The 115,343-nt window shown below is 37.3% G+C and carries 119 protein-coding genes, 1 other RNA gene and 1 pseudogene (2 of these 121 only partly in view); 40 read left to right on the top strand and 81 right to left on the bottom strand.

What is annotated here, in order from left to right:
- The 6 genes and pseudogenes from JOC34_RS03965 to JOC34_RS03940 all read left to right on the top strand — a co-directional run.
- Positions 1-733, top strand: the 3' portion of a protein-coding gene (locus JOC34_RS03965) for an N-acetylmuramoyl-L-alanine amidase (protein ID WP_205135405.1). 248 nt of this gene lie to the left of the window's left edge; the window shows 733 of its 981 coding nt (coding positions 249-981); the start codon falls outside the window, past its left edge; its stop codon occupies positions 731-733.
- Between the two features lie 217 nt (positions 734-950).
- Complete coding sequence (locus tag JOC34_RS03960; RefSeq protein WP_205135404.1) at positions 951-1,436, top strand: hypothetical protein; 486 nt, start codon at positions 951-953, stop codon at positions 1,434-1,436.
- A gap of 117 nt (positions 1,437-1,553) precedes the next feature.
- Positions 1,554-1,871, top strand: a complete 318-nt coding sequence (locus JOC34_RS03955; protein ID WP_205135403.1) for a YolD-like family protein — start codon at positions 1,554-1,556, stop codon at positions 1,869-1,871.
- Between the two features lie 398 nt (positions 1,872-2,269).
- Positions 2,270-2,359 (top strand): annotated as a pseudogene (locus JOC34_RS03950) (YneF family protein); the annotation flags it as partial.
- Positions 2,360-2,654: 295 nt separating this feature from the next.
- Positions 2,655-3,359, top strand: coding sequence for a cytochrome c biogenesis CcdA family protein (locus JOC34_RS03945; protein ID WP_205135402.1), 705 nt, complete (start codon positions 2,655-2,657; stop codon positions 3,357-3,359).
- A gap of 117 nt (positions 3,360-3,476) precedes the next feature.
- Complete coding sequence (locus JOC34_RS03940; protein WP_205135919.1) at positions 3,477-3,953, top strand: CcdC family protein; 477 nt, start codon at positions 3,477-3,479, stop codon at positions 3,951-3,953.
- 71 nt (positions 3,954-4,024) lie between these two features.
- On the opposite strand, the gene JOC34_RS03935 is transcribed toward JOC34_RS03940, so the two are convergent.
- Positions 4,025-4,480, bottom strand: coding sequence for a DUF2621 family protein (locus JOC34_RS03935; protein ID WP_205135401.1), 456 nt, complete (start codon positions 4,478-4,480; stop codon positions 4,025-4,027).
- 345 nt (positions 4,481-4,825) lie between these two features.
- Between JOC34_RS03935 and JOC34_RS03930 the strand changes: the two genes are divergently transcribed.
- From JOC34_RS03930 to JOC34_RS03905, 6 genes are all read left to right on the top strand, one after another.
- Positions 4,826-5,824, top strand: coding sequence for an ATP-binding protein (locus JOC34_RS03930; RefSeq protein ID WP_205135400.1), 999 nt, complete (start codon positions 4,826-4,828; stop codon positions 5,822-5,824).
- A gap of 246 nt (positions 5,825-6,070) precedes the next feature.
- Positions 6,071-8,782, top strand: a complete 2,712-nt coding sequence (gene acnA / locus JOC34_RS03925) for an aconitate hydratase AcnA (protein ID WP_205135399.1) — start codon at positions 6,071-6,073, stop codon at positions 8,780-8,782.
- Between the two features lie 182 nt (positions 8,783-8,964).
- Complete coding sequence (locus JOC34_RS03920; protein WP_205135398.1) at positions 8,965-9,567, top strand: TlpA family protein disulfide reductase; 603 nt, start codon at positions 8,965-8,967, stop codon at positions 9,565-9,567.
- Positions 9,568-9,652: 85 nt separating this feature from the next.
- Positions 9,653-9,805, top strand: coding sequence for an FbpB family small basic protein (locus JOC34_RS03915; protein ID WP_338062642.1), 153 nt, complete (start codon positions 9,653-9,655; stop codon positions 9,803-9,805).
- A gap of 214 nt (positions 9,806-10,019) precedes the next feature.
- Entirely contained in the window at positions 10,020-10,442 is a 423-nt protein-coding gene (locus tag JOC34_RS03910) for an acyl-CoA thioesterase (RefSeq protein WP_205135397.1), read from the top strand.
- Between the two features lie 3 nt (positions 10,443-10,445).
- Positions 10,446-10,745, top strand: coding sequence for a hypothetical protein (locus tag JOC34_RS03905; protein ID WP_205135396.1), 300 nt, complete (start codon positions 10,446-10,448; stop codon positions 10,743-10,745).
- A 35-nt stretch (positions 10,746-10,780) separates the two neighbouring features.
- Here the strand turns inward: JOC34_RS03905 and JOC34_RS03900 are convergent, their stop codons facing one another.
- The 4 genes from JOC34_RS03900 to plsY all read right to left on the bottom strand — a co-directional run bounded on the left by JOC34_RS03900 (position 10,781) and on the right by plsY (position 12,941).
- Complete coding sequence (locus tag JOC34_RS03900) at positions 10,781-11,068, bottom strand: HesB/YadR/YfhF family protein (RefSeq protein WP_205135395.1); 288 nt, start codon at positions 11,066-11,068, stop codon at positions 10,781-10,783.
- Positions 11,069-11,093: 25 nt separating this feature from the next.
- Positions 11,094-11,324, bottom strand: coding sequence for a membrane protein insertion efficiency factor YidD (gene yidD / locus JOC34_RS03895; protein ID WP_205135394.1), 231 nt, complete (start codon positions 11,322-11,324; stop codon positions 11,094-11,096).
- An 11-nt stretch (positions 11,325-11,335) separates the two neighbouring features.
- On the bottom strand, positions 11,336-12,271 hold the full coding sequence (gene folE2, locus JOC34_RS03890; RefSeq protein WP_205135393.1) for a GTP cyclohydrolase FolE2: 936 nt from the start codon (positions 12,269-12,271) through the stop codon (positions 11,336-11,338).
- Positions 12,272-12,359: 88 nt separating this feature from the next.
- Complete coding sequence (plsY, locus tag JOC34_RS03885) at positions 12,360-12,941, bottom strand: glycerol-3-phosphate 1-O-acyltransferase PlsY (protein ID WP_205135392.1); 582 nt, start codon at positions 12,939-12,941, stop codon at positions 12,360-12,362.
- A gap of 219 nt (positions 12,942-13,160) precedes the next feature.
- On the opposite strand from plsY, the gene JOC34_RS03880 reads away from it, so the two are divergent.
- The 19 genes from JOC34_RS03880 to JOC34_RS03790 all read left to right on the top strand — a co-directional run bounded on the left by JOC34_RS03880 (position 13,161) and on the right by JOC34_RS03790 (position 37,142).
- Positions 13,161-14,228 (top strand): ABC transporter ATP-binding protein, encoded by a 1,068-nt coding sequence (locus JOC34_RS03880; RefSeq protein WP_205135391.1) that lies wholly within the window; start codon positions 13,161-13,163, stop codon positions 14,226-14,228.
- Positions 14,225-15,748: an ABC transporter permease/substrate-binding protein gene (locus JOC34_RS03875; RefSeq protein ID WP_205135390.1), complete on the top strand. Its 1,524-nt coding sequence runs from the start codon at positions 14,225-14,227 to the stop codon at positions 15,746-15,748. The genes JOC34_RS03880 and JOC34_RS03875 overlap by 4 nt, the downstream gene beginning before the upstream one ends.
- Before the next feature lie 15 nt (positions 15,749-15,763).
- Entirely contained in the window at positions 15,764-16,183 is a 420-nt protein-coding gene (locus JOC34_RS03870; RefSeq protein WP_205135389.1) for a CoA-binding protein, read from the top strand.
- 382 nt (positions 16,184-16,565) lie between these two features.
- Complete coding sequence (parE, locus tag JOC34_RS03865) at positions 16,566-18,518, top strand: DNA topoisomerase IV subunit B (RefSeq protein ID WP_205135388.1); 1,953 nt, start codon at positions 16,566-16,568, stop codon at positions 18,516-18,518.
- Between the two features lie 591 nt (positions 18,519-19,109).
- Positions 19,110-21,563 carry a DNA topoisomerase IV subunit A gene (gene parC / locus JOC34_RS03860; RefSeq protein WP_205135387.1) on the top strand — a complete coding sequence of 818 codons (2,454 nt, stop codon included), beginning with the start codon at positions 19,110-19,112 and terminating at the stop codon, positions 21,561-21,563.
- 96 nt (positions 21,564-21,659) lie between these two features.
- Positions 21,660-22,319: a TetR-type transcription factor C-terminal domain-containing protein gene (locus JOC34_RS03855; RefSeq protein ID WP_205135917.1), complete on the top strand. Its 660-nt coding sequence runs from the start codon at positions 21,660-21,662 to the stop codon at positions 22,317-22,319.
- A gap of 74 nt (positions 22,320-22,393) precedes the next feature.
- The gene (locus JOC34_RS03850) at positions 22,394-23,536 is read left to right on the top strand and encodes an acyl-CoA dehydrogenase family protein (protein WP_205135386.1); all 1,143 of its coding nucleotides are present in this window, start codon (positions 22,394-22,396) and stop codon (positions 23,534-23,536) included.
- Positions 23,537-23,647: 111 nt separating this feature from the next.
- Entirely contained in the window at positions 23,648-24,994 is a 1,347-nt protein-coding gene (locus JOC34_RS03845) for an acetyl-CoA carboxylase biotin carboxylase subunit (protein ID WP_205135385.1), read from the top strand.
- Between the two features lie 21 nt (positions 24,995-25,015).
- The gene (locus JOC34_RS03840) at positions 25,016-25,228 is read left to right on the top strand and encodes an acetyl-CoA carboxylase biotin carboxyl carrier protein subunit (protein WP_205135384.1); all 213 of its coding nucleotides are present in this window, start codon (positions 25,016-25,018) and stop codon (positions 25,226-25,228) included.
- Between the two features lie 102 nt (positions 25,229-25,330).
- Positions 25,331-26,113, top strand: a complete 783-nt coding sequence (locus JOC34_RS03835; protein WP_205135383.1) for an enoyl-CoA hydratase — start codon at positions 25,331-25,333, stop codon at positions 26,111-26,113.
- A 17-nt stretch (positions 26,114-26,130) separates the two neighbouring features.
- On the top strand, positions 26,131-27,660 hold the full coding sequence (locus tag JOC34_RS03830; RefSeq protein ID WP_205135382.1) for an acyl-CoA carboxylase subunit beta: 1,530 nt from the start codon (positions 26,131-26,133) through the stop codon (positions 27,658-27,660).
- A gap of 292 nt (positions 27,661-27,952) precedes the next feature.
- A complete protein-coding gene (locus JOC34_RS03825) occupies positions 27,953-28,435 on the top strand; it encodes a CBS domain-containing protein (protein ID WP_205135381.1) in 483 nt (160 codons plus the stop codon).
- A 91-nt stretch (positions 28,436-28,526) separates the two neighbouring features.
- On the top strand, positions 28,527-32,180 hold the full coding sequence (locus tag JOC34_RS03820; RefSeq protein WP_205135380.1) for a dynamin family protein: 3,654 nt from the start codon (positions 28,527-28,529) through the stop codon (positions 32,178-32,180).
- A gap of 3 nt (positions 32,181-32,183) precedes the next feature.
- A complete protein-coding gene (locus tag JOC34_RS03815) occupies positions 32,184-33,047 on the top strand; it encodes a 5'-3' exonuclease (protein ID WP_205135379.1) in 864 nt (287 codons plus the stop codon).
- 343 nt (positions 33,048-33,390) lie between these two features.
- Positions 33,391-34,242, top strand: coding sequence for a gamma-glutamylcyclotransferase family protein (locus tag JOC34_RS03810; RefSeq protein ID WP_205135378.1), 852 nt, complete (start codon positions 33,391-33,393; stop codon positions 34,240-34,242).
- Positions 34,243-34,248: 6 nt separating this feature from the next.
- Positions 34,249-35,577 carry a D-serine ammonia-lyase gene (locus JOC34_RS03805; protein WP_205135377.1) on the top strand — a complete coding sequence of 443 codons (1,329 nt, stop codon included), beginning with the start codon at positions 34,249-34,251 and terminating at the stop codon, positions 35,575-35,577.
- Positions 35,578-35,673: 96 nt separating this feature from the next.
- Positions 35,674-35,877: a DUF1657 domain-containing protein gene (locus JOC34_RS03800; protein ID WP_205135376.1), complete on the top strand. Its 204-nt coding sequence runs from the start codon at positions 35,674-35,676 to the stop codon at positions 35,875-35,877.
- 125 nt (positions 35,878-36,002) lie between these two features.
- On the top strand, positions 36,003-36,419 hold the full coding sequence (locus JOC34_RS03795; RefSeq protein ID WP_205135375.1) for a PH domain-containing protein: 417 nt from the start codon (positions 36,003-36,005) through the stop codon (positions 36,417-36,419).
- 57 nt (positions 36,420-36,476) lie between these two features.
- Positions 36,477-37,142 (top strand): DNA alkylation repair protein, encoded by a 666-nt coding sequence (locus JOC34_RS03790; RefSeq protein ID WP_205135374.1) that lies wholly within the window; start codon positions 36,477-36,479, stop codon positions 37,140-37,142.
- Between the two features lie 687 nt (positions 37,143-37,829).
- Here JOC34_RS03790 and JOC34_RS03785 read toward each other — a convergent pair.
- Positions 37,830-37,970, bottom strand: coding sequence for a YpzI family protein (locus tag JOC34_RS03785; RefSeq protein ID WP_205135373.1), 141 nt, complete (start codon positions 37,968-37,970; stop codon positions 37,830-37,832).
- 286 nt (positions 37,971-38,256) lie between these two features.
- On the opposite strand from JOC34_RS03785, the gene JOC34_RS03780 reads away from it, so the two are divergent.
- Positions 38,257-39,183 (top strand): WD40/YVTN/BNR-like repeat-containing protein, encoded by a 927-nt coding sequence (locus tag JOC34_RS03780; protein WP_205135372.1) that lies wholly within the window; start codon positions 38,257-38,259, stop codon positions 39,181-39,183.
- Positions 39,167-40,033 carry a hypothetical protein gene (locus JOC34_RS03775; RefSeq protein WP_205135371.1) on the top strand — a complete coding sequence of 289 codons (867 nt, stop codon included), beginning with the start codon at positions 39,167-39,169 and terminating at the stop codon, positions 40,031-40,033. Before JOC34_RS03780 ends, JOC34_RS03775 begins: the two co-directional genes overlap by 17 nt.
- 186 nt (positions 40,034-40,219) lie before the next feature.
- Here the strand turns inward: JOC34_RS03775 and JOC34_RS03770 are convergent, their stop codons facing one another.
- From JOC34_RS03770 to JOC34_RS03760, 3 genes are all read right to left on the bottom strand, one after another.
- Entirely contained in the window at positions 40,220-41,092 is an 873-nt protein-coding gene (locus JOC34_RS03770; protein ID WP_205135370.1) for a DUF3307 domain-containing protein, read from the bottom strand.
- Positions 41,092-41,865, bottom strand: a complete 774-nt coding sequence (locus JOC34_RS03765; protein WP_205135369.1) for a hypothetical protein — start codon at positions 41,863-41,865, stop codon at positions 41,092-41,094. The genes JOC34_RS03770 and JOC34_RS03765 overlap by 1 nt, the downstream gene beginning before the upstream one ends.
- Before the next feature lie 1,081 nt (positions 41,866-42,946).
- Positions 42,947-44,401, bottom strand: a complete 1,455-nt coding sequence (locus tag JOC34_RS03760; RefSeq protein WP_205135368.1) for a polysaccharide deacetylase family protein — start codon at positions 44,399-44,401, stop codon at positions 42,947-42,949.
- Between the two features lie 175 nt (positions 44,402-44,576).
- Between JOC34_RS03760 and JOC34_RS03755 the strand changes: the two genes are divergently transcribed.
- Complete coding sequence (locus JOC34_RS03755; RefSeq protein ID WP_205135367.1) at positions 44,577-44,846, top strand: acylphosphatase; 270 nt, start codon at positions 44,577-44,579, stop codon at positions 44,844-44,846.
- An 81-nt stretch (positions 44,847-44,927) separates the two neighbouring features.
- On the opposite strand, the gene JOC34_RS03750 is transcribed toward JOC34_RS03755, so the two are convergent.
- The 14 genes from JOC34_RS03750 to JOC34_RS03685 all read right to left on the bottom strand — a co-directional run bounded on the left by JOC34_RS03750 (position 44,928) and on the right by JOC34_RS03685 (position 54,617).
- Complete coding sequence (locus tag JOC34_RS03750; RefSeq protein ID WP_205135366.1) at positions 44,928-45,167, bottom strand: indolepyruvate ferredoxin oxidoreductase subunit alpha; 240 nt, start codon at positions 45,165-45,167, stop codon at positions 44,928-44,930.
- A gap of 218 nt (positions 45,168-45,385) precedes the next feature.
- Complete coding sequence (locus JOC34_RS03745) at positions 45,386-45,940, bottom strand: histidine phosphatase family protein (protein WP_205135365.1); 555 nt, start codon at positions 45,938-45,940, stop codon at positions 45,386-45,388.
- A 144-nt stretch (positions 45,941-46,084) separates the two neighbouring features.
- On the bottom strand, positions 46,085-46,291 hold the full coding sequence (locus JOC34_RS03740) for a DUF6501 family protein (protein WP_205135364.1): 207 nt from the start codon (positions 46,289-46,291) through the stop codon (positions 46,085-46,087).
- 60 nt (positions 46,292-46,351) lie between these two features.
- A complete protein-coding gene (gene msrA / locus JOC34_RS03735; protein ID WP_205135363.1) occupies positions 46,352-47,311 on the bottom strand; it encodes a peptide-methionine (S)-S-oxide reductase MsrA in 960 nt (319 codons plus the stop codon).
- 81 nt (positions 47,312-47,392) lie between these two features.
- Complete coding sequence (vrrA, locus tag JOC34_RS03730) at positions 47,393-47,863, bottom strand: VrrA/YqfQ family protein (protein WP_205135362.1); 471 nt, start codon at positions 47,861-47,863, stop codon at positions 47,393-47,395.
- 533 nt (positions 47,864-48,396) lie between these two features.
- A complete protein-coding gene (locus JOC34_RS03725; protein WP_205135361.1) occupies positions 48,397-48,612 on the bottom strand; it encodes a YozE family protein in 216 nt (71 codons plus the stop codon).
- 13 nt (positions 48,613-48,625) lie between these two features.
- A complete protein-coding gene (gene tatC / locus JOC34_RS03720; RefSeq protein ID WP_205135360.1) occupies positions 48,626-49,390 on the bottom strand; it encodes a twin-arginine translocase subunit TatC in 765 nt (254 codons plus the stop codon).
- An 81-nt stretch (positions 49,391-49,471) separates the two neighbouring features.
- The gene (locus JOC34_RS03715; protein ID WP_205135359.1) at positions 49,472-49,654 is read right to left on the bottom strand and encodes a twin-arginine translocase TatA/TatE family subunit; all 183 of its coding nucleotides are present in this window, start codon (positions 49,652-49,654) and stop codon (positions 49,472-49,474) included.
- An 18-nt stretch (positions 49,655-49,672) separates the two neighbouring features.
- Complete coding sequence (gene tatA / locus JOC34_RS03710; protein ID WP_205135358.1) at positions 49,673-49,879, bottom strand: twin-arginine translocase TatA/TatE family subunit; 207 nt, start codon at positions 49,877-49,879, stop codon at positions 49,673-49,675.
- A 138-nt stretch (positions 49,880-50,017) separates the two neighbouring features.
- A complete protein-coding gene (mobA, locus tag JOC34_RS03705) occupies positions 50,018-50,596 on the bottom strand; it encodes a molybdenum cofactor guanylyltransferase (protein ID WP_205135357.1) in 579 nt (192 codons plus the stop codon).
- An 18-nt stretch (positions 50,597-50,614) separates the two neighbouring features.
- Positions 50,615-51,106, bottom strand: a complete 492-nt coding sequence (locus JOC34_RS03700) for a dihydrofolate reductase (RefSeq protein WP_205135356.1) — start codon at positions 51,104-51,106, stop codon at positions 50,615-50,617.
- Between the two features lie 32 nt (positions 51,107-51,138).
- Positions 51,139-52,092: a thymidylate synthase gene (locus tag JOC34_RS03695; protein WP_205135355.1), complete on the bottom strand. Its 954-nt coding sequence runs from the start codon at positions 52,090-52,092 to the stop codon at positions 51,139-51,141.
- 264 nt (positions 52,093-52,356) lie between these two features.
- Positions 52,357-52,947 carry an HD domain-containing protein gene (locus JOC34_RS03690; RefSeq protein WP_205135354.1) on the bottom strand — a complete coding sequence of 197 codons (591 nt, stop codon included), beginning with the start codon at positions 52,945-52,947 and terminating at the stop codon, positions 52,357-52,359.
- Positions 52,947-54,617 (bottom strand): formate--tetrahydrofolate ligase, encoded by a 1,671-nt coding sequence (locus tag JOC34_RS03685; protein WP_205135353.1) that lies wholly within the window; start codon positions 54,615-54,617, stop codon positions 52,947-52,949. The genes JOC34_RS03690 and JOC34_RS03685 overlap by 1 nt, the downstream gene beginning before the upstream one ends.
- Positions 54,618-54,952: 335 nt before the next feature.
- On the opposite strand from JOC34_RS03685, the gene JOC34_RS03680 reads away from it, so the two are divergent.
- Complete coding sequence (locus JOC34_RS03680) at positions 54,953-55,153, top strand: cold-shock protein (RefSeq protein ID WP_205135352.1); 201 nt, start codon at positions 54,953-54,955, stop codon at positions 55,151-55,153.
- A 116-nt stretch (positions 55,154-55,269) separates the two neighbouring features.
- On the opposite strand, the gene JOC34_RS03675 is transcribed toward JOC34_RS03680, so the two are convergent.
- The 6 genes from JOC34_RS03675 to JOC34_RS03650 all read right to left on the bottom strand — a co-directional run bounded on the left by JOC34_RS03675 (position 55,270) and on the right by JOC34_RS03650 (position 58,579).
- On the bottom strand, positions 55,270-56,406 hold the full coding sequence (locus JOC34_RS03675) for a THUMP domain-containing class I SAM-dependent RNA methyltransferase (RefSeq protein WP_205135351.1): 1,137 nt from the start codon (positions 56,404-56,406) through the stop codon (positions 55,270-55,272).
- A 121-nt stretch (positions 56,407-56,527) separates the two neighbouring features.
- Positions 56,528-56,901: RNase P RNA component class B (gene rnpB, locus JOC34_RS03670), an RNA gene on the bottom strand.
- 79 nt (positions 56,902-56,980) lie between these two features.
- Positions 56,981-57,310, bottom strand: coding sequence for a cell division regulator GpsB (gene gpsB / locus JOC34_RS03665; RefSeq protein ID WP_205135350.1), 330 nt, complete (start codon positions 57,308-57,310; stop codon positions 56,981-56,983).
- Between the two features lie 165 nt (positions 57,311-57,475).
- Positions 57,476-57,877, bottom strand: coding sequence for a cytidine deaminase (locus tag JOC34_RS03660; RefSeq protein ID WP_205135916.1), 402 nt, complete (start codon positions 57,875-57,877; stop codon positions 57,476-57,478).
- A gap of 75 nt (positions 57,878-57,952) precedes the next feature.
- Positions 57,953-58,303 carry a DUF1798 family protein gene (locus JOC34_RS03655; RefSeq protein WP_205135349.1) on the bottom strand — a complete coding sequence of 117 codons (351 nt, stop codon included), beginning with the start codon at positions 58,301-58,303 and terminating at the stop codon, positions 57,953-57,955.
- A 66-nt stretch (positions 58,304-58,369) separates the two neighbouring features.
- Complete coding sequence (locus JOC34_RS03650) at positions 58,370-58,579, bottom strand: hypothetical protein (protein WP_205135348.1); 210 nt, start codon at positions 58,577-58,579, stop codon at positions 58,370-58,372.
- Between the two features lie 575 nt (positions 58,580-59,154).
- Between JOC34_RS03650 and recU the strand changes: the two genes are divergently transcribed.
- Positions 59,155-59,748, top strand: a complete 594-nt coding sequence (gene recU, locus JOC34_RS03645) for a Holliday junction resolvase RecU (RefSeq protein ID WP_205135347.1) — start codon at positions 59,155-59,157, stop codon at positions 59,746-59,748.
- 18 nt (positions 59,749-59,766) lie between these two features.
- On the top strand, positions 59,767-62,604 hold the full coding sequence (locus tag JOC34_RS03640) for a PBP1A family penicillin-binding protein (RefSeq protein WP_205135346.1): 2,838 nt from the start codon (positions 59,767-59,769) through the stop codon (positions 62,602-62,604).
- Positions 62,605-62,650: 46 nt separating this feature from the next.
- Here JOC34_RS03640 and nth read toward each other — a convergent pair whose 3' ends face one another.
- The 15 genes from nth to JOC34_RS03565 form a co-directional block, all read right to left on the bottom strand.
- Positions 62,651-63,304 carry an endonuclease III gene (nth, locus tag JOC34_RS03635; protein WP_205135345.1) on the bottom strand — a complete coding sequence of 218 codons (654 nt, stop codon included), beginning with the start codon at positions 63,302-63,304 and terminating at the stop codon, positions 62,651-62,653.
- Positions 63,305-63,309: 5 nt separating this feature from the next.
- A complete protein-coding gene (locus JOC34_RS03630) occupies positions 63,310-63,987 on the bottom strand; it encodes a DnaD domain-containing protein (protein WP_205135344.1) in 678 nt (225 codons plus the stop codon).
- 106 nt (positions 63,988-64,093) lie between these two features.
- Entirely contained in the window at positions 64,094-65,386 is a 1,293-nt protein-coding gene (gene asnS, locus JOC34_RS03625; RefSeq protein ID WP_205135343.1) for an asparagine--tRNA ligase, read from the bottom strand.
- Positions 65,387-65,405: 19 nt separating this feature from the next.
- Complete coding sequence (locus tag JOC34_RS03620; RefSeq protein ID WP_205135342.1) at positions 65,406-66,590, bottom strand: pyridoxal phosphate-dependent aminotransferase; 1,185 nt, start codon at positions 66,588-66,590, stop codon at positions 65,406-65,408.
- 16 nt (positions 66,591-66,606) lie between these two features.
- Positions 66,607-67,140 (bottom strand): cell wall elongation regulator TseB-like domain-containing protein, encoded by a 534-nt coding sequence (locus JOC34_RS03615; protein WP_205135341.1) that lies wholly within the window; start codon positions 67,138-67,140, stop codon positions 66,607-66,609.
- A 254-nt stretch (positions 67,141-67,394) separates the two neighbouring features.
- Positions 67,395-70,205: an ATP-dependent DNA helicase DinG gene (gene dinG, locus JOC34_RS03610; RefSeq protein ID WP_338062630.1), complete on the bottom strand. Its 2,811-nt coding sequence runs from the start codon at positions 70,203-70,205 to the stop codon at positions 67,395-67,397.
- 248 nt (positions 70,206-70,453) lie between these two features.
- Complete coding sequence (panD, locus tag JOC34_RS03605; protein ID WP_205135339.1) at positions 70,454-70,849, bottom strand: aspartate 1-decarboxylase; 396 nt, start codon at positions 70,847-70,849, stop codon at positions 70,454-70,456.
- 11 nt (positions 70,850-70,860) lie between these two features.
- Entirely contained in the window at positions 70,861-71,733 is an 873-nt protein-coding gene (panC, locus tag JOC34_RS03600; RefSeq protein ID WP_205135338.1) for a pantoate--beta-alanine ligase, read from the bottom strand.
- A gap of 14 nt (positions 71,734-71,747) precedes the next feature.
- On the bottom strand, positions 71,748-72,575 hold the full coding sequence (gene panB, locus JOC34_RS03595) for a 3-methyl-2-oxobutanoate hydroxymethyltransferase (protein WP_205135337.1): 828 nt from the start codon (positions 72,573-72,575) through the stop codon (positions 71,748-71,750).
- A gap of 2 nt (positions 72,576-72,577) precedes the next feature.
- The gene (locus JOC34_RS03590) at positions 72,578-73,570 is read right to left on the bottom strand and encodes a biotin--[acetyl-CoA-carboxylase] ligase (RefSeq protein WP_205135336.1); all 993 of its coding nucleotides are present in this window, start codon (positions 73,568-73,570) and stop codon (positions 72,578-72,580) included.
- Entirely contained in the window at positions 73,546-74,745 is a 1,200-nt protein-coding gene (locus JOC34_RS03585; RefSeq protein ID WP_239544044.1) for a CCA tRNA nucleotidyltransferase, read from the bottom strand. The genes JOC34_RS03590 and JOC34_RS03585 overlap by 25 nt, the downstream gene beginning before the upstream one ends.
- Before the next feature lie 18 nt (positions 74,746-74,763).
- Positions 74,764-75,903, bottom strand: coding sequence for an N-acetyl-alpha-D-glucosaminyl L-malate synthase BshA (bshA, locus tag JOC34_RS03580; protein WP_205135334.1), 1,140 nt, complete (start codon positions 75,901-75,903; stop codon positions 74,764-74,766).
- Positions 75,900-76,322, bottom strand: coding sequence for a methylglyoxal synthase (gene mgsA, locus JOC34_RS03575; protein WP_205135333.1), 423 nt, complete (start codon positions 76,320-76,322; stop codon positions 75,900-75,902). Before mgsA ends, bshA begins: the two co-directional genes overlap by 4 nt.
- Before the next feature lie 11 nt (positions 76,323-76,333).
- Positions 76,334-77,128, bottom strand: a complete 795-nt coding sequence (gene dapB, locus JOC34_RS03570) for a 4-hydroxy-tetrahydrodipicolinate reductase (protein ID WP_205135332.1) — start codon at positions 77,126-77,128, stop codon at positions 76,334-76,336.
- Positions 77,129-77,155: 27 nt separating this feature from the next.
- Positions 77,156-77,485, bottom strand: a complete 330-nt coding sequence (locus JOC34_RS03565; RefSeq protein WP_420856108.1) for a nucleotide pyrophosphohydrolase — start codon at positions 77,483-77,485, stop codon at positions 77,156-77,158.
- A 233-nt stretch (positions 77,486-77,718) separates the two neighbouring features.
- Here JOC34_RS03565 and JOC34_RS03560 point away from each other — a divergent pair, with 233 nt between their 5' ends.
- Positions 77,719-78,591 (top strand): YitT family protein, encoded by an 873-nt coding sequence (locus tag JOC34_RS03560; RefSeq protein WP_205135331.1) that lies wholly within the window; start codon positions 77,719-77,721, stop codon positions 78,589-78,591.
- A gap of 47 nt (positions 78,592-78,638) precedes the next feature.
- On the opposite strand, the gene JOC34_RS03555 is transcribed toward JOC34_RS03560, so the two are convergent.
- The 33 genes from JOC34_RS03555 to sleB form a co-directional block, all read right to left on the bottom strand.
- Positions 78,639-79,322 (bottom strand): zinc metallopeptidase, encoded by a 684-nt coding sequence (locus JOC34_RS03555; protein ID WP_205135330.1) that lies wholly within the window; start codon positions 79,320-79,322, stop codon positions 78,639-78,641.
- A 61-nt stretch (positions 79,323-79,383) separates the two neighbouring features.
- Entirely contained in the window at positions 79,384-79,650 is a 267-nt protein-coding gene (locus JOC34_RS22170) for a sporulation protein YpjB (RefSeq protein ID WP_205135329.1), read from the bottom strand.
- Positions 79,651-79,717: 67 nt separating this feature from the next.
- A complete protein-coding gene (lhaT, locus tag JOC34_RS03545; protein ID WP_205135914.1) occupies positions 79,718-80,293 on the bottom strand; it encodes a lipoprotein heptaprenylglyceryl N-acetyltransferase LhaT in 576 nt (191 codons plus the stop codon).
- Positions 80,294-80,389: 96 nt separating this feature from the next.
- Entirely contained in the window at positions 80,390-81,166 is a 777-nt protein-coding gene (locus tag JOC34_RS03540) for a c-type cytochrome (RefSeq protein WP_205135328.1), read from the bottom strand.
- Positions 81,167-81,182: 16 nt separating this feature from the next.
- Positions 81,183-81,857 (bottom strand): menaquinol-cytochrome c reductase cytochrome b subunit, encoded by a 675-nt coding sequence (gene qcrB / locus JOC34_RS03535; RefSeq protein WP_205135327.1) that lies wholly within the window; start codon positions 81,855-81,857, stop codon positions 81,183-81,185.
- A gap of 6 nt (positions 81,858-81,863) precedes the next feature.
- Positions 81,864-82,376 (bottom strand): QcrA and Rieske domain-containing protein, encoded by a 513-nt coding sequence (locus JOC34_RS03530; protein WP_205135326.1) that lies wholly within the window; start codon positions 82,374-82,376, stop codon positions 81,864-81,866.
- A 179-nt stretch (positions 82,377-82,555) separates the two neighbouring features.
- Entirely contained in the window at positions 82,556-83,014 is a 459-nt protein-coding gene (locus tag JOC34_RS03525) for a YpiF family protein (protein WP_205135325.1), read from the bottom strand.
- 95 nt (positions 83,015-83,109) lie between these two features.
- Entirely contained in the window at positions 83,110-83,676 is a 567-nt protein-coding gene (locus JOC34_RS03520) for a ReoY family proteolytic degradation factor (RefSeq protein WP_205135324.1), read from the bottom strand.
- A 43-nt stretch (positions 83,677-83,719) separates the two neighbouring features.
- Positions 83,720-84,982 (bottom strand): tetratricopeptide repeat protein, encoded by a 1,263-nt coding sequence (locus JOC34_RS03515; protein ID WP_205135323.1) that lies wholly within the window; start codon positions 84,980-84,982, stop codon positions 83,720-83,722.
- Positions 84,983-85,074: 92 nt separating this feature from the next.
- Positions 85,075-86,379 (bottom strand): 3-phosphoshikimate 1-carboxyvinyltransferase, encoded by a 1,305-nt coding sequence (aroA, locus tag JOC34_RS03510; protein WP_205135322.1) that lies wholly within the window; start codon positions 86,377-86,379, stop codon positions 85,075-85,077.
- A 23-nt stretch (positions 86,380-86,402) separates the two neighbouring features.
- On the bottom strand, positions 86,403-87,503 hold the full coding sequence (locus JOC34_RS03505; protein WP_205135321.1) for a prephenate dehydrogenase: 1,101 nt from the start codon (positions 87,501-87,503) through the stop codon (positions 86,403-86,405).
- Positions 87,503-88,606 (bottom strand): histidinol-phosphate transaminase, encoded by a 1,104-nt coding sequence (gene hisC / locus JOC34_RS03500; protein ID WP_205135320.1) that lies wholly within the window; start codon positions 88,604-88,606, stop codon positions 87,503-87,505. Before hisC ends, JOC34_RS03505 begins: the two co-directional genes overlap by 1 nt.
- Positions 88,599-88,982 carry a chorismate mutase gene (aroH, locus tag JOC34_RS03495; protein WP_205135319.1) on the bottom strand — a complete coding sequence of 128 codons (384 nt, stop codon included), beginning with the start codon at positions 88,980-88,982 and terminating at the stop codon, positions 88,599-88,601. The genes hisC and aroH overlap by 8 nt, the downstream gene beginning before the upstream one ends.
- A complete protein-coding gene (aroB, locus tag JOC34_RS03490; RefSeq protein WP_205135318.1) occupies positions 88,979-90,052 on the bottom strand; it encodes a 3-dehydroquinate synthase in 1,074 nt (357 codons plus the stop codon). The genes aroH and aroB overlap by 4 nt, the downstream gene beginning before the upstream one ends.
- A complete protein-coding gene (gene aroC, locus JOC34_RS03485) occupies positions 90,052-91,221 on the bottom strand; it encodes a chorismate synthase (RefSeq protein ID WP_205135317.1) in 1,170 nt (389 codons plus the stop codon). Before aroC ends, aroB begins: the two co-directional genes overlap by 1 nt.
- Positions 91,222-91,359: 138 nt before the next feature.
- A complete protein-coding gene (locus JOC34_RS03480; protein ID WP_205135316.1) occupies positions 91,360-92,130 on the bottom strand; it encodes a CheR family methyltransferase in 771 nt (256 codons plus the stop codon).
- A gap of 74 nt (positions 92,131-92,204) precedes the next feature.
- Positions 92,205-92,651: a nucleoside-diphosphate kinase gene (gene ndk, locus JOC34_RS03475; protein WP_205135315.1), complete on the bottom strand. Its 447-nt coding sequence runs from the start codon at positions 92,649-92,651 to the stop codon at positions 92,205-92,207.
- Positions 92,652-92,730: 79 nt separating this feature from the next.
- On the bottom strand, positions 92,731-93,702 hold the full coding sequence (hepT, locus tag JOC34_RS03470; protein WP_205135314.1) for a heptaprenyl diphosphate synthase component II: 972 nt from the start codon (positions 93,700-93,702) through the stop codon (positions 92,731-92,733).
- Positions 93,703-93,738: 36 nt separating this feature from the next.
- Complete coding sequence (gene menG, locus JOC34_RS03465; RefSeq protein ID WP_205135313.1) at positions 93,739-94,449, bottom strand: demethylmenaquinone methyltransferase; 711 nt, start codon at positions 94,447-94,449, stop codon at positions 93,739-93,741.
- Between the two features lie 3 nt (positions 94,450-94,452).
- Complete coding sequence (locus tag JOC34_RS03460; protein WP_205135312.1) at positions 94,453-95,244, bottom strand: heptaprenyl diphosphate synthase component 1; 792 nt, start codon at positions 95,242-95,244, stop codon at positions 94,453-94,455.
- 116 nt (positions 95,245-95,360) lie between these two features.
- Positions 95,361-95,585, bottom strand: coding sequence for a trp RNA-binding attenuation protein MtrB (gene mtrB, locus JOC34_RS03455; RefSeq protein ID WP_205135311.1), 225 nt, complete (start codon positions 95,583-95,585; stop codon positions 95,361-95,363).
- Positions 95,586-95,694: 109 nt separating this feature from the next.
- The gene (locus tag JOC34_RS03450; RefSeq protein WP_205135310.1) at positions 95,695-95,967 is read right to left on the bottom strand and encodes an HU family DNA-binding protein; all 273 of its coding nucleotides are present in this window, start codon (positions 95,965-95,967) and stop codon (positions 95,695-95,697) included.
- A 433-nt stretch (positions 95,968-96,400) separates the two neighbouring features.
- The gene (gene spoIVA / locus JOC34_RS03445) at positions 96,401-97,879 is read right to left on the bottom strand and encodes a stage IV sporulation protein A (protein ID WP_205135309.1); all 1,479 of its coding nucleotides are present in this window, start codon (positions 97,877-97,879) and stop codon (positions 96,401-96,403) included.
- Positions 97,880-98,077: 198 nt separating this feature from the next.
- Positions 98,078-98,803 (bottom strand): hypothetical protein, encoded by a 726-nt coding sequence (locus tag JOC34_RS03440; RefSeq protein WP_205135308.1) that lies wholly within the window; start codon positions 98,801-98,803, stop codon positions 98,078-98,080.
- A 21-nt stretch (positions 98,804-98,824) separates the two neighbouring features.
- Positions 98,825-99,022 carry a DUF2768 domain-containing protein gene (locus JOC34_RS03435; protein ID WP_205135307.1) on the bottom strand — a complete coding sequence of 66 codons (198 nt, stop codon included), beginning with the start codon at positions 99,020-99,022 and terminating at the stop codon, positions 98,825-98,827.
- Between the two features lie 231 nt (positions 99,023-99,253).
- On the bottom strand, positions 99,254-99,514 hold the full coding sequence (locus JOC34_RS03430; protein WP_205135306.1) for a stage VI sporulation protein F: 261 nt from the start codon (positions 99,512-99,514) through the stop codon (positions 99,254-99,256).
- A gap of 59 nt (positions 99,515-99,573) precedes the next feature.
- The gene (locus JOC34_RS03425) at positions 99,574-100,611 is read right to left on the bottom strand and encodes an NAD(P)H-dependent glycerol-3-phosphate dehydrogenase (RefSeq protein WP_205135305.1); all 1,038 of its coding nucleotides are present in this window, start codon (positions 100,609-100,611) and stop codon (positions 99,574-99,576) included.
- Between the two features lie 12 nt (positions 100,612-100,623).
- Complete coding sequence (gene der / locus JOC34_RS03420; RefSeq protein ID WP_205135304.1) at positions 100,624-101,934, bottom strand: ribosome biogenesis GTPase Der; 1,311 nt, start codon at positions 101,932-101,934, stop codon at positions 100,624-100,626.
- Between the two features lie 163 nt (positions 101,935-102,097).
- Complete coding sequence (locus JOC34_RS03415; RefSeq protein WP_205135303.1) at positions 102,098-102,715, bottom strand: YphA family membrane protein; 618 nt, start codon at positions 102,713-102,715, stop codon at positions 102,098-102,100.
- A gap of 82 nt (positions 102,716-102,797) precedes the next feature.
- Complete coding sequence (gene rpsA, locus JOC34_RS03410; protein ID WP_205135302.1) at positions 102,798-103,928, bottom strand: 30S ribosomal protein S1; 1,131 nt, start codon at positions 103,926-103,928, stop codon at positions 102,798-102,800.
- 127 nt (positions 103,929-104,055) lie between these two features.
- The gene (gene cmk, locus JOC34_RS03405) at positions 104,056-104,742 is read right to left on the bottom strand and encodes a (d)CMP kinase (protein ID WP_205135301.1); all 687 of its coding nucleotides are present in this window, start codon (positions 104,740-104,742) and stop codon (positions 104,056-104,058) included.
- Positions 104,743-105,040: 298 nt separating this feature from the next.
- Complete coding sequence (gene ypeB / locus JOC34_RS03400) at positions 105,041-106,384, bottom strand: germination protein YpeB (protein ID WP_205135300.1); 1,344 nt, start codon at positions 106,382-106,384, stop codon at positions 105,041-105,043.
- Positions 106,385-106,400: 16 nt separating this feature from the next.
- Positions 106,401-107,195 (bottom strand): spore cortex-lytic enzyme, encoded by a 795-nt coding sequence (sleB, locus tag JOC34_RS03395; protein ID WP_239544113.1) that lies wholly within the window; start codon positions 107,193-107,195, stop codon positions 106,401-106,403.
- A 327-nt stretch (positions 107,196-107,522) separates the two neighbouring features.
- On the opposite strand from sleB, the gene JOC34_RS03390 reads away from it, so the two are divergent.
- Positions 107,523-108,488, top strand: a complete 966-nt coding sequence (locus tag JOC34_RS03390) for an asparaginase (protein WP_205135298.1) — start codon at positions 107,523-107,525, stop codon at positions 108,486-108,488.
- Positions 108,489-108,530: 42 nt separating this feature from the next.
- Here the strand turns inward: JOC34_RS03390 and JOC34_RS03385 are convergent, their stop codons facing one another.
- The 3 genes from JOC34_RS03385 to JOC34_RS03375 all read right to left on the bottom strand — a co-directional run bounded on the left by JOC34_RS03385 (position 108,531) and on the right by JOC34_RS03375 (position 111,671).
- Positions 108,531-109,505: a YpdA family putative bacillithiol disulfide reductase gene (locus tag JOC34_RS03385; protein ID WP_205135297.1), complete on the bottom strand. Its 975-nt coding sequence runs from the start codon at positions 109,503-109,505 to the stop codon at positions 108,531-108,533.
- Between the two features lie 120 nt (positions 109,506-109,625).
- Positions 109,626-110,858: a Glu/Leu/Phe/Val family dehydrogenase gene (locus JOC34_RS03380; RefSeq protein WP_420856107.1), complete on the bottom strand. Its 1,233-nt coding sequence runs from the start codon at positions 110,856-110,858 to the stop codon at positions 109,626-109,628.
- Between the two features lie 225 nt (positions 110,859-111,083).
- A complete protein-coding gene (locus tag JOC34_RS03375) occupies positions 111,084-111,671 on the bottom strand; it encodes a genetic competence negative regulator (protein ID WP_205135295.1) in 588 nt (195 codons plus the stop codon).
- A 607-nt stretch (positions 111,672-112,278) separates the two neighbouring features.
- Here JOC34_RS03375 and JOC34_RS03370 point away from each other — a divergent pair.
- A complete protein-coding gene (locus JOC34_RS03370; RefSeq protein ID WP_205135294.1) occupies positions 112,279-114,354 on the top strand; it encodes a catalase in 2,076 nt (691 codons plus the stop codon).
- A gap of 102 nt (positions 114,355-114,456) precedes the next feature.
- On the opposite strand, the gene JOC34_RS03365 is transcribed toward JOC34_RS03370, so the two are convergent.
- On the bottom strand, positions 114,457-115,343 hold the 3' end of the coding sequence (locus JOC34_RS03365; protein WP_205135293.1) for a carbamoyl phosphate synthase large subunit. It continues 2,236 nt past the right edge of the window; 887 of the gene's 3,123 nt are visible here — the last part of the coding sequence; the start codon falls outside the window, past its right edge; its stop codon occupies positions 114,457-114,459.

The raw sequence follows: 115,343 nt of genomic DNA, 5'->3' as shown, positions 1-115,343 counted from the left end.
TCATACGATAGGTGTAGGTTATCAAGGTGACTTTACTAAGCAACAGATGACTGCAGCACAATTTAACTCAGGTGTAGCCTTGAATAAATGGCTTATGACTCAGCTGCCTAATGTTAATTCTACATCTCAGATTATTGGTCACAATGAGTTAGCATCTACAGCGTGTCCTGGTAAAAACTTCAGAATGGCTGACTTAAAGAAAGCAGTTGGCGGTAAAAGTACTACTACATCTAAACCTTCACAAAACACCTCAAAGAAATCCACTAAGCCTACAAGCAACCTTGGATTAGTCGATTATATGAACAGTAAGAAGATGGATTCAAGTATGACCAATAGGAAGAAGTTAGCTAAGCAATACGGTATCAAGAATTATACTGGTACAGCTAGTCAGAATACAACTTTGCTATCTAAGATTAAAGGTGGTAAACCATCTGGATCTACTACAAGTAAAGCTAAAGCTAATCTTAAAGTTGATGGATATTTAGGTGTACAGACGATTAAAGCCATGCAGCGATACTTTGGCACAACTGTAGACGGTGTTCTTAGTAAGCCTAGCTCATTGGTTATCAAGAAGCTACAGAAGTTATTAGGTGTCATTCAGGACGGAATCATGGGGAAAAATACAATATCAGCCATGCAAAAGCGATTTGGTACAGTTGTAGACGGTAAGTTAAGTAAGCCAAGTTTGGTTATAAAAGAGTTACAAAGACGATTGAATAAAGGTAAACTATAACATTATAAAGTATGACACTAGGGTGTATATCATTAATTTGGTATACACCCTTTTTTGCGTTATTTATTTTGCATTTTCTTTCTATAAACAATTTTTAGACAACTGTCCATTATGCTGGCTTTTGTTCAAATTATATTCTTAAAAATTTTCTAAAAACCCTCCTTTCTTCCTAATCATGTGGTAAAATATACCTATTATTGCGAAGGGGGATTGCATAGTGAAAAAAGTTTTAATAGTTATGGCATTATTGCTTGTTATTGTATTAGCGGGTTGCGGAGGTAAAAGAGATATATCTAGTCCTGAAACTGCTATAATAGGACATTGGATTAATGAACACGATAACGCTGAGGATGAAGATACGCATTTTTATATAACTAAAGAAAAGTTTATCATGGTTGATCAAGGAACCAAAAGTGTATCTGATTATGAGGTTTCTGCATCAAATGATGAAGAAAAGTGGATAGAAATAAAAACTGAAGGAAGAAATGATGTAGGTTCTTTGGTTAGAAGATTAGAATTTACAAATGACGAAATGACTGAAATAAATAATCCTTTAACACTTGATGATGTCTTATTTTCATCTGAGAGAGCAGATAGTAAAGAAACACAAGATTTATTAGATGCAGCCAAAGAAATCATGGGTGACACTGAAATTGAATCTACTTGGAGCTATGTAGATGATCTAACAGAACCAGAAAAATAAACAATCCAATCACTTCCTAATATTGGGAGGTGATTTTTTAATGTTCACATTTACTTCATTTTAAACTCATGTTATCATAAGAACAATTGTTCTTATTAACCGTGGAGGGATGATAGTATGGATGTGAATGATAGAGGTACTAAGAAGTGGACTTCACTAATGATGCCTGAGCATATTCAGATGTTAGATGAATTGTGGAAGGAAGATGACAAGAAGACGAAGCCGATTATAGATGAACAGCAAAGGGAAGAGTTTGATATTAAGTTACAGATTGCCTTGAAAGATCATCTTACTGTAGAGGTTGTATACTTTGTCGATTATGACTTTCACACTGTTAAGGGTAAATTGGATAAGATCGATGTATTAAATGGTCGCTTGCATATAGACAATATGAGAATTGATATTAATGATGTTATTGAGGTAACGATCACATAATGTTCTTTTTAAAGTACACATGTATTCTTTATTGTGTACAAAAATCGTAAGGCTCAGCGGACAGCTACCAGAAATCATTTATAGGTATGCAGGAGGGTTATAGTTCATTCTGAATGATACAGGTATAGTTTTGTGTGAAACGTCGTTCTATGCGCCTCTGTGTGAGCCAGTTTCGTTCTTAATAATGTTTAACTGCGTTCGTTATTTTGTACACTCATCCGTCAAATTGGACGGGGAGGTTTATCTTTCGTATATATAGAGCTAATGACCATAATATTTTCGATAAACTATAAATACTTAACCAAATTCCTTATAAAAATTGACAATAGTATTGCACTATGATAAAATTTTCTCACTAGATTAAGTGACGGAGATAACGGCTGAACACTTGATGTGCCAGTCTTTTGATGCAGATGGGTCAAAAACCATCGCAAAAGAAAATCAACCAAATGATGCGTTCAATGAATAATCAAAATGAGAAAAAATAGCAATCATCTTACTATAACTATTGCTAGTTAAGCTTTCATTACGCATCAAAATTGGAATGGTAGAACATTCTTAAAAACCACTTTTACTGTGAAAGATAAGCAGAAAAGTGGTTTTTTTGGCAGATAGGAGAATAAAATTTTCCTACTACATATGTGCGATTAAGATTTCGCCATGAAGCCTTGCCGAATGCTAACTTTCTAAAGAATAGTCGACTAATTGTCAAACTCATTTGCTGTTGCATGATTGAATTTCTGTTAAACTGAGCGTAGCACTTTGTTTGGAAGGGGGATAATGATGTCTGAAATCAATATTTTTATTGCTTTTGGAGCAGGTTTTTTATCTTTTATATCGCCATGTGTATTACCTCTGTTCCCGGCTTTTTTATCGTATATTACCGGAATGAGTGTGAGTGAAGTACAAGATGATAATAAAAGACTAAGTAGAAAGAGTCTATTACATACGATTTTCTTTCTTGTTGGGTTTTCCAGTATTTTTATAATGCTTGGTTTTTCCGCATCGTTTGTATCTGGATTTTTGCAGGCAAATCAGGAGATCATCAGGCAAATAGGTGCCATTCTAATTATATTCTTTGGACTCGTTATTGTCGGGATATTAAATTTCCAATTTTTAATGAAAGACAAAAAGGTTCGATTCAAAAATCGCCCTGCAGGATTTGTAGGCTCTTTTTTGATCGGGATGGCCTTTTCTTTAGGGTGGACACCATGCACAGGACCCATTCTTGCGATCGTACTTTCTTTATCCGCAACGAATCCGGAAATGGCGATGGTGATGATGGTTAGCTATATCTTAGGATTTTCCATTCCATTTCTATTGCTATCCTTTTTCATTGGAAAAATCAAATGGATTAAAAAGTATAGCGGAAAAATAGTGAAGATCGGCGGATATATTATGATCTTCTTTGGTGTTGCATTATTCTTTGACTGGATGACAAAACTTACTTCCTTCTTGGCTGGTTTGATTGGTTTTCAAGGGTTTTAATGGATTTTTAAATTGAATTGTACTACGATAATAAGTGGTTTAATGATTGCTTGTATAGAAATCGCAATATTTCATTCTCCGTGCTAGGAGACTTTGTTGACGAAAAGAGTGATGAATATGTTTTGGTTAGTTGCGAGTACAGTAGTTGCTGCTTTTATGACTGTTACTATGATCTTTGTTCGGTTAAGGGTCGCAAAAAAGCCAGCATCTGTTAAAAAAATAATTTTACCACCCCTATTTATGAGTACAGGTGCATTGATGTTTATTTTTCCGGAGTTTCAAATTCAATGGTTTCAAGTACTTGAAGCCGTATGTGTAGGTATAATATGTTCGATATTTTTAATTAAAACATCTAAATTTGAAATTCGTGATGAAGATATTTATTTAATACCATCGAAATCGTTTGTATTTATCCTCTTTGGCCTGTTGATATTTAGAATTTGTATGAAGTTACTGATTGGCAGCACTATATCTGTAGGTGAAACAAGTGGCATGTTCTTTTTACTGGCATTTGGCATGATTGTCACATGGCGATTATCGATGCTGTATAAGTATTTACAATTGGAAAAGACATTAAAGGTTGCCAATTCATAGTATGAAATTCCTTATTTTAAAAAATGCGCCCGCTTAAAAAATGCGCCCGCTTAAAAAAAGCAGGCGCATTTTTATTTGGTATATTTTTGTCTCCAAGAATAGTCTGTTGGAGACAGTTCAAAATATTGTTCGTATGGGGTGACATCGATATTTTTTTGTTGCAACTTTTTACGTAGAAATTTATGATCCCGTTTTGGTGTTGCGATAATATAGCCCTCAATTAAAATTTCTTGGGTGATTGTTGTATACTTTTTATTTAATGCTACTTCACCAATTTTACTGGCAATTTTGTGTCTGGCAACATCTCTGAACAGTTCAGGGACAGGTGATACTAATTCTTCCAACAAATCTTTCTCTTCCTGTTCCCACATATGTTTCGTTTTTTCCATATAATGTTCTTCCCAGTCCATTAAAGATTTCCCGTCTTCTTTAGGTAATTTTTTAAGAAACTTCCGAAACATAAAAAAACCACCGATTGCCATTAGACCTATTAATAAGAACCCCCAGAGTATGATTAAGATTGACATATTTTCACCTAATTCTTTATATATTTACTATTTCATTTATTTTTCATCCTGTTTATAGTACTATTACTAATAATTGGATACATGAAATATAAATTACTCATTATTAGTATTATAGTCTGATTTAATCTGACGAACAAGTGTCATATTATCATTCATTTTATCATATAGTAGATTTATAGGTACAAATGTTGCTTAATTATGAATCATAAAGGAAATATCTATGTTAAAGTGTATTGGAAAATAATGTCAAGAATGGGGAGATATAATGGATACTGAAAATACGAATATAAAAAAAGCCAACAAGGCAAAACTGAATTTTCCAGTTTATCAAGTTTACCCCCTAATATGTTAGCGTGGGTTGATCAATATAATAATGGTATTATTATTTTATTAAACGACGAAGAGGAATTACTATTTGTTTCGAAATCTGTTGAACGTATATTAGCCTACAATGTAGCGGATTTGATCGGAATGCATTGGAATGATATTATTTCACCGGAAGATGTAAAGCGTTATATTGTGAGGGATTCAGAGATGAATCAAATATTTAATGTGAATGTGCTTCATAAGAACGGGAAATACATTTGGACAGAGTGCACGGTTGAAAAAATGGAAGATCAAACAACTAGTAAAAATTATTATATGCTATCGCTTGTCGATATTACAGATAGAAAAGATGCGGAAGAATTGATGATTCGCTCTGAAAAAATGTCTGTGGCCGGCCAACTTGCGGCAGGCATTGCTCATGAGATCCGTAATCCATTAACTTCATTAAAAGGTTTCTTACAATTGTTGCAAGCTGGCGTACCTCGTAAAGAGACATATTACGATATTATGATAGATGAAATTGATAAGATGGAAACAATAACATCTGAACTACTGTTTATATCCAAGCCCCTCACAGATCAGAGAAAACAGGAATCCGTAAGTGAAATGATTGAAGACGTTGTCATATTACTAGAACCCCAAGCAAATTTGAATAATATTGTGATCCTATTTAATCCGGTAAATGATGTAAACATTTATTGTGATCGCTCACAAATAAAGCAAGTGCTGATTAATTTATTGAAAAATGCCATTGAAGCGATGGATGAAGCAGGGATGATAAAAATAGAAATACATCCTAGCGATGAATCTATTAACATCAAGGTAATTGATGAAGGTCCGGGTGTGCCAGAAGATTTAATTCATAAATTAGGGGAACCTTTTTTCACTACAAAAAAGACGGGAACTGGTTTAGGTATCATGATAACCAGACAAATTCTCGAACAACATCATGCGAAATTGGAAATAGCCAATAACGAACTAAAAGGTAGTACGTTTCAAATCAATTTCCCTATCTAATTATTAAAAACCCCTTCTTATAACTAATTAAATATTCACTGGAGTTTTGGTATAAGTTTTTATTATCAGGTTGAATAACAAATTCGTATACGGTGAAGCCTATGAATCATTTGTCTTATCCTATCATTTCATATAAGATATATTATAGAGTTGTTTTATACGCTCGATTAACTATGCAATGATTTAATGAAGGGTTATCTATGTCCTGTTATTAGGATAAGAGTATGATGAAAGGGGTTTAACAAGATGGGGAAAACAAATGCATATAATGCAAAAAAACAGTTTGAACTAAACGGAAAAACGTATAACTATTATCAATTAAAGGCTTTAGAAGAAGCCGGCCTAGGGAAAGTATCACGTTTGCCATTTTCCATTCGTGTACTTTTAGAATCAGTTTTAAGACAGCATGACGGTCATCAAATTAAAGATAGCCATGTCGAAGAATTAGCAAAATGGGGAACCAAAGCTAGTGGGGGAGGAGACGTTCCATTTAAACCTTCTCGTGTTATTTTACAGGACTTTACTGGAGTACCTGCAGTCGTTGACCTGGCCTCTTTACGTAAAGCCATGGTTGACGTTGGTGGTGAACCTAATAAAATCAATCCGGAAGTTCCAGTAGATTTGGTTATTGACCACTCTGTACAGGTTGACCAATACGGAACGGCGAATGCGCTGAAAGCAAATATGGATCTTGAATTTGAACGTAATGGTGAACGCTATGAATTTCTAAACTGGGCACAGAAAGCTTTTGATAACTATCGTGCAGTTCCACCAGCAACAGGTATTGTACATCAGGTAAACCTGGAATATATCGCAAATGTTGTTCATGGGAAAGAGAATGCAAACGGAGAATATGATGCATTCCCGGATACGTTAGTAGGAACAGACTCACATACAACAATGATTAATGGACTAGGTGTACTCGGTTGGGGTGTTGGTGGTATTGAGGCAGAAGCTGGAATGCTTGGTCAACCATCTTATTTCCCTGCACCAGATGTCATTGGTGTTAAATTTACTGGAAGCTTTCCAAACGGAACAACAGCAACAGACTTGGCTTTAAAAGTTACACAGGTTTTACGTGAAAAGCAGGTTGTTGGTAAATTTGTGGAGTATTTCGGTCCAGGACTAAAAGATATGCCACTTGCAGATCGTGCTACGATTTCAAATATGGCACCGGAATATGGTGCAACTTGTGGTTTCTTCCCTGTGGATAAAGAATCACTGAGTTATCTACGTCTAACTGGTCGTAATGAAGACCAAATTGATTTAGTAGAAAAATACTGTAAGGAAAATGATTTATGGTATTCTCCTGATCAAGAAGACCCTGAATATACCCAGGTTGTCGAAATTAATCTTTCCGACCTAGAGCCAAACTTATCTGGTCCTAAACGTCCACAGGATTTAATTTCACTTTCAAACATGAAAAAAGAATTCAATAAAGCTATTACAGCTCCTGAAGGTAACCAAGGATTCGGATTGAAAAAATCTGAATTTGATAAAGAAGTTACCATTGAACATCCAAATGGTAACTCGTCTGTGATGAACACAGGTTCATTAGCGATTGCTGCGATTACGTCATGCACCAATACATCTAATCCGTACGTCATGCTTGGTGCAGGTCTGGTTGCGAAGAAAGCAGTGGAAAAAGGATTAGACGTTCCTGATTATGTAAAAACATCACTAGCACCAGGTTCTAAGGTTGTTACACGTTACCTGGAAGATTCCGGATTAAACACTTACCTGGATAAATTAGGATTTAATCTTGTTGGATATGGTTGTACAACATGTATTGGTAACTCTGGTCCTTTACTACCGGAAATTGAAGAAGCCATAGTTAAAAATGATTTAACTGTTTCTTCTGTTCTATCCGGAAACCGTAACTTTGAAGGACGTATCCATCCATTAGTTAAAGCGAATTATTTGGCATCTCCACCATTGGTTGTTGCTTACGCATTAGCTGGAACAGTAGATATTGACCTGACAAAAGATGCACTCGGTAAGGATAAAGATGGAAATGATGTGTATATGAAAGACATTTGGCCATCACTTCAAGAAATTAAAGAACAAGTAGAAACCGTTGTAACACCTGAAATATTCCGTAAAGAGTATGAAAATGTATTTAATTCAAACGAAAGATGGAATGAAATTGATACAACAGATGAACCTTTATTTGAATGGGATACTGAATCAACCTATATTCAAAATCCACCATTCTTTGAAGGGTTGTCAAAAGAAGCAGGAACGGTTAACCCGTTAAACAATTTACGGGCAATTGGACTGTTCGGTGATTCGGTTACAACCGACCACATTTCACCTGCTGGAGCCATTGCTAAGGATATGCCTGCTGGTCTACATTTACAGGAAAAAGGTGTTTCACCGAGAAACTTTAACTCGTATGGTTCACGTCGTGGTAACCACGAAATTATGATGCGTGGTACATTTGCAAACATCCGTATCCGTAACCTACTGGCTCCTGGGACTGAAGGTGGATATACAACTTACTGGCCGACAGGAGAAGTTATGGCTATTTATGATGCTGCCATGAAATATCAGGAAGACGATACTGGTTTAATCGTAATGGGTGGAAAAGATTACGGTATGGGATCTTCGCGTGACTGGGCAGCAAAAGGAACAAACCTATTAGGAATTAAAACAGTTATTGCTGAAAGCTTCGAGCGTATCCACCGTTCAAACCTGGTAATGATGGGTGTACTGCCATTACAGTTTGAAAAAGGGGAAAGTGCTGACAAGCTAGGATTAACTGGTAAAGAAACATTTAACATTGAAATCGATGAAAACGTTCGTCCACATGATCTCGTTAATGTTACTGCAGTGGATGAGGATGGGAAAACGACTGCATTTAAAGTAGTTGCGCGCTTTGATAGTGATGTCGAAATTGATTATTATCGTCACGGTGGCATCCTGCAAATGGTGTTACGTGAAAAATTAGAAGCATAATAGTTGTTAGTATTAGAGTAATAGACTCTTCCATGATTGATGATGGAAGGGTCTATTGTTTTGTCTGTAAATGAATTCTTTACGAACAATGATGTAATTATCTTTACAAATGAAGTAAATACACATACCATTTATGATGAAACATAAAAAATGACTTTAGTATATCTTAAGGAGAATATTTCATGTCTAAACGAATAATTGGGATTGTTGTATTGGTCGTGTTAGTTGGAATCGTAACCTTTAATATCGTACAGAAAAACGAGGATAAACAAACAGATCGTGGCCCCGATGAATATGATGTTAGTGGAGATCCGGATGTGGAAGGTGCTATGATCACCTCTCCAGGGGCTGATGATGGTATCGAGCTAGGAAATATGGCGCCTGACTTTGAACTGGAAACTCTTTCCGGAGAAACGCTTAAACTATCTGACTTACAAGGTAAAAAGGTTATCTTAAATTTCTGGGCGACGTGGTGTCCTCCTTGCAAGGTTGAAATGCCTGAGATGCAGGAGTTTTATGATGAACATGGTGATGATGTCGAGATCGTCGCCGTAAATTTAACTTCCTCAGAAACCAATGAAAAGAAAGTACACGATTATATTGATGAACATAAATATACTTATCCGGTACCATTAGATAAAGATTCAGAGGTTGGCGATACGTATATGGCAATAACGGTACCAACCACTTATTTTATTGGCACAGATGGAAAGGTCCAGCAACCAAAGAAAGTTGGACCGATGACCTATGAATTTATGGAAGAAATGTTGGATGAATTGGAATGAGTAATTGGGTAACTGTTTTAGATCATTCCTATCGATCTGTGTAAAAAATAACAGAATTGGCAATACTTCTTAATAAAAGGAGTGAATAGCCATTTCTTTAAAAAAGAGACTCACATTCGATGAACTTGTCAGTGAAAATCGTCAGCAAATTTTAAAAGACCAGCTGCTTCTAGAGAAAATAGAACAAAGTTTAGAAATGAGAATGCATCAATCGGTTAAAAGCGTCAATAAAGCTTGAATGCAGCTTAGTCTTAGCCTTAAATCGCATCTGTGATTTAAGGCTTTTTTCGTAAATGAAATCGTATAATTATTTTTTGCTACATAAGTGCAACTAAGGTATTCACCTTAAGGCTTGCCGAATGCCAAGTTTTCTTAAAGCATCAATCATTAATTTTTCCTTTATTTGTGATACCATTATAAAGGTAAACAAAATGGACGAGGGGGAAAACGATTTGGAAAAAGTACGTACACCAATCGAAGTAAGATATCAGGAAACAGATCAGATGGGCGTTGTTTACCATGCAAATTATCTAATATGGTTTGAAATTGGCCGAACCAAGTTAATCGAACATTTAGGGTTTAAATATGCCGATATGGAAAGTGACAATGTTGTTGCACCCGTAATTGATGCAACCATGTCATTTAAAAAACCCATAAGATATGGTGAACCAGCTTACGTGGAAACATGGATAGAACAATATAATGGTATTCGTACCGTATACGCATATGATGTTTTGAATGAAGCTGGTGATGTTGCGGTTAGCGGAACAACTGAGCATGTGATCGTTAACAAAGATACGTTTCGTCCGTTATCATTAAGAAAAGCATACCCTGACTGGCATGAAGCATACGCCAGACAAGTTAAAGGGGAATAAGGTATGGCCTTCGGAATCAAAAGAGATGAATTACAGACATGGAAGAAAGGTGTTGAGAACGGTGAAATTTCCTTCTTAACACATTACTGGCTTGACGATCGTTTTCCGGGTTGTAATACCGTTACAAAGGTTGGTTGCAATAATTTAGATAGGCTAATTGCCTGGGGCAAGACCTATGGACTGGAAGAAAATTGGATTCATTATGATAAAAAATATCCGCATTTTGATTTGTTCGGCGATCGACAAAAGAAAATTTTAATGCACGAAAACCAATGGGAACAAATCAATCATTTCAAACTATAAAAGGCGCTGAAATCAGCGCCTTTTATAGTTTCACTTTATATATAATTAAATTCTGGTTCATCTAATTGTTTGTTGAGTTTGATTTCTAAATCACTATCCTCAAAATACCATGCATCAGATTCCTCGATGTAAAAGGTTATGCCTGCTGATTTTGCTGAAGCATGTATAGCTTCTGGTTGCTCAGACGTAATCCCTAATGAAAACCCGGGAATTTTGCCACCAACACCACCATAACGAACAAAAAAACGTAACGTCTTCGATTCGTCAATATCCAGTTCCGTTCTATACCAATCCACAGCTTCCTGACTTATATCTAGCTTCATCCAAAATCCCCCTCTGAAAATGAATTTACAGTTCTTTATCCTTTTTCTCCGGTACTAAATCAATTCCACCTTTATGAAGTGGGTGACACTTGCTTATTCTTTTTATTGCTAAGTAGCCACCTTTGATTGCGCCGAAACGTCTTACAGCCTCTAATCCATATTCTGAACAAGTTGGATAAAATCGGCAGGTAGGCGGTTTAAAAGGACTAATTGCTTTACGATAAAATTTAATAAGTCCGATAAATAAATACTTCATAGCGAACCCTATTACTCTTTTTCCGGTTGCTGTTTATCATAGCTAACTTCTGCAACCGCGTCATGCATATGGATGGACTCTTCATTACGACACATGACCTTGAATTTCGATACAAAAGGCATTTCATAAAGGTCTGCTGCGACAAGCCGAACCATATCCTCTACGAAGCGCGGATTCTCATAAGCTTGTTCAGTAACTGCCTTCTCGTCAGGTCGTTTTAGAACCGGATGCAAACGGGCACTTGCATTACTTTCGGCAGCTTCCAGCAGTTCTGCTTTCCAATCTGTTTCCGCTTCGTTAAGATCAGGTGGTAAAGACACATCTATCGTTACGACCCCACGCTGATTATGTGCGCTATATTCGCTTATTTCTTTAGAACAAGGACACAAAGTAGTGATGGAGGCCGATAGTGACGTATCGATTGTATGTCCCAGTTCTTGGTCATACGTAACACGAATCGTAACGTCTGCATGGTTCATACCTGACATACCAGTTTCCGGACCTTTTCTTTCAAAGAACCAAGGAAATGCTACTTCGATCATCGCGTCATTTTGTTCCAATCTTTCCGCTAGTTCCTTTGTAAATAACTTTAACGTCATGAAGTCGGCAATAAAGCCTTGTTCATGATATTTATTTAATTGCTCCGTAAACCGGCTCATGTTTGTTCCTTTATTTGTATGTTTTAAACTGGACGTGAATGCGAAAGTTCCAATACTTGTCTGTGTTGAAGGCTGCATATGACTATATATGGTAACCGGATGCTTGACGTTAGACACCCCAACGGCATCAAGATTAAATAAAAAATCTTTCTTTACATTTTGTAAATCAGCCATCTTTTCTTTTTCGATAGGCTTTATTTTTTTAATTGGTTTTACAGAACCAAATAGTTGATGACGCTGCGCTTTAGTTGGTAATTTTTTTATTGGGAATGTATTGGTTTTATCCATAACAATATCCCCTTTCTACATGCGTATATAGTTAAAGTATACTGAATTCCATGGTATTATTCAATGTATTGGTTTTTAGGGAAGGAGCTTACATCCAGGTTATTTTTGGTTCTGTCTTGTTTTTAATCCGTTTAATGTTTTCCCGGTGTCTATAAAAAACAAACAAAGTTAATATGGAAGTTAAAATAATCAAAGGCACATCGCTAAAAATAATGGAAACCATTACAGTTACAATCCCCGTAATCATCGATGATAGCGAAACATATTTAGATAAGTATAATGTCACAATAAAAGTTAGTATGGCAATAAGAAATAATAATGGATTTAATCCAAGAATAATCCCACCGGACGTCGCAACTGCTTTGCCGCCTCTAAATCCGGCGAATAACGGATAAGTATGACCAATAACGGCGAATAAGCCGATGACTAATTGCAGCAAATCAACACCAAAAAGCAAAGGTAAAATGGTCGCAACCGTCCCTTTTAATATATCTGTCAAGGTAACAATAATACCCGCTTTCATACCTAATACCCTAAATGTATTCGTTGCACCAAGGTTCCCACTTCCATACTGACGTATATCTTTCTTATAACCCACTTTCCCTACAATGAGTGCTGAAGGTATAGATCCTAAAAGATAAGCGCTAATAGCAAAAATTACATATTCCATAATTGTTCCTACTTTCTACGTTATGATAAAATAAATATATTGTATCTATATATTTTAGCACGAACTATAGATGGAAAGAACCTTTAATATTGTGAATAGGACTTTTTTATGAATGAAAGCGTGCAAAAGGTTTTGATATGGAAAGAAAAGGGTAATGAATCATTGTTTGTATTAAAATAAACTAACCTCATCCATATGGGGTTGAAAAGGAAGAAACATATGATCGAGTTTGATAAAATTAATAAGATTTATCCGGATGGAACAAAAGCGATTAAAGACTTCACTTTAAAAGTAAATGAAGGGGAAATTGTTACATTAATTGGTCCGAGTGGCTGTGGAAAAACAACAACAATGAAAATGATCAACCGTTTGATTGAACCAACTTCTGGAAATATATACATAGATAATAAGGATATTAGAGCGTACAACATGCACGAGTTAAGATGGAATATTGGCTATGTATTGCAAGAAATAGCGTTATTTCCACACTTAACCATCGAAGAGAATATCGCGATCGTCCCCGAATTAAAAAAATGGAAACGAAGGAAAATATGGGACCGTAGTAAAGAGTTATTGGAGATGGTTGGTCTTGATGCAAATAAATATCGAAAAAAAATGCCGCGGGAATTATCTGGGGGAGAACAACAGCGAATAGGCGTTATTCGGGCATTGGCTGCTGATCCGGATATTATTCTGATGGACGAGCCCTTTAGTGCACTGGACCCAATTAGCAGGGAGCAGCTACAGACGGATATTAGTAAAATACAAAAGGAAATCAAGAAAACAATCGTATTTGTTACACACGATATGGATGAAGCAATGGCATTAGGTGACAGGGTTTGTTTGATGAAAGCTGGGGAAGTGATTCAGGTTGATACGCCACAGGAATTGATATTGAATCCCAAAACACAATTCGTAAAGGATTTTATTGGAGAAAGAAAATCTCCATGGCAAACAGCTGTCGATGTCATTGCGGATCAATCCGAAAAGTTTGTCATATCCAAATCAGACTATGAGAAAGACACATACCCACGAGAAGGGATGTTTATTATTAAAGATGAATCTAACCAGTATGTGGGCGCGGTAGTGGACACGAAATCAATTGAAATCACACCGCTCCAAAACGATATGCCGTTATATAAGGCTACAGAAGCTATTCAAACTAGTAAGCACCCCTTATTTCCGGTTGTGAAAAATAATCGTTTGGTTGGTGTATTAAGCTATCAGGTCATTGTTGATTACTTGAAGAGTAAGACGAAACTGGAAAACGGGGTGATTCAATCATGAGCGATTTTATTTCCGTTTTTCAAAACAGACAGGATATGTTACTGGAAACGATTTGGGAGCATTTGCAAATATCCCTTATTTCATTAATTATCGCCATCCTGATTGCAGTCCCTTTAGGTTTAGTGTTAACGAGATATCCCCGGGTAGCGGAGCCGATTATTGGCATATCTGCTGTCATGCAAACAATCCCAAGTTTAGCTGTGCTTGCATTTTTAATTCCGATATTTGGCATTGGTACAACCCCTGCCATTATTGCACTTACTGCTTATGGTCTATTACCAATACTCAGAAATGCTTATACTGGTATTAAAGAAGTAAACCCAGCATTAAAAGAAGCTGCAGTTGGTATGGGGATGAATTCGATGAAGCGTTTAACAAAAGTGGAATTACCAATTGCCATGCCTGTTATTATGGCCGGTATTCGGACTTCCATGGTTCTGATTGTAGGGACGACAACCATTGCAGCTTTAATTGGTGCAGGTGGTTTAGGAAAGCTTATCCTGTTAGGACTGGATCGGGGCGCCGATGTAAATCTTATCCTGCTCGGTGCTATACCGGCAGCGTTATTAGCGATTTTACTAGACTTTATTCTGCGGGGATTCGAACGTGTTTCTAAAAAAGCAGGTTTTAAGTCATTTATTGCTATGATTGTAATTGCTATACTCGTTGTTACCACACCATTACTCATAAATACTTCCCAAAAAGCAGATATTATTATCGGGGGTAAGCTTGGCGCAGAGCCAGCAATTATTATTAACATGTATGAGCAATTGATCGAGGATCAAACTGATTTAAACGTGGAATTAGAGGAGGGACTTGGTAAAACTTCCTTTTTATTTAACGCACTGGAGCAGGATAGTATTGACATGTTTTTAGAATTTACTGGAACAGCACTCGTCACCTATCTAGATGAGGATGCTAAGAGTAACCAAGCAAACGAAGTATATGAGCAAGCAAGAGATGGTATGATGGAAGAATATGATATGACATTCTTAGAACCAATGGAATTCAACAACACCTACACCGTTTCCACTACAAAAAAACTGGCAGAGCAATATGATTTAAAGGAAATCGGTGATTTAAAAGAAATAGAGGATGATATAACAGCAGGGTTCACCCTAGAATTCAATGACAGATATGATGGCTATGTAGGCATGCAGGACGTGTATAATCTTGATCTAGATGTAAAAACAATGGAGCCTGGTATTCGGGAGAAAGCTTTAACAAAAGGTGAGGTAGATATCATTGATGCCTACGCAACTGATAGTTATATGGTAGAATTAGACTTAGTAACCTTGGATGATCCAGAGAATTTATTTCCGCCTTACCAGGGAGCACCATTATTAAAAGCGGAAACATTGGAAAAGTATCCGGAGATAGAAGACGTATTAAATCAACTAGGTGGTCAAATAACGGATGAAGAAATGCGGCAGATGAATTATAAAGTAGATTATGAAGACAAATCGCCACACGATGTTGCAAAATCATTTCTAATTGAAAAAGGATTATTGGAAAGATAAAGGAGTGTGTAATATATGACTTGGGAAAACCCAACAAATGAAACGATGAAAGAAATCTTGGAAACAGCACAAACCATTGCTGTTGTTGGATTATCAGCAAACCCGGAGAGAACATCACATCAAATCGCAAAGATTATGCAAGAGAACGGTTACCGGATCATACCAGTTAACCCGACATTGGATGAAGTTTTAGGGGAAAAGGCATACCCGTCTTTGGCAGCTATTCCAGATCAAGTAGACATTATCAATGTGTTTAGAAGGCCGGAACACTTGCCTCAGATTGCGAAGGGAGCAGCTTTGACGGATTGTAAGGTCTTTTGGGCACAGCAAGGTGTCGTGAATGAAGAGGCATATCATTACTTGAAAGAGCAGGGCTTCAAGGTAATTATGGATAGATGTATTAAGGTAGTACATTCGGTTTTAGTAAAAAAATAAAACCAAAAGGATGACAGCAAGAGGTCATCCTTTTTTGCTGCCTGACAGAATGATGAACAGTTGCTTTCCTTGGCTCAAGTGCAGGCATTTAACAATTATAGTATACTTATCATCAAGTTTGGGGTTAAAATGGTGTCTGCATGGAATTTTTCCCTAATAATCAAAGATGTAATTTACAATATCAAACAATTGTTCTATTATGATAAAGAAGACTTGGTTCAAATGAGGTTTAAACCGTAGTTGCACATACGACGCACAGGACGTCGTGTATCATCCGCGTTCGAAGCTTGATGGGCACTTATCCCGTCTGTAGAGAGACGGGTGAATTAGCCACGCGGAGATGAATATGCTAGGTGATTTTTTTGGAAGGAGACGATGATCATTGGTTAAATTAACGACACAATATACGGATGATTCCATCCAGGTTTTAGAAGGCCTAGAGGCTGTTAGAAAAAGACCAGCCATGTACATAGGCAGTACGGATTTACGTGGTCTTCACCATTTAGTGTTTGAAATTGTTGATAATGCTGTTGATGAAGCTTTAGCAGGTTATGGAAACGTGATTAAAGTGACCATATATAAAGACAATAGCATTGCTGTTGAGGATTCTGGAAGGGGTATCCCGACAGGAATGCATAGTACTGGGAAAACGACTGCAGAGGTTATTTTCACTGTTTTACATGCCGGAGGAAAGTTTGGTCAAGGTGGATACAAAACGAGTGGAGGACTGCACGGAGTCGGATCCTCTGTTGTAAATGCACTGTCTGAGTGGTTGGATGTGACTATTTATCGTGATGGTCATACGTATTATCAACGATTTGAAAACGGTGGTAAACCAGTAGGGTCTTTGGAGAAAAAGGGAAAAACAAACAAAAAGGGAACGGTGATTCATTTTAAACCGGATCCTGCAATATTTCCATCCGTCATTTATAATTACGAAACATTATCTGAGCGATTACGGGAATCCGCGTTTTTATTAAAGGGTTTAAAGATTCAAATCAATGACCAACGTACAGATGAAAAAGAAGATTTTCAATTTCCGGATGGACTGAAGTCTTTTGTAGATTATTTGAATGAGGAAAAGGATACCTTACACCAGGTTATCTCATTTGAAGGTGAACAGCAGGGGATTGAAGTAGATTTTGCCTTTCAATTTAACGATGGTTTTGCAGAAAGTATGTTATCTTTTGTAAACCACGTGCGAACTGGGGATGGCGGCACACATGAGTCTGGTGCAAGGACAGCAATTACGAGAACATTTAATGAGTATGCAAGAAAGAATGCATTATTAAAAGAAAAAGATAAAAATTTGGAAGGTACGGATGTACGCGAGGGGCTTACTGCGATTGTTTCGATTCGTGTACCTGAGGAAAAGTTACAATTTGAAGGTCAGACAAAGGGCAAGCTTGGGACAGCAGAAGCCCGTTCTGTTGTAGATGCAGTCGTTTCTGAGAAATTGACTTATTTCCTAGAGGAAAATCCCGATAAAGCAGGATTATTAGTTAGAAAGTCGATCAAAGCGAAAGAAGCGCGTGAAGCTGCACGTAAGGCAAGAGAAGATGCACGTACAGGAAAGAAAAAACGAAGAAAAGATACGTTATTAAGTGGAAAGCTCACACCAGCACAATCTAAAAACGCGAAAAGGAATGAGCTCTATCTTGTGGAGGGGGACTCTGCAGGAGGATCGGCCAAGCAAGGTAGAGATCGAAAATTCCAAGCAATTTTACCACTTCGAGGAAAAGTAATTAATACGGAAAAAGCAAAACTGGAAGACGTTTTCAAAAACGAAGAGATTGCTACGATAATCAACACGATTGGCGCAGGTGTAGGTGGGGACTTTGATTTAGAAGATGTTCAATATGATAAAGTCATTATTATGACAGATGCGGATACAGACGGCGCCCATATTCAGGTATTGTTACTGACATTTTTCTATCGGTATATGAGATCGCTCGTCGAAACTGGGAAGATTTATATCGCGCTCCCGCCTCTATTCAAGGTTTCCAAAGGGAAAGGGAAAAAGGAAGAAATCGTCTATGCTTGGGATGAAGCGGAAATGAAAAAGGCTGTAACGAAGTTTAAAACCGGTTATAATATTCAGCGTTATAAAGGGCTTGGTGAAATGAATGCAGATCAGTTATGGGAAACAACAATGAATCCTGAATCACGCACATTGATCCGTGTGACCATTGAGGATCTTGCCAGAGCTGAGCGTAGGGTGACGACATTAATGGGCGACAAAGTAGAACCAAGAAGGAAATGGATAGAAAAAAATGTGGCGTTTGGACTCGAAGAAGATGCCAATATATTAGAAAACGACAAACTTCATACGTAAAGTGAAAAGCGGAAGTAGCGGTTTGTGTATGTTTCAAAAATCTTTTCCAAAACCTTGAAATGAAAAATTGTATATTTGAAAAGGTGTGAAGAAAAAATATTCTCTTTGATTGCCGCAACTGGAATACACTCGCTTTCCGCGGGCGGCTGATGAGCCTCCTCAAGCTAACGCTTTGCGGGGTCTCATCAAGGCCTTTTTCCCGCAGGAGTCTCGCGTTTTCCAGTTGCTAGGATGGATTTTCATTTTCGCCACTTTGCATTACTGTTTTGATTCATAGGAGCCTATTTCATAAGCGCTTCAACTTATCCATAGTCCTAAATAAAAGATACACCATCATTTAATTATTCATTAAATCGGAGTACTACCTCGCTGATTGGAACGAGGAGGCTCAAGCCATGCCTGCGGAAAGCGTCCTCCTGCAGTGGAAATCAACGTTTTTTTAACACATATCGAATCGTTCGGTTTTATACAGACTGTAAATGAGGAAGAACTTCTGGGATGTTCCACTAGCTTGGCTGGTCATGGTTATTAGATAGTTTCATGAACAACAAAAATAAATCATTATTTTATATATAATAAGGGGGGGTTGGTTTGTCACAACCTGAGAAATATTTAGACCTTCCATTAGAGGAAGTTATCGGTGACAGATTTGGAAGGTATAGTAAATACATTATTCAAGAAAGAGCATTACCGGACGCGAGAGACGGACTAAAGCCTGTGCAACGGAGAATTTTATTTGCGATGCACGAAGAAAAAAATACCCATGATAAAATGTTCCGTAAATCTGCGAAGACAGTTGGTACAGTTATCGGTAATTATCATCCACATGGGGATTCATCAGTGTATGAGGCAATGGTTCGCTTAAGTCAGGATTGGAAATTAAGAAATACATTAGTAGAAATGCATGGTAACAATGGTAGTGTTGATGGTGATTCCCCGGCAGCGATGCGGTATACAGAAGCACGTCTTTCTAGTATATCTGCGGAGCTACTTCGGGATATAGATAAAGAAACGGTAGATCACATCCCTAACTTTGACGAAACGGCATTGGAACCAGTCGTATTACCGGCTAAATTTCCGAACTTACTTGTCAATGGTTCAACGGGGATTTCATCGGGATACGCAACAGATATCCCCCCGCATAACCTGGCTGAAGTTATTGATGCAGTCATTAAAAGAATTGATAAGCCTGAGGTAACCGTTGAAGAATTAATGACGATTATAAAGGGGCCAGATTTTCCAACTGGCGGGATTATTCAGGGGATTGATGGTATTAAAAAGGCTTACGAAACTGGACGAGGAAAAATAATCATCCGGGGAAAAGCGAAGGTAGAAGATGTTCGCGGAAATCGTCAGCAAATCGTAATCGACGAAATTCCATATGAAGTAAACAAGGCAAATATGGTTAGAAAAATGGATGAGCTGCGAATTGACCGTAAAGTAGAAGGCATTGCAGAAATTCGTGATGAAACCGATCGAACTGGACTTCGTGTTGTTATTGAGCTGAAGAAAGATGCTGATAGTGATGGGATCCTTCACTATTTTTATAAAAACACGGATTTACAAGTTACTTATAATTTTAATATGGTGGCCATTCAGGATAAGACACCTAAATTGCTGTCATTACCAGGCATGCTGGATGCGTATATTGCTCATCAAAAAGAAGTTATCACAAGACAAACAACCTATGATTTGAAAAAGGCAAAAGATCGAGCGCATATTGTTGAAGGATTAATCAAGGCAATTTCAATCTTAGATAAATTAATTGCAACCATACGGGCCTCAAAAGACAAACGGGATGCAAAAGAGCAAATTATTGCGAAGTACGATTTTTCAGATGCACAGGCAGAAGCTATCGTGATGCTACAGCTATATCGATTAACAAACACGGATATTACATCGCTAGAAAAAGAGGCTGCGGAATTACGAGAAACAATTGAAAAACTTGAAGCGATCTTAGCCAGTGAAAATAAGCTTCTCCAAACAATAAAAAAAGGTTTAAGAGAAATTAAAAGGACGTTCGTAGATCAGCGACGTACAGTCATTGAAGATAAAATAGAGGAATTAAAAATTAATATTGAAGTGACAGTTGCCAGTGAAGATGTACTGGTATCGGCAACGAGGGACGGCTATCTCAAAAGAACCAGTTTGCGCTCTTATAGTGCATCGAATGGTGAAGGATTTGCCATGAAGGATGACGATCATTTACTTGATTTAATCGAATTGAATACGACAGATAAGCTGCTTTTGTTTACGAACAAAGGAAAGTTTGTTTTGTTGCCTGTCCATGAACTGCCGGAAATTCGTTGGCGGGATATTGGTCAGCATGTATCGAATGTCGTACCATTGGATAAGGAAGAACGCATCATTCAAACAATTCCAATTCGTTCGTTTACAGCCGATCAATATCTGATCTTTTTCACGAAAAAAGGCATGATTAAACGAAGTGAATTAATAATCTATGATGCACAGCGGCATTCAAAAGCATTGATCGCTCTCAATCTGAAAGATGACGATGAACTTATCAGTGTGTATCAAACTGATGGCAATGCTGATGTATTTCTTGCTTCCAATAAAGGCAATGGATTATGGTATCATGAGTCTGAGGTAACAATAGTTGGTCAACGAGCAAGGGGAGTCAAAGCGATTCAGTTAAAAGAGGGAGAATATGTTGCGAATGGACAAGTATTTAACGACTTATCCGAACCTTCGCTTGTGGTAGTCACCCAGCGAGGTGCGTGTAAACGGATGAATTTAAAGGAATTTGAAAAGACGACCCGTGCAAAACGTGGATTAACGATGCTTAGAGAACTTAAAAATAAACCACACCAAATTAGAGGCTTTTTTGCTGTTAATGAGCAGGATACGATATGTTTTGAAACAACAAAGGGAGAAACGCAAAGTATTTTTCCACTGGAACTATCAGCAAGTGACCGTTACAGTAATGGGTCATTTGTGATTGATGCAGATCATGATGGTGAAGTGAACGAGGTATGGAAAGAAGCAAAATATCAAAAACCGTTTGATGACACAAATGAAATCTAAGAGGTATTCAGGTGGACGTAGATAAATCGTCCACCTGAATTTATAATATATCGTAAAATGAAAACGCTTTATATTAATAAGGAAATGTGATAAAGTATTGGTAAATGGTTTGAAGGAGGGGTTGTAACGGATTTACGTCAAGAAATAATCGAGTCTTCCTTGCCCTTGTTTGAAACATATGGATTTCATGGGGTTACAGTGAATGAAATCGTTGAAAAAAGTGGTACCTCAAAGGGTGGATTTTACCATCACTTTACATCAAAAGATGAATTATTATTTGTCATTCACGATACGTTTATTTCATATGTATTAGAAAAAGCAACCATTGCGAATGAAACGTATCAATCGCCGACAAAAAAATTACAGGCGATAATTAAGGACTTTGTGAAGGTATTTGATTTATACAAACCACATATCGCTGTTTTTTATCAAGAGAGTATTTATTTGAAGCCGGAATATGAAACATTGATAAAGGAAAAACGTGATCAATTTAAACAAATGATCGTTCGAGCGATTGATGAAGGCAAACAAAATCAGGAATTTCGCAAAGAACTTCCAGTAGAAATTACAGCAATGGCAATACTAGGAATGATTAATTGGACTTATAAATGGTACCGGCAATCTGGTATGAAATCAATTGACGAGATTGGTGATATATATGTCAACTTAATTTTGCATGCGGTTTTAAAAGTGGAAACGATTACTGATGGCGGATATGAAGAAGTTTTAATTGAAAAACCATTCTTTTCTACTTAAAAGTACATACTATTTTTATTTACACACACAGACCAACCAGTCGGTCTTCAAGATCATATCGTAGGAGGTATACCATGAACTTTGAACTAACAAAAGAACAGACAATGATTAAAAAAATGGTCAGAGATTTTGCTCAAGAAGTGATCCAACCTAGAGCGATTGAAATTGACAAAGAAGCAAAATTTCCGGTGGACATCTTTGAACAAATGGGTGAGCTGGGATTATTAGGAATTCCGTTTTCGGAAAAATACGGCGGTTCTGGCGGAGATACCATCTCTTATGCTTTAGCTGTAGAAGAAATTGGTCGGGTATGTGGGAGCACCGGATTAAGCTATGCAGCCGCGGTTTCACTTGGAGCTAGCCCGATTTATTATTTTGGAACTGAGGCACAAAAAGAAGAATTTCTAATGCCTTTAGCTGAGGGGAAAGCATTAGGTTCCTTTGGTTTAACAGAACCCAATGCAGGTTCAGATGCTAGTGGTACGAAAACAACAGCCGTTGAAGATGGCGATGACTATATCATCAATGGCGAAAAATGTTTTATTACAAATGCCAGTTTTGCTAAAACAATTATTGCAACAGCTGTAACTGGAAAAAATGACAAAGGAAAAAACATTATTTCTGCAATCATTGTTCCAACAGATACAAAAGGGGTCAAGATTACGAGTAATTATGACAAAATGGGCGTCCGCGGATCAGACACTGCAGAAATTGTATTAGATCATGTACGTGTACCAAAGAAAAACTTACTTGGCGATCCACAAAAAGGGTTCAATCAATTTTTATATACATTGGATGGTGGAAGAATTTCCATTGGTGCATTGGGCTTAGGAATTGCACAAGCTTCACTTGATAAAGCTTTAGCTTATGCCAAAGAACGTACTCAATTTGGCAAACCGATTTCTAGCTTCCAAGCGATTCAATTTAAATTGGCTGATATGTCTATGGAAGTAGAGCTTGCTAGAAACATGGTTCATAAAGCGGCCTGGTTAAAAGATAATAATAAGCCTTTTAGTAAAGAAGCAGCCTACGGCAAGTTATATGCTACTGAAACAGCCTTTCGTTCAGCAAATCAGGCAATCCAAATCCATGGTGGTTATGGTTATATGCGCGAATACGAGGTAGAAAGATATTTACGGGATGCTAAGTTATTAGAAATTGGAGAGGGTACTTCCGAAATACAACGCATGGTTATTGCCAGACAACTAGGTTGCTAGATAATGCTGAAGAGAAGCCAATTCATATCCCAATCAGGCAGCGATTATCTATCCAGAACGCCTTACAGAAAACGAGAAAGTAATAACAAAAGCGACAGGGGGTTATCGTTTATGATTAAAAAAATACTCATTGCAAATCGTGGGGAGATTGCCGCGAGAATTATCCGTGCCTGTAAAAAGCAAGGTATTCAAACTGTAGCGGTTTATTCTGAAGCAGATCAAAAGGCACCATATGTTTTCATGGCGGATGAAAGCTTTTTACTTGGTCCTCCACGTGTAGTTGAAAGCTACTTAAACATGGAGAAGATCTTGAGAATCGCAAAAGAAACAAACGCAGATGCAATTCATCCAGGGTATGGTTTTTTAAGTGAGAATGATCAATTTGAGAAGAAATGTACAGCAGCAGGCATTATATTTATTGGTCCAACAGGAGATGTCATGAACAAAATGGGCAGTAAGATTGCCGCACGAGCAGCAATGCAGGAGGCGGGAGTACCCATCGTGCCAGGAACTGATGGTGTTATTGATACTGCTGAAGATGCGGTGAAAGTAGCAAATGAAATTGGTTATCCAATCATGTTGAAAGCATCAGCTGGTGGTGGCGGTATTGGGATGCAGGTTGTCCATACAGATGATGAATTAATCAAAGCATTTGCCGGGAATTCCAAACGGGCCCAAACATTTTTTGGTGATGGTGCCATGTTTATGGAGAAAAAGCTGGATCATGCACGCCATATTGAAATACAAATTTTAGCTGACCAGCATGGCAATGTCGTTCATTTATTTGAGCGGGAATGCTCGATTCAACGGCGAAATCAAAAAGTAGTTGAAGAAGCACCATCAACCTTTATTTCTGATCAAACGCGGCAGAAAATGGGAGAAGCTGCTATCAATGCTGTAAAAACACTCGGGTATACCAATGCAGGAACAATTGAATTCTTAGTTGATGAACAGGAACAGTTTTACTTTCTGGAAATGAATACAAGAATCCAGGTGGAACACCCAGTAACAGAAGAAATAACCGGAATGGATATTGTAGAAGAACAGATTCATATTGCTAACGGGAAAGCACTAACCATTGAGCAAGGTGATCTTAAGATAGATGGCCATGCCATTGAAGTACGTATTTATGCGGAGGATCCAGTAACCTTTTTCCCATCCCCTGGGCACATTACAACATTTACGAAGCCCATTGGTGAACGGATCCGTAATGAGGTGGCAGTGACAGAAAATTATGATGTAACACCATTTTATGATCCAATGATTGGGAAACTGATTGTTAAAGGATCTACAAGAGATGAAGCAATCAAGCAATTAATAGAAGCACTTCAACAATATAAAATTGAAGGAATTAAAACAAATATACCTATGTTGTTAAAAGTTATTGACAGTGACCGGTTTAAGGCGGGAGACACAACAACAGCATTTGTCGAAGAACATTATTTACCAACAGTTTAAAACAAATTAGGAGGCGTTATCATGGAGGAAATAAAGGCAAGTATGGCAGGAAGTGTTTGGAAAATCACAGTCAGTCAAGGAGAAAGCGTTGAAGAAGATCAGGATATTGTTATCTTGGAATCAATGAAAATGGAAATACCAATTGGGGCAGAAGAAGCTGGAACAGTAAAAGAAATAAAAGTAGCTGAAGGTGATTTTGTCAATGAGGGTGATGTGATTGCAATTATTGAGTAATACACCTTTAATGAATACGAACTGACAAAACGATAGCTTTCGTCATAATTTTATGACGTAAAGCTTTGTTTTGCTAGACACTATCAGGTAAAGGAGATACATATGGTGAATACTGTTGATTTAAAGATTGTTGAGGAGCATATTGCAGTTGTTACTCTCCAACGTTCAGAAGCAGCAAATGCATTGTCAAAAGCATTATTACAGGAATTAGATGATGTCATTCAGAAGATCAATCATGATCCGAAGATTTATTGTACGATTATTACAGGTGCTGGAGATAAGGTGTTTTGTGCCGGTGCAGATTTAAAAGAACGAAAAGGTATGTCAGAAGAACAAGTGATTAACGCAGTACAATTCATCGGGGAAACAATTACTGCAATTGCTCAGATGCCGATGCCAGTCATTGCTGCATTGAATGGGTCTGCCTATGGTGGAGGATTAGAATTGGCGTTGGCCTGTGATCTAAGAATTGCTGCTGAACATATCAAAGTTGGTCTAACAGAAACATCTCTGGCAATTATTCCAGGGGCTGGGGGTACGCAGCGCTTAACGAGATTAATTGGAATTGGTCAGGCGAAACGATTAATTTTTACGGGCAAGCCTATTATAGCAGAGGAAGCATCGACACTTGGTTTGGTTGAACAGGTGGTAGAGAAGGACCACTTATTAGACGAGGCATTAAAACTTGCAAAAGTAATTGCAGGAAATGGACCGATAGCAATTCGTCAAGCCAAAGTGGCCGTTGATAAAGGAATCCAAACAGATATTGCTACCGGGTTAGCGATTGAACATTTATGTTATAAGGAAACCATTCCAACAACAGATCGGATCGAAGGTTTAACAGCATTTAAGGAAAAAAGAAAACCCGAATATCAGGGAAAGTAATCGTAGGAGGCTATCTCATGTCATATGTTGAAACACTACAAGAAAGAATAGAAGGAATAGAAAAAGGCGGGCAAGAAAAATACCATCGAAAGAACGAAGAAAAAGGGAAGTTGTTTGTTAGAAAACGATTAGAATTATTATTTGATGATGGCATGAATATAGAGGATGCATTTTTTGCCAATTGCTTGGATGATGCGTTACCTTCGGATGGTGTGGTGACCGGAATTGGAAAGATCAACGGGCAATCTGTTTGCGTGATGGCCAATGACTCGACTGTTAAGGCTGGATCATGGGGAAAACGAACGGTGGAAAAAATTATCCGTATTCAGGAAACCGCAGAAAAGTTAGAAATACCAATGCTATATTTGGTAGATTCTGCTGGCGCAAGGATTACCGATCAAATTGAAATGTTTCCAGGCCGTCGTGGTGCGGGAAGGATTTTCCATAACCAAATCAAGTTATCTGGTAGAGTGCCGCAAGTCTGCTTATTATTTGGTCCATCAGCAGCTGGTGGTGCTTATATCCCGGCATTTTGCGACATTGTCATTATGGTAGACGGGAACGCCTCGATGTACTTAGGTTCACCCAGAATGGCAGAAAAAGTAATTGGTGAAAAAGTGAGTCTCGAGGAAATGGGTGGGGCCAATATGCATTGTTCTGTCTCTGGCTGTGGAGATGTATTGGTCAAGACGGAAGAAGCGGCAATAACCTATATACAAAAGTATTTGAGCTACTTCCCGGCCAACTTTCGGGAAAAGCCACAAACAGTTGATCCAAAGGAAATCAAATCTATAGAGAAAACCATTACGGAATTAATCCCGGAGAACCAAAATGCTGCATTTAATATGCATGATCTCATTAAAAAGCTAATTGATGAGGATAGTTTTTGTGAGGTAAAGAAGAAATTCGCACCTGAATTAATTACTGGATTAGCTAGGTTGAACGGTAAATCAGTCGGTATTATCGCGAATCAACCAAGAATGAAGGGTGGCGTTCTCTTTCCAGATTCAGCGGATAAAGCAGCCAAATTCATTCAGCTGTGTGACGCATTTAATATCCCATTGCTATTCTTAGTTGATGTTCCAGGCTTTATGATTGGTACAAAGGTAGAAAGAGCCGGAATTATTCGCCATGGTGCAAAAATGCTTGCGGCAATGAGTGAAGCGACAGTTCCTAAGATTTCAGTAATTGTCAGAAAGGCATATGGCGCTGGTTTATACGCAATGGCAGGTCCTGCATTTGAACCAGACTGCTGTCTAGCCTTGCCAATGGCACAAATTGCTGTAATGGGACCTGAAGCAGCAGTGAATGCTGTGTATGCGAACAAAATAGCCGAATTACCTGAAGAAGAACGGCCCGCATTCATTAAAAAAATGCAGGATGAATATAAGGACGATATCGATATCTATCGATTGGCATCTGAAATGGTCATCGATGCTGTGGTTGAACCAGAAAAACTAAGAAATGAGTTAGTACGCCGTTTTTCTATCTACGAAGCGAAAAATATAACGTTCACGGAAAGAAAACATGGTGTATATCCTGTATAAAGAATCGAGAAGCTTTGGTCTAATCGCCAAAGCTTTTTCTAATCTTTCATCCAAGGGTTCAATAATATTATTATGTAAACTAAGAAGGGATTAATTCATTTTTTTCCTGATTAGTGTTATCGTATAAGTAGATCAAATCATATAAATATAAGTAAAAGTATAGGGTTACAAATTGATGGTGATGATTGTAAATGAATGAATATCTCCCATCATTCCATTCGCTTTAAGAGCGCTAGTTACAAAGTTAATATCCGTATCCATGATTTTTCCTAAAAAATGGAGGTAGTATACAATGAAAATTAAAGACTTTATGATTGAAGATGTTATTAGTGTGAAGAAAGATACAACGGTAAAAGATTTATTAAAAACATTGGTTGATCATAAAATTGGTGGTGTACCGGTAGTTGATTCTGATAATAAATTACAAGGTATGATCAGTGATGGTGACGTTATTCGTTTCTTGCAGCCTAGTGCTCGAACGGTATATGATATGTTTTCACTTATCTTGGTGAATGAAAGAGAGAATCTGCAACAAAAGCTTGGTTATTCCATCAGCCACCCGGTAAAAGAAATCATGCGGAAGAAAAATATCCAGGCCGTTCATCCGGACGATAATATTGAAGCTGCACTAACAATCTTATCGCAGTATCATTTTAAAAAGATCCCCGTCATAACAAATGAGGATAAAGTGGTCGGTGTCATCAGCCGTGGTGATTTATTAGACTTTATAACAACAAGGTTAATTGTGGAATTAGAAGAAGAAAACGATAAATAATCGATGAAAGTATGCCTTCTCATATATTAGCTAGAAATACTGTGTGAAATTACGTATAATAGAAACTAATTATTGGCATATGAGAAAGGACATGAACACCTTGATGGTAAAAGAAAGAACACATTTACAAACGGATCTTGAGCACATTGTAGCTCTCTATGAAGTCATCCAAAATAATCATGATGAAATTAATGCAGCGAAAATGGAAGAATTATATGAAAAACTGAAAAGAAAAGAATTAATGATCAGTTTTGCTGGTCATTTTTCTGCTGGAAAATCTTCAATGATTAACGCGATTCTAGGTGAAGAAATCTTACCAAAAAGCCCAATCCCGACGAGCGCTAACGTTGTGAAAATCACAACAGGTGAAGGGCTGGCTCGTGTTTACTTTCATCATGGGCATCCGATAGAATATAAAGAACCATATGATATGGAAATGATAAAATCGTACTCTAAAGATAAAGATTCGATAAAAAAGCTGGAAATCAGTACAGCAAAGAAGATTCTTCCTGATGGTGTGGCTATCATGGATACACCAGGTATTGATGCCGCAGATGATGCGGATCGTTTAATGACTGAAGCATCATTGCATCTTGTAGACGTGTTGTTTTATGTAATGGATTATAATCATGTTCAATCAGAGGTTAATTTACGATTTCTTCAAATGCTACAGGAGAAAAAGATTCCATTCTATGTCATTATCAACCAGGTTGATAAACATGATGAAACAGAAATTGCCTTTGAAGCGTTTGACAGGAGCGTTAAACAAACCTTTGAGCAATGGAAAATAACCCCTAAGTATATCTATTATGCTTCCCTACTTGATAATGACGCCAAGCATAGTCAGTTTAGTGAGATAAAAGATAAATTGTTTTCTATCATGCGTAGCGACAAGGAAGCGTATCTTAATATTGATCATGCCGTAAAACAAGTAGTTGATGTTCACAAATACTTTTTAAAAACAAAATACGAAGATAAAATGGCAGGTTATACGGAAAATGAGCAGGAAACGGAAAAACAGGTATCAAGTGTAAGTGAGCTTGAACAAAAATTAATAGATATAGAAAATGAGAGACTATCTTTAAAGGAGGATTTTCAGAGAGATTTAAATCATACACTCAAAAATGCTTATTTGATGCCCTCGGATTTACGAGACAAGGCAGAAGCATTTCTTGCCTCACAGCAAAGTGATTTCAAGGTAGGCTTATTTGCATCAAAGAAAAAAACATTACAGGAACAGGATGCCAGATTATCTGCTTTTTTAACACCGCTACGGAAAAATATAGAAGCAGCTGTACAGTGGAAGTTACACGACAAGTTTAATCAGCTATTAAAGCAATATGACTTATTGGATCCAACATTGCGGGAGCGAATAAGACAGGAAATAACCATTTCTTATACAAAAGATGATCTCTTTAAAGTGCTCAAACCAGGCGCCAAAATCAATGGGGACTACTTATTAAATTATACAAATGAATTGGCTGCAGACATTAAAAGCAAGTTTAGAAAAAAGGCACGCTCTTTTTGGGGAGTAGTGGAACAGGCAATTCAGACCAAGAACAGAGACAAAATAAAATCATACGAAACAGAATTGGAAGAACTAAAAAAGGCGCAGGCGAACGTCAATGAACGCAATACACTTCAAGCACAATTAGATGAGAAAATAAAACTGCTTACCAATCAAATGACTGCGCCAGTGCCAGATCAAGTGGTTTGGCAAACGCTCAAAGATAGAATAGCAGATAAGGAACAACTGATTGTACAAGCAGATGAACAAAAAACGCTTAACGATCTAGATATTCAATTGACTGATCACGAAACTAAAACAACTGAAAAAGCGCCGGTGAAGCAGACACAGTCAGCGGAAGATGTATTGAAAAGTGTTTCGCAAACAATGGATGCCATACATGATTTACCAGGATTCCAGGCAATTATAAATGATTTAAAGGAAAAACAGTTCAGTTTGGAAAATCGTGCTTATACGATCGCTTTATTTGGTGCTTTCAGTGCGGGAAAGTCATCGTTTGCAAATGCATTACTTGGGGAGCGCGTATTACCTGTTTCTCCTAACCCAACTACTGCTACTGTTAATCGAATCCGACCAGTTACAGAATCCTACAAACATGGTACCGTCGTAGTGAACTTGAAAGATCATAATACGTTAAAAAATGATTTACTGTTAATTACAAAAAAGTTCTCGCCAAAGGAAAGTAGTTTGTCTGAGCTATTGCAATGGATACAAGCTAATAATCTACAACACGATCCGCGATTAAATAATATGTATCAAGCCTATTTACAGGCAATGATTACAGGCTTTCCCGGAAACGAGCATTATATTGGAAAGACCGTAAATCTCTCGCTGGAAGATTTTGCTGCCTATGTTTCCGATGAGACGAAGGCGAGTTTCGTTGAATCGATTGATTTATACTATGATTGTCCGATTACCAAGCATGGGATTACATTAGTGGACACACCAGGAGCAGATTCTGTAAATGCCAGGCATACAAATGTGGCTTTTGACTATATAAAACATGCGGATGCGATCCTTTATGTTACTTACTATAACCATGCGCTGTCACGTGCCGATAAAGACTTTTTGATGCAGCTAGGGCGCGTAAAAGAATCATTCGAATTAGATAAAATGTTTTTCATGATTAATGCGGCAGATTTAGCGACAGACGATGAAGAACTCCTACTGGTGACCAATTATGTGCAGGAGCAATTGATTCAACTAGGTATTCGTTTTCCACGGCTTTACCCGGTATCCAGTAAACAATCTTTACAAAATAAACTAGCGCAGCATAACCTAAATGAGCAAATGCAGCATTTTGAGACAGACTTTTATCAATTTATTTATAATGACTTATCTGCACTTACCATTCAATCCACATTGTGGGATATCAATCGGGGATACGATACAATGAAACATTACACGGAATCATTGCATTTGGATGAACAAGAAAAAGCCGCCCAGCAGAACGATTTATTAAATAAAAAAGCACAGCTAATACAGGAAATTTCTGACGTGCAAATAGGGGTCTATGCTGATCAAATTCAACAAAAAGTGGCAAAACAACTGTTCTATGTACTGGAAAGGTTGTCCATTCGTTTTCATGATATGTTCAAGGAGTACTTTAACCCAACAACCATTACAGAATCCGGTCGGAAAGCCCATGAACAATTAAGAAACAGTGCACAGGATCTGATTGATTATGCTGGATTTGAATTACATCAAGAGATACAAGCTGTTTCCCTACGAGTTGAATCATATATTCAATCACAGGCAGCTGAATTTTATAAAGTTTTAGCGGAAATGAGTACACAGATCGATAATACCTTGGCATTACCAAACTTTGAAGCTATGCCTATCGAAACGCCAGAATATGATAAGGCTTTTCAACAGGTGGATCTAACGGAATTTGATAAGGCTATTTCACTATTTAAAGGAACAAAGGCTTTCTTTGAGAAAAACGAAAAGGAACGAATGAAAGAAGCTATTTATGATCGCTTACAACCATTCGCCAAACAATATGTAGAAAATAATTCTAAAATAATGAATGAGTCATATCGCATCCAATGGGATGAGATTGCTAACATCGTTAAGTCGAATATAACGCAATATGTGGAGAAGCATATGGATGATTATTTAGAAATGCTATCCTCACCTGTAGATATGACAACATTAGTTAACAAGCAAGGTAAATTAGAGGCGATTTTAAATCAGTATGCCAAGGAGGATATGTAAGGGATGGAGAAACAACGTGTATTATTAGTAGATGGAATGGCTTTGCTGTTCCGAGGATTCTTTGCTACCTCATTCCGGGGTAATTATATGAAAACAACGAAAGGTATGCCAACGAATGGTGTTTATCAATTTATGCGTTACTTTTTGGATGCCGTAGATACATTTAACCCAACACATGTTATTTGCTGCTGGGATATGGGAAGTAAAACATTCCGAACCGATTTATATGATGGGTATAAAGCGAACCGTCCTGCACCACCTGAAGAACTTGTTCCCCAATTTGAACTAATTAAAGAGGTAGTAGCGTCCTTTAATATGCCAAATATCGGATTAGAAAACTTTGAGGCAGATGATTGTATTGGAACCTTAGCAAAATTGTATGGTGTGGATGATGATGTAATTATTTTGACAGGTGATCAGGATATACTACAACTTGTCGATGATGGTATACAGGTCGCTATTATGCGCAAAGGGCAGGGTAATTATGAAGTTTTCAATCAGGAGAACTTTTATGATAAAAAAGGTATATACCCAAATCAAATAGTAGATTTAAAAGGATTAATGGGAGATTCGGCAGATAATTATCCTGGTGTTAAAGGAATCGGGGAAAAGACGGCTACGAAACTTTTGCAGGAACATGAAACGATAGATAAACTGTTAGAAAATATGGATCAATTACCGAAGGGCGTTCAAACAAAAATAAAAAATAATATGGACATGCTGCACTTATCACGGGAACTTGCTGAGATAAAGTGTGATGTACCTATTAGTTGTCATTTAGACAGTGCCATATGGGCGTTTGATAAAACACGTGTCGAGGAAAAGTTTACGGAACTGGAATTTAAAAATCTAGCTAAATTATTGTAAGTTCTTTTGCTGTTACACTAAAAAGTGTGACAGCTTTTTTGATTGTTGAATGCCTCTGAAGCGAGGGGAGGATAAATACTATAATTACATCAAAATAATACCTCCCAGGGGGTAATTTTCACAAGGTGCAAACTCATTCTTTATAACGAACGTCTTTAATATACCCCCTACCTCGGGTGTATATTAAACAATATATTTAAGCGGTGATGTATTTTGTTTTTTATACAACGTGGGGGTATCTTGATGTTAGGAGGGGGTATATTGAATCGTCGGGGATAAACAGTTTATTTGATTGTATTTTTAACGTAAACTGTATAAACAAGTTTTCAAAGGGGGAATTTAGATGCCAAAAATCTTTGTATACGGCACATTGCGAGATGGGGAATCTAATCATCACTTTTTACAAAACGCTAGTTGCTTATTGAAGCAGACTTGGGTACATGGTGAATTATTCGATACAGATTGTGGGTATCCAGTAATGAAATCGCATGATATTGAAAAGGTAATTGGAGAAGTTTATGAAGTGTCATCCTCGGTTCTAGCATCGATCGATGAACTGGAAGGCTATCAAATGAACGGTACAAATAATTTGTATGAACGAATAACACTTGATGTTTATAATGATAAGGGCGAGTCTATCAAAGCGATTACCTATATAAACGGACGTTCCTCATTCAAGGCTACAAATAAAATCGCATTTGGCGATTGGAAAGTATATAACTATTTACAAAAAGACAAGCTTCTCTATTATGCATATGGTTCCTGTATGGATGATGAACGGTTCAAAAAAGCCAACGTTGATCATTACTTTCTCGATTTGAAGGGTATGGGATTATTAGAAGAACACGGTTTGCGATTTTCCCACAGTACAGCAGATGGTGGAAAAGCAGACATCGTAGAAGCTGAACACGAACATGTAGAAGGAAAGGTTTATCAAGTGCCTAATCAGGCAATCGATTATTTATACAAGCGTGAAGGTGTGTTTACAAATAGTTATCGTCCAGCTGTGGTAACTGTTATAATTGATGGGCATAGGACAGAAGTGTTAACATTTATTGTGATAGATAAAAACCCGGAGACACCACCATCCGTATTATATAAGACAGAAATCATACGGGGCGGAACAGGAATTTTGGGTAAGGATTATTTAGAAAATATAACTTCACGTATGAATAAGTTGTGTGTAGAAAGGTAGGTTAACATGGTATTTTCAGAAAGGGATTTAAATATATGGAAAAGTAAATATCCATTATTAACGGATATTATTGATTTGGGTCCTGTGTTTTGGTTGAATTCTAATTTGAAATGTATGACAGATTCGCCACCATTGCCGGTGTCTAAACGTGATATGGAAGAGGCTGAAAGTTTATGGGAACGTTTCATTCCGTTTTTTAAAAAGGAATTTCCAGAAACAAAGTCTACGAATGGGGTGATTGAATCCCCACTGAAAGAGATTGCTACGATGAAAACAGAATTGGAGCAAAAAGCTGCATTAGCCATTGATGGTGCGTTATATCTAAAATGTGATAACCAGCTACCGATTGCAGGCTCTATCAAAGCAAGAGGGGGCATTTATGAGGTTTTACAGCATGCTGAAGCATTGGCAATGAAGGCAGGTCTCATTAACAAAGAATCGAATTATGAGATATTCTCCAGTGAACCAATGAAAGAACTATTTCAGCAATCCACAATAGGGGTAGCATCCACAGGGAATCTTGGATTAAGCATTGGAATAATGAGTGCAAAGTTAGGATTTAAGGTATCCGTTTATATGTCTGCAGATGCCAAGCAATGGAAAAAGGATTTACTCCGTTCCAAGGGAGTAACAGTCTATGAAATTGCTGGAGATTTTAGTGAGGCGATACGTGAGGGCAGACAAAAGACAATTGCTGATCCTATGGGGTATTTTGTAGACGATGAGGATTCCAAGCATCTATTTTTAGGCTATAGTGTTGCTGCACTTCGCCTGCAAAAACAACTCCAAGAAAAGCAGATAAAAGTGGATAAAGAACACCCATTATTTGTGTATTTACCATGCGGAGTAGGTGGTGCGCCGGGTGGTATTGCATTTGGCTTAAAACAAATATTTGGTGACCATGTACATTGCTTCTTTGTTGAGCCAACACATTCACCAGCCCTTTTAATTGGGTTGCTGACAGGCGAAAAAGAAAAAGTAAGTGTGCAAGACTTTGGCATTGATAATCATACAGATGCAGATGGCTTAGCAGTTGGTCGACCATCAAGTTTTGCAACATCGATCAGTGAACATTTAATCAGTGGTATCTATACGGTAGAGGATAACACTTTGTATAACTTACTTACTTTACTTGTAGATAGTGAAAATATCTACCTAGAGCCTTCTGCAACAGCCGGACTGACTGGGCCTAATCGGGTAAAGCAAACAAATTATATGAAGCAACATGACATAAATAGTGAACAAGTAACACATATTGCCTGGGCCACAGGTGGAGATCTGGTTCCTAAAGCAGATATGGAGCAATTTTATGAGAAGGGCAAGCAAATCGATTAATTAACATCCTTCCTGTACATTATTAAGTTATTTCCCAAAAAGATGGTTATATGAATCGCTTTAATGGGGACTATAATGAACGGGAGGTGATTTGAAATGACCGTAGGAACACAAATGCAGCAAGCAGTCGCGAGTTGTGAAAGTGCACTAGCCAGTATTAAAGGATTTGCATTGGAAACAGAAGATCAAAACGCAAAGCAAATGTTTCAAAACATGGCTACGCAGCAACAAACGGTGCTTGATAATTTAAATGCAAGATTACAATACATTCAATCTGAAGAGCCACAATTTAAAAATTAAATCATTAAAAAGATCATCCTAGTAGATGGTCTTTTTCCTTTTTTGAGTATTTCTTTCGTTACTTGGCAGAGAAGGAAAATAACCGTTATAATGGAATATAGATGAATAAGAGGGAGGAATGAATCTTGTTATTCACTTCAAAAAAGGATTTGTGGATTTCGATCATTATATGGGGGATATCAATTATGGGGATTGTTGTCTCGCTACTGAAGGGCGATACGATAGCATTATTAGTTATGCTGCTATTTGCAATGATTTTATTGTGGTTCTGGTTTAAAACGGATTATAAAATTACAGAAGATAAAATTAAAATCCGCTACGGTCCTATCAGGCAAACTGTTCAAATTCAAGATATCAAATTAATTATTAGAGCTAAAACACCGCTAACCTCACCTGCGTTATCATTGGATCGAATACAAATTACATGTGGAAAATTTGATGTTGTCGCAATATCTCCGATGCACCAGCAGACATTTATTGAAAAGTTGATGGAACTAAACGAAAATATCTCTGTTGATGACCGGTTGCTGGAGTCCAAGTAATGCGTTCTTAAAGTACATTTTAGCAGGTGTTTATTAGTTACCGGGAGGAATTATAGAATGGAACAGTTAGAATTGCTTGTTACATTATTTGAACAAAATCGTAACAGGGAACAAGCTATTCAGATGGAAAGTTATATGAAAAATAAATTTGTATTTATCGGCATTAAAACACCAGCAAGAAGAGAATTAACAAAAATATATTTTAAGGAAAGCGGCATTTTGAAAGAATCTTTCCAAGTTGACTTGGTTCTAGCGTTGTGGAAGAAGAAAGAACGCGAGTATCAAAATGTTGCACTTGATTATATAGAAAAGTCGTTAAAAAAGCTTCAAAAAGAACATCTTCCATTATTGGAATGGCTTATCTCTACAAAATCATGGTGGGACACGGTTGACATGCTTGCGCAGAAGGCTGTGGGGAGGATTGCGATGGATAACCCTGAAGTAATAGTGGAAACGATTGAAGGCTGGGCCTACGGGGATCAATTATGGTTGCAACGTTCAGCAATTCTCTTTCAATTAAAGTACAAAGCAAAAACCAACGAAAAGCTATTGTATCGTTACATAAAACAAAATGCAGCGAGCAAAGAATTTTTCATTCAAAAAGCAATAGGTTGGGCTCTAAGAGAATATTCTAAGACAAATCCATTATCAGTAAAACAGTTCATAGCGGATAATGCACTGCCCAAGTTAAGCGTGCGAGAGGGAAGTAAGTATCTTTATTGATGCATGTAAAATAATGGAGAATAGGTATGTTCGTCATATCTTTTTACAATTATTTTTGGTGTTTATTGATTTTAAGCTGTCCCTTCTAAGTTCCCAGTAGTAAATTTGAGGAAATCCCCAATGTACCCAAACATCATGGGCAAGGGATGTACCTACAAATAAAAACATTTGCCAGTCAAAGTGCTCCATCACAATCACTCCTCTATAATATAAGCTATTAGCGAATATACCTGTCTAAGAACAGTGGAGTGGAAATAAATGAAGTTATATTCTATTTGGAACTAGGGCGTTAGAATAACTTTAATGCAATTATCCTCTCTTTCATTAGAAATATCATATCCATTGGCAGCTTGAAATCAATTATTGAGTTGATTGATCATTGGAATATTCCACTGTATACTCATGAATTGGAGATATAGCTTTTACGATCTTCGTAGCGGTAGCGGTTATTAAAGGTCTTTCTAAAATAGTTAATCTTCTACGGATATTTTTTGTAGGAGCAATCACTGCATTGTCAGTTATATTGCGTATCAAATTTGCAATATCACTCGACTCCTAAAGAGGATAAATCTGTTGTAAAATTAACTTCTCTAAAAAGTAGAGATGCAAATCATTTGCGATTTGCATCCCCAATTCGTGTGCTTTTTATACTTTAGCCCCTAGAACTGAGATGATTGTTTTTCCTTTTTACTTTTTTCCATCGTTTAATCTTCTTGCTTCTTCAGGACTTGACATTTTTGTTGCACCTTTATAGCGAAGACCCACATCACGGTCTGATTCCACGCGTCCACTTTCTTTTAACTTTTTTTCTTGACGGTCTCTTCCCATTTTAGCACCTCCTAAGCCTTAAGATGAGTCTTTTAAAAGGGATTTATTCATGAAAAGGAATACGCTTGTATCATGGTACTGGTAAAAAAAGTTACTCTTACCCGAAACAGATGCTTTTTCTACTTTTAGAAATATCATCTGCAAGCAGGAAATGAGGTAATTTCCAAGAATTACAATATGCAATAAAACGTGCTATATCTTTTTATAAATCGTATATTTAGGTTTTATTTTCTGATATTCTTGTAAGAGAAGGATTTTTTATAGTGATAACAAAGGAGCCTTTACATTGAAACATATTATTCTTGGCATAGCTGGCATTATGATGATTGGCTTAATCATCGGATTGATTTATTATCAAAACACTATTAAAACCGCATCTTTGCCGCAAAACCCAACTGCACAAAATGCACAAGAGCAGGAGACAGTGCAGGAACAACCACTGCATGCTGCTCATACTATTGATTACTCCTTAGATAACGATGAGCTAAACATCACATTTGACAGGGGAGAGAGTTGGACGAAAGTGCCGATTGAATTAGAGAATGTATTTGATGGGGAATACAATGGGAACAAACAAGAACTAATTGATAATAGCTATATCCTTACAGAAAGTCGTGTCGCATTCTTATATTCAGATGGCGTAAACTGGGAAAGTAAAAAAATCATATTAACTTACTCGGTTGACCAGGGTAAAACTTGGGAGGATACGGTTGTTGCGGAACCATTTCCCGCTATCCGTTTCCGAAAAGTTGATTTTATCAATGATGAATTTGGATATGTCATTATTTCTGGCGATCGTACCATGTCACAAGAGCTTTCGATTGTCTTTTTAACGCATGATGGTGGTAAAACTTGGGAAGAAACAAACAATTCAGGTGCAACAAGATTAATCTCGGATGGTGGATTTATAGATGAGAATACTGGATTTTTATCTTTTGGGACGATAAATCCGCAAGAACCGGACGTTTATGTGACGCAAGATACTGGAGATTCATGGCAGCAAGCAGCATTTCATATACCAACAAAATACGAAGAAATTTTTGTTAATGCGGAAATACCGGTTAAAGAAGATGACCATTTGGCAGTTTTAGTCAACCAAGGCCCTAATGGTGACTATAGAGGTGGGGAAGTGAAGGGGAAATTTGTTTCCAATGATAATGGGGAAACTTGGGATTTCTCTAGGGAGGTGGAGCCGAATGAGACGGAAGAATAAATATATAAAAATGATAGGTTGGATACTCTTACTTATTGCAATTGGCTTTTTCTGTTTGCAAATGGGATACTTTTACGTACATACAAGGTTTCAAGTAGCGTATGTCGATAATCGGATTTTTTACATCATCAATATGGTTTGTGTAATCTGTTTGGCCCTAGCACTTTTGTTCTTACTTACACCTACGAAAAAGTGGAAAATGATTGGTACTAGTGTTTTGATCATTTTCATTATTGTTAATACAGTATTGTTGGTTAAAAGTAACCAGCAAATAAAAAATGTTATTAGCATTTCGCCCGACATGAAACATGTATTTTCAATTAAAGAAGATATAGAGCGTGGTGAAGCAGTTTATTACAGGTCCTATTACTATATTCTAGCCCGTCCGAAAGAAAGATTACCTTATGAGACACAAAGTACATTTCATGTGGAGTGGTTAGAGAATGATGTGGCCGCAGCTACTTACAAAGCTACTGATAATTCGATTCAACAATTCGTTGGCACTTATGGTGACCGTGGTGGAGGTAGCTCTTATTACTATGTCGGGGCAGAAATTCAAGGCAAGTGGGAAGGTAATAATGCCCAAGTTATCAGTAATACAGAAGGGATCTCTGTTATTGAAAACGGCAAAACAGAATCATTTGATTGGGATCACATTCAACAATTTGGCACACTTGCTGTTGTGCTAATGGATGATAACGAAGCTGCATGGACGATAGCATTAAATAAAAATATTGAAATCAATTCCAATGGCTTGGTGCCACAAACAGGTGATATTAGCTTATATAAAGCGACGCTGGAAAAGAAGAATAAGCCAACCGTACTTCATTTTACGGATAAACAAGAGTAAGTCATGTAAAAGGTTAATCTCGGATTAAATACAGACGTAATTAAGGAAAGTGTGGATTGTGATCCGTTTATTTTGCCTTATGAGCAATTAATATGTAATGAGATTATGGATCTTCATCAAAACAAACTGGTGGAAATCGACCACATGGTTATAATATCGCCAATTTAATTAATGAATCCTTATCTTTTACATAATGATTCCTTGTACAACTAGACCGAGCACTAATCCTAGAAAGATAGAAGATAGTGTACCTAATAAGAAATATTCGGCCCAGTTTCGATCATCTAACTGTTTGAATCGTGCGATCGACTTGGCTGCGATAATAAAAGCAATAGACTGGTATGCTCCGATCGCTGTTAATATAATAACAAGCAACCTTTCTATATAGCCGATGAGCTTTCCGCGCGAACGAAGCGGGGTGGAGTAGGTAAAATAATGATATTCCTCCGTAAAATTGCTTTCTGTTTTAGGTTGATTTTTTTCTTTTACATTGTTCATTTGATTTCTCAATGTAAGTTCGCCTTCAAAGTTGGCAAACTCTGATGGCAATGAACCGATGATATATTTTACGATATGGCCGCTGACACTTGTAGCCAAAATGTAAATGATGATCATAGATAATGCTGTGTTGAACGGGCTTAAACTACTTATCCCATACAAGTCCAAAAGATCCGCTGCCATTTTTGTAGCTTTCATAGGGAAGAAAAGAATGCAGGTTAGGAGTATCATGATGACATGTAATACTTGATCTAATAAAAAGTATCCAAGTCTTTTCATATTATCTGTTGTGCCTTTTGGAATGGAATCTACTATTTTTATTTTTGACAAATCAATCAAAAGATGTGTGATTATAATAAAAGCGTAAGGTAGAATAAAATAGTAGATTATATGTTGAAATTCGTATTGGTGACCCCATATAACAGCAAGTACGATTCCTGTTGTTAGTAGATGGTGGAATAAGTGTTTTTTTAAATGTTTTAGTTTATTTTTCACCATTTGATCCGATTGCAACCAAAAGTCAGCGATTAAATGTGCGAGAAGGAGCAATAGTACAGTCATTATAATCTCCTTTCTTTAGGAAAATAATCGTGTAGATGGTTCAATACATTTTGTCTAATGTTTGTTTGCAACTGATCCGTTAGACGATGCTTATCTTGTGTATCTAATGAATCCAGCACCTTAACAATGTCATAAAAAGCATGCAAGATGACTTGCGTTTTACCCTGTTTCATATGATGGGATATCGTAGCTGTTGTTCTTTCGAGATATTGGCTTACCTTATTTTGTTGGCCGAGCATTAAATATAAAGAACAGACGAGAGATTGTATTTCGGTTTGTTCGTTCATTTGTTCTTGCTTTAGAGTTAAACTGGTATTGATTAATGTTTCGAATTGTTTGCTAAAAACGGTGAAGCCTTTTTCACCTGAAAAATCCGGTAATGCAAAGCGAAATAGTAATCTGTTCTGTTGTTCTTTCAGGTAATCATTGGCATTTCTTGCTTGTTTCATTAATGGATGAATCCAAGTTTCTATGTTTATTATGCTTAAATCCTCTTGAATATCACCAAATGATAGGCCGAAATAAGGTTTATGATCTGTGAACTTCCAAATATGGCTTATATAGAAAGCAAGTGTATACGCTGAGGCATAGCCACTACATACAACGGCCAATTCATCACCAGCACGGTGACTAATCTTTGTCACAACAATATTTTGGGTCCAATCAGCAATGCTAATTTTTAATTGCTGTAGATATTCACTTAATTCATTCCCAATATTTTCTTTAGATGAATTACTTATATCCATGATGAAGATAGAGACTTCATATGACATGTATAAACATCTCCTTTCATATCCAAAGTACAGAGAAGTTGGATTATATAATCGAATATAACAAAAGTAAGATGAAATAGTCAAACTTTATGAGTGTTAGATGATTTAGACTAATATATAGTGTAATATTTGTTGTGAATTAATTACATGGTAATGTTTGATATCAAATAATTTATATACAGTAGTTTATACAATTCTTAAATTAATAGATAGAACAAGAACGACGATTCATTATGAATAAAATTAATCAATTGAAAAATAGCTTAAAGAGAATGAATTTTAAGCTCGACAGTTGTGGTATCAGTAGAAAGTAGGGGACGTATGGTTCAAATTCGTGGCATATACCCGGTGATAAAAGATGCTGAGAAGTGCCGCCTGAATTATCGATATTTATCTGGATGATATTATGAATCATGAATTCAATGGGATATAGCCTTATTGATTTGCATGAGCATGAGTTTTTTAAGAAGGGTTATCCGTTGAACGGGGTATTATTGACACATTACCAGATTTCGCAGTACAAATAGATGATTTAGAATTACATCAATTAGTTTATACTTTCTTGTTTCAAAAGACCTTAAAAGAGAGGGAGTTAAGATTTTCTTGTTAAAACTAATAGTTTAAATAATTACTTCTTCTAGTTTACATAATATTTATTATCGGAAGTTATAAATAAAACGCAATTTACCATCTCATTGTAAAGTATACTCTGGATAGTGAGACAAGAATTAAAAAATACGCTATAAATTAATATAGATTCACTAAAATAAATCGCAAAATGATCTTGCTGCTCGACTATGTTGCATAATGCTTATTCTCATGCAACGACTTTATAGTTATTGCTGTATAATATTCCATCCGCATTTGCATCAGGATTTTGTTTTGGCCTATTTTGATTTTGTATGGCTACAGTTCATTCTGGTATGTGTCCTAATTCTTTGACCTATTCTTTTTATGCTTCTGCATGTGGATTAAGCGCCCCAAAATCCTTTTCCTAAATCCGATAATTATTTCGTTGTTTTTAAGACATCGATCAGTGAAAAGTATTATTACACACAAAAATAGCAGCTACTCAAAGCTGCTATTTTACTTTACCATCATACGGTCCTATTCCATTTTGATCCTGTAAATTTAACATCTGCGACACAGTAATAAACTGATACCCTTCCCTTTCAAGTCTATCCAATAATTCAGGTAGCGCGTCAGCTGTTGTAGAAAGAGTATCATGCATTAGCACAATTGAGCCTGGGGTTATCTCCTTTTGTACTGCATCAGCGTTTAAAGTCTTTTCATCTAGCGAATTAACAGACCATAATACAATTGGCGATTCATTATTTTTAGCTATTTTTATCAGGTCATCATTATAAGCACCATATGGCGGTCTGGTAACCGTTGGCTTGGTTCCGATTGCATCTTCAATTAAATGATTTGTTTTGTCAATTTCTTGGTGGATTTCTTCTGTACTGAGATTTGTAAAATCTGGGTGATTTGTCGAATGATTACCGATTTCGTGCCCTTCAATCGCTACTTGTTCAACAATTTCCGGATAGTAATCCACCTGACTCCCCAACATAAAGAAGGTGGCTGTCGCTCCATGTTCCTTCAATGTTTCTAAAACCCTTGGTGTTACTTTTGGGTTTGGACCGTTATCAAACGTAAGTGCAACATATTTTCCATTGGAATCTAACTTTGCACCTTCTTGAATGATATTCTCTTTCTCTTTTTCTTTTTGCTGTTCTTCAGGCATTTGCAACAAGGACTCAATATCTTTATTTAAATATAAGGAGACTTTTTGAAGTGGAATTTTTAATTTTATAGGTCCTGCTTCTCTTGTCGCAATTTCATATTTATCAAAGTAAAAAGTGAATTCCTTTTTATTAACGGACCATTTCCAATTATTGGGATCGTTTATCACTTCTTCTAGTGCATCGTCGATAACATAAAAGTAGATATCTTCATTTTTTTGTAGCTCTTCATCGACTAATTCTCTCATCATTGATAATGTATCATTATTTATGTTTAATACGTCTTCAATATGTAAAAAGGTATTATTTTTCAGATCTATATTAAACACTTTTACGATATTGATGCCGTTTGCTTCACCAGTATATGTTTTCGAACTAAACACCAGACTATATATATCCTCTGTTACTTTATTTGTATCAACCTGGATGTTTAAATGAGCTTTGTGCCCATCCGTAGGAATATTCTTGGTTTCTTTTATATCTGTCATGAAGTTTTTCTTCTGTTCATTGATCCATAATTGAATGGTTTTATTAATTTGTTTATCTTCTGTTAAGAGTGTACTAATTGCTGACGTATACGTATCTTTGTTTGTTGTTTCTGTTGTTATCGTTAGTCCCGGATATTTGGTGCTTATATATTTTTCATCTTGTTGTTTTTCAGTTTTTTTATCTGTTGTTTGGTTTTTTGATTTATTTATACCCGCTTGTGTTAATTGTCCCATGCCGGTTATGATTACAGCTAGTAAAAATATGACTGTTATCCAACCAGGTAGTTTTATTCTTTTTAACATAATTTTCCCCTCTTATAAATAAATCGTGTCGATCTATTTTAATCACAAAACGTATTATAGCATCAATCTGTTTATAAAAAAATACTTTTCAATATTTAATTGTTATAGGACTCCTGTTTTGAACTTTGTTAAAAAGGTAATATAGTATATATAAGGTAGAAGAGGTGATGAGATAATGAATAAGCATTTAACGATAAGTGGACGTGTGCAAGGTGTTGGTTTTAGATATTCTGCACAGCAAAAGGCGATGGAATTAAATTTAGTTGGTTGGGTAAAAAACAAACCTGATGGTACGGTTGAATTGGAAGTGGAAGGTGATCGTAGCTATGTTAGCGAATATATCGGGGCGTTAAAGTCGGGACTCACTCCCTTTATTCAAGTGGATCATATCGAAGAGCAAACTTCAAAGGACCATAAAAAATATAATCGTTTCTCTATTAAGTAGTGCAAAAGATGAAATACCACTGTCTAACAAAGGCAGCGGTATTTTGACACGAATTAGTTAAGTGCCTGCACTTTTTTTATATTAACCTTCCTGGAAAAATTTACGGTTTAATTCAATATATGGTGTTTCTTCTTCAGGAACTTCATCTTCCATAAATATAGCTTCAACCGGACAGACTGCTTCACATGCCCCACAGTCGATACATATATCAGGATCAATATAAAACATATCTTTCCCTTCTTCAATACAATCCACTGGACACACTTCGACACATTCTCCGGATTTTTCATCCTTACAAGGTGATGTAATAATAAAAGCCAAGTTATTCTCCTCCTTCATACGCGTAAATGAAATGATTCATGATGTTATTATAGCTTATTTACGGTAAAAAAGTAAAAGATTCTTCTTTGAATAAATAATGATAATGAATGGGTAGAAAGAAATGGAGAGATTTAATAAGATTTAAAGGATGCTACTTTGGGGATAAATCGCTAATAATAAACATACGTTCGCGTATTATGTCAACGAAACATGGAAATTTAATTGCTTTTCCATATGCGTTCTAATGACGTATTTTCATCTGCTATGTTTAATCTGTATACATCGGGATTACTTAGTTCTTTCCATTGGTTGAAGCCAAAGCTTTTATCAAATTGCTGAAATAATAATGCTAATAGATTTCCATGGCTGACTAAAATGATGTTTTTAATATGATCATCGGTATATAGTGGCTCCAGTAGTGTATTCGCCCTTTGAACCGCATCATTAGCAGATTCACCACCAATTAAGGAATATTGGTGATCATTAAAGGAGTGCTCTAATACTTCCAACCAGTCGTCTATCGGCTCATTGCTCAGTATTCTCTCTTGCAAGCGTTGATCAATTTCAATTTTTTTGTTTGCTGATTCCGCGTAAGGTTTGATGCTTTCAATCGCACGTAAATAAGGGCTTGAGATAATCTTATCAACAAAAATATTTTGTTCGGATAAAAACATAGAAAGTAAGTGTGCTTGCCGCATTCCTACAGTCGTTAACGGAGAATCCTTATGCTGTCCATCAGCAGTGCAATGTCGAACAAAATAGATTGTCTTCATCTTGATCATCCCTTTACATAGAATTGAAAAACATGTCACTATATCCTATTATTTAAAATAGTAAATGAATTATAACACTAAACGACAAAATAGAAAACATTATTGTGTAAATTTAAGGAAAAAAATAGCAGGATAAACTCCCCGCTATTCTCTTTCCTTAAAATATTCTTTGAGAAAGCCACCTATTCGCTGGCTGTTATCAATAATAAAATAAAATTCATCTGTTTCATTTTTCACATCATACTTCTTCCCAGGTGTAAGCTTGTTATGAACGATAAACTTCTTTGCATCAGCATGAACACATTCTATTTGTTTGATTGTTTTTCTGTCTTCCCAGTTTAGGTGAATCATTTATTCGAGCCCTCCGTATTATCATACTTATTTTACTTAGTTAACATAATAAAATTATGGTCAATTAAATAAATAAAGATATTTTTTATACCCTTTTTCTACCATTTCCTCTTTAGGAATAAATTTCATTGCTGCTGAATTCATACAATAACGTAGCCCACCAGCTTCAACCGGGCCATCTTCAAACACATGTCCGAGATGTGAATTGGCAGTTTTACTTCTTACCTCCGTGCGAATCATTCCATGAGTTTCATCAGTGTGCTCCGTTACTTCGTATTTGTCGACCGGTTTGGTAAAGCTTGGCCAACCACACGCAGCATCAAACTTATCTTTTGAAGAAAACAAAACATTGCCAGAGATCAGATCAATATAAATTCCCTCTTCCTCATTGTCCCAATACTCATTTTGGAATGGCCTTTCTGTTCCATTTTCTTGTGTTACACTGTATTGAATAGGCGTTAATTGTTCTTTTAGTTTTGATTTATCAACAGGTTGTTGCCAATTTTCTTTGATAAAGTCTTCTCTTCCAGATCCTTTTTTATATAATCGATAATGTGAGGACCGTTTTTTATAGTAATCTTGATGTTGCTCTTCTGCAGGATAGAATGTTTTCGCGGGAATAATTTTTGTTGCGATTTGTTTTGTGAATTTTCCGCTTGCTTCTAATTCCTGTTTGGATTTCTCTGCAACTTGTTTTTGTTCTTCATCATGATAAAAAATGGCGGTTTGATAAGATTCGCCTCGATCGTTAAATTGTCCACCTGGATCGGTTGGATCGATTTGTTGCCAAAACGTACTCACAAGCTGTTCATAGGACATCACTTGCGGATCATATGTGATTTGCACGGCCTCTACGTGTCCCGTTTCATTTGAACAAACTTGTTCATACGTTGGGTTTTCAATTGTTCCACCAGTATATCCAGAGATGACACTAATAATTCCTGGACGCTCGTCAAATGGTTCAACCATACACCAAAAACAGCCACCTGCAAATGTTGCTAAAGCTTTATGATTAGTCAATTTTATTTCCTCCAATTAACACTATGATACCCCTATTTTTCCGCTAATTGCAAAAAAAATCAAGTACTGTGCCTTATTGGGTTAAATAAATAACTTTGGTGTAGACTCACCGCTTCTTTTTATAGGCTCATCTGCTACCACTTCTTTTGCTATTGTGCTGTTTTGAGTTTCTGTTGTGTTGGTTTTATTTTCCGTTTCACTGTCTGTACTATCTACATCTTTAATTGCTTTCATCATCCGATACATTGCTGGAATGTTTTTGACGATTGGCCCGTATTCCTGAATCATTGGAGCAGTTGATTGTACAACCTTTAATACCTGTTGCACATTACCTAATGTTTGGGATAGTCCACCACCAGCTACCCTACTGCCTATATTACCCCCTGCTGAGGGTTGAACAAATCGTTGTACCATATCTTGTATTTTATTGGGACCTGGACCGCGTACATTCCCTCTATTCAGGTTTGGCTGTGGATACATGTTAGGATTCGGATTTCGAAACTGCTGCATTGGTGGATATTGACCTCTTTGTTGATAAATTGGTAATACCATGTTAATCCCCCTTAAATCACTCATCATCACTCTAGATTATTGTACGTAATGAGAGGTAAAGCGTGTAGGCTATACAAAATGACTTAACAGATAAATGAGAAGAAATAAATAGTTATTTCCCGGGCAACCGCAAGATTCCACAAAATAAACATCTCACCGGGCAAATTATTAGCGAAAAAAAGGGAATAAGGAAACTTTATCGCAGTTTAGCGTGACAGTAAAACCCTCTCACTGAATGTAGTTTCACTTCATGTTGCTAGGATATATCAATGCCTATAAATAATTTCTGATAATTGATCAAACGTTTGTTTGAATTCTTGTACCACCTTTCACATATGCTTTTAAGAGATTATATCCGATTAAATAATACTATATTAAAGCAAAAAATTTTCGGTGGATTAATGTATTGTTCTTGTTAATGAATCCGGGTGATGGAATGTCAAATGATAGAGTTTCAATAAAGTGGATTGATTTTTGAAATTATTATTTCCCTCATAAAAAGGCACTGGTAATTATACCAGCGCCTTTTGAAATTATTTCTCAATTTTATAAACATCCCAAAGTTCATCAAATACAACCAATGCATTGATAAAGGGACTATTCCATTCTAAGTAATTGCTGATTTCATTATAATCTTTGGAGTACTTGGGGAAATTATGATCAAAAAATGCCCAATCAGCAAGATTACTTTTGTCATCAGCCTGTTTTTTTCCTCGATACGTTAATAAAAATTGATAAAACGGTCGCAATTATTTCACCCCATTATTCCTCATTACCCTCGTTCATAAACTTTTCATGCTTTCGCATCTTTTTACGATAAACAATTTTTGACAATTGAATGCTGATTTCATACAGGATAATTAATGGTACAGCAACAACGAGCTGTAATACAAAGTCTGGTGGTGTTACGATTGTCCCAATAATCACGAGAATGAAATAAGCATATTTTCGGGTTCTTTGCATGAAATCTGGTGACAGTATACCAATACTTGTTAAGAACATCGCAATAATTGGTATTTCAAACAGGAATGCAAATGGTAATGTTACGCGCAGTAAAAATTTAAAGTATTTATCTACTGTGAACATCTCATTAAACATACCATCATTTAAAGAAAGTAGAAAAGGCAGGATCATTTTAATAAACATATAGTATCCAAACACAAGACCACCTATAAATAACAGGAATAGCGCAGGGATATAAGCAAGTGATGCCTTTCTCTCCGTAGGCGTAAGGCCCGGCTTAATAAATGACCATATTTGAAATGCTAATAAAGGTATCGTTATCGCAATCGCAACTAGTCCAGCCATGGTAAAATGAATCCAAATAATTTCACCAGGACTAATAACTGTTAATTTGAAATCTATATCCTCAACAAAAAAGTTATAAATCTTCTTCACATAGACAAAACCCAAAATAAAAAATGCAACAAAAAATATAGCCGTTACAATAAGTCTATTTCTTAGCTCGGACAGATGCCCGGTCAAATTCATTTCTTTATCGATTTCTGTTTGTTGATCCTCAGACATTTCTTCACTCTCCCAGCAATAAAGCATAAAAGAAGATGTAAGGTAGCCCCCTTACACCCTCGTCCAATTAAAGTAATTCAATTATGACTTGTTTTCTTTGTTATCTTTTGTATCATCACCCATAATATCCTTTGTAGCATTTTTGAATTCTTTTAAAGAACTGCCAACTGCTTTACCAATTTCCGGCAATTTAGAGGGACCAAATACAATTAATGCGATAATTAGAATGAGTATTAACCCAGGCATACCAATGTTACTAAACATATTCATCACTCCGATGTATTATTTGCCATCCTCGTCTTTAATCAACGCTTTTGTTTCATTCACTTCATCTGTAACATCACTGGTTATATCCTTGGTCGACTTTTTAAATTCACGTAATGTGTCACCCGCAGCTTTACCAATTTCCGGTAGTTTTTTCGGACCAAAGACAATCAACGCAAGAATGACGATTAAGATTAATCCAGGCACTCCAATACTTGATAACATATGCACACCTTCTTTTTAATTAAATTATTATTGGATGTATCATTTAAAAGAAATATTTGGTTCATTACTGTACCATACTTTTCCATGTTTGATCATCGATCGTTTACATTTTAACATGATTTCTCCCTATAAACCAAATCAAAAACGTTTTGCTTCTTCATATTGTGCAGGATTATTCATGTTAAAAAAATGTTTTTCTAATATAGTAGTTGGTATAGGGATGAATTCTCTTATATAGTTTACCTTAATATGTTCAAAAAAACCCCTTACTTTAAGATTATTTTTCTCTATTTGCTGCTGTATTTTTGGCAGTACACTTTTTCTGTAAATACCTGCGAGCGGATGGATTCGATTATTATAGACAGGTACAACTGCATCAAAATCTTCAATTTGTTCCAATAGGTAATTGTATACTTGTCCATTCACAAATGGCATATCACAGGCAGCAATTACAAAAAGATCGGCATCTATATGATATAAAGCAGCTTCTAATCCCGCTAATGGTCCTTTATTTATATATCGGTCAGCATATGTTTCTAAATGTAGAAATTCATACTGCTCCTGTTCATTTGCTATCAGTGCTACTTTATCTGTACAAGCGTTAAGTTCAGCCGAAATCCATTCAATTACCGTTTTGTCTCTAATAGTCAGTAATGATTTATTCGTTCCCATTCTAGTAGAGTTACCACCGGAAAGAATAATTCCACATGTTTCCATGAAATCCCCTCACATGATTTATTGTTTTCGATCATATTGTAAAAAATAATAATCATAAGGGTTTGTTTCGTTTTTTTCCCCTTTTACTTTTGATGTTAATGACCAGTCAAGCTCCGAAAACTCTGGAAAATAAGTGTCGCCATCAAAATCTTGATCTATCCACGTAATGTATATACGATCAGCAAAAGGTAATATTTGTTTAAATATATTCCCACCGCCGATAACAAATACTTCCTCATTTGGACTTTCTTTATCCCATTCCCGAATAGATTCTAAATTACGAATAACATGTACATTTTCTGGAAACGGATTTTCCGAGCTTGTAATAACGACATTTCTTCGATTAGGTAAGGCGCCCCCCATTGATTCGTATGTTTTTCTTCCCATTATAATGGTATTACCCGTTGTTTTTTCTTTGAAAAAACGCAAGTCTTTTGGTAAACGCCATGGTAAATCGTTATTTAAACCAATGACATGATTGCGATCCATCGCTAAGAGCAGTGAAATCATAAAAAATACCTACCTCCTACTATCTACTATTTTTATACAGCGATTGGTGCTTTGATTGCCGGATGTGGATGGTAATCAATGATTTCAAAATCGGTTAATTCGAAATCAAAGATAGATCCTTTCTCTTGGTTTATCTTCAGTTGTGGAAATGGACGAATTTCCCGGCTGAGCTGTGTTTTTATTTGTTCCACGTGATTAGAATAAATATGTGCGTCGCCTAAAGTGTGTATAAATTCCCCTACTTCTAAATTACACTCGTGTGCAATTAAATAGGTTAATAAAGCATAGCTGGCAATATTAAATGGGACACCGAGGAACACATCTGCGCTTCGTTGATATAGCTGGCACGATAATTTCCCGTCTGCAACATAGAATTGAAACAATGTATGACAAGGTGGCAATGCCATGTTTGGAATGTCTTCCGGATTCCATGCAGAAACGATATGTCGGCGGGAATCTGGATTGTTTCGAATCGATTCAATAACTTCTTTTAACTGATCAATTGTTTCATCTTGCGAAGTCTTCCATTGGCGCCATTGCTTTCCATATACAGAGCCAAGGTCACCGAATTTATGCGCAAACTCATCATCCTGAAGTATCTTCTCTTTAAATAGCTCCATTTGTTGCTGATAGCTCTTATTAAATGCTTCATCCTGTTGGCTGCGAATTCCAAAGTCCTGCATGTCAGGGCCACTATATTCATTACTGTTTATCCATCCTTCAAATGCCCATTCGTTCCAAATGTTGTTGTTGTTTTCTAATAGGTAACGAATATTGGTATCGCCTTTTATAAACCAGAGCAGTTCACTGGCAATTAATCGGAATGGGACTTTTTTTGTCGTTAACAATGGGAATCCATCACTTAAATCAAAACGCATTTGATGTCCAAATATGGAATATGTTCCTGTATTTGTTCGATCGCCTTTCTTATTGCCATTCTCTAATATGTGTTTACCTAAATTTAAATATGCCTGTTCCCCATTCATTATGAGATCTCCCCCAATTATAAACTGTTCATTTTCAAACTTCTATTTGCCTCCATTGTAACATAAACATAAATCGAAGTAGTTAATGATTCCTCTGTAAGTTCAATACCGTTCTCTTTCCTAGTTATTTTTTTAATGCACTTTTCATTAAGGGAACGTATATCCCGTCTATTTTCACTTCATAGTAGCCCGAGGAGTAAAGAAATGTCCTATGTATAATCATACGAAAAAGACGAGCAGGCTTCATGCCACCTGCTTGCCTTTTTACCATTCTTGCATAAACTGTACTAAAAATTGTTCCATGAACTGGTGCCGTTCTCTAGCAATTGCTGTCGCTGTTTCTGTATGCATTAAATCTTTTAACTTCAGTAATTTTTCATCGAAATGCTGGAAGGATGTGTCTTTTTGCGTTGGATGATGTATGAGTTGGTTGTTAGCCCCACCATAAGTAAATGTCCTGGCAATGCCGATCGCTCCAATGGCATCTATTCGATCTGCATCTTGAACGATCCTTCCTTCTAACGTGCTAGGAGTTGATATTCCCTTGCTAAACGAAACATTTTTAACAGCATCCGCAATTTGGTCTATTTGCTTTTCTGTTACATGTATTGATCGCAAAAAGATTAGCAAGTCACTCCACGCTACAGCCGGATTGATAAATAGTTTATGATCACCAACGTCATGAACCCATGCAGCTGCTTCACAAATAAACGCATGTCCATGTTCCTGTTTAGCAATCTGCTTCGCAAGTCTTGCTACCCGTTTCATATGGTAATAGTCGTGACCAGTTACATCTTCATGAAATAAATGATATATATAATTGCGTATCGCCAGTAATTGTTGATCTTGTTCCATTAAAAAAGCCCAACGATTTTTCCGTCTTCTGTGACATCCATATTTAAAGCCGCTGGATTTTTTGGCAAGCCTGGCATCGTCATCATATCACCCGTTAAAACGACCATAAACCCCGCGCCAACAGATGGGCGCAACTCCCTGATAGCAATTGTAAACCCTTCTGGTCTGCCTACAAGCGCCGGATTGTCTGACAGTGAATATTGCGTTTTAGCCATACATACTGCAAGATTTCCCCATCCCTGTGCTTCGTAAAAGGCAATTTGCTTTTTGGCCTTTGCAGAGAGCTCGATATCGTCTGCGCCATACACCGTTTGGGCTACTTTTCTGATCTTTGTTTCCAATGCCTCATCTAACTCATAAATCCGTTTGAAATTTCTTTTAGTGTTTGCCGTCTTCTGGATAATCTTTTCAGCTAATTGAATACCGCCGTCTCCACCATTTGCCCATACATCTGTCAATGCAACATCGATACCCCTTATATTGCACCAAGACTCGATAAATTCAGTTTCCGCTTTCGTGTCTGTTGGGAATTTGTTTATTGCAATGACATAAGGTAAACCAAATGCTTCGATTGTTTCAATATGTTTATTTAAATTTGCCATTCCGGCTTTTAATGCCCCTACGTTTTCGACTTGCAGATTATTCTTCGCAACACCACCATGCATTTTTAATGCGCGGACAGTAGCAACAATCACTACAGCATCTGTATTAAATTCTCCAGCACGGGATTTAATATCCAAGAATTTTTCAGCGCCAAGATCTGCTCCAAATCCTGCTTCCGTTATAACATAATCTCCTAATTTAGCGGCTGTTTTTGTTGCTATAATACTATTACAACCATGTGCAATATTGGCGAATGGACCTCCATGGATAATTGCAGCTGTGTTTTCGGTAGTCTGTACTAAATTTGGTTTAATCGCATCTTTTAATAGTAATGTTAAGGCACCTTCGACAGCTAGATCTTTTACTGTTACTGGTGTTTCATCATACGTATATCCAATGATAATTTTTGAGATTCTGTCTTTTAAATCATCAAGATCAGTCGCCAAACATAAAATAGCCATAATTTCTGAAGCAACCGTAATATTAAATCCATCTTCCCTAGGTATGCCACGCGATGGGCCACCTAGACCGACAACAATTTGTCGTAAGGCGCGGTCATTCATGTCCATAACCCGTTTCCATTCAATTCTTCGTGGGTCGATATTTAAGTCATTGCCACGTTGGATATGATTATCAATGAAAGCAGACAGCGCGTTATTTGCACTAGTTATCGCATGAAGATCACCAGTAAAGTGCAGGTTTATATCCTCCATTGGCAGTACTTGTGAATAACCACCACCAGCTGCACCGCCTTTCATTCCCATGACAGGGCCCAGTGAAGGTTCTCTCAAAGCGATTACTGCTTTTTCACCAATTTTATTTAGTGCTTGTCCCAATCCAACGGTTACAGTGGATTTCCCCTCGCCAGCAGGTGTTGGATTGATCGAGGTTACCAATACGATTTTGCCATCCGGACGATCTTTTAATTTATTTAATAAGTGATCAGATAGCTTCGCTTTTGTGTGACCATATGGTTCCCAATCTTCTTTCGTTAAATCAAGTCCCTCTGCAATTTCATGAATCGGTTTGAGAACAGCTTGCTGTGCAATTTCAATATCTGTTTTCATATTCCTTCCCCCTCACTTTACATCTATATTCTAGTGTACCTTTTTTGCATTGAAAATTCACCCTGTAAATGATTTTATTAAACGTTTTATTATATATGCTGGATGACCCGAAATAATAGCGGAAAATAAATTGGATATCTTGACGCAGTCCACTAATTAAGCTATATTAGAATCAAGCAAAGAGGATGTATGGGATCATTAATGACACAGGCAGCTTCTATAGAAGTGGATGTAATTACGATCCTACACCTCTATAGAAGCTGCCTTTTTTAACGTTCTATCTATCTACTTTGTATTAACACGTTTAACGTGATAGTTTTTAGGAGGATTAGACAATGGAAAATGGCGTAGTAAAGTGGTTTAACGCAGAAAAGGGATATGGATTTATCCAACTAGAAGAAGGTAATGATGTATTCGTACACTATTCAGCAATTCAGGAAGAAGGCTTCAAGTCTTTGGAAGAGGGGCAGTCAGTGTCTTTTGAAATTGTTGAAGGTGAACGTGGTCCACAAGCTGCAAATGTAATTAAAAATTAATAGGCAAGTATATATAAGCGGTAATCTTTATTGATTACCGCTTTTTTTGCACCCAAAAGTATTCCTAAGGGAACGATTCCTTTTTCATGTATCATCCTGATAACATCGAAAGATATTTATTGTTCTTTAATTTTTTTGCCGAAGTATTGATAATAGTTAGCTTGGATAAAACCATTAAATAATTTTCTTTTTTTTGTTGCCTTCTGTCCATATTGCTTTTCGAAGTTTTCGAATGCAGTCAAAATATAAACGCTCCAACTAGGATGTTGATTCATGATATTTCCCAGATCTTTATAGATCTTGGCGACTTCATCTTTATCACCCAAACGTTGTCCGTATGGTGGGTTACCAATGATATAACCATTATTTTTTCGGATAAATAAATCTTTCACTTGCATTTGCTTCCAGGAAATAAGATCGCCCAATCCCGCTTCAGTTGCATTATCACTCGCTATCTTTATTAGGTTATGGTCGATATCGGATCCAATGATATCCAACTTTTGGTCGTAATTTGCTTTATCTTCCACTTCTTCAAATGCCTTATCCCAATCATTGGTTTTAATCAATGGCCAATTTTCACTAGCAAACTCCCGGTTAAATCCTGGCGCGATATTTTGTCCGATTAAGGCGGCTTCGATTGCGATTGTACCTGAACCACAAAAAGGATCAATTAGCGTATTATCCGGTTTCCAGTTTGTTAATTTTAAGAGCGCTGCAGCCATCGTTTCTTTTAAAGGTGCTTCACCTTGTCCAACACGGTATCCTCTCTTATGCAATCCCACGCCTGAAGTGTCTATCGTGAGTGTAGCCATATCTTTCAGCAAAGCGATCTCCACTTTATAAACATCACCGCTTTCCGGCATTTTGGAGGCAAGCCCATACTTTAGCTTTAGCCGCTCTGCAATTGACTTTTTGACAATCGCCTGGCAGTCTGGGACACTGTAAAGTTTTGATTGTACAGACTTACCAATAACAGGGAACTTCCCTTCCTCGGCAATATAATCTTCCCATGGTAATGTTTTTGTTGATTCAAACAGTTCATCAAAAGACATTGCTTTAAATTGCCCAACAAGTACTTTAACCCGGTCCGCTGTTCGTAACCATAAATTGCAGCGTGGAATGGCAGAAACTGGCGCTTGAAAAATAACTTTGCCGTTTTCGACATTGACATCATACCCCAATTGTTTTACTTCATCTGCAACAACCGCTTCCAGCCCCATTGCTGCAGTTGCTATTAACGTTACATCCTTCATATAAAAATTCCTCTCATTCGAAATTAATGTAGTTTTAGTTTACCATAAAAAAATAAAAAAACCCTTCTTATAGCAATCATGCCATAGAAAGGTTTTACTGGTGTGGATAGACCATTAAATACTCGATAAGCCATGTTCTGTTCCATAGTACTGCAGTCGGTGGTCAGCCTCGTACGTTGGTTGTAATCATCTATCTACAAGTATAGACCTGTCCCTCTTTCGGTTGAATTCCCTAATCAAGGATGCCCCTACCATTGTTTGGGTTGCTCACTCATGGGGTTTACCTCGTTCCACCTGAAATGTTTCCATTTCAGCTCCGTCACTGTGGCACTTTCAAGGGTGTTAGTCCATATCGATTTGACGTAGGACTATTCCCTGCCGTTAGCTTTACGCTACCTTGACTTATGATTTCATCAAGCACGAACACTACAAACATCTCAGTTTGTGTGAGCATGGACTTTCCTCTGCATGTTATTGCAGCGATTACCTGAGTATTTAACATTAACTTGATATATTTTAACATACTTCATGGATATATTCAACAAATGTAAAAAAATGTTTTATCAGCTGTTGATCAGTTTTCTGGATCCGCATCTACATCTGCATCAGCAAATTTTTTGCCGAAAACTGCTTTTTCCAAGTTGGACAAACGCTTCAGTACATCGTAATTGACCTGTGTATTTTGTTGTGGGGCCCTTGTCCTCGTCGTTTGCTCTGTTGTGCTCTTCTTCAATCGGTCGTTTTCAAGTTGTAACCTTTCCATTTCTTGCTTAAATACGTCATAATCTTGGATCACAACATCTAGAAATTCATCCACCTCTTCTTGATTATAGCCTCTCATTGTTGTTTTAAAATCTTTTTCTAGTATATCCTTTCCGCTTAGCTGAACACGACTTAAACTCATCTTATCACCTCATAGATTCACATGATTTTTTTTCTGAATACTGACATCATATCAATTTAAAGTTTATTAATATAAATTACATTTTATTCTAAAACTTAATATATAGTATAACATTAAAAAAAGAAACTGAAAATCAGTTCCTCTTTTTAACATGAATTTACCATACTAATCGCTTAATAAATCCTCTGGTTGGAATGAAAAAGGCAGTAAATCCTCCACAGAAACAGTTTTTATTTCATACTCCAGATTTGTTAAATGGATACGCATCTTCGGATCAAAAAACTCACTCATCACCTGGCGACAGGATCCGCAGGGTGGCACAGGTCTCTTTGTCTCAGCTGCAACTGCCATTTCAGAAAACACTACCTCCCCATCCGCAATGGCTTTAAAAATGGCGACACGCTCTGCACAACAGGTTACGGGAAATGCTGCATTCTCGATGTTGCAGCCCGTATATACTTTCCCGGATTTTGTTACTAGTGCAGCGCCAACAGGAAATTTTGAATAGGGTACGTAAGCTTTCTCTCGCATTTTGATTGCTTCTTCAATTAATTGGTCTTTGGTCATCATTCCATTCCCCCCTTCATATGATGTGGAAGGTAATTATAAGAGATGGATTATTAAATGTAAAACATTCACAGGCTAGGACAGTTCTCTTAATAATTGGTCAAATATATATTGAATAGAATTATGAAGCTCCATATAACGCTTACGCCTTACATCAATATAATAGCTGTGCATGAGAAGTAGTTCCATATTTTCTCTTGTTGATGTAATTTGATGTGGATGGATATCTGCTTTTCTTTCTTTTACGATGTTTAGGGCGGATGCTTCCCATTCTTCTAAAAGCTCATAAATTGGAAGCGTCTCTTCCTTTACCTTTAGAAAAAAAGGCTTGTCCCTGCTGTTTGCTGGTGGTTCATTCGCTTCAAATATATCTTTCAGATTATTTAAATGTTGTTTTAATTGCTCCGTTTGTTCTTTTAATGCCATTCTATAGACCGCCTTTAACTATATACATACTGTTTCTACTTTATCATGTTTAATTCACATTGGCATCTATTTTACGCGTACGTTTTTAACAAACGCTTTCGCATCACTGATTTCATTTTCTTGGTTCTGAAAACCATTCCAAATGGCATTATCCACCTGCAGTGCTAATTCTTGATCCATCCATCGGACCTGATCGGAAATGCGTTCTAATGAAGCTTCAAATTCCTGCTTATTAACACCACTTTTCGGGATAACGATTTCCTCTGTTATAGTCATTATTATCTCCTCCATTCCTTTTATCTGCATCATGTATCTATTCGCTAAGTGTGAATGCTATCCTGCGTGTTCGACAAAACTAGAAAAAAACAAACAAATCCAGTGCAAATCCTTATTAATTCTGTAAAAGTAGACACACTAGACATTAAAGGGGGTTATTTTTTGAAGCCTAATAAACAGAATCAGAAGGATATGGACAAGCATGCAGACAAGTCATTAAAAAAAGGTGATAAAAAATTGAATGGTCCAAACCGACCTGCTACGTAAGGTATGACGATATGATATAAAAAGGATTTGCGCTCGCAAATCCTTTTTATATTGGTACCCCCTTAGTTTAGATAAATCCCTTCGTAATATATTTAACCAACGCCCATATGAGATGCCTTTGAACAAATTGTGAACAAATATACATAGTTGGCTATCGTTATCATATAGTTTTCCCCTCTTATTTTAGTTAGTAATATGCGTGGTGTTACGATTTGTTATATAATGTAGGAAGGAATACAAACTGTGATAAAATTATTAAGCCCCCTTTTTTCTGATATGATACTGTAATATGCTAGGAGGAACATTTGATGAATTATCCAAACGGGCAAAGACGAACAACATTCCGACAAACATCATCAGCGCAAACCACAGGAAAAAGTTATAGTAATCGGGGAATGACGTTGGAAGAAGACATTAATACGACAAATCAGTATTATTTAGACACAAATACGGCAATAATTCATAAAAAGCCAACACCAGTTCAAATTGTAAAAGTAAACTATCCGAGGAGAAGCGCTGCTGTTATTACAGAAGGCTACTTCAAACAGGCTTCAACAACCGATTATAATGGTTTGTATCGTAAAAGGCATATTGATTTTGAAGCAAAGGAAACAAAAAATAAAACATTATTTCCCTTAGCTAACATTCATGATCATCAGTTGAAACATATGGAATCCATTGTGGAACATGGAGGGATTTGTTTTTTTATCATTCGCTTTGCAGCATTCAATGAGACCTACCTTTTGCAGGCGGAAAAATTCTTCCCACATTGGCATGACCAACTAAATGGAGGTAGAAAGTCTATTCCATATGAATGCATCAAACAAGATGGCTATCTTATTCCATTTCAATATCAGGCAAGAATTGATTACCTGGAAATAATAGATAAGCTTTATTTTTAGAGACGGAGGTATTGAGCAATGGCAGATAATAGCCAAACTCGTGCAGCAAGAAGAAAACAAAAGAAAACAAAAAAGAAACCGCTATGGAAGAAAATATTATTAACCTTTTTCGTAACATGTTTAGTAATTGGAATTGGTGTTGGTGCTCTGGTCACTTTTTGGATCGTGACAGCACCTGGTTTAGACGAAGCAAAGTTAACCGATTCTTTTTCATCCACTGTCTATGACCAGGATGGTGAACCGGTTGTCAATTTAGGTGATGAGAAGCGTAAGAAAATAACCTATGATGATATACCGGACGTTCTAGTTGATGCTGTTACTGCAACAGAAGATTCTCGATTCTTTAAGCATTCTGGTATTGATATGCGACGAATTGGTGGTGCGGTTGTTGCTAACTTTAAACGTGGCTTTGGTGCAGAGGGTGCCAGTACGATTACACAACAAGTTGTGGAGAAATCATTCTTAACTCCAGAAAAGAAGCTGAAGTTAAAGGTCCAGGAAGCATGGTTATCCCTTAAACTGGAACGTAAATATTCTAAAGAAGAGATCTTAGAAATGTATTTGAATAAAATTTATTATGGTAGCGGTGCTTATGGTGCGGCTAAAGCTGCAGAAATTTACTTTGGTAAGGATGATTTAAATGATATAACATTACCAGAGGCTGCTATCCTAGCAGGGCTGCCACAGCGTCCATCAGCATATAATCCATTTGAAAATCCAGAGTTAATGGAAAAGCGAATGAATACTGTATTAACTTTGATGGTTCGACATGGTAAAATTTCGCAGGATGATGCGGATGAAGCGAAATCAGTTGATGTCGCCTCTCTCTTAACTGATGAACAGCCGAATTCTTCGCAGTATGAGTCTTTTGTTCAACAAGTAGAGAAAGAAGTTAGCGAAAAACTAGATGGTGCAAATATTTACACAGACGGGCTAAAAATTTATACGACATTAGATCCAAGTATACAGGATCACGTAGAGTTTCTGTTAAAGGATAGTGATGAGAACCCTATTCCATATCCAGATGATGAAATGCAAGCTGGAATGGTTGTCTTAGATACTAAAAATGGTGCAATAAGAGCGGTTGGCGGGCGTAGAAACAGTAAAGGTATACGAGAAACAAATAATGCTATTAATAGCACTTTCCAGCTTGGTTCAAATGCAAAGCCAATTATGGCATATGGCCCGGCAATCGAATATAATAAAATGTCAACCTATCAGCAAATAAATGATGATAAACCATACGAAATTGCTGGAACAGAAGGCAAAGCAATCCGAAATTGGAATAGACAATATGCTGGCTGGATGTCAGCGCGTTATGCATTAAGTCAATCATTAAACGTTCCCGCAGTTAAAGTAATGGAAGAAGTAGGAAATGCTAATACGAAAAAGTTTGCGGAAGGATTAGGCATTAACTTTTATGAAGATAAGGTTTCTATTACGGACGCGATTGGTGGAACAGAAACGCAAGTTAGTCCATTGCAGATGGCTGGTGCGTATCGCGCGTTTGGCAATGAAGGAATCTACAATGATCCGTATGCAGTAACTAAAGTTGAATTTCCAGATGGAAGAACGATTGACTTAAAACCGGAGCCTAAGGAAGCAATGTCCGATTATACGGCATATATGATTACAGATATGCTAAAAACAGCCATTAGTGAGGGTACAGGACAATTGGCTGATATACCAGGGTTGGATGTAGCCGGAAAGACAGGAACAACCAACTTAGTTGATGTGGAAGGCAGTCCTGATTCTTGGTTCAGTGGTTATACAACTAACTATACGATTTCTGTCTGGACTGGACATGAAGGTAAAAGAAGACCATTGAAAGATACCAAGATACCACATGCCCTCTTTAAAAATACAATGACAGAGATATCGAAGGATATTGAAACACCAGACTTTAAGAAACCTGATTCAGTCGTTGAGGTCGGTGTTGAAAAAGGATCTAATCCCGCTGCATTGCCAAGTGACAACACACCAAGCTCACAAATTGTGAAAGAACTATTTGTTAAAGGCAATGAGCCGAAAAAAGCATCTGAGAAATTTGAAGCTCTTGATCCGGTAAAAGGACTTCAGGCTAAATATGATGAAAACGCAAATGCAATAAAGGTAAGTTGGGATTATAGCTCGGATGATGATGTATCATTTGAAATAAGCGCTAGTGTTGATGGTGGAGAAATGAAAGCTTTGTCTTCAACCGAAGACACATCGATGGAAATATCCGATGTGGATGAAGGATCAGAATATAATATACAAGTCGTTGCAGTGAGTGGCTCAGATAAAAGTGATCCTAAATCGACAAAAGTCAAGGTGCCGGGTGATGGTGACGATGAAGATGAGGAAGAAATACCATCTGTCAGTGGATTAAGTGCCAACTATAAAGAGGATGCATCCCTCATTGATGTCTCTTGGAATTATGATGGTCCAACCGCATCTTTTGAAATAGATGTTAATGGTCAGAAACAGTCTACTGATTCGAATGGAATTGAAATAAGTGGGGTTTCACCTGGTGAAACGTACACGATTAACGTTACTCCTATTGGTAAGGAAGATGGAGCAAAAGGCGGTTCACAAAGTACCTCCGTAACCATCCCAGACGATGAAACAGAAGACAGTGATGGTGATAACGATGATGGAGATTCCGGTGAGGATCCAGGGGATGATTCTGGTGGTGACTCCGGTGGAGATGAGGATTCAGACCAAGAACCAGAACCAGATCCGGAACCAGATAATGACCAGGACGATCAGCTAGATGAAGGCCAAGATGAAAATCAAGATGAAGATCAAAGTGGCGATCAGGATAATGATCAAGATAAACAGCCAGATGATGATGCAGCAGATGATACTGAATAAAATGAATCGGAACCAAATAAAAAAGAGGTAAACTTCACAATGAAGTTTACCTCTTTTCTTGTTTCATTCGCTTTTTTCCTTCCCTACATACTTCCAGCAAAGGACATTCCGGACAGTTGGGATTTCTTGCTTTACAATGGTACCTACCAAAGAAAATCAGGCGATGATGTGTTTCGCTCCATTCGTCCTTTGGCACTTTTTGCATCAATGTTTCTTCTACTTCAAGTACAGAATCTTTCCAACGGCAAATGCCTAATCGTTTGGCCACACGTTCAACATGTGTATCCACCGCTATCGCAGGTTCATTAAACGCAACAGACACAACCACGTTTGCGGTTTTTCTGCCTACCCCTGCAAGCTTCATCAGTTCCTCTTTTGTATTTGGAACTTCTCCATTATACTCATCAATTAAAGATTGGCATAACTTTTGAATATTTTTCGCCTTATTTCGATACAATCCGATAGACCTAATGTCCTGCTGTAATTCTTCTAATGATACAGCCAAATAATCTTCTGGTGTTTCATATTTTTTAAAGAGCTCTTTTGTTACTTTATTGACAAGTACATCTGTGCATTGCGCTGATAGCAAAACAGCGATGACTAACTCAAATGGGTTTTTATGAACCAGTTCACATTCCGCATGCGGAAACATCTCTTTCATCTGATCTAAACAATACCTTATCTGTGTTTTATTCAGCATCGTATTTAGTCTTCTCCTTCTAACCAATTATAATAAAATGAAGTATCCCTCTTTTTTGTAGTATCTTTTTTAATAACTTGTCTATCATGGAAATTTTTGCTTGCTTCACGCGCTTGTTCAACAGAGTGAATGCCTTTCTTTTTCCAATCCCGAAGAATGCGATCAATATATTTGAAGTTGAGTTTTCCCATCAAAACGGATTCGCGAAGTCCCGCTTTAATTAGGGACGGCGAGATTTCGTCCTCATCCAACCAAGCGTTGATGGTTTCAATTTCAAATGGTGATAACGGTCTGCCAAATTCTTGTTCAAACAAAATAAAAATGGTCCCTTCTGCTTGCACTTCCGGTTCTTCTGTATTTAAATAAAGCGATTCCCAAAGTGGATCCATGGAATAGGCTTCACTTAATTGATTGTGCTCGTTTTTTTGTTGTTTAATCGATAAAAAGTTTTTCTGGATAAGTTTCCGTAATATATTTGCCGATTCTTTTTCATCTATGGTTAAGTTGCTTGCAATTTCATATGGTGTTGGAAAGTCATTGCCTTCCTTTAAATAACGAAACAGTTGTAGAATTACGATAACATCTTTTTCATCCAACCCATAAGACGTATAGCTTGTTAGTAATTTCGCGGGTATATGCAATTGGTTCAATAAAATCTCTTGGATAGGAATAGATTTACTCATTTAAATAGCACCTCATCGATAATAGTATAGCATGAAAAGTAAACTGCAGTGCATAATAAAATCCCTTGCAAATGATGCAAGGGGTTTTATTATGTGTCTGTCTTTCTTATGGATATAAACGGTTAATCAACCGTGGAAATGGAATTGTTTCCCTTACATGGTCAACACCAGATAACCATGCCACTGTTCTTTCTAATCCCAAACCAAATCCTGAATGTGGTACACTGCCATATTTTTGCAGTTCTAAATACCATTCGTACGCTGGGCCTGTTAAATTATGTTGTTCATAACGCTCTTTCATTAATTTCAGATCGTCTATTCGTTGGGATCCGCCAATGATTTCACCGTATCCTTCCGGAGCAATTAAATCTGCACAAAGTACAACATCGGAACGATCCGGATGTGGTTTCATATAAAAGGCCTTAATTTCTGCCGGATAATTTGTAATAAATACAGGCATATCAAATTTCTCGGCGATTGCTGTTTCATGCGGAGCGCCAAAATCATCTCCCCATTTAATATCTGTAAACCCTTGTTCAATTAATAATGCAACGGCATCATCGTAGGTAATTCTAGGAAATGGCGCTTTAATTTTTTCCAGTTTAGATAGATCGCGGTCTAAAATGTTTAACTCTAACTTACAATTTTCTAATACAGATTGTACGACAAAACTGACATATTGTTCTTGTATTTCTAAGCTTTCCTCATGATCAACGAAAGCCATTTCCGGTTCGATCATCCAGAATTCAATTAAATGTCTCCGTGTTTTGGACTTTTCTGCACGGAATGTAGGACCAAATGAAAAAACTTTTCCAAATGCCATGGCAGCAGCTTCTAAATATAATTGCCCACTCTGTGATAAATAAGCTTCTTCCCCAAAATATTCTGTATGAAATAATTCAGTTGTTCCTTCTGCAGATGATCCAGTTAAGATTGGTGGGTCAATTTTAACGAACCCACTTTCATTAAAGAATTGGTATGTTGAGCGAATAATTTCATTACGTACTTTCATTACAGCATGCTGTTTTTTGGAGCGAAGCCATAAATGGCGATGATCCATTAAAAATTCTGTACCATGCTCTTTTGGTGTGATTGGATAATCGATTGATTCATGTATGAGTTCAATGTCACTTACTTGCATTTCATAACCAAATGGTGACCTTGTATCCTCTACAATTGTTCCCGTAATATACATTGAGGTTTCCTGATGCATATTTTTCGCTAATTCAAACGTTTCTTCAGATACATCACTTTTAACGACCACCCCTTGCATAAAGCCGGTACCGTCACGTAATTGTAAGAAAGCAATTTTGCCGCTTGAACGTTTGTTTGCCAGCCATGCTCCAATTGTTACTGTTTTATCCACAAATTTTGCTGCTTGTGATATTGTTGTTTTCAAAAAAATAACCTCCGTATGTTTAGGATTGATGATTTAATACAAAGCGTTTAATGCGTTTTGCCGCTTCTTCTAATATATCGATAGAAGTTGCATAAGATAAACGTACATTATCTGGTGAGCCAAATCCGGAACCAGGAACGAGCGCTACCTGTTCTTCTTCGAGTAGTGCTTTTACCCAGTCATCAACCGTTGCAAAACCATTTTCAGACGCTGCTTCGGCCACATTTGGGAATAAATAGAAAGCTCCTTTTGGTTTAACACAGGTTATTCCAGGAATATCAATAATTAATTGATACATGCGATCAAGTCTTTCTGCAAATGCTTCTTTCATCGCTGTGATTGGATCTTCATCCGCTACATATGCTGCTAATGCCGCATATTGCGCGATAGAGGTCGGGTTAGATGTTGAATGGGAAGCTAGATCTGTCATTGCTTTAATAATTTGTTTTGATCCTGCCGCATATCCAATTCTCCAGCCCGTCATTGCATGTGATTTCGAAACGCCATTAATCACGACTGTTTGCTCTTTTAACGCTGGAGACAATGCTGCGATAGACACATGATGATCGGCTGTATAAATAAGCTTTTCGTAAATTTCATCGGATACAATCAGTATATTATGTTTTAGACAAACCTCACCAAGTTTTTCAAGTTCCTCCTGATTGTACATCATGCCTGTAGGATTACTGGGTGAATTAATAATAACTGCTTTGGTTTTACTGGTAATCGCTGCTTCCAGCTCATCAGGGGTTAATTTGAAATCATTTTCTTCCAATGCATCAACAATAACCGGTTTGCCGCTGGCTAACTTTATCTGTTCCGGGTAGCTTACCCAATATGGGGAAGGAACAATTACTTCATCGCCCTCATTGATCAGAACCTGGAACAAGGTATATAAAGCGTGTTTAGCGCCTGTTGTGATGATAATCTGATCCGTTCCATAGCTTAGCTCATTATCGGCTTTAAACTTGTTTACAATGGCTCGTTTGAGTTCTAACGTCCCGCCTGCTGGTGTATATTTTGTCATTCCGTCTTGCATCGCCTTATTCGCTGCATCTAGGATATATCCCGGTGTATTAAAATCGGGTTCGCCGACACCGAGTCCAATTACATCAAGCCCTTGTTGTTTTAACTCTTTTGCTTTTGCAGATATTGCCAACGTTGAAGATGGTGTTAATGTCTTTACCCTATTTGCTAATTCCATGGTGGAACCCCCCTGTTTATTTAAACATTCGCCTGAAGCGATATTGTTCATAACGTGAACCATCGTATAGTGATAAATAATCCAATACATACCTGCCTGACTCGTCACTATAGGTGATCTCCCATAGCGCTTTATCATCCACTAAAGCTGGAACGACTTTGACGAGTTTGCACTGCTCACATTGTGCTTTCCAATCATTCACTATCTGATCTTCAGAGACAATATCAGCTTGTTTGATGGTTGTTAAGTTTTTTTCCTTCCCTTTTAAAGGATAAAAAATGATCTTCTTTTCATCTTTATTATCTTTACCGAAGATAACATGATATGCTTCATCACCATTGAACTGTTCAATTTTGTCAATCTTCGTAATGGATGTCGCATTTAAAATTTGTTTTTCGGTCTCAGCGAATCCTTCCGTTTTTGATCCTTTTACATCATAATATAAAAATACTGCATAAATAAAGCCGATAATAAGTATAATTAAAATGATGATTAAACTCCAGAAGAACCAACTTCTTTTTTTATCCGGTGAATAGCTATTGTTTATCATTATTCTCACCCATTATTATATTTCCCCCAGTAAAATCTGCCTCATTTATCAAAAATTGCTATTCATAATTACCGCAATACCGCTAACAATAAAGGTAGTAATAAATGAAGCGCGGTTCCATTATATCACTTTATTTATTTTCACAAATAACTTCTAACCTATACCATACTTTATTATACTGATACAGCTGTATCGGTATATTTTTTTAGTCTACATAAGTGTAATTAACCCTATATCCTTTTCAAATATGGCACTTAGAACCATTCTTCTGCTTTTGTCATGAGTTCCTGGGTGGATGCAAATGTTAATGGAACGTTCGGAATCGATTCAGTGAAGAATTTACCATAACGTGCTTTTACTATTCTTGCATCACAGACAAAAACAATGCCACGGTCATTTGTTGATCGTATTAAACGTCCGAATCCCTGTTTAAATTTAATTACCGCATTTGGTAAAGATAAATCGATAAAAGCATTTTTTCCAGCTGCTTTTAGATGCTGTGCTTTCGCTTCATAAATGGGATGATCTGGAGGCTGAAAAGGCAACCGAACAATCATCAAGCAGGATAAATCCTCCCCAGGTATATCCACGCCTTCCCAAAAGGAGCTGGTACCTAATAATATCGCTTGATCAAACGTTTGGAAATTTTTCTTTAAACGGGATCGGCTTCCGCTTGATATCCCCTGACCAATAAGCATATATTTATCGGTATCCATTATTTCTTTTAAAAGCGCATGCGATTTTCTTAGCATATCATAGGAAGTAAACAGGACGAGCATTCTTCCTTTTGTAATTTCTGCTAAGGATAGTATTGCTTCACACGTTGCATAAATAAAGTCATCCTGGTTTCCATATTTTATATCTGGAAAGTCACTCGGCACCATCAGCTGCACTTGATCCTCATAAGAAAACGGCGACGTGATTTTCTCCGTTATCAAACGTTCTGTTGGTAGCCCTAGGCGCTCTTGAATAAACGAGAATGAGTTTTTCATTGTCAGTGTGGCGCTGGTCAGGATTACACTGTCTTTTTTAGCAAAAAAGTCATTCGTTAACAAAGTGGAGATATCTGTCGGTTCACTATATAAATAAACCGCATTTTTAGACCCATGCATGTCTATTTCAATCCATTTGACTTGTTGAACGGTGTCTTCAATGAGGAATAATTGTTCAAGCCCATCAATAAATGATTGAAGCAGTTGCATATTACCTTTTAAATCATCTTTATCATACTTATCGAGTGCTTCTTTTTTATCTAAATGTTGCTCAATTAATGCAAGAATATGAATTAAATCACGAAGATAAAAGGTTAGTCTTGTTACCATTTCTAATATCACTTGCCACTGATCGCTATCCTCTTTCTCTGGATCAAACCGGTACTGCGTTCTCCCTATATCACTTAATGATTTATCATTTCTTTGCTGTTTTACAACATATTGATACAAGTAACGAAACAAATCATCAATTTCGTATTTAGCCTGTGAAAAAATATCATCCCATTTTTCCAGAGGTAATTGTTTCGGACCAAGATCATATGCTCCTATTAGATTTCCCAGTGATTTCGTTTCATCTATACTTCCAATTTGATTGAGTATAAATTGCATGTTCATGTAATCGATTTTCATTCCATAGTGACGAGAAGCAGTTTCTTCAATGTGGTGTGCCTCATCGATAATTACTTTGTCATAGCTCGGTAAAAATTGATAATCATTAAACATATCTGTACATAATAACGCATGGTTTGTAATAACCAGATCAGCTTGTTGTGCCTTTTTTCGGGCCTTTTGGTAAAATGACTTGGAAAACCAAGGCGAATGTGCATCTATAAAACCTTCTGAATCCGTGGAAATCTTTTTATAAAAAAAGTAACCACTTGAAGGTAATTGTATTTCATCTATATCTCCAGATTCCGTTTCTGTTAACCAAACAAGAATCATCGCTTTGGTGAGGGCGATATCATAATTATCATGGCGCGAGGAATCTAGTTCACGTTCAAACTTTTCTAGGCTGATATAATGATTCTTCCCTTTTAGTAATGCAATTGTAAAGGGGATATCGACCAATTTTTGGATTAATGGTATTTCTTCATCTAAAAGTTGTGACTGCAATTGCGTTGTATAGGTGCTGATAACGATTCTTTTTTTTGTCTTTACTGCTTCATAAATTGCTGGAATTAAATAGGCAAGTGACTTCCCTGTCCCCGTTTCCGCTTCAACTAACGCGTGATGATGTAACTGAAACGCATCAAAAATATTTTCCGACATCTCCCGTTGACCAGTTCTTTTTTCATACTTGTTCATAAACTGCTGCATGGTTCCGTCAGCTTCATAAATTTCGTCCAAGTATTCTCCAAAGGAAATGTTCAATGCAACGTTTGCTGGCTTTTCATCTTTCATATGCCTAAATGCCAACCCTCTATATACGTCGATATCTTTATTAACAACGGTTGAAAATGCTAATGCCTTCTCCCGTTCCATTAATAATTGGTATACATCAGATTTAAACAGTTTCTCCAAGTTTAATAAGTGAAGGATTGTCTCGTATGGTAAAGTTGCCAGCTTCTCTTTTAATTTTAATAATATTTTTGCTGTTACAAAGGCATCTGACAAGGCGCGATGTGGATCTTCATGCTGGATATCCAGATACGCTGCTAACTGGCCTAATTTATAGCTTGGAGCTTTCGGATATAATATTCGCGCGAGTTCAACCGTATCTAATATTGGATTATCCAACGCCTGTTTGCCATGGTTCGTAAGCTCTACGTTTAAAAACCCTAAATCAAATGGCACATTATGTGCAACGAGATAGCTATCCTGGAAAATATTGATAATTTCATCAGCCTCATCTTGAAACAGTGGCGCATCAGCTACTTCGTCATCGATGATTCCAGTTAAGTTCGTAATAAAGGGAGGAATAGGTTTTTCAGGATTAATTAAAGTGGAATAGCTGTCCATGATTTGATCATTTTCAATAACTACAATCCCTACCTCTATAATCCTGTCCTCTTTTAGCGGAGCATGCCCGGTCGTTTCCAGGTCAATTACAACGTATTTATCCAAAACTTCCACCTGACTTTCCTTTCCCTATGTATCGTACATTTAGAAAACGCAGCATTCGTCAAGCCTTAGGCGAATTGCCTTCGTTCAACGAAAAATTCCTTTTTCACTTTCGATAATCGCTTCAGTAGCATTCCTTTAAACACGCACGACGCACAAGGACGCTGTGTATTAGCTAGAGCAGAAAGAAATAGACCTATCCTTTCCTTACTGCTAAAAGTAAAACTCTTATCATGAATACTGATAAGAGTTTTACACCTTTATACGAAATCCTGCATCATTGTTAATGGAGGCTCTTTTTCAATAAGCTGCGCAATCTCATTCTTTTCATTCATAATAGCAACTTTTGGTTTATGCGATGCTAACTCTTTTTCTGATATAAGTGCATAGGAGACGATAATAACTGTATCCCCCTTTTGAACAAGTCTTGCTGCTGCTCCATTCAAGCATATTACGCCTGAGTCTTTTTTTCCAGGAATAACATATGTTTCCAAACGGGCACCGTTATTATTGTTCACAATTTGTACTTTTTCGTGAGGTAAAATATCCACTTGTTCTAAAATGCCCTCATCTATCGTGACACTTCCAATATAGTCCAGGTTGGCTTCTGTTACACGTGCACGATGGATCTTACTTTTCATCATAGTGCGTATCATACAATTCCCCCCTATTTTAATCGATTGATTAACTCCCCAATATCATTAAATAGAAGGTTATCGATTAATCTGGCATGTTTAAAGAATACTGCTGTTGCTAAAACTACCTGCTGGTCAATTACAGTCACAGGCTCTAGTTCTGGATAACTCAACAGTTCAACATAGTCAATTTTCCCAGTTGTATTGTGAGTAATCTTGTCCATGACCTCTTTAACAATAATATCAGGATTTTTTTCTCCGTCAACTACCAGTTGGCGGGCACTGTTTAATCCTTTATATAACCAAACAGCTTCTTCTCTTTCTTGATCCCGCAGATTAACATTTCTGCTACTTTTTGCTAAGCCACCCTGCTCTCTGGCTGTAGGAACACCAATCAATTCAATTGGAAAGTTAAAATCATTAATCAGCGCATCTACGACAGCTATTTGCTGTGCGTCCTTCATACCAAAATAAGTTCTATTTGGTTGTATAATATGAAATAATTTCGTCAGTACAGTGATTACGCCGTCAAAATGCCCCGGTCTTGATCTTCCACACAATACATTTACCCGTTCTTCCATATGCATACGAATGCTCATTTTCTTCGGATACATGTCTTCCACTCCCGGGATAAATAATATATCTACTCCGGTTTGTTCAGCGATTGAAATATCGTGCGCTTCATCCCTAGGGTATTGTTCATAGTCTTCGTTTGGACCGAATTGTAGAGGATTCACGAAAATGCTGGCCGCGACGATGTCGTTTTCCGACTTTGCTTGTTTCATTAGACTTATATGACCATCATGAAAAAATCCCATTGTCGCAACAAAACCAATCTGTTTGTGCTGCTGATTGAATGCTTTGCACCTTACTTGCATGTCTTCGATTGAACGAATAATTTCCATTTTATATCCCTACTTCACTTATTTGGTAAAATTTCCTTGTCTTTAATTAAAAAAGAATATGCATCCAGCGGAAAGGTTTTATCCTTCACATCTTCAATATAAGCTTTCACTGCATCCGTACCTTTTTCATTAAAGTCTGCATAGGGTTTAGCAAATTTCGGCAGGCGGTCAACACCGTATTTTAATATGTCATGATAGACTAAAACCTGACCATCACATTCAATCCCTGCACCAATGCCTATTGTTGGAATGTCTATTTTTTCTGTAATAATTTGTGCAAGTTCTTTGGGAACACATTCTAGTACTACTGATATAGCACCATGCTCGGCCACCTGTTGTGCATCAGTAAGCAGTTTTGCAGCTGCTGCTCTGTCTTTACCCTGTACCTTAAACCCACCTAACACATTCACTGTTTGTGGTGTTAATCCCAGATGTGCAACAACCGGTATACCTGCCTCTGTTAACCGTTTAATCAAGAGCAGGGTTTCTTCTGTTGCCCCTTCAATCTTGAGCGCTTGTGCATTTGTTTGTTGAAAAATTTCTCTTGCATTTGTTAATGATTCCTCTATGGAAATATGATAGGACATAAAAGGCATATCCACAACTACAAATGTATTCGGAGCACCACGTTTTACAGCCTTCCCGTGATGTATCATATCGTCAACTGTTACCTGTATGGTCGAATCATAGCCAAGCACGACCATCCCCAGTGAGTCTCCAACAAGAACCGTGTCAATACCGGCCACTTCAGCTGTCTTTGCTGAAGGATAGTCATAGGCAGTGACCATCGTTATTTTTTCCTGATTATCTTTCATTTTTTGCAGATCCAATCTTGTCAGCATAATTAATTTTCCCCTTCTTTGAACCAATCTATTTCTGCCGAATACAGTTTCTTCGTTGTGCCATCTGTGGCTTTTGTTAATAAAGCACCATCTGCAGCAATTCCTAAAAATGTGGCATCCCACTTGTCACGCATTGTTTTAATGGAGATACTTTCGCCAATTTTGAAACCGAAGCTTTCCCATTTATCCTTAATTTCCGGAAAGCCATTTTCCATGTAGGAATCATAGGTGTTTTCAAATGTGGTTAAAATATTTTGAACTAGTTCTCTTAGTTGCCAATGTTTATTTGTTTCCATTTGCAATGAAGTTGCCCGATGCCCAATGTCTTCAGGCATATCGCTTTTTGTCTGATTGACATTTAAGCCAATGCCGATGACCACATATTGGATTCTATCCTGTTCCGCCTGCATTTCTGTTAAGATGCCGGCCGTTTTTTTGTTATTAATTAATATGTCGTTTGGCCATTTAATTAAAGGGGCTACTGTCGTGCATGTTCGTAATACATCTGCTAAAACCGTTGCAGTTAAAAGAGTTAATTGTGGCGCCTGATAAGGTAATATATCAGGTCGAACAAGGATGCTGAGCCATATCCCTTTCCCTTTACCAGAATGCCAGTGGCGATTCATTCTACCCTTCCCCATTGTCTGTTCATCAGCGATAACAACAGTACCATGCGATGCACCTTCAAGCGCAACTTGATGCGCAATAATTTGCGTTGATGGGATCGATTGTTTATGTATGATTGTTTTACCAATCCATTTGGTGTTTAATCCCCATTGTAATGTGTTCTCACTTAATTTATCTGGATAGTCTAGAATTCTGTAGCCTTTTTTAGACTTACCTTCAATGGTGTATCCGTCTTTTTCAAGCTCTTTCATATGTTTCCAGATCCCACTTCGGGATATTTTCAATTTGTCCGATAAAACTTGTCCGGAAATATAATCATCCTGATTGTTTGCGAGTAGCTCGATTAGTTTGTTTCGGGTGGACTCCATTGTATCCACTCCTTTATATCATATTTCGTATTCTTTAGTCTGCCTGAGACAACTTCTTTTTCAATCTGATTGATCGATATTTGCAGCCATCGTCCTTTTTGTCTATTGGGGAACAAATTAATTAAATCATTCCCATTGATCGCCAATTCCTGTTTGGATTGGATTGGCAGGCGGTGAGCAATTTGTTCCAACGCGTCTACGGTAATTGGCTCATTGGGATTAAATATATTTATTAACCTGTTCAATCCACCGTAATACGATTCGGATAATTGATAAATCATCCACTGATTCAGTCCGTCTCTTTTATATTGTTCCAAAGCATTAACCAACTGAGCGGCTTCCTGTTTCGTTTTATTGGAGCATTTCCACTCCTTTATCCACTGTGCAACACTGACCCTTGGTTCAATAACATGCAGCAATGCAATTACCTCGCCAAAGGAGTGTAAAGGTTTCAGTGCGTTCGGCAGGGAACAAATAATTTCAGGGAAGTCTGCAAATATTGGCAGGTGCTTGTAAATCTCTGTGTCCTTTAAATAAGCTATTCCAATTGGAAGGTACTCCCCGGCAAATAGCTTTGTGAATTCATTTGTAATTCGTTCAATCGCAAGGCCCTCGATCGCCGGTTTTACTTTTTTAATATCTGTTAATGTTTGGCGATGTATGGTAAATCCGAGTTGACTGGTAAAACGAAGAGCGCGGATCATACGTAATGGATCCTCTGTAAAGCGTTCATAGCCGTCTCCAACCGTTCGAATGAGTTTTGCTTGTAAATCCCCTTGCCCATCAAATAAATCCGTTATCACGCCGTCTTTGTTCATTGCCAAGGCATTAATTGTGAAATCTCTTCGTTCCAAATCTTTATCAATTTGATCTATGAATTCAACCGAATCCGGATGACGCTGGTCTGTATAGTCTCCGTCGATACGAAATGTTGTTACTTCATAGGACTGATGATGATGTCGAACAATTACTGTACCATGTTCAATCCCGACAGGAATCACTTTGCTAAAGATTTGCTGAATAAAAGCTGGTGAGGCCGATGTGGCGATATCAATATCCCCAATCGGACGATCGAGTAGCAAATCGCGAACACAACCACCAACATAAAAGGCCTGGTGACCCTGGTTTTCAATTTGATTAATAACAGGCATGGCCATTAAAAATGCTTCCGTCATCACGGTTATCACCATCTCTTAGTCATTTTGTATCTGATCATTTACTAATACTTTATCATAAATGTCAATATATTGATTAACAATTTTCGAAGAGTGAAAGCCGCTTTCCGCATGCTGTCGGGCATTCTGAGAAAAACGATCCAGCTTTTTATCATTATTTAGTAACGCTACAGCGTATTTAGATGCACTTTCTACGTCTCCTAATTCAACCAGGTAACCGGTTTTTCCATGCTCGATGACTTCGGGTACACCACCGACGTTAGTTCCAATGCAAGGGACTTCGCATGCCATTGCCTCTAACAATACCAAGCCAAAGCTTTCCTTTTCTGATAATAGTAGTTTCAAATCAGAAATGGACAATAAGTCACTAATGTTTTTTTGCTTGCCTAAGAATAAAACATCGTCAGTCAACCCGAGTTGACTGACTAAATCAGTTGATGCAGCGTATTCAGGCCCATCTCCAATTAATAAAAGCTTACTTTTAACGTTGTCTCTAATTAGTCTGAAGGTGTTGATCACATCATCGAGACGTTTTACTTTCCGAAAGTTTGAAATATGAATAATTACTTTTTCATCCGTTGGAATACCATACTCCGCTTTTAATGAAGGCAGATCTTTTTTAAAATATTCCGCTTCGTTAACGAAATTATAGATCACAGAAATGTCCTTTTTACTGCCAAGCATTTCTTTCGTTTGTTGAACAAGACTATTAGAAACAGCAGTTACAGCATCGGATTGCTCAATACCGTGTTTGATCATTTTCTTAAATGTATGGTCAACCCCCAGTACGGTTATATCTGTACCGTGTAATGTCGTTACAATTTTTACTTCATGATCTGCAATGTCCCTTGCTAAAATCGCACAAATAGCGTGGGGCATGGCATAATGGACATGTAGTATGTCCAATTTTTCCCGGTCAATCACTTCTGCCATTTTAGTTGCCAATGCTAAATCATATGGAGGGTATTGAAAAACCGGATAGTGATTTAATTCCACTTCGTGATAATAAATTTGTGGATGAATTTTATCTAGACGAAAAGGGACACTGGAAGTAATAAAATGAATCTCATTTCCACGCTCTGCTAAAAGCATACCTAATTCGGTGGCAATAATCCCTGACCCACCTACTGTTGGATAGCAAGTGATACCGATCTTCATTTTTTCGCGTCCTGTTTTAAGTTTGCTTTGACAATTTCTCTCCACTGAAAATCACCGCGATCCAACGCGCGAATAAATATTTCTGATGCAGCCATATTGGTTGCAAGTGGGATTTTATAAACGTCACATAAGCGCATCAATGCACTGATATCCGGTTCATGTGGCTGTGCGGTCAATGGATCCCTGAAAAAGATGACCATATCCATTTCATTGTTAGCAATTCTTGCACCTATTTGCTGATCACCACCAAGCGGACCGGATTGAAATAAATGTATGGATAGTCCGGTCGATTCTGAAATCATTGTTCCAGTAGTTCCTGTTGCAAACAATGTATGTTTAGCCAAAATATGTTTATAGGCAGTACTAAATCCAATAATATCCTGTTTCTTTTTATCGTGGGCAATAAGTGCAATATTCATCATGGTCCCCCTTATAGTATGTTTTCTAGTCCGTAAATAAGCTGATCTGATTCCATCACTGTTTCAATTGAAAACTTGATACCCTCCATAAATGATGCACGATTAAATGAATCATGTTTAATCGTTAGGTTTTGACCGGAGCCGCCAAAAATAACTTCTTGATGTGCAACAAGTCCAGGCAGCCGTACACTGTGAATATGCATACCATCTAATTCCGCACCTCGTGCTCCTTGGATCGTTTCTTTTTCGTCTGGATGTCCTTGGATTTTATAGTCTCGTGTTTCTTTGATAAGTTCTGCCGTCTTTTTAGCAGTGCCTGAAGGAGCATCCAATTTATTATCGTGGTGCTTTTCGATAATTTCAACATCAGGGAAGTAACGTGCTGCCATTTGGGAAAACTTCATCATCAATACAGCGCCAATTGCAAAATTGGGAGCAATAATACAGCCGATTTTCTTTTCCATAGCGATGGCTCTTAGTTCATCTAATTGTTCATCCGTAAAGCCAGTTGTCCCAATCACAGGGCGGAGATTATGTTCGAGTGCCGCTAATGCGTGTTTATATCCAACTTCTGGCACAGTTAAGTCTACAAAGACGTCTGCATCGATCGAATGGAAACAATCGGAAGCATTATCAAAAACCGGAACATTTACATTGGAAATATCGACAATATCATCTACGGCCTTACCATTATTTTTCCGATCAATGCAAGCTACCAGATTTAAATTGTCATCCTTCATTACCATTTTAATGGCTTCAGATCCCATTTTACCACGTGGACCTGCGATAATTACATTTATACTCATTGTTGTTGTACCTCCAGTATTATTTAATTAATTATGATTGTCTTTTCTCGTCCAACGATCTTTGTCACGCGTTTCTATTTTATTAATGGCAATGTCAAACGCTTCTGAAAGATCGATATCAAGCGAATTAGCAAAACAGGAAAGAACAAAGATGATATCACCGAGCTCTTCCTCTACCGTCTTTTCTTGTTCAGTTGCTTTCTTTGGTTTTTCTCCATAGTAATGATTGACCTCTCTTGCAAGCTCTCCCACTTCCTCTGACAACCTGGCCATCAGGCTTAAAGGAGAAAAATATCCTTCTTTGAATTGTGAAATATACGAATCTACCCGGTTTTGTATGTCTTTTGTATTATATATTGGTGTACTAATATTTCATTCTCCTTTATTTCGTATTTATCGCAGTTTGGCGGGCAGTAAAACTCCCACTGAATGAAGTTTCACTTTATACCTCTTTATTATGTTAGCGAATCTGTCGTATTTTGACAAATTATTCATTCTAAAAGTATGATTGTATTGTGACTTAGGTTTTCTAATCATAATGAAAGCATTTATTGGAGATATTGAAAATAAGGAAGTTTGGAGGTAAAAAAATGATTTTTGGTTTAAGAATTAAAAATATCCTATTTATTTTATTAGGTGCAGCGATATTTTCGTTCGGTATTGTACATTTTAATATGCAAAACAATCTTAGTGAAGGTGGATTTACTGGGATCACTTTATTATTTTACTTTTTATGGGACTGGGACCCTGCAATTATGAATATTGTTTTAAATGTGCCCGTCTTTTTTATTGGTTGGCGATTCCTTGGTAGGAAAACCTTTTTTTATACGGTTATCGGCACTGTTGGCGTTTCCATATTTCTAAGTGTTTTTCAAATCAGACCATTTCAGACTTATTTACAATCCGATATGACATTAGCAGCCCTGTTTGCAGGTGTTTTCATTGGGGTTGGTCTCGGCATTATCTTTCGATATGGCGGCACGACAGGTGGTGTAGATATCATTGCACGGCTTGTTAATAAATATGTCGGCTGGAGCATGGGCAAGACCATGTTTTTATTTGACTTTCTCGTAATCACAACATCCGTTTTCGTCGCACTTGATTTAGTAAAAGGGATGTACACACTTGTAGCCGTCTTTATTGGTGCGAGGGTCATTGATTTTATGCAAGAGGGTGCGTATTCAGCTAAAGGTGCAACCATTATTTCAAATTACAGCGATGAAATTGCCAAAAAGATAAATATAGATATGGATCGTGGGGTAACGGTACTTGATGGCAGGGGAAGTTTCTCAGGCGAGAAGCGAAATGTTTTATATTGCATTGTTGGCAGGAACGAGGTCGTCCGATTGAAAGGTATTATTAATGGGATTGATCCACATGCATTTGTGGCATTGAGCACCGTACATGATGTAATAGGTGAAGGATTTACATTGGATGAAAATAAAAACCCGATAGATGATTGACCAAAATAAAAAAGGGTGGCAGGGTAGTTACCCAGATGCCATCCTTTTTAATCATTATTTGCGTAAATCATAATGAATCTTAATAGTTCTGCAACAGCTACAAGCGCGGCAGCTACATACGTTAATGCAGCGGCATTCAAGACTTTTTTCGTTTCCCGCTCTTCATTATTGCGAATAACTCCAGATGAAACAAGTTGTCCCATTGCCCGATTAGAAGCATTAAATTCAACTGGTAATGTCACTACTTGAAACAGTACAGCAGCTGACATAAAGATAATGCCAAACAGCAATAGGTTCATGCTGCTCATTAAGATACCTGCAATAATTAAAAAGTAAGAAGCATTTGAACCTAAGTTTGCTACTGGAACCAATGCACTTCTAAATCGCAGGAAGGCATAGGACTCTGCATCCTGAATGGCGTGTCCTACCTCGTGCGCAGCAATTGCAGAAGATGCCATGGAATGACCGTGAAAGTTTTTAGAAGACAGTCTGACTACTTTTTTCCTCGGATCATAGTGATCAGAAAGCTCCCCGCGCGTTTCTTCAATTTGCACATCATACAAACCATTATCATCTAATATTTTTCGAGCAACCTCTTCCCCACTCATATGAGAAGAAGTTGCTTTTTTTGAATACTTTTTGTACGTGTTTTTAACTTTTGATTGTGCCCAAATCGGAATAATCATCAAAAGAGCGATATAAATAAGATAACCACCAAGACCACCAAACATTTACATTCCTCCACATATTTTAGATATTTCCTATAGGTCAACAATAGTCAAAGATAGGGATTTAGTCAACTGATTTGTCCTTTTTAGCTCCTTTTTTAACTTCCCCCCTGTATTTTCTCCAACTGACGTAAGATAATGTAATAGCAATACTCCCACCGATAAACAAGACAGACCACAACAAGGGTCCTAGATCGGTGTTTTCTGTGGAGGTTTCAGAAGAAGTTGGTGCTGTCGGACTTGCAGCAATAGAATGATCGGTGTGAAGAAAAATAAATATCCCTATGAAAAGTATAAAAAAAAATCGGATGTACCTGCACCTGTTTGCCATAGAGATCACCTCATATACAGTTTAATCACTAATGTATATGTAAAGCGACCTGAATATATAACAGTTACTATAATGAAGCATTTTTTTGCACGGTTAATTTATATGCAATAAATATGGATATCATACTTAACCAAAATGTAAAATAACCTATTTCATTCCTATATTCTATTAATGAAGCGTAAATTGGCATCATGCCAAACACGTAATCGATCACGTCATTGTGTAAGGTCCAAACCGCAGCAACAAAAATATGTTTTCGCTGTATTTTATAAAAAGGAGCATACAGTAGCCCCTGTATGGCCATTGCGCCATGTGAAGCCATCAGCATATATCCTTGCCAACCCAATGATCCATCAACGATCAAGGTTAACAGATTCATGACAACTGCCCATACACCATATTTAAACAATGTAATGATCGCGAGTGCCTCTATGTAGGGTGTGTTTTTTTTAAATAGAAAAAAGAACAAAAAAATCGTGAAAAACAAGCTCGCTGTCGGACTATCGGGAACAAAAATCAAAAAAATGGGCGGCGTAATTGCTAGCTGACTTTCATACCATATAAAGCCATAAATTGTCCCTACCAGGTTGATCAAAAATAGTGCAATTAAGAAACGTTTATTAAGTAAGATATATCTAATCATAGCCATATGTAAATCCTTTCCATAACCTGGAATTAAAAAGACACCTTCACCAATAGTTATGGCAAAGGTGTCTTTTTTAACACTTTTAACTTCTATTTATTCTGCTTCCTCGTTTACGGAGACAATAAAGTCAACAAGTTGTTCTAATTCCTCATCGCTACCAGAAAATTGATCCGGGGGCATGTCTCCTATACCATTTTGTGCGATGTCAGCAATTTCATCGGCTGTATGTTCAGTGCCAATAAGTGAAGGAGCAGCTGCTCCACCTGATAAATCATCACCGTGACATTGCATACAACTATTTTCGTAAATTGCAAATCCAGGATCTTCCTCATCAATTTCTACATCTGCTTCAGCAACTGGCTTATTTTCTTCTGCACGTGCTTCCCAATCAACTGCAGAAGCTGATTCATAAGTTAACCAGATGACTGATGCTAAACCAAGCATCATCATACCAACCGCAACTGGCCTTTGTTGTGGTCTACGTCCAGGACCTTTGTCCAAAAACGGCGCAAGTAATAGCGCTCCAAAAGCAAGACCAGGTAATACCAGTATTCCCATAATAATGTATGGGCCACTTGCAAAATTATATTTCAAGAGTTCATATAAGAATAGAAAATACCAGTCTGGCAATGGTATATACGCTGCGTCACCTGGATCTGCCATCCCTTCCAATGGTGCTGGATGGGCTAAAGTTAAACAGAGAAATCCAACTAAAAATACTGCACCGACCAACCATTCTTTCAATAAAAAGTTAGGCCAAAAAGCTTCTGTTCTACCAGGATATTCGGAATAGTCCTTTGGTATATTTGGCTTCTTTTCAGCAGAGATTCGTGAATCCCCGACAAATTTCATACCTTTACCCTTATGCACAGCTTTCCCCTCCTTTTTATAGTGGTCCAGAAATCCCTTGTTTACGTATTAATATAAAATGCGCTGCCAATAGTGCAAATAATGCCCCTGGCAAGAAGAATACGTGAATCGCAAAGAATCTGGTTAGTGTTTGTGCACCAATAATTTCAGGATCTCCTGCCAATAAAGTTTTCAACTGCTCCCCTATAAATGGAACCTGTTGAGCAATGTCAAGTCCAACCTGAGTCGCGAAAAACGCTTTGTTATCCCATGGTAATAAATAACCGGTAAAACCTAAACCAAGAATGATAAAGAAAATAAGTACCCCTACCATCCAGTTAAGTTCACGTGGCTTTTTATAAACACCTTGGAAAAATACGCGTAAAGTATGTAATAATAACATAACTACAGTGACACTTGCGCCCCAGTGGTGCATCCCTCGAACTATCTGACCATGAGCCACTTCTGTTTGCAGGTAATATACCGACTTCCATGCATTTTCAATATCTGGAACATAATACATCGTTAAAAACATTCCAGAAAGAATTTGAATAACAACTACGAAAAACGTTAAACCGCCAAAGCAATATACAAACGCTGAGAAATGATGCGCAGGGTTAACGTGTTCTGGCACTTCGTGATCTGCAATATCGCGCCATATCGGCGTAATATCTATACGATCGTCAATCCAATCATAAATTTTCTGTAGCATAAACGATTACGCCTCCCCTTGTTCTTTTGCTTCACCTAAGAATAACATTCCGTCTTCTACTTTTTGCTCAAATTGATCCAATGGCGCTAGTGGCGGAGTTCCAGGAACGTTTGTCCCATCCTTATAGTAGCGTCCACCATGACATGGGCAATAAAACTCATCTGGAAAATCTTCACTACCTTCCCATGAAACGAAACAACCAAGGTGTTTACAAATTGGGGAAAAAGCTAATATTTCATCATTTTCGTCTTTATAAACCCACGCTGTTTTTGTTACTTCGGATTCATACCACCCGTCAACCTGATCAATCTTCCAATCAACACGTTGCGGTTCATCAGTAATGTCATCGACAGATAAACTTACATTGGCAAGATCACCATGTGATGAAGTCTTAAGCACCGGATCAACTGCCATTCGTAACATAGGAGCAAGCATGCCTGCTGCCATGAACCCACCTACACCTGTAAGTGTGTAATTGAGAAACTGTCTACGGGATACTTGCTGCTTTTTTTCACTCATGATTTCCCCCCTCTTTACATTAATCACGGACAATTATATTTTATATCATATTACTAGGACAATACTATGATAGCGCAAACTGTTTGCATGGTCAATATATATTCAATTTTGTCGAAAATATATTGTTTGATAAGTAGGATAGTATGCAATGTTTTTTGCTTTTTAACTAATAGGACATCTTACCAATAGGACCGGATTAATTCACCAATTTGTTCTACCTGATCTCGAATGAGCGCATGCATTTCTTTATTGTGCAAGTCACCGGAATGAAGCCCTGGAAGCCACACTAAAGTGCCCTGCATTGCTTGTTCATTCTTTTTCCAAGCGGCATCAAAAGTGACAAAGAACACGTGGTTAAATGGTTGTTTTTGTAAATCATACACCCAAGTATTTAATCGTTCCACTTCCATTTCCTGATCAGCGCTCTTTAAATAAGAATAATTTGGTGTTAACATGATTCTGCCTGAAAGTTCATTTTCGATCTCATTAGTAAAAACAGATAAAACTTCACTCTGAAATGCACTTTTTTCCATCGTATTATCATTTGACAGATGAAAAGGTACTAATGGGATAAGAATTGTATCAATATATTCTTTTGCTTGCTTGTACTGGTTCAAATCTGATTTCTTCCATTTCATATGTTAGTATCTACCTTTCTTCCTTATGTTAAACAACATTGGATAAATATTAATTACTACTTGAATCTTATCTCATTTCTACAAAAAAAATCAACCTATTGCATCAGCAATGGCGGTTGATTTTTTTCCAGTATTTGTAACTGGGCGGTTAAATCCATGAATTTCCCCTGATCCATATTGTCTAAAGAGCGATTGATTTCGCGCATTAATATATTTTTTTTATAATTATAAAGTGTTTGGTTTAATAGGTTCTCTGCCACTACTTTGTCGTCCTTGGTTATGAAATATTCTTCAGGTATAAATGGATTTTGTTCTAACACAGCTACATAGCTTGCGTTTTGGTATGATTTGTCAAAGTTTAGTTGTAAATATAATGGTTCTTGTTGATTTAAACGTATATCATGAAAAGATTTCTCTGCATCTGTTGTAACTAAATGATTTTTATAAAAGCGAAAAGGAGCTTCATTGGAACAGTGACTTGTCATGACAATACCTCTGGGGCAAAATTTTGCATCCCTTACAAAATGAACGTTAACTAAAAGATCATGATGATTGACCAAATAATTCAAAATCCAGACACTTTCCCGTTTTTTAAGTTGGTAATGATTTAAAAACCATTGAATAAATGCTTTTTTATCTTGCACGGAAACAGGAGTTTGCATATGGAATGAAATCCCCCTTTTATGATCCTTATTGAAAACCTTATTAGCTTCTTTTTGTTTGTTTCAAACGATTAAGAAACTCCTCCACTTCACCATCTACCGGCTCTTGATCCAAATAGGATTTAAGGACAGGAATAGCTTCGTTTATCCTCCCTTCCTCTGTTAAGAAATAACCATATTCTTTTAAAAAGTCGCTATCTTGATTTAGGCTATTATATGCCTCTTTATAGTGGTTTAATGCATCACTATATGATTCGATTTCATTATACGCTTTAGCTATCTCCCATTCATATAATGAATCATCAGCGCCCGTCCCTTTAACCTCAGTAACTAATTCTATTATGCCATTAAAATTATCTTGTTCTTTAAATAGCTCAATTAAGAATAAAATAGCCTCTTTGTAATCTGGATCCAGTGCGATTGCTTTACGTACCCATTTTTCACTTTCATCCACTTTATTAAACTGATGAGCAAACACGCCTGCAGAAAAGAATAGCTCCTTATTAAATTCATCTACTTCTATTCCTTTAATCGCTGTGGCATACGCTTCTTCTGGCATATGTTCTTCATTATAGGCATTTGATAACCTGGTGTACGCAGCGTGGTAATAGTTGTCCAGCTCTATAACATGTTCCCATGCTTTAATCGCAATATCTTTACGGTCTGCCTGATATGCCGTAACGCCATATTTAAACATTGTGTCCGGATTCTCACTTTCAATATCCTGATAATACGATAATGCCAATTCATACTCACCTGACGCTGCATAGCTTTCAGCAAGCCGGTCGTTAATAGAAATGTTTGCTACTTCCTTCGTTTTGGGTATTATCTTTTGATAATATATAATTGCTTTACTGTAATCGCCTATAGAAAACAGCAATTCGCCCAACGCAAAATCAATGACGACCTCGTTCGGGTCTATTTGTTTTGCCGTAAGTAATTTTTGTTCGGCAACCTCAAAAAGCCCCTGTGTTTGATACAAATCTGCTAATTGTATCAAAGCTGAAACATAGTCTGGATCATCTTGCTCAATTTCATTTAATAAATGAATCGCATTTTCATCATCCTCTAACTCTACGTATATATCTGCAAGCATGATCTTTAATTCACTTTCGCTTGGATATTGCTGTAATAAGTCGGAAAGAATATCTCTTGCCTCATGTAAAAATCCCCACTGTGTAAATAAATCTGCAATGGTATATTTCTCATCTTCATTCGCTACTGGTAAATAATCTTCCAGTAACTGGATTGCCTTTTCTGATTGTTTGCTTTCCATTAAACGAACTGCTTCCATAATGGTCTCCATCTCGAGCACCCTTTCTACGATCACCTTGATATACGATACCTATCGTTTATCATACAGAAAAGCGATTGCATGTTCAAATAAAAGAAATGAACCTACATAATTGTAGATTCATTCTTAATGTGCTGTAAATGCTCGAAAAAGTTAGGGTAAGAAATAGCGACCGAAGTAATATCATCAATGATTACTTCGCCTTGCGCAACTAATGAAGCGATTGCACCCATCATAGCAATCCGATGATCGTTGTAAGATGCGATTTTACCACCGGAGAGCCTTGTTTTACCATGAATCACCATTCCGTCATGTTTCGTTTCGATGTTTGCCCCTAGCGTGGTCAGCACATCAGCTACTGCTGCAATTCGGTCTGTTTCCTTCACGCGCAGTTCTTCCGCATCTTCTATGATTGTTGTACCGTCTATTTGGGTAGCGATTAAGGCAATAATAGGTATTTCATCAATTAGACGTGGAATAATACTCCCATCAATTGTTGTAGCATGCAGTTTGTCATACTTTACCGTTACATCACCCATCAACTCTCCATTGGTCGTTTGCTGGTTGCTTAAATGGATGCTTGCGCCCATTGCTTGCAGAACATCCAATATTCCTGTTCTCGTTTCATTTAAACCGATGTTTTTCAATGTTAATTGACTGTCGGGAACGATTGCTGCTGCAGCTAAAAAGAAGGCTGCAGAGGAGATATCTCCTGGTACTTGTACATCACTTGCCGTTAGCGTCTGCTTATTCGTAATCGTTGTTGTTGTACCATTTACGGTTATATCTGCACCAAACGCACGGAGCATATTTTCCGTATGATTTCTTGTAGACGTTTCCTCGGTTACCTTTGTCTCACCACTTGCGAGTAGGCCGGCAAATAAGACAGCTGATTTAACCTGAGCGCTTTTTACAGGCAATGTATAATCCATCCCCTGTAAGCTTTTTCCACGTATAGACAAAGGTAAATAACTTCCCGCTTCTCTTCCATCAATCTGTGCACCCATTTGTTTCAATGGAGTTAGTACACGATCCATTGGACGGATAGACAAAGATGGATCACCATAAACAGAAGTGAAAAAAGGCAATCCCGCTAATAAGCCAAGCATTAATCTGGCCGTTGTACCGGAGTTCCCAAAATATAAAGGCTCTTTTGGTTCGGTTAATGCTGCCGCCCCCTTGCTATCGATTGTTACAGTTGTATCCTGTTTTTCAATCGACACACCCATTTTTTGAAAGGCATGGATTGTGCGCATGCAGTCTTCTCCATCTAAAAAGTTTGTCACTTTGGTTTTTCCACTTGCTAAAGATCCCATAATAATTGCCCGATGAGAAATTGATTTATCTCCAGGAATTTCCAGCTCTCCTGACAAAGGATGATGGCTGGATTGCAATTTAACCTCTTTCAATAGCTTTCCCTTCCCTTCGTGTACTACCGCTGAATCATGATCTCATAACCGTAGCTTTGTAACAGTTTGGAGCTCTCTTTTAAGGCTTGTTTGGTTGGTAAGCTCAGACGTAAAACACCCGTAATACCTTCACGCATTTCCAAAATCTGGATATTGTTAATACTGATCTGTTTATCGGCAAGTAATTGCGTGACAGAAGCAATTGCACCAGTCTGGTCCCTTATATCAATAAACAAGTCATAAAACGCTGGGATAGCCCCTTTATCCGCTTTACCTAGCCCGTCTCTGTAGACTTTAGCCAGATGCAAATATTCGATCATATCTGCTTTACTATTTTCATCAACTAATTGCTTCACAAATTGCATTTCTTTAATCCATTCGTCTAATAACTGTGACATTTTGTCGCGATTATGATAAAAAATATCTTGCCATAACTCCGGATTACTGGAGGCGATTCTTGTAATATCCCGGAAGCCTCCTGCAGCCAGATTAGGCAAGAATGCATGGGTATCTTCCCATTTTTTAGCCTGATGTACAAGGGAAGAAGCAATTAAGTGCGGAAAATGTGAAACAACCCCGGTCATCTCATCATGTTCATTGGGATTTAGTATAATAAAATTACTTTTTGTATTGATTAAAACATCCTTCAATGCGTCAATTTTAGCTGACGAACTTCTAAATGCGGGTGTTAAGACATAAATCGCATTTTCAAATAAATGTGATTTGGCTGCCTGAACTCCCTTTTTATGTGAGCCGGCCATCGGGTGCCCACCAATAAAGGTCATGTGCTGATTCGTTAATTTATTTGCCGCATGAATGATCGTGCTTTTTACGGAAGATACATCTGAAACGATGACCTCCCGTTTAAAAGGAATAGCATCTAATTTTTCCAATAAGCGGATTGTTTCTGAAATAGGAGCGGCAAGGATAATAAAATCCGCTTGTTGTGCCGCCTCCGTAAACTCGGTAGCTACTTCATCAATGATACCACTTGCTCTTGCGTATGCAGTTGATTCAGCATTTACATCAAAGCCAATAACATGATTCTCTTCCGCCTTTGCTATTCCTTTAGCTAATGAACCGCCGATCAATCCTAAACCCGCTACTAGTATAGTACGTGTCACTACTCGTTCTCCTTACTTATTTCTTGATCTAGTTGATATAATAGGTCCTGTATTTGTTTCATATCTGATTCATGACCAAGTGTAATTCTGATTGTATTCGGGCAGCCCAACAATTCTCCCGGGCGTACGATAAATCCGTTTTCTATTAGATATTGGAAAACAGCTTCGCCACTTATCGGTGTAGATACGAGTAGAAAGTTGGTCTGTGAATCATAGTAATGCCAGCCGATCGAAGTTAGAAATTGCTGAAACGCTTGTTTTACATCATTGTTTTTCGCCCTTGAAGATTGGATGAACTGATCATCTTCAAGGGCAATTAATGCTGCGTTTTGAGCAAGTGTGGATGTATTAAACGGCCCTCTTGCCACATCTAGCTTCGTTATTAATTGTTCACTAGCAACCGCATAGCCTACCCTTAAACCAGCTAATCCGTATGCTTTAGAGAAGGTTCGTAAAATAACCAGATTGGGGTATGCTGATAACTGTTCAATCATCTTCGCATCTAAGTCACTTTCCATATATTCATAATAAGCTTCATCTAACACAACCAGCACGTTTTTGGGACATCTGTCTAAAAAGCTATGTAAGGTTTCTTTTTCTATAATACTACCTGTTGGATTATTTGGTGAACAAAGCCATACTACATTGGTATTCTCATCAATGGCAGTTAGCATGCCTTCTAAATCGTGATAGCCATCAATGGTTGGTATTTCCTTAATCTGCGCACCTTCAATAAGTGCATTCTGTTTATATTGAGGAAATGTAGGTGTTGCCATAACGGTATTTACACCCGGATATATATATGCCCGGCAAATAATTTGGACAATTTCATCAGAACCATTTCCAAAAACCAGCTGTTTTTCATTTATTTTTAATTTTGCAGCTACTGCTGTCCGTAACTCAGAAGTATAGCCATCTGGATAAATATTAAATTCATGCATACTGTTTAAGACATAGTCTTTTACATTTTCCGAAAAGCCATAAGGGTTTTCATTGGAGGCTAATTTAACGATTTGATTCAGACCATACATTTCTTTAATTTCTTTTACCTGTTTACCTGGTTTATAGGGCGACAATTCATTGAGTATTGATTTATTATTCATTTGTTTCACCTGATTCCTTAATTAAATCCGGACGCAGCTTAATTGCTTCATTATGATAAACATGCTTAATGTCCTGTTGTTCGCTATCTGTTTGTGCAACCATCATAACTCGGATACAACGCTTGAGACTGCCTGGAACATCAATTTCTTTCATACACATTACAGGTACAAATGTCCAACCGTTGAACTGTCTCAACGCTCTGGCAGGAAAACCTGCATTGATATCATCTGTAACAGAAATAAGTACATGCGAGATAGTTTCTGCATGAATATTATTTTTGTTCACCATTTCTTCAATTAATTTCTTTGTTGCAGTAATAATTTGTTGCTCCTCGTTTTCGATAACTGAAGTTGCCCCTCGAATACCGCGTATCATGCGTTCACCATCTTTCTAATAAATGATTTTAAATAGATTTTGAGATCCAGTTCTGCTACTTCTTTAACAATCGGCACGCCGACATCTTTTAATAAAACCATTTGGATTTTCTTATCAATCGTTTTTTTATCAGATTTCATTTTGTGAATGAGTGCATCTTCATCAAAAGAAGATACATCCATTGGATAGTTGTTCGCTTTTAACCAATTGAATAAAGCACCATATGGTAATTTAACGGAAAAGATTTTTTCACTTAGATAAAGTGAAAATAATAAGCCAATTGCCACGGCTTCTCCGTGTGTCAGACTGCCATACCCTAATTCTGCTTCAATGGCGTGTCCCAGCGTATGACCCAAATTCAAATGCATTCGGACGCCAGCTTCCCTTTCGTCGATCTCTACGATAGCAGCTTTAATATCAATACCTGAACGCAAATGTTCTTGTAGCTGCTCATTTGTAATAGTGTCCAGTTTAGTTTGAATAACTTTATTAAAAAAGTCCTTATCTGCAATTAAAGCTTCTTTGATCAATTCCGCGTAGCCGGAACGAATTTCTTTCGCTGTTAAGCTATGAAGTGTTGCTATATCATAAACGACCGCTTTTGGTGGATAGAAACTGCCAATTAAATTTTTACCTGATTCATGGTTTATGGCAACTTTTCCTCCAACACTACTATCGTGAGCAAGTATGGTTGTCGGAATTTGAACATAATCAATTCCCCGCATATATGTCGCTGCAACAAATCCTGCCAGGTCTCCAACCACACCACCGCCAAGTGCTACAATCAAAGATTGACGATCCAATCCATATGTGATTGCATCTGTATGTAATTGATAAAATGCCTTCACATTTTTGGATTGCTCTCCACTTGATATGATCGAATGGTAAACATGATCTGCAGATAGCGTTTCTATGATATCGGCCAAATACAAATCAGCAACCACATCATCTGAAATAATTAATATGGAAGCATATTTCTTAGTCAATAATTGATCGAGCTGAAACCGGATATCTGCCCCGATAAAAATAGGATACGTATGTGATGAGGCATGTACCTGAATTTCTTCCACTAAAAACACCTGATTTCTTCACGATAATCGGCGATTGCCTTTTGCAATGCCGGAAATTGATCACTTGGAAATTGTTCGGTGATTGCTTTTGCCAGTTCGAATGCAACAACATGCTCCATCACAACTGCAGCTGCAGGAACTGCACATGCATCAGATCGCTCCACTGTTGCTTTAAAAGGCTCTTTCGTTTCAATATCGACACTTTGTAGGGGTTTAAGCATTAAAGTAGGTATAGGCTTCATAACACCTTTAATGACAATTGGCATGCCTGTAGTCATTCCACCCTCAAAACCACCTAATCGATTTGTTGTTCGGTAATAACCATCTGTTTCATTCCAGGCGATTTCGTCATGTACCTGACTACCGTTTCTTCTTGCTGTTTCGAATCCAAGCCCAATTTCGACGCCTTTATATGCATTAATACTCATCACAGCTCCAGCTAGTTTACTGTCCAGTTTACGGTCATAATGTACATAAGAACCAACACCGGCAGGCATGCCTTCAACATATACTTCAGTTACGCCTCCGATAGAGTCACCTTCTTTTTTCGCTTGGTCAATCGCGTCCATCATTTCTTTTTCCGCATCTTTATCCAGCGTACGCACAGGTGATGCCTCAGAAATCGTTTTACGTTCATCCATAGAGAGAGAATTGATTTCGGTAGCGCGGATTCCACCAATTTCTTTTACATAGCCACAAACCTCGATGCCTAATTGCTTTAATAATGTTTTGGCGACAGCTCCTGCCGCTACACGTACAGTTGTTTCGCGGGCAGATGATCTTTCCAACACGTTACGCATATCCCGGTGACCATACTTAATTGCACCGTTTAGATCTGCATGTCCAGGTCTTGGTCTGGAGACAACACGTCTAATTTCCTTGTCTTCCTCGATTGGATCTTCTCCCATAATATCGATCCAATGCTTGAAATCATCATTATGTACAACGAGGGAGATAGGAGAACCTAGTGTAGAACCATGTCTGACACCACTTGTAATATCGACAAGATCCTTTTCAATTTGCATCCGCTTGCCTCTGCCATGGCCCTTTTGCCTACGTAATAAAGAGTCGTTAATGTCTTCTTTCAAAAGGGGCATTCGAGCCGGAATCCCTTCAATGATAGTTGTTAGTTGCTTCCCATGTGATTCACCTGCAGTTAAGTAGCGCAATGAACATTCTCCTTTATTAGACTTTTTAAATTGTTACAAAGTTTTTCTCATTACTATATCATATTTGTTTTTGTTTTTGGTGAAAATCTATGAAAAAAATTAAAATCTATACATTAAAACAAGATGATCCTATTTAATTCAGACCTTTTGGTAAAAGAACGTTTCAATCAAATCCAAATTATAGTTTGTCGGACTAAATATTTGTTCTGTGCTGCCAACAAATAAAACCCCGCTCTGGCGAAGCGCTTTTCCCATACGATGATAGATAATTGCCTTGGCATCATCTGTGAAATAAATAAGCACATTCCGGCATACGATTAAATCAACATCACTTGGATAAGCATCCGCGAGCAAATTATGTTGCTTGAAACGAATCATTTCTTTCAATGTATCTTTGATCTTATACATTCCCTGTTGTTCAGCAAAGTATTTCTTTTTTATAGTTGGGGGCAACTCTCTGAGCGCCTGTGCTTGATATGTACCTTGCTTAGCCTTTTTTAATACATTTTCATCCAAATCTGTTGCGATAATTCGACATGCAATATTCGGAAAATTTTCTTTCATCATGATCGCCAGACTATAAGGCTCTTCTCCTGTTGAACAAGCCGCACTCCAAATTGTCATCTGCTTATTTTGTTTGGTTAATAACGGAAGTATCCTTTTTTGCAATATATCCCATCTTTTTGGGTTCCGATAAAACTCTGTAACATTGATGGTCAACCGATCTAGGAACTCTTGTAATAAAGTTTCCTCAGTGGTCAAAGCAGTGAAATAGGATGAAAAATCAGGATACCCTCGTTTATTTCTTAATGTAGTAATTCGGCGCCTCATTTGTGTTTCTTTATATAAATTTAAATCGATCCCTAATTTTAATTTAATTCGAGAAATGAAATCGATGTATTCGGGCATTTTTCTTCTCCTTATCAGCTGGAAGTTAGAGAAAAACCTCCGTTAATTGATAACGGAGGTTACTAACTTATGGTTTAGTAAATCCAGGCACTATCCTGTTTTGTATAGTTTGTAATTTCACTTTCATTAAAGAATAAACCAATTTCACGCGCTGCACTCTCCGCAGAATCTGATCCGTGAATAATGTTTTTCCCTACCGTCATTCCGAAATCACCGCGCACTGTTCCTGAAGCCGCTTCTAGAGGGTTCGTTTTACCCATCATATCACGTGCAGTTGTTATTACTTTTTCACCTTCCCATACCATTGCAAACACAGGTCCGGAAGTTATAAATTCAACCAGTTCTCCAAAGAAAGGTCTTTCTTTATGTTCTGCATAATGATTTTTCGCTAAATCATCTGAGATAACCATCAGTTTCGCACCTGCTAGTTTAAAACCCTTTGCTTCAAAACGTTTTACAATTTCCCCTACTAGATTGCGTTGTACGCCATCCGGTTTAATCATTAAAAATGTCTTTTCCATTGGTACACCTCTTCATGTATTATGTAATTTTTGTTCACCGTTAAAATAGTATCAAATTCTGCACAAAAAAACAATTGAATTAAGACCGTCTTTTGCCAATATAGGTGGCAATGTCCTGCAATGTTTGTTTTGCCTTAGAATTCGGTAGATCATCCAGAACCTGTAAGGCTTTTTGCAAATACAAGTCACTGAGATGATAGGATTGTTCGATTGCATCTGTTTGTTGTAGTGCACGAAGCAGCTTTTCCATACTTTCTTCACGAACATGTTCCGGGTCAGCAAATGTTTCTCTTAGCAATGTATTGAAAGTCTGATCCTTCATTGCATAAAGTACCGGCAGCGTAATATTTCCTTGTAATAAATCATTTCCTGCTGGTTTGCCCAATTGTTTTGCTGAAGAAGTAAAATCAAGGATATCGTCGATAATTTGGTAGGACATACCAATATAATAGCCATATTGATATAGTTTATTCGCATACTTATCTTCTACACCGGTCACAATTGCACCTAATTTACAGCTGGTTGCGATTAACAGGGCAGTCTTACGTTTGATTCTGCGTAAATAGTCTCTGAGTTGCTGATCCCATTTAAATTTATCTTTGATTTGTTCAATTTCCCCGATACATACTTCAACGATCGTTTTTGATAGTAAACGATGCACCTTGGCTTCTTTTAAAGTAGTTATTTCTTCCAATGCCCGTGCTAAAATGTAATCGCCTGTATACATCGCCACACGGTTTCCATACAATTTTTTAATTGTTGGCTTACCCCTGCGGATTGCTGCATCATCTATCACATCATCATGGACGAGTGTTGCCATATGTATTAATTCAAGTGAAACTGCTACTGTTTTAATTCTTTCCATATCAAAGTTCCCGATCTGTCCAGACAACAAAACAAAGATAGGACGAATTCGCTTCCCTCCAGCCTCGAGTAATTCGGTTGATGCTTCACGCAATACGGGATGTTCAGCTTGAATCATCTGATTTAAAGCATCTTCAATTATATTTAAGTCTTTTTTTAAATACCCATATGTTTTAGCAAGTTTCATGTGTGTCACCTTTATAAAATAATTAGTGTCTGTCTGTTATGATGTTTTAAAGCCCATATGCATTGCTGCAACTCCACCAGTATAGCTTTTTACTTGGACAAGTGAAAAGCCCGCATCATGGAACATTTGCTTGAGCTCTCTTTTATTTGGAAAGTCCTTTGCAGATTCGTGTAACCATGCATATTCTTTATAGCTTTTTGCAAACATTCTGCCGATCAGCGGCATAATGAATTTAAAGTAAAAATAGTATAATTGCCGATATCCACTTAACGTTGGTTGAGATGTTTCCAGACAAACAACTTTCCCACCTGGTTTAACAACGCGGTGCATTTCTCTTAATACAGTCTTATAATCAGGGACATTGCGCAAACCAAATCCTATGGTGACACAATCAAAGGTATTGTCTTCAAAAGGTAGATTCATCGCATTACCATGAAGGAAGCGCAGTTGAGGTAGATTCAATTCCTGCTTTTTATTGATAGCAACGGATAGCATGTTCTCACTGAAGTCCAACCCGGTTATCTCTCCATCTGTACCAACCGCATCTGCAAGTGCTAAAGACCAATCCCCAGTACCACAGCACACATCAAGTGCTTTTGATCCCTCTATTACTTGCATACGTTTCATTACATCTTTACGCCATGCCTTATGACGTTGAAATGAGATGATAGAATTCATCGTGTCATATTTCGTATATATTTTTTCGAAAACGTGATGAACACGTTCCTCTTTTGATTGTTCAGGCATTCTTCACCCTTCTTCCGCTATCGTTGTGCAATTATATAGCAACGCTTTTAATTTTACATTAGCATGTACTTTGAATGCTACCTGTGAGGCAGGAAGTTTTACCAGCATTTTATCTACGTGAATCGCGTTTAATTTGATTACATCGTCAACCGTATGCAACAACGTTTCATACATCGTATCCACGTTTAACTCTTTGGATAATAATGAAGAAAAATCATTGTTGTTCATTTTGCTTTTTTCCTGGCATAATCTATTCATCATGACCCACTCTTCTGCTATTCGAGCCATCGTTACGTCTTTTACATAATCGGCAACATGGAGGATCAATAAGGATTCAATTTTACCCAAGATTTGAATGTGATCGCGCAGTGAATTTATTTCGTTATAATATAACTTCATTTTGTTTTCATTTATCTCTTTGATGGCTGATGCTAATATATGAATAAGATCAAAGTCTTCAATTTCCGCCAGCAGTAAGTAATATAACCCACTAAAATAATCACCTGCCAAAACACTCAACTGTTTTGAAAGAATAAGTTCATTACTTTCATTGGGGTCATTTGATACTGGCACCAGTTCATGTGTATCTAGAGCAACTTGCACAAGCATCGTTGTAATAATATATTGTTCCTTCTGGATAGTGGATAAATGTGTATTATTAATAATTGCAGCTAAAATGATCAGCTTTTCTTCATCAATCACAGGTTTTGGTATATATTTTTTCAGGTATGAATGGTATATTTTGTCTTCAATTCGCGCTTTTAGGTGTCGAATTTCCATGGTAGATGTATTCAAAGAAATCACCTGATCCCTTTCATTGATTCAATAATTACTGTAGTCATTATAGCATAATTTATGTATGATCCATAATTAAGAATACCGGCAGCAAACGATCCATCAAACAACCGGTGTTATTTATTGTCTAATTGACCATGACTTGTTTGAATAATCGCTTTTCCTCGCACTTTTACTGCAGAGGTATGTTCGGTAAATTGTGCAATCATCACTTCATCTTTATCCAGCTTTTCTGAATGATGGAAACGGGTGTCAGTTCCTCTTGTTAAACCGATCACATTCACACCATCTTCTAATGCTTTAACAACAAAAAAGTCTGTTTTCGGATCTTGTTTGTCCATTACCTTACCTCCTGCTTATTATTTACAGTGCTGTATTTATTATTTACAGTGAAAAAAAAGGGTACGCGTTTAACGTACCCTTTTAAATAAACCCTATGTAAAATAATATTTATTTTACGCTATCTTTAAGGGCTTTACCTGCTTTGAATGCAGGGACTTTACTAGCTGGAATTTGAATTTCTTCTCCAGTTTGCGGATTACGGCCTTTACGAGCTGAACGCTCACGTACTTCAAAGTTACCAAATCCGATTAATTGTACTTTTTCACCTTGTTTAAGTGAATCCATGATAGATTCAAATACTGCATCAACAGCTTTTGTTGCGTCTTTTTTAGAAAGCTCGCTTTTTTCTGCTACTGCATTTATCAAGTCTGTTTTGTTCATGACATTCACCTCCTCCCAAATAGTTTCAATCGACATCGGAACAAATAATTAACTTATAACCATTTGTTTACCAAATTGCCTATATTTATACGTTGTAGCCACCCGAATCATTAGATGACATGGCTTATATTAACCGAGTTTGCTACAAAATTCAACAATAACTACCATTTTTTCCGCATTTTTTGTTAAAAAAGCTAAAATACCGCTTAAAACAGGACAAAAAGTTAATCTTTTGGAAAAAATATAATTGTTAATCAATGTTTAAAAACGGTTAGTATAAGCTGGTAACGCCACATTAATAGTTATACGACATGTAAGCGTTAATTCCTGCCGTTTCATAAAAAGTTTTTAAAACGACAAATAACCCTCGTGAGTCAGAGAGTTATTAGACGAATCTATAAAATAAAATCCATAAAGCAGCTTGTTAAAGCTGCTATAGGATAATTGCGATTAAACCACCGGATCCTTCGTTAATGATTCGTTCCAGTGTATCTTTTAGCTTGTATCTTGCATTTTCAGGCATTAATGCAATCTTTGCTTGAATACCCTCTCTAACAATCGAACTTAATGATCTGCCAAAAATATCAGATTCCCAAATCGATAATGGGTCTGCTTCAAAGTCTTGCATTAAATATCTTACAAGCTCTTCGCTTTGTTTCTCTGTACCGATAATTGGAGAAAATTCAGATTCGACCTCCACTTTAATCATATGAATAGAGGGCGCTACAGCTTTTAATCGAACACCAAATCTGGATCCTTGGCGAATAATTTCCGGCTCATCCAATATCATATCTTCTAAAGTAGGAGCTGCCACACCGTACCCGGTTTGCTTTACCATTTGTAATGCACCAGATACTTGATCATATTCACGTTTAGCAACGGAGAAATCCTGCATTAATTGCAGTAAATGATCTTTACCGCGGATTTCTTCTCCTACAATTTCTTTTAGAATTTGATCATACAGGTGATCCGGAGCATGCAAATCAATTTCCGCTACCCCTTCACCCATTTCCATACCAGCTATATTTGCTTTAGCAATATAATCATATTCGCCAAAGTCCCCAACAATTTCATCGACATCCCGTAACCTTTTAATATTTTTCACTGTAGACTGTATTGCCTCTTGGTAATTCCGTCTTAGCCAATGGTCTTCATTAAGCACCATCACCCAACTCGGCAGATTCACATTTACTTCAAGCACCGGAAATTCATAAAGTGCTTCTCGTAAAACATTATAGACATCATGCTCCGACATGGATTCTACACTCATCGCTAAGACAGGAATGTCATACTTTTCCGTTAAATCCTGACGTAATAATTCCGCCTCCTGGCTTGTAGGTCGTACGGAATTAACCACCATTACAAATGGCTTACCCACTTCTTTTAGTTCATCAATCACTTGAGCTTCCGCATCAACGTAATCTGCACGGGGGATCTCGCCGATTGATCCGTCTGTTGTTACAACTACCCCGATCGTTGAATGCTCTTGTATGACCTTCCTTGTACCGATTTCAGCTGCATCATGAAATGGAATAGAATCCTCATACCATGGCGTATGAATCATTCTCGGACCATTCTCATCTTCAAATCCTTTTGCACCTTCAACTGCATACCCTACACAATCAACAAGTCTTACATTTACATCTAACCCTTCATCCACACTTACTGTGACGGCTTGATTTGGGATGAACTTAGGCTCTGTCGTCATAATAGTTTTTCCTGCAGCGCTTTGTGGTAATTCATCAAGTGCCCGCGCACGTTCACTTTCCTCTTCGATATTTGGCAGGACAATCAACTCCATAAATTTTTTAATGAATGTTGATTTACCAGTCCGGACCGCACCTACAATACCTAGGTAAATATCTCCGTTCGTCCGCTTTGAAATATCTTTAAAAATATCGATTTTCTCCAAAAGATCTCCTCCCGATCTCCGTACTTTAATTCATAATAAAAAACGAACATTTAACATTACAAGTCTATGATGTTGTCCTATCAAAATATGCCTTAAATAGGTGTAAAATGATAAAAACGTTTTCTAATCGGTTGTAAAAACAAATAAACCCTTGCAACAATATATGTTACAAGGGAGTGAATATGATAAATATCTTATTTATTTTTCTGTCATAAATACCGGCTCACCATCTTGAATGGTGTATGGCAATGAATAGATAGGGACAAATGGTGTGTTATCTGCTAAAAGATAACGAATATCGTTTCCTTCTTTATAATCATGTTCGTATGCTTCCAGTGCATCCGTTAAGTCAATTCGATAATCTACATATAATTTTCCGTCAACGTCCATGACAATCGGTAAATTCTCCTGTGAATATGGACTTACAACGGTGACTGGTTTATCAAATCCAAGTTTTTTATAATCAATATTGTATATTCCATCAGCGATTTCTTTACCGTATGGCGGATAAATATGCTCGTTGCGATAAATATCCAATTGTACATTAACCCGGCGCACCTTTTCTGTAATCCGCAAATCGATCAATTTTACGCGTGGATTATCTTCCGGAGTTAATAATGTATATTGATAATGTCCCCCTTTTTCATAGGCGTTTCCCGGGATCTGGTCAATTAGATTATTTTCTTTTAACACACTGAAATCAATTAAATACTTTTGAAAAATGGGTGTATCATTTTCTTTTGTTTTAATCGGTACCAAACCTTGTTTATCTTCTCTGTATTGGTCAACAGCAGATTGCACAAGCTCTAATTGTCTTTCGTTTGGCGATTGATTTTGTTCTAATTTATCCTGCGGGTAAAGGCATCCACTTAAAATAAGGGTTAACATGAATACCCCCGCTATTCGAATATATGTATATCTCAAGTTCTCATCCTCCCTAGTGACTTATCCAGTCGGGCCACTAAAAACAATATAAATAATAATTAATCCACCAATAATTAATGATAAATATGCAAGTACAGATACAATTCTCGCTAGCCATCCTTTTAGTTTATATCTGCTTAGCAAGATTAAACCGATTGCTAACATCAATAAAATCATTCCTGCAAATGAAATCCACATTTTTAGCATTGATACTGACATTTGCTTCACTCCTACCATGTAAGTTTGCACCAAGTATTATAACACATGCCACATCTTACTAGTATTAATATAATATTGTCCGAATATTATATTAAAAAAATCCGGAATGAAGGGGGCTAGCCTCATCCCGGTCTGACTAAACAATATCCACAGCAGCTCTATCCATGAATGCTTGTGCGATTTATTTTATGCAAGTATACGTATGAATGTATCCTCACTTGCCCAGTATAACTACTTTTTAAAAATTTGATTCAAAGATTGCATATCCGCCGGCATCTTATTTTTAACGATGGATTGTACAATTTTATTTTCCTTTTCCTGTGAAATCGGTTTATTAGCTAATTTAGCTAAATGACGAACCAAATTTCTCACTGTTTTCTCATCTGAAAAATTAGCATGTTTAACAGAATCCGCAACTTTATAAACATCATCTGGATTAATATTTGTATTTTGCTGTAATTTGTCAAACAGACCCTTTTGAAAATTACTCACATACTCGCCTCCCTGCAATATGAAGTCAACAGCATTATATGCAGGGTGATGGCTTTATGTTATCGGGCATACCGTTCATTTAGCAACTCGGCAAGATCATCCATTTCTTCCCGTTTGGTTCGATTCATTAATTGTTCAACAACATCTTTCGGATCTTTGTGATCAAATAATACTTGATATATCCCCGTTGTAATTGGCATTTCTACTTGTTGTTCTTCTGCAAATTGGTATGCAGCTTTAACCGTTCTAACGCCTTCTACAACCATACCCATTTGATCTAGTACATCATCTAACTTTTTCCCTTTTCCGAGCAGATTTCCAGCACGCCAGTTACGACTATGGATACTAGTACATGTTACAATCAAGTCCCCCACTCCTGGTAAGCCTAAAAAGGTAAGCGGGTTTGCACCTAGCGAAGTACCTAATCTGGCAATTTCGGCTAGTCCTCTTGTTATTAAGGCTGCTTTTGCATTATCACCATAACCTAAACCATCAGAAATGCCGGCACCTAAAGCAATAATATTTTTCAATGCGCCGCCAAGTTCAATGCCAATAATATCTGGGCTTGTATATACTCGGAAATATTTGTTAATAAATAAGTCCTGTGCAAATTCTGCATTATTGATATTTACGGATGACACCGTAACTGTTGTAGGATGTCTTAATGCTACTTCTTCAGCATGACTCGGACCAGATAAAACGACGATATCTTCGTAGGCGTAGTTATCAAGCTCTTCACTGATCATTTCTGATACTCTTTTTAATGTTTTCGGCTCAATACCCTTAGATGCATGAATAATCGTAATAGGCTGTTCGAGAACGTTATTTAGCTGTTTACACACCTCGCGAATTGCTTTTGTGGGGACAACAATTACGATAGCTGAAACGTCTTTTACAGCGGCTTCAAGGCCATGAAATGCAGTGATTTGTTCAGGAATCGTTGTTTCCAAGTATTTTTCGTTTTTATGTGTTTGATTAATCTCTTCTACTTGTGCTTGTCGATGTGACCATAATCGCACATCATGCCCATTATCTGCCAGAACAACGCTTAAAGCCGTACCCCAGCTTCCGGCACCTAATACTGCAATTTTATTCAATGGTTTTCCTCCTCATTGTCGTTTCCTTGAGAATAATTTGATTGGCGTTCCAACAAATCCAAAGGCATCTCTTATTTTGTTTTCCAAAAATCGTTCATAAGAAAAATGCATGAGTTCAGGATCGTTCACAAATACTACAAAACCAGGTGGCTTGACAGAAACTTGGGTAGCATAAAGCACCTTTAATCGTTTTCCTTTCACTGTCGGTGTAGGGTTCATTGCGATCGCATCCATAATTACGTCATTTAAAACATTCGTTTGTATTCGTTTTGCATGGTTTTCACTCGCTATTTTGATTGCCGGTATCAGTGTATGCAATCTCTTTTTTGACTTTGCCGATAAGAAAACGATCGGTGCGTAATCCAAGTAAAGAAAGTGCGCTCGTATCTTTGTTTCGAATTCCTTCATTGCCTTTTCATTGGATTCAATAGTATCCCATTTATTTACGACGATCACAATCGCCCTACCGGCATCGTGTGCATAGCCAGCAATTTTCTTATCTTGTTCTCTTATTCCTGTTTCGGCATCAATTAAAACCAGAACAACATCTGAACGCTCAATTGCTTTTAGCGCGCGTAATACACTATATTTCTCCGTTGATTCATATACTTTTCCCCGTTTTCTCATTCCAGCAGTATCAATAATTACAAAATCTTGATCGTCTTTGCGCAAGTGCGTATCGACTGCATCACGGGTTGTACCTGCTGTCCCACTTACGATGACACGTTGTTCATTTAGTAGCGCATTAACAAGTGACGATTTTCCAACATTCGGTCTACCAATCAAGCTAAAATGAATGGTATCTTCACTTTCTTCTTCATCATTAATTTCCGGAAAACGCTCTATTATTGCGTCCAGCATGTCTCCCAGTCCTAACCCATGTGAACCGGAGATCGGGAATGGCTCACCGAATCCTAATGAATAGTATTCGTAAATCGTTTCTCGCATTTCCGGATTGTCTATTTTGTTCACACCAAGCACAATTGGTTTATTCGATTTGTACAAAAGTTTCGCAACTTCATCATCAGCTGCTGTTATACCTTCTTTGCCGTTCACCAAAAAAACAATTACATCTGCTTCATCAATAGCAATCTCAGCTTGTTGACGCATCTGTACTAATAACGGCTCATCACCTTGTTCAATACCACCTGTATCAATAATATTAAAAACATGTGTCAGCCATTCGGCTTGTGCATAAATTCGATCTCTCGTGACACCTGGAGTATCTTCTACAATAGATATTCGTTCGCCAACCAATCGATTAAAAATAGTTGATTTACCAACGTTTGGTCTTCCTACAATTGCAACAACAGATTTCCTCATGAAAGGAACATCCTCTCTAATAACGTTCTATTTACTTTTACTGTAATTCATTCTAGCAAAACTAGCTAACATAAACAATTGTTTTTTTACATTGATAGGACTTTAGTGTAAATGCAGTCTAGCTTTTGTCTTGCCTTTTAAATTCGTCACCCAATGGATTTTCTTACAACTTCAACCGATGGACGGGATGCCTTACTACATTTCTAAAGTTGTGTAAACTACTGAAAAGCTTGATTTTTGCCCACTGTAATAGTTTTAAACCAATGAGTAACATTACAGCCACCAAGAGACAATCAAGAAAAGCTAAATCACCTGCATCCGCACGCAAACCATAACCGGACAAAATGAAATGATATATTAATTCTCCAAAAGACGTACCCAATACACAAATACCCAGTTGATTATAGAATTTTTTTGTTAATAGGATGGTAACCATTACAAGTAAGAGGGAAATCGTTATGACTCTTGAAAAAATAATCCATACCGGTGCATTTATTTCCCATAACAGCATGGATACGTAGCCTATCGTAATTGTAAATGACGAAAATAGATGATAAACCAAACGTGATTGTTGAACCAGCATTAAAAGCGAGCCTAGGATCAATAATAATAAAATGATGGAAAAATGGAATCCATCCACTTCAATAGAAATATTGGAACAGCAAATTGCTAGCAAAAGCCAGCATGCTAAGGCAGTTCTTTTCTTACTTTTCCGCATAAAAAATGTAATGATAATCCAAATCATCCAGCTAAACCAATAAAAAATAATGCCACTAGTCATACATAATCACCACCAGTAGCATTATCTCTAGTATTGGAATGAAATATACAAAATCCTCCCGACATGGAAGGATTTTGTCATGTTATTTATATTTATTTAACTTGTCCCCAATGAAGTCCCCAATCTGAAATCCGGATTGTTCATCATTTTTTTCATATTGTTTAAATTCCTTTTCCGCTTGTTCCTGTTCTAATTCTTTAATACTTAAGGAAATACGTTCATTCTTTTCATTGATATCGAGTACTTTAACTTTCACTTGTTGATTTTCTTCTAATACCTCTTGTGGTGTTCCAATATGTCGGTTAGCAATCTCTGAGATATGAACAAGGCCCTCTACCCCCGGTTCTAATTCAACAAATGCACCAAAATTAACAAGTCTTTTTACTGTCCCTTCCAAGGTGTCGCCTGAAGAAATACGTTCTTCAATATTAGCCCATGGACCTGGCAATGTGTTTTTATGAGAAAGGGAAATACGTTCATTGTCCCGATCTATTGATAATACTTCTACTTTCAACGTATCACCAACAGACACAACATCGGATGCCTTTTCAACATGTTCGTGTGCTAGTTGGGAAATATGAACAAGCCCGTCCACACCACCAATATCAACGAAAACCCCAAATCCAGCGATTCGTTGAACAGTACCTTCCAATACCTGTCCTTCTTCTAATGTTTGAAGCAGTTTAACCTTTTTGATTTCATCTTCTTCTTCAATCACGGCTCGATGAGATAAAATAATTCGATTTTGTTCTTTGTTCAAGTCTGCAATTTTTACTGATAAAGTTTTTCCTTTATAATCTGTAAAATCCTCTACGAAGTAAGTCTCAACAAGGGACGCAGGCATAAATCCGCGAAGCCCAACATCCGCTACGAGCCCACCCTTGACAATTTCTTTTATTTCCGTTTCAAATACTTCTTTATTATTATATTTCTCTTCTAAAGCAGCCCAGGCCTTGTCGGCATCTACTGCTCTTTTTGAAAGAATGACTTCATCATCATCGATTTTCTTTACTTTTAATACAAGTTCATCGCCTTCTTGAACTACGTCACTTGTTAATTCAACATGAAGGTTCGATAATTCACTGATAGGAAGAATACCTTCTGATTTATAGCCAATATCAACTAATACTTGTTTTTCTTCCAATTTTACGACAGTCCCTGTTAATGTATCACCAATATTTATTGCTGGTATTTCTTTTTCTTCTTCACTCATGTCATTAGCCTCCTAAAATACAGTCCAATAATTTAATAAACAATACTTATATCATAAATATTGCGGATTTAAAAAACTTCTTTTAAATAACTTCTAATAATTCCAATTATTTGTCAAGTAAAGTAGTTTAAGATTGGGTACTTTTTGCCTTTTTTGCCTCTGTTAAAATAAGTTTCGCAACGTCATTAATCGTTAGTGACGTTGTATCGATTTCAATGGCATCATCTGCTTTAATTAACGGCGCAGCTTCCCGCTTTGAATCAATCAAATCTCTTTGCTCTATTTCTTTTTTCAATTCTTCTAAATCAGAGGGAAAACCTTTTTGAAGATTTTCTTCATATCGCCGTTTCGCACGTTCTTCCACCGTAGCAATCAGGAATACTTTCACTTCGGCATCTGGAAGTACATGCGTACCGATATCCCTTCCATCCATTACAACGCCTCGTTTGTCTGCCAAAGCCTGTTGCTGTTTAACCATCTCCATACGAATATTAGGATGCTTGGCAACATAGGATACATGGTTGGTTACGCGTTGTGAGCGTATTTCATTTGTGACATCTACCTTATCCAATAGAATGATTTGTCCATTATCCGTTTGTTTTAACTCAATTTCAGTTGCACTTAGTAAATCAACTAAGGCTTTTTCATCTTCTAAATGAAGTTTTTTTTCCAGTGCCTTTAATGTCAATGCACGATACATTGCGCCAGTATCAATATAAATGTACGAAAGTTTCTCGGCGGTAATCTTTGCTACAGTACTTTTCCCAGCTGCAGCCGGTCCATCTATCGCGATTGCAATCTTAGTATTTTCCATTAATAGTGTTCATTCCTCTCATAACACAAATGTTCATTAGAAAAACTTGGCATTTGCCAAGTTTTCGTTTAACCTACTTCTATTAAATCATAACATAACCATGAAAATTTGGGCATTACTTTTCTATTGTTCATTAAACTTTCATGAGGTTCGTATCTTTTGTTGGAAAACTTGGCTTATTGCCAAGCCTTTGATATGAAAGCCCCTGTTGCGCTTATGCAGTAGGTAAGTTTTATGTTTTCTATTTGCCAAGTAATAAAAATAATGGAGGAAGGGATTATCCCTCCCTCCATTATTTTTAAAAATTGCCAGCGAAATTAATTTCAGTTCCGCCGAGCTTTTCCACTTTTTCTTCTTTTCCATCCATGGCATTGATAAAGATACGATAGGTCTCATTACCCAAAGTACCTAAAAATTCATATGCTAGAACTTCTTCGCCCAAATCATTGTCAATAACCGCTAAGAAATCCTCCTGAATTTTCACATCCGGGTTTACCATGTCTTCTGCTTCTTCTTTCGATATTTCCGGTTTTGGTATATCTCTATCTGTATGGTTCATAAAATAGTTTCGTGCAGTCAATCCAAGTATATCCCCGTTATCCAAAGCAACTTTGACCTCTATGGCATCGGAATGAACACGGACACCGTCCTGATTATACAAAAATGAATAAACACCGATATTGTCGAACTCGTCGCTTTGAAAAATGGTCATATTTTCAAAATCCAACTTATCAAGATATGCTTTCGCCTTATCTTGGCCATCATTTAGGCTTATTTGTTTGTCTTGTACAGGGCGATCAACTAAAAGTGTTAATGGATGTCCACCTTGCTCCGCCATATCCATATAGGCGTTTTCATCGCCATTACGATAAGAAACACTGTAAGTTGGTATATCGGATCCATCACCGCTTTTTGTCACTGTTATGTTGTTATTATCCTTTACATTAAATAATGATTTGGCTTTCTTTAATGCTTCAGATTCACTGATTTTATCACCTTGTAAATGTTTAAATTGATGATCTTTGGTAGATGTTCCCATAAGACCAGAATCAACATTGGTTTCTGAATACCCTTCTACTGTCTTCTCCACGGTTTTGAGACCATCAATAATCGTATTGTCCGTCTGTTCATCCTGGTTTGCTAATGCAAGCTGAACATCCATCCACCGTAAATTATTTTTCAATGTTATATGCTGTACCTGTCTTAATTCATCTTTAATTTTTCCGGATTGTTTATATAAGTCTTCGAACGATTGCTTTTCTTTATCTGAAAGTGGATTACTATCTAAATCCCTAACTGCAGTCCGATACGTGAAATCTCCAATATCTGAAAGAAACTCCTCTGTTTTATTGAAAGGAAGTAAACCAAGTGGTAATTGGCCAACATTCGATAATGCGTCAGAGGTTATTCGCCATATGTCTACCATTTGTGGCGATAAACGTTGTTTAGAGTTCATTGCTAGGGTTGTTCCGATTTTATCGTGTAACAGATCAATATTATAAGAAAGCTCATGAAAGGACCGCTGATACGTATTTTCCGCTTGTATAAGTACCGCATTTTTTTCTTGATGCTCCTGATAACCCCAAAAGGCAGTTCCTGCAATTCCAATCGTAAGTACTGCTACTAAGATCCATCTAACCATTACTAATCACACCTTTCTATTTGCAAAATATATGTTTACCAATTTTCTTGATCTGTGGTCTGGACCAAATCCAAGCGGATGTAGCGGTATCAGGATTAAAATAATACTCCGCGCTGCCAGTTGGATCCCAGCCATTAATTGCATCTAGTACTGCTTGTTTTGCTGTATCATTAGGTGTGAGCCATATTTGACCATCAGCGACGGCAGTAAAGGCTCTTGGCTCAAAAATGACACCGGAAACATTATTTGGAAAGGTCGGGCTCTTCACTCGGTTTAAAATAACTGCAGCAACTGCCACCTGACCAACGTATGGTTCACCTCTTGCTTCACCATAAACTGCATTTGCCATTAGTTGAATATCGTTTTGTGAATATCCCTCTGGAACATTTACAGAGGTATTGGCTGTTGCTGCTCCTTCATCACCACCGGTATTTTCCTGCTTCGCTGGTGTCGTTTGCTTATTATTGTTATCACCACCATAATGCGTGAACTTCTTTCCTTGATTGATTTGAGATTTCACGTGTTTTTCATCATATTTCGAAGCCTTGATCAATTTTTGCTTGGTTGTTTGTCCGGCGATCCCATCAATTTCTTGTCCAAATTCATATTGGAAATTTCGTAGTGCCCAATATGTCCCCCACCCAAACACCCCATCTATCTTTCCGTTATAATACCCTACATATTGCAATCTGGCTTGTAGTTCAATAACATCATCACCGACTGCTCCTTGTTGGATGACTTGTGAACTAAAAGCGTTTACAGGTTTCGGGGAGATAGATGCATACAATGCTAAAAACATAAAACATATCATAATATAAATCATAGGTACCCTTACATAGGTCATACTTTTTCCTCCTGTCTTGACAATGTGTTCTGCTATCTATTTTCTGAGTAATTGCCAATTTTATTCATAAATTATAAAGCTAATTATATATAAGGCTACTTTAATCCAAATACATCGTGATATTTCCTCTCAGAGAGCGCTTTGAAGTAATTCTGAAGTTTAACTCCTATTATTTCACTTTCAAATGATATTTCTACGCAAGCTATACTTGAAAGCACACACCGTTGAATGCAAAGTCATTTTAACGTATCATTAACGACAGGCAAATGAATTTTGTTAAAGCAGGTGATCGTAATGAGAAATATATTAATTATTCATACTGGTGGAACGATATCCATGATGGAAAATAAAGAAACCGGTGAAGTGAAACCAACAGACGTACATCCATTATCAAACTTATCGGGGCAATTAGGTCGATATGCTAATGTAGATGAAATCATCGCATTTGACCTTCCTTCTCCACAAATCACACCAGTACAAATGCTTCAGCTTGCTAAAAAGATTGAAAACATGACTCCTTCTTATGATGGATTTGTTGTAACACATGGAACAGATACATTAGAAGAAACGGCATACTTTTTGGATTTGGTTCTGGGAACAAATAAACCAATTATATTAACAGGTGCTATGCGGTCGAGTAATGAAATAGGTGCTGACGGATTGTACAATCTGATTAATTCTGTTCGGGTGGCTGCGGATCCCGAAGCAACATCTAAAGGTGTATTAGTTGTTATGAACGATGAAATACACAGCGCACAAAACACGACGAAAACTTCGACCAGCAATGTGGCCACCTTCCAAAGTCCGCAATATGGACCACTAGGTATTATTACAAAGGAATCGGTTATCTTTCACCATACGATCCTGGCACGTTCTACCCAGTCCATTGATCAAGTGTCAAGTAATGTTTTTTTATTAAAGGCTTATGCAGGGATGGATGCCCAAATTATTCAAGCGATACAATCAGCTAATCCGGATGGTTTGGTGATTGAAGCACTTGGCCAGGGTAATTTACCAAAAGCGATGTTGCCACCACTTCAAGAATTGATTGCTCATCATGTTCCAATCATATTAGTTTCTCGATGCTACCAAGGGATCGTACAACCTACCTATGGATACGACGGCGGTGGCAAACAATTGAAGGAGATGGGGGTTATTTTCGCGCATGGTTTAACAGGTCCCAAAGCACGAATCAAACTATTAGTCGCATTGGAAAACACGAATGACTTCAATGAGCTGACAAAGGTATTTGAAAGTTGACAATAAAAATGATAGCAGTCAATTGACTGCTATCATTTTTATTTAGTCACCTATAATAGAATTTGCTATTTTATCACCATGGAAACGTCCATTTTCAATGAAAATTTCATTATTATTGTAACCCGCTGCAATTACACCAGCAATATAAAGGCCTGGGACATTTGTTTCCATTGTGTCTTCATTAAATTTCGGTTTTCCATTATCTGGGTTAATGTCGATCCCGGAATCCTTTAAAAATTCTAGGTTCGGTTTATACCCTGTCATGGCAAATACAAAATCATTTTTTAATGTGTTTTCTTTTCCATTTACTGTATAATGGACAATTTCATTCGTTATCGCTGTTACTTCCGCATTAAAATGCATGTTTATTTTATTTTTGTTAGCCAATGATTCGAATTCTGGCAAAATCCATGGTTTAATACTTTTTGAATAAGATTCTCCGCGATAAAAGACTGTTACACGTGCCCCGGCCTTGTGAAGTTCGAGTGTTGCATCAACGGCTGAATTTTTACCACCAATAACAACAACATCTTTATTAAAATAAGGATGGGATTCTTTAAAATAATGCATTACTTTAGGTGATTTTTCCCCTGGAATCATCATATAATTCGGCTGATCATAATATCCGGTAGCGATGATCACCTTATCTGCAATATAGTTGCATTCTTCCTGCGTGTTTTTCACTGTACTCAGTGTGAATTGCTTAGCAGCTTGTTTGATCTCCGTTACCCGTTCAAACGCATTAATTCGTAGCTTCGTCCTGGCTGCGACTGTTCGATAATAGGCCAATGCCTCATTTCTTACAGGTTTTTGCTTTTCTGTAATAAATGGAATTTCTCCAATTTCCAATTTATCACTGGAGCTAAAAAACATTTGATGGGTAGGGAAATTATAGATTGTACTAACAACATTTTCTTTTTCAATAATTAACGGGTTTATCCCCTGTTTTTGTAATGCAATCGCAGCAGACATGCCACAAGGACCGCCACCAATAATAATCACTTGTTCTTTCTTCAACTACACACACTTCCTTTAATAATCTCTCTTTCCATGACGAAAAAACTCTTATCTCACTATACATGATAAGAGTTTTTTCGTCATATGTTTTGTTTATCGGCCTTAAAATTATCGATTCGTTTATACCCAACCGCGGAATCTTGAAGCCTCTGCCATTTTCCTTACTCCAATCATGTAGGCAGCTAACCGCATGTCAACACGTCTCGTTTGCGCTGTATTATAGATCGCATTAAACGATTTAATCATAATTTCGTGAAGTTTTTTATCAACTTCTTCTTCAGACCAGTAATAACCTTGATTGTTTTGTACCCATTCAAAATAAGAAACGGTTACGCCACCAGCGGAAGCCATTACATCAGGTACTAATAATATCCCGCGTTCAGTTAAAATTTTAGTTGCTTCCATTGTTGTAGGACCATTAGCTGCCTCCACTACAATATCCGCTTTAATTTTATGTGCATTCGCGGCAGTAATTTGATTTTCGACTGCAGCTGGAACGATAATATCGCAATCCAGTTCAAATAATTCTTGATTTGATATTGTATTATTAAACAATTTAGTTACTGTGCCAAAGCTATCTCTTCTGTCTAAAAGATAATCAATGTCAAGGCCTTCCGGATCATGTAATGCACCATAAGCATCTGAAATTCCTACTACTTTTGCACCGGCATCATAGAGGAATTTAGATAAGAAACTACCTGCATTACCAAATCCCTGGACAACAACCCTTGCACCTTTCATATCAAGGCCCCGTTTTTTCGCTGCCTCATTGATACAAATTGTTACACCTTTTGCTGTCGCAGATTCTCTACCATGAGACCCACCTAGAGCAATTGGTTTTCCAGTAATAAAACCTGGACTATTAAATTCATCAATCCTGCTATACTCATCCATCATCCATGCCATGATTTGTGAGTTTGTGAATACGTCAGGTGCTGGTATATCTTTCGTAGGTCCAACAATTTGACTAATTGCCCGAACATATCCACGGCTTAATCCTTCCAGCTCCCGGAATGACATTTCACGCGGATCACAGATAATACCGCCTTTCCCTCCGCCATAAGGAAGGTCAACAATACCAGCTTTTAAACTCATCCATATTGATAATGCTTTTACTTCTTTTTCAGTAACATCCGGGTGGAATCTTACGCCACCTTTTGTAGGCCCTACCGCATCATTATGCTGTGCACGATACCCTGTAAATACCTTTATTGACCCATCATCCATACGAACTGGAATTCTTACTGTGAGCATCCGAAGCGGTTCCTTTAATAGTTCAAATACTTCATCGGGATATCCTAGCTTTTCCAATGCTGTTTTTACCACAGTTCGTGTGGAAGCTAATACGTCCATTTTTTCATTATTCTCTTTGGTAGAATCTGCTGCTTTATCGGCTACCATGAATTTACCTCCTAGAATATCAATAAATATTTAATAAAATAGCTATACTCAGTGATTAGTATACACCTTCAAGATAAATATGCAATAAAACAAATGTGCTTTTATTGTATATCAAAAAATGATGTAAACGATTGCGTTTCACTTCGTTTAAACCATTTTTTAACAGTGAAATTCATTTTATTTTCTGTCGTAAAATGTATGAATAATTTGTTTCACAGCATTTGCTTCAAAAATAACTTTACCGTATTCCCTTAGTCTATATGATGTAATAATACTTGGAATGGAGTATTCGGACATGACAGCGATCATATCCTCTTTATTTTTATGATCAAGATCATCATCATTTAAAAGCATGTAATAGCGATGATCCATAAAATAGACCTGACCACCTTCTATTGCATGATTGGATAAAGATGAAGCCGCCTGGATGACATCTTCAAAATCAAGAAAGGAAAAGATTAATTCATTACTTTCATCCAATGTAACTTTCATTTCAATGAAGTCTTCATCCCAATCTATATCTTCAAATTTTTGTGTGACAATGACATGCATCCCTTGCGCCTGCATCATGTGTACCTGAACGAGAAGCATGCCTTCCAATTCAAATCCAAGCTCCGAACTGGCTTCGTACATCATATCACTGAATAGACTTTGGACACTTGATGCATCATGCCATAAGTCTTCTTTGGTGAATCCACGTTCAACCAAGTCGTCAAACGTCAAAAATATTGTAAATTGATCATCGGACACCCTTTCAATTCGCATGCAGTATCCTCCTTTAACTAGCCATTTTTATTACAGTTTGAAGGGTAAATAGCGAAATACATCGATACCCTCCCACTGACTGAAGCTTTCACTTTATATACTATATGCTTGCTATTTCATTATTGAACATGAGAAATGTATTATTTTATTTAACTTCCGGTCAAAAGCACCAGATATTCACTCACATACACATATGTATTTAATGAAATTGTAACATTTTCTTTCGGGAATAGCATGTAAAGATAACTAGTACTTGATACATGTTTATGATATATCTTTTATTTAGAATAGGACTACCTCTCTATATCATACATATAGATTGATAGGAGTGAAAAGTATTCAACTCCGCCCCGACTATATATCCCATTTCAACCTAAGAATTACCACATTATAATGTCTTGTAAAACTGTCACTGTCAAGTTAAATGGAGTACTTTTTACACATTAAATTTTAATAGTTTTATTCCCGTAAATCGAATTTCGATGTTTATTGCTTACATAATTTCTCCAGCTGTATTCCTAAACGTAGCAAAAAATGTTCTTAGTTCATTAAAAATACATATATATATATAAAGGGGTTAAAAGTCAAACGAGAGGATAGTGATGACATGGATGATAAGCCATCCTCAAGAAATAACAAAAAGAAAGTTGATGAAAATAGTAAAGATGAGCAACTGGATCAGTACCGTGAAAAAAATACCGGACCAGGCAAGAAACTAACAAGTGATGCCGGATTAAAAATTTCGAATGATAGGTGGTCATTAAGAGCAGGAAAACGCGGTCCAACATTATTTGAAGACTTTCATTTTTATAAAAAACAGTCCCATTTTAACCGGGAACGAATCCCCGAAAAAGTGGTTCATGCAAGAGGTGACGGAGCATATGGAGAATTTGAGTTATATAAATCCATGAGACATGTCACGAAAGCCGCTTTCCTGCAAGAACCTGGTTGCAAAACACCTGTGTTTGTTCGATTTTCCAACTTTATAGGAAGTAAAGGCTCCAAGGATACAGCAATCGATATTCGTGGCTTTGCAACCAAATTTTACACAGAAGAAGGAAATTATGATAATTTGGCACTCTCATTTGCTGTCTTCGCAGTTGCGGATGCCATGAAATTTGCAGATTTTGTACATGCGGTTAAACCAAATCCAAAAACCGATGTTCCACAAGCCACTATCGCACATGATAATACCTGGGATTATATCGCTAACAATCAGGAGATTGCGCATTTTATTATGTGGCTTATGTCTGATCGTGGTCGGCCGAGAAGCTGGCGAATGATGGAAGGCTACCCTGTCAATACGTTTCGTTTTATAAATGAACAAGGTAAAGCAACCTTTGTCAGATTTGTATGGAAACCAATGCTTGGTGTTCACTCTTTGCTACTAGATGAAGCTAATATTATTGGAGGGGTGGATCCGGATTACCATCGACGGGATTTACATGAGGCTATTGAGTGCGGCGCATATCCAGAATACGAACTCGGTGTGCAGCTAATTGCTGACGAAGATGAATTCAAGTATGATTTTGACATCTTGGATGATACAAAATTGTGGCCGGAAGAAGTCGTTCCTGTTGAGCTCATCGGTAAAATGACGTTGAATCGGCTCGTTGATAATCACTTTGCAGAAGAAGAACAGGCTTCATTTGACCCGTCTACCATTGTTCCAGGGATTGACTTCACCAATGACCCTGTTCTTCAAGGTAGATCCTTTGCTTACAGAGATACGGATTATCATCGCCTTGGTACAGGAAACATTAATGAAATACCGATCAACAAGCCAGTTGCTGAAGTTAACACGAATCAGAGGGAGAGTTACTCAAAATATCGAATAGATGTTGATTCAGTAAACTACCATAAAAATTCTTTAGCTGGAAACACACCAGCAGAGACCCCTCCTGAAGAAGGTGGATTTGCACATTATCCCGAAAAAGTAGAAGGACACTTAACAAGGGAACGCCCGAGTGAATCGTTCTTTGATTACTTTTCACAGCCGAGACTTTTTTGGAATAGCATGTCACCTGTTGAGAAACAAAACATTGTGGAAACGTTCAACTTTCACCTTGGATATGTCAAAAGCAAATCTGTCAGACAGCAGGTTGTCGATATGTTCGGTAATGTAGACACCGGAATGGCAACGGCAATTGCAGAAAACATTGGTGTCAATCCTCCAAAAGGATCTCATGTTTCAGTGACAAAAAGTTCCCCCGCTCTTAGTGAAGTAAATACACCGCATTACGCATACACACAAAAAGTTGGCGTTCTGATTGGTAATGGTTTTAATAGTGAAGAGGTAAGTAATACCTTTAATGTCCTGAAAAAGTATGGCGTATTTATAGATGTTATCAGTGAAAATCTTGGCACTGTCACCGGGACTGATGGTACAACTGTTAAGGTAGAAAAAACATTTGTTTCAACTTATCCGGTACTATACGATTCATTCTATGTAGTTGGAGGAAACATTGACAATCAAGCAAAATTCCATCAAGATGTCATGACTTTTGTCAATGATGCGTATAAACACTATAAACCAATTGGTGTTGCCACTACTGGCCAGTCTTATATTCAATCTTCCAAAACTAATAACCTAGCTGGAGTCGTTTTTGCCGCAAACAATCCTGAATTCGGGAATGAATTTGTCTCAGCAATCGCTCAACAACGTTTTTGGAATAGAAAATAATATTGTTATATTGATGACGGGATGATTACAATAAGAGGAAGGAGCTCATTAAATTCCAATTGAGCTCCTTTCTCCATTTAACCATATTAAAAACCTCAAACTTTAGCCGGCAAAGGTAATTTTAGCACGCTTTAGCCATTCTTGCAGGGAAACGACACCCAGTTCGGTATTATTTAAGGAGAGAAGATAAGCCTTAAAGCTCTCTTCTTCCGAAAAAGCCAAAAGTCTATATTTTGCTGCTAAAAGCCTTAGTTTCTTGTCCTCCAAGTCCGATCCATAAGCTAACACAATCGCTGCATCATCAGTTTGCAACCAACTATCGAAATCTGTATCTGTTATCACAAACTCTGAATCCTTTATATATTGTTGCAGTTCATCATCAATCTCAACATGCTTAGCCCGATAAATACCTTTACCTTGCTTCGTATTTTGACCATGGAATACCTTTGATAAGGCTTCTGATATCGTTTTTCCGATTGCAATACCTTCGCCAGTTGATTTCATCTCCGGTCCCACTTTTGGATCCAGACCGCTTAAAGCAAATGTTGAAAAAGCGGGATACTTCACTACAGAATATGGAATATCTTTTATTAATTCTTTTTGCTCTAGTTCTATTACCTGTGCAATTGTGTCATTGTTTTCCAAAATTTTGGTAGCAGCTTGCACCAATGGGACACCTGTAATTTTACTAATGATTGGAATTGTTCTGCTGGCTCTTGGATTTACTTCCAATACATATACTTCCCCGTCTTTTATAATATACTGGATGTTCATTAACCCTTTATATTTCAATTCCTGGACAATCTTTTTGGCACTTAAGGTCATTTGATCAATTGTTATATTTGATAGAGAACGGGCAGGGAATAAAGTCATACTATCACCGGAATGGACTCCAGCCTTTTCTACATGTTCGGCAATGATCGGAATATAAATGTCTGATCCATCTGCAACCAGGTCTATTTCAGCTTCTTTCCCTGGAATATAAGAAT

It is taken from the genome of Virgibacillus halotolerans, assembly GCF_016908515.1.
GTDB lineage: Bacteria > Bacillota > Bacilli > Bacillales > Amphibacillaceae > Virgibacillus_M > Virgibacillus_M halotolerans.
The sequence above is the reverse complement of the archived record's forward strand: the minus strand, read 5'-3'. Positions and strand labels throughout refer to the sequence as shown.

Coding starts and splice junctions, on each gene's coding strand:
- plsY (WP_205135392.1), bottom strand. CDS start 12,941: ATGGAATATGTAATTTTTGCTATTAGCGCTTATCTTTTAGGATCTATA.
- folE2 (WP_205135393.1), bottom strand. CDS start 12,271: ATGGATAAAACCAATACATTCCCAATAAAAAAATTACCAACTAAAGCG.
- JOC34_RS03715 (WP_205135359.1), bottom strand. CDS start 49,654: ATGTTTAGTAACATTGGTATGCCTGGGTTAATACTCATTCTAATTATC.
- JOC34_RS03790 (WP_205135374.1), top strand. CDS start 36,477: ATGGAACAGTTAGAATTGCTTGTTACATTATTTGAACAAAATCGTAAC.
- JOC34_RS03390 (WP_205135298.1), top strand. CDS start 107,523: ATGAGAAATATATTAATTATTCATACTGGTGGAACGATATCCATGATG.
- menG (WP_205135313.1), bottom strand. CDS start 94,449: ATGCCTGAACAATCAAAAGAGGAACGTGTTCATCACGTTTTCGAAAAA.
- JOC34_RS03770 (WP_205135370.1), bottom strand. CDS start 41,092: ATGACTGTACTATTGCTCCTTCTCGCACATTTAATCGCTGACTTTTGG.
- JOC34_RS03800 (WP_205135376.1), top strand. CDS start 35,674: ATGACCGTAGGAACACAAATGCAGCAAGCAGTCGCGAGTTGTGAAAGT.
- recU (WP_205135347.1), top strand. CDS start 59,155: ATGAATTATCCAAACGGGCAAAGACGAACAACATTCCGACAAACATCA.
- JOC34_RS03585 (WP_239544044.1), bottom strand. CDS start 74,745: ATGACGGAAGCATTTTTAATGGCCATGCCTGTTATTAATCAAATTGAA.
- JOC34_RS03845 (WP_205135385.1), top strand. CDS start 23,648: ATGATTAAAAAAATACTCATTGCAAATCGTGGGGAGATTGCCGCGAGA.
- cmk (WP_205135301.1), bottom strand. CDS start 104,742: ATGGAAAATACTAAGATTGCAATCGCGATAGATGGACCGGCTGCAGCT.
- JOC34_RS03830 (WP_205135382.1), top strand. CDS start 26,131: ATGTCATATGTTGAAACACTACAAGAAAGAATAGAAGGAATAGAAAAA.
- JOC34_RS03415 (WP_205135303.1), bottom strand. CDS start 102,715: ATGACTAGTGGCATTATTTTTTATTGGTTTAGCTGGATGATTTGGATT.
- JOC34_RS03870 (WP_205135389.1), top strand. CDS start 15,764: ATGACTTGGGAAAACCCAACAAATGAAACGATGAAAGAAATCTTGGAA.
- JOC34_RS03530 (WP_205135326.1), bottom strand. CDS start 82,376: ATGAGTGAAAAAAAGCAGCAAGTATCCCGTAGACAGTTTCTCAATTAC.
- JOC34_RS03555 (WP_205135330.1), bottom strand. CDS start 79,322: ATGTTTGGTGGTCTTGGTGGTTATCTTATTTATATCGCTCTTTTGATG.
- panD (WP_205135339.1), bottom strand. CDS start 70,849: ATGATACGCACTATGATGAAAAGTAAGATCCATCGTGCACGTGTAACA.
- JOC34_RS03480 (WP_205135316.1), bottom strand. CDS start 92,130: ATGCCCGAATACATCGATTTCATTTCTCGAATTAAATTAAAATTAGGG.
- tatC (WP_205135360.1), bottom strand. CDS start 49,390: ATGTCTGAGGATCAACAAACAGAAATCGATAAAGAAATGAATTTGACC.
- JOC34_RS03935 (WP_205135401.1), bottom strand. CDS start 4,480: ATGTCAATCTTAATCATACTCTGGGGGTTCTTATTAATAGGTCTAATG.
- JOC34_RS03620 (WP_205135342.1), bottom strand. CDS start 66,590: ATGGAATTAGCAAATAGGGTAAAGACATTAACACCATCTTCAACGTTG.
- JOC34_RS03615 (WP_205135341.1), bottom strand. CDS start 67,140: ATGATAAACAATAGCTATTCACCGGATAAAAAAAGAAGTTGGTTCTTC.
- nth (WP_205135345.1), bottom strand. CDS start 63,304: ATGCTGAATAAAACACAGATAAGGTATTGTTTAGATCAGATGAAAGAG.
- JOC34_RS03930 (WP_205135400.1), top strand. CDS start 4,826: ATGTTAGCGTGGGTTGATCAATATAATAATGGTATTATTATTTTATTA.
- lhaT (WP_205135914.1), bottom strand. CDS start 80,293: ATGATTAGATATATCTTACTTAATAAACGTTTCTTAATTGCACTATTT.
- mgsA (WP_205135333.1), bottom strand. CDS start 76,322: ATGAATATTGCACTTATTGCCCACGATAAAAAGAAACAGGATATTATT.
- JOC34_RS03680 (WP_205135352.1), top strand. CDS start 54,953: ATGGAAAATGGCGTAGTAAAGTGGTTTAACGCAGAAAAGGGATATGGA.
- JOC34_RS03695 (WP_205135355.1), bottom strand. CDS start 52,092: ATGAATGGGGAACAGGCATATTTAAATTTAGGTAAACACATATTAGAG.
- JOC34_RS03520 (WP_205135324.1), bottom strand. CDS start 83,676: ATGCAAACTCCTGTTTCCGTGCAAGATAAAAAAGCATTTATTCAATGG.
- JOC34_RS03745 (WP_205135365.1), bottom strand. CDS start 45,940: ATGAAGACAATCTATTTTGTTCGACATTGCACTGCTGATGGACAGCAT.
- JOC34_RS03835 (WP_205135383.1), top strand. CDS start 25,331: ATGGTGAATACTGTTGATTTAAAGATTGTTGAGGAGCATATTGCAGTT.
- tatA (WP_205135358.1), bottom strand. CDS start 49,879: ATGTTATCAAGTATTGGAGTGCCTGGATTAATCTTAATCGTCATTCTT.
- JOC34_RS03685 (WP_205135353.1), bottom strand. CDS start 54,617: ATGAAAACAGATATTGAAATTGCACAGCAAGCTGTTCTCAAACCGATT.
- JOC34_RS03675 (WP_205135351.1), bottom strand. CDS start 56,406: ATGAAGGATGTAACGTTAATAGCAACTGCAGCAATGGGGCTGGAAGCG.
- JOC34_RS03655 (WP_205135349.1), bottom strand. CDS start 58,303: ATGGCATTAAAAGAACAAACGGAGCAATTAAAACAACATTTAAATAAT.
- ndk (WP_205135315.1), bottom strand. CDS start 92,651: ATGGAAAAGACATTTTTAATGATTAAACCGGATGGCGTACAACGCAAT.
- JOC34_RS03690 (WP_205135354.1), bottom strand. CDS start 52,947: ATGGAACAAGATCAACAATTACTGGCGATACGCAATTATATATATCAT.
- JOC34_RS03765 (WP_205135369.1), bottom strand. CDS start 41,865: ATGTCATATGAAGTCTCTATCTTCATCATGGATATAAGTAATTCATCT.
- der (WP_205135304.1), bottom strand. CDS start 101,934: ATGAGGAAATCTGTTGTTGCAATTGTAGGAAGACCAAACGTTGGTAAA.
- JOC34_RS03630 (WP_205135344.1), bottom strand. CDS start 63,987: ATGAGTAAATCTATTCCTATCCAAGAGATTTTATTGAACCAATTGCAT.
- sleB (WP_239544113.1), bottom strand. CDS start 107,195: ATGATATGTTTTATGTTTTTAGCATTGTATGCATCTATCTCCCCGAAA.
- panC (WP_205135338.1), bottom strand. CDS start 71,733: ATGGAAATTATTCGTTCAATCGAAGACATGCAAGTAAGGTGCAAAGCA.
- vrrA (WP_205135362.1), bottom strand. CDS start 47,863: ATGGTATTACCAATTTATCAACAAAGAGGTCAATATCCACCAATGCAG.
- hepT (WP_205135314.1), bottom strand. CDS start 93,702: ATGAAACTTGCTAAAACATATGGGTATTTAAAAAAAGACTTAAATATA.
- bshA (WP_205135334.1), bottom strand. CDS start 75,903: ATGAAGATCGGTATCACTTGCTATCCAACAGTAGGTGGGTCAGGGATT.
- panB (WP_205135337.1), bottom strand. CDS start 72,575: ATGCTGACAAGATTGGATCTGCAAAAAATGAAAGATAATCAGGAAAAA.
- JOC34_RS03840 (WP_205135384.1), top strand. CDS start 25,016: ATGGAGGAAATAAAGGCAAGTATGGCAGGAAGTGTTTGGAAAATCACA.
- JOC34_RS03740 (WP_205135364.1), bottom strand. CDS start 46,291: ATGATTCACCTAAACTGGGAAGACAGAAAAACAATCAAACAAATAGAA.
- hisC (WP_205135320.1), bottom strand. CDS start 88,606: ATGAATAATAAATCAATACTCAATGAATTGTCGCCCTATAAACCAGGT.
- rpsA (WP_205135302.1), bottom strand. CDS start 103,928: ATGAGTGAAGAAGAAAAAGAAATACCAGCAATAAATATTGGTGATACA.
- JOC34_RS03955 (WP_205135403.1), top strand. CDS start 1,554: ATGGATGTGAATGATAGAGGTACTAAGAAGTGGACTTCACTAATGATG.
- JOC34_RS03370 (WP_205135294.1), top strand. CDS start 112,279: ATGGATGATAAGCCATCCTCAAGAAATAACAAAAAGAAAGTTGATGAA.
- JOC34_RS03755 (WP_205135367.1), top strand. CDS start 44,577: ATGAATAAGCATTTAACGATAAGTGGACGTGTGCAAGGTGTTGGTTTT.
- dapB (WP_205135332.1), bottom strand. CDS start 77,128: ATGAGTATAAATGTAATTATCGCAGGTCCACGTGGTAAAATGGGATCT.
- JOC34_RS03905 (WP_205135396.1), top strand. CDS start 10,446: ATGGCCTTCGGAATCAAAAGAGATGAATTACAGACATGGAAGAAAGGT.
- JOC34_RS03940 (WP_205135919.1), top strand. CDS start 3,477: ATGTTTTGGTTAGTTGCGAGTACAGTAGTTGCTGCTTTTATGACTGTT.
- JOC34_RS03810 (WP_205135378.1), top strand. CDS start 33,391: ATGCCAAAAATCTTTGTATACGGCACATTGCGAGATGGGGAATCTAAT.
- JOC34_RS03700 (WP_205135356.1), bottom strand. CDS start 51,106: ATGATTTCACTGCTCTTAGCGATGGATCGCAATCATGTCATTGGTTTA.
- JOC34_RS03435 (WP_205135307.1), bottom strand. CDS start 99,022: ATGTCAGTATCAATGCTAAAAATGTGGATTTCATTTGCAGGAATGATT.
- mtrB (WP_205135311.1), bottom strand. CDS start 95,585: ATGGACAAACAAGATCCGAAAACAGACTTTTTTGTTGTTAAAGCATTA.
- JOC34_RS03590 (WP_205135336.1), bottom strand. CDS start 73,570: ATGGAGTCCACCCGAAACAAACTAATCGAGCTACTCGCAAACAATCAG.
- JOC34_RS03660 (WP_205135916.1), bottom strand. CDS start 57,877: ATGACCAAAGACCAATTAATTGAAGAAGCAATCAAAATGCGAGAGAAA.
- gpsB (WP_205135350.1), bottom strand. CDS start 57,310: ATGAGTTTAAGTCGTGTTCAGCTAAGCGGAAAGGATATACTAGAAAAA.
- aroH (WP_205135319.1), bottom strand. CDS start 88,982: ATGATACGCGGTATTCGAGGGGCAACTTCAGTTATCGAAAACGAGGAG.
- JOC34_RS03650 (WP_205135348.1), bottom strand. CDS start 58,579: ATGACTATAACAGAGGAAATCGTTATCCCGAAAAGTGGTGTTAATAAG.
- JOC34_RS03525 (WP_205135325.1), bottom strand. CDS start 83,014: ATGAAATGGAAGAAATCAGATTTGAACCAGTACAAGCAAGCAAAAGAA.
- JOC34_RS03850 (WP_205135386.1), top strand. CDS start 22,394: ATGAACTTTGAACTAACAAAAGAACAGACAATGATTAAAAAAATGGTC.
- JOC34_RS03875 (WP_205135390.1), top strand. CDS start 14,225: ATGAGCGATTTTATTTCCGTTTTTCAAAACAGACAGGATATGTTACTG.
- mobA (WP_205135357.1), bottom strand. CDS start 50,596: ATGGAAACATGTGGAATTATTCTTTCCGGTGGTAACTCTACTAGAATG.
- JOC34_RS03640 (WP_205135346.1), top strand. CDS start 59,767: ATGGCAGATAATAGCCAAACTCGTGCAGCAAGAAGAAAACAAAAGAAA.
- qcrB (WP_205135327.1), bottom strand. CDS start 81,857: ATGCTACAGAAAATTTATGATTGGATTGACGATCGTATAGATATTACG.
- JOC34_RS03825 (WP_205135381.1), top strand. CDS start 27,953: ATGAAAATTAAAGACTTTATGATTGAAGATGTTATTAGTGTGAAGAAA.
- JOC34_RS22170 (WP_205135329.1), bottom strand. CDS start 79,650: ATGGCAAACAGGTGCAGGTACATCCGATTTTTTTTTATACTTTTCATA.
- JOC34_RS03815 (WP_205135379.1), top strand. CDS start 32,184: ATGGAGAAACAACGTGTATTATTAGTAGATGGAATGGCTTTGCTGTTC.
- JOC34_RS03515 (WP_205135323.1), bottom strand. CDS start 84,982: ATGGAGACCATTATGGAAGCAGTTCGTTTAATGGAAAGCAAACAATCA.
- ypeB (WP_205135300.1), bottom strand. CDS start 106,384: ATGGTTAGATGGATCTTAGTAGCAGTACTTACGATTGGAATTGCAGGA.
- JOC34_RS03945 (WP_205135402.1), top strand. CDS start 2,655: ATGTCTGAAATCAATATTTTTATTGCTTTTGGAGCAGGTTTTTTATCT.
- JOC34_RS03785 (WP_205135373.1), bottom strand. CDS start 37,970: ATGGGAAGAGACCGTCAAGAAAAAAAGTTAAAAGAAAGTGGACGCGTG.
- JOC34_RS03760 (WP_205135368.1), bottom strand. CDS start 44,401: ATGTTAAAAAGAATAAAACTACCTGGTTGGATAACAGTCATATTTTTA.
- JOC34_RS03375 (WP_205135295.1), bottom strand. CDS start 111,671: ATGCGAATTGAAAGGGTGTCCGATGATCAATTTACAATATTTTTGACG.
- JOC34_RS03775 (WP_205135371.1), top strand. CDS start 39,167: ATGAGACGGAAGAATAAATATATAAAAATGATAGGTTGGATACTCTTA.
- JOC34_RS03900 (WP_205135395.1), bottom strand. CDS start 11,068: ATGAAGCTAGATATAAGTCAGGAAGCTGTGGATTGGTATAGAACGGAA.
- JOC34_RS03820 (WP_205135380.1), top strand. CDS start 28,527: ATGAACACCTTGATGGTAAAAGAAAGAACACATTTACAAACGGATCTT.
- yidD (WP_205135394.1), bottom strand. CDS start 11,324: ATGAAGTATTTATTTATCGGACTTATTAAATTTTATCGTAAAGCAATT.
- acnA (WP_205135399.1), top strand. CDS start 6,071: ATGGGGAAAACAAATGCATATAATGCAAAAAAACAGTTTGAACTAAAC.
- JOC34_RS03380 (WP_420856107.1), bottom strand. CDS start 110,858: ATGGACGTATTAGCTTCCACACGAACTGTGGTAAAAACAGCATTGGAA.
- JOC34_RS03805 (WP_205135377.1), top strand. CDS start 34,249: ATGGTATTTTCAGAAAGGGATTTAAATATATGGAAAAGTAAATATCCA.
- JOC34_RS03560 (WP_205135331.1), top strand. CDS start 77,719: ATGATTTTTGGTTTAAGAATTAAAAATATCCTATTTATTTTATTAGGT.
- JOC34_RS03450 (WP_205135310.1), bottom strand. CDS start 95,967: ATGAACAAAACAGACTTGATAAATGCAGTAGCAGAAAAAAGCGAGCTT.
- JOC34_RS03880 (WP_205135391.1), top strand. CDS start 13,161: ATGATCGAGTTTGATAAAATTAATAAGATTTATCCGGATGGAACAAAA.
- JOC34_RS03920 (WP_205135398.1), top strand. CDS start 8,965: ATGTCTAAACGAATAATTGGGATTGTTGTATTGGTCGTGTTAGTTGGA.